108 protein-coding genes, 1 tRNA gene and 1 pseudogene (2 of these 110 only partly in view) are annotated in these 115343 nt (G+C 47.7%); 73 read left to right on the top strand and 37 right to left on the bottom strand.

Features of this window, described 5'->3' with window-relative positions; genetic code table 11:
• The 4 genes from S7335_RS11550 to S7335_RS11535 all read left to right on the top strand — a co-directional run.
• On the top strand, positions 1–273 hold the 3' end of the coding sequence (locus S7335_RS11550) for a response regulator transcription factor (protein WP_006453593.1). It extends 456 nt beyond the left edge of the window; the window shows 273 of its 729 coding nt (coding positions 457–729); the start codon falls outside the window, past its left edge; it ends in the stop codon at positions 271–273.
• Positions 274–602: 329 nt separating this feature from the next.
• The gene (locus tag S7335_RS25925) at positions 603–1460 is read left to right on the top strand and encodes a hypothetical protein (RefSeq protein WP_050765837.1); all 858 of its coding nucleotides are present in this window, start codon (positions 603–605) and stop codon (positions 1458–1460) included.
• A gap of 217 nt (positions 1461–1677) precedes the next feature.
• Complete coding sequence (locus S7335_RS11540) at positions 1678–2016, top strand: P-II family nitrogen regulator (RefSeq protein WP_006453730.1); 339 nt, start codon at positions 1678–1680, stop codon at positions 2014–2016.
• Between the two features lie 170 nt (positions 2017–2186).
• Entirely contained in the window at positions 2187–3518 is a 1332-nt protein-coding gene (locus tag S7335_RS11535) for a folylpolyglutamate synthase/dihydrofolate synthase family protein (protein ID WP_050765835.1), read from the top strand.
• A 91-nt stretch (positions 3519–3609) separates the two neighbouring features.
• Here S7335_RS11535 and S7335_RS11530 read toward each other — a convergent pair whose 3' ends face one another.
• Positions 3610–3960 carry a DUF4864 domain-containing protein gene (locus tag S7335_RS11530; RefSeq protein ID WP_006457264.1) on the bottom strand — a complete coding sequence of 117 codons (351 nt, stop codon included), beginning with the start codon at positions 3958–3960 and terminating at the stop codon, positions 3610–3612.
• A 160-nt stretch (positions 3961–4120) separates the two neighbouring features.
• Between S7335_RS11530 and S7335_RS11525 the strand changes: the two genes are divergently transcribed.
• The 4 genes from S7335_RS11525 to S7335_RS11510 all read left to right on the top strand — a co-directional run bounded on the left by S7335_RS11525 (position 4121) and on the right by S7335_RS11510 (position 7796).
• Positions 4121–5146, top strand: coding sequence for an ATP-binding cassette domain-containing protein (locus tag S7335_RS11525; RefSeq protein ID WP_006454388.1), 1026 nt, complete (start codon positions 4121–4123; stop codon positions 5144–5146).
• The gene (locus S7335_RS11520; RefSeq protein WP_006456516.1) at positions 5143–5937 is read left to right on the top strand and encodes an ABC-2 family transporter protein; all 795 of its coding nucleotides are present in this window, start codon (positions 5143–5145) and stop codon (positions 5935–5937) included. Before S7335_RS11525 ends, S7335_RS11520 begins: the two co-directional genes overlap by 4 nt.
• A 195-nt stretch (positions 5938–6132) precedes the next feature.
• Complete coding sequence (locus S7335_RS11515; RefSeq protein ID WP_006456384.1) at positions 6133–6807, top strand: sigma-70 family RNA polymerase sigma factor; 675 nt, start codon at positions 6133–6135, stop codon at positions 6805–6807.
• A 206-nt stretch (positions 6808–7013) separates the two neighbouring features.
• Complete coding sequence (locus S7335_RS11510) at positions 7014–7796, top strand: ABC transporter permease (protein ID WP_038018036.1); 783 nt, start codon at positions 7014–7016, stop codon at positions 7794–7796.
• Positions 7797–7864: 68 nt separating this feature from the next.
• Here S7335_RS11510 and queF read toward each other — a convergent pair whose 3' ends face one another.
• Both queF and S7335_RS11500 read right to left on the bottom strand, forming a co-directional pair.
• Positions 7865–8278 carry a preQ(1) synthase gene (queF, locus tag S7335_RS11505; RefSeq protein ID WP_038016136.1) on the bottom strand — a complete coding sequence of 138 codons (414 nt, stop codon included), beginning with the start codon at positions 8276–8278 and terminating at the stop codon, positions 7865–7867.
• 193 nt (positions 8279–8471) lie between these two features.
• Positions 8472–9263 carry an SDR family oxidoreductase gene (locus S7335_RS11500; RefSeq protein WP_006456463.1) on the bottom strand — a complete coding sequence of 264 codons (792 nt, stop codon included), beginning with the start codon at positions 9261–9263 and terminating at the stop codon, positions 8472–8474.
• Positions 9264–10079: 816 nt separating this feature from the next.
• Between S7335_RS11500 and S7335_RS11490 the strand changes: the two genes are divergently transcribed.
• Together S7335_RS11490 and metG are read left to right on the top strand one after the other, a co-directional pair.
• Positions 10080–10934, top strand: coding sequence for a sterol desaturase family protein (locus S7335_RS11490; protein WP_006456879.1), 855 nt, complete (start codon positions 10080–10082; stop codon positions 10932–10934).
• A 166-nt stretch (positions 10935–11100) separates the two neighbouring features.
• The gene (gene metG, locus S7335_RS11485) at positions 11101–12789 is read left to right on the top strand and encodes a methionine--tRNA ligase (protein ID WP_006453509.1); all 1689 of its coding nucleotides are present in this window, start codon (positions 11101–11103) and stop codon (positions 12787–12789) included.
• Positions 12790–12859: 70 nt separating this feature from the next.
• On the opposite strand, the gene S7335_RS11480 is transcribed toward metG, so the two are convergent.
• The gene (locus tag S7335_RS11480) at positions 12860–13543 is read right to left on the bottom strand and encodes a response regulator transcription factor (protein WP_006453453.1); all 684 of its coding nucleotides are present in this window, start codon (positions 13541–13543) and stop codon (positions 12860–12862) included.
• Between the two features lie 157 nt (positions 13544–13700).
• Positions 13701–15101: a HAMP domain-containing sensor histidine kinase gene (locus S7335_RS11475; protein WP_006453756.1), complete on the bottom strand. Its 1401-nt coding sequence runs from the start codon at positions 15099–15101 to the stop codon at positions 13701–13703.
• A gap of 275 nt (positions 15102–15376) precedes the next feature.
• Here S7335_RS11475 and arsS point away from each other — a divergent pair, with 275 nt between their 5' ends.
• The 5 genes from arsS to S7335_RS11450 all read left to right on the top strand — a co-directional run bounded on the left by arsS (position 15377) and on the right by S7335_RS11450 (position 19925).
• Positions 15377–16372, top strand: a complete 996-nt coding sequence (arsS, locus tag S7335_RS11470) for an arsenosugar biosynthesis radical SAM (seleno)protein ArsS (RefSeq protein WP_006453700.1) — start codon at positions 15377–15379, stop codon at positions 16370–16372.
• 129 nt (positions 16373–16501) lie between these two features.
• Positions 16502–17317, top strand: a complete 816-nt coding sequence (locus tag S7335_RS11465) for a TVP38/TMEM64 family protein (RefSeq protein ID WP_006455158.1) — start codon at positions 16502–16504, stop codon at positions 17315–17317.
• Positions 17318–17423: 106 nt separating this feature from the next.
• The gene (locus S7335_RS11460; protein ID WP_227499985.1) at positions 17424–18092 is read left to right on the top strand and encodes a TVP38/TMEM64 family protein; all 669 of its coding nucleotides are present in this window, start codon (positions 17424–17426) and stop codon (positions 18090–18092) included.
• 182 nt (positions 18093–18274) lie between these two features.
• Positions 18275–18805 (top strand): gamma-glutamylcyclotransferase family protein, encoded by a 531-nt coding sequence (locus tag S7335_RS11455; protein ID WP_006455549.1) that lies wholly within the window; start codon positions 18275–18277, stop codon positions 18803–18805.
• Positions 18806–18902: 97 nt separating this feature from the next.
• Positions 18903–19925, top strand: coding sequence for an aldo/keto reductase (locus S7335_RS11450; RefSeq protein ID WP_006454707.1), 1023 nt, complete (start codon positions 18903–18905; stop codon positions 19923–19925).
• Between the two features lie 219 nt (positions 19926–20144).
• On the opposite strand, the gene S7335_RS11445 is transcribed toward S7335_RS11450, so the two are convergent.
• The gene (locus S7335_RS11445; protein WP_006454651.1) at positions 20145–20705 is read right to left on the bottom strand and encodes a hypothetical protein; all 561 of its coding nucleotides are present in this window, start codon (positions 20703–20705) and stop codon (positions 20145–20147) included.
• A gap of 287 nt (positions 20706–20992) precedes the next feature.
• Between S7335_RS11445 and S7335_RS11440 the strand changes: the two genes are divergently transcribed.
• From S7335_RS11440 to S7335_RS11410, 7 genes are all read left to right on the top strand, one after another.
• Complete coding sequence (locus tag S7335_RS11440) at positions 20993–22351, top strand: 8-oxoguanine deaminase (RefSeq protein ID WP_006455679.1); 1359 nt, start codon at positions 20993–20995, stop codon at positions 22349–22351.
• 176 nt (positions 22352–22527) lie between these two features.
• On the top strand, positions 22528–23718 hold the full coding sequence (locus S7335_RS11435; RefSeq protein ID WP_006457442.1) for a sensor histidine kinase: 1191 nt from the start codon (positions 22528–22530) through the stop codon (positions 23716–23718).
• Between the two features lie 158 nt (positions 23719–23876).
• Entirely contained in the window at positions 23877–24452 is a 576-nt protein-coding gene (locus tag S7335_RS25920; RefSeq protein WP_006453496.1) for a GNAT family N-acetyltransferase, read from the top strand.
• 53 nt (positions 24453–24505) lie between these two features.
• Positions 24506–25156: an endonuclease III gene (gene nth / locus S7335_RS11425; RefSeq protein WP_006455026.1), complete on the top strand. Its 651-nt coding sequence runs from the start codon at positions 24506–24508 to the stop codon at positions 25154–25156.
• 226 nt (positions 25157–25382) lie between these two features.
• Positions 25383–26852, top strand: a complete 1470-nt coding sequence (locus S7335_RS11420; RefSeq protein ID WP_006456781.1) for an NAD(P)-binding domain-containing protein — start codon at positions 25383–25385, stop codon at positions 26850–26852.
• A 199-nt stretch (positions 26853–27051) separates the two neighbouring features.
• Complete coding sequence (codB, locus tag S7335_RS11415) at positions 27052–28350, top strand: cytosine permease (RefSeq protein ID WP_006455627.1); 1299 nt, start codon at positions 27052–27054, stop codon at positions 28348–28350.
• 145 nt (positions 28351–28495) lie between these two features.
• The gene (locus S7335_RS11410; RefSeq protein ID WP_006453757.1) at positions 28496–30028 is read left to right on the top strand and encodes an amidohydrolase family protein; all 1533 of its coding nucleotides are present in this window, start codon (positions 28496–28498) and stop codon (positions 30026–30028) included.
• A 159-nt stretch (positions 30029–30187) separates the two neighbouring features.
• Here the strand turns inward: S7335_RS11410 and S7335_RS11405 are convergent, their stop codons facing one another.
• The gene (locus S7335_RS11405; protein WP_006455506.1) at positions 30188–30679 is read right to left on the bottom strand and encodes a hypothetical protein; all 492 of its coding nucleotides are present in this window, start codon (positions 30677–30679) and stop codon (positions 30188–30190) included.
• Between the two features lie 376 nt (positions 30680–31055).
• Here S7335_RS11405 and ftsH point away from each other — a divergent pair, with 376 nt between their 5' ends.
• The 6 genes from ftsH to hetR all read left to right on the top strand — a co-directional run bounded on the left by ftsH (position 31056) and on the right by hetR (position 38367).
• Positions 31056–32936, top strand: a complete 1881-nt coding sequence (ftsH, locus tag S7335_RS11400; protein ID WP_006455029.1) for an ATP-dependent zinc metalloprotease FtsH — start codon at positions 31056–31058, stop codon at positions 32934–32936.
• A 318-nt stretch (positions 32937–33254) separates the two neighbouring features.
• Positions 33255–33959 (top strand): YdcF family protein, encoded by a 705-nt coding sequence (locus S7335_RS11395; protein WP_006455557.1) that lies wholly within the window; start codon positions 33255–33257, stop codon positions 33957–33959.
• A 95-nt stretch (positions 33960–34054) separates the two neighbouring features.
• Positions 34055–34777, top strand: coding sequence for a Mo-dependent nitrogenase C-terminal domain-containing protein (locus S7335_RS11390; protein WP_006454981.1), 723 nt, complete (start codon positions 34055–34057; stop codon positions 34775–34777).
• A gap of 32 nt (positions 34778–34809) precedes the next feature.
• Positions 34810–36711: an FAD-dependent oxidoreductase gene (locus S7335_RS11385; RefSeq protein ID WP_006457662.1), complete on the top strand. Its 1902-nt coding sequence runs from the start codon at positions 34810–34812 to the stop codon at positions 36709–36711.
• A 91-nt stretch (positions 36712–36802) separates the two neighbouring features.
• Complete coding sequence (locus tag S7335_RS11380) at positions 36803–37042, top strand: hypothetical protein (RefSeq protein WP_006453670.1); 240 nt, start codon at positions 36803–36805, stop codon at positions 37040–37042.
• Between the two features lie 401 nt (positions 37043–37443).
• Positions 37444–38367: a peptidase S48 gene (gene hetR, locus S7335_RS11375; protein ID WP_006456315.1), complete on the top strand. Its 924-nt coding sequence runs from the start codon at positions 37444–37446 to the stop codon at positions 38365–38367.
• Positions 38368–38459: 92 nt separating this feature from the next.
• Here the strand turns inward: hetR and S7335_RS11370 are convergent, their stop codons facing one another.
• Together S7335_RS11370 and S7335_RS11365 are read right to left on the bottom strand one after the other, a co-directional pair.
• Entirely contained in the window at positions 38460–39884 is a 1425-nt protein-coding gene (locus tag S7335_RS11370; RefSeq protein ID WP_038016132.1) for a hypothetical protein, read from the bottom strand.
• A gap of 382 nt (positions 39885–40266) precedes the next feature.
• A complete protein-coding gene (locus tag S7335_RS11365; RefSeq protein WP_006454345.1) occupies positions 40267–41025 on the bottom strand; it encodes a C40 family peptidase in 759 nt (252 codons plus the stop codon).
• 217 nt (positions 41026–41242) lie between these two features.
• Here S7335_RS11365 and S7335_RS11360 point away from each other — a divergent pair, with 217 nt between their 5' ends.
• The 7 genes from S7335_RS11360 to S7335_RS11335 all read left to right on the top strand — a co-directional run bounded on the left by S7335_RS11360 (position 41243) and on the right by S7335_RS11335 (position 49268).
• Positions 41243–42409, top strand: a complete 1167-nt coding sequence (locus tag S7335_RS11360) for an alanine--glyoxylate aminotransferase family protein (RefSeq protein ID WP_006454264.1) — start codon at positions 41243–41245, stop codon at positions 42407–42409.
• Between the two features lie 236 nt (positions 42410–42645).
• Positions 42646–43347 (top strand): hypothetical protein, encoded by a 702-nt coding sequence (locus S7335_RS11355; protein ID WP_038016130.1) that lies wholly within the window; start codon positions 42646–42648, stop codon positions 43345–43347.
• 894 nt (positions 43348–44241) lie between these two features.
• Complete coding sequence (locus S7335_RS11350) at positions 44242–46404, top strand: M10 family metallopeptidase C-terminal domain-containing protein (RefSeq protein WP_006454613.1); 2163 nt, start codon at positions 44242–44244, stop codon at positions 46402–46404.
• A gap of 325 nt (positions 46405–46729) precedes the next feature.
• On the top strand, positions 46730–47143 hold the full coding sequence (locus tag S7335_RS11345) for a hypothetical protein (protein ID WP_006457565.1): 414 nt from the start codon (positions 46730–46732) through the stop codon (positions 47141–47143).
• Between the two features lie 86 nt (positions 47144–47229).
• Complete coding sequence (locus S7335_RS28410; protein ID WP_006454970.1) at positions 47230–47418, top strand: hypothetical protein; 189 nt, start codon at positions 47230–47232, stop codon at positions 47416–47418.
• On the top strand, positions 47396–48715 hold the full coding sequence (locus tag S7335_RS11340; RefSeq protein WP_038018023.1) for an LCP family protein: 1320 nt from the start codon (positions 47396–47398) through the stop codon (positions 48713–48715). The genes S7335_RS28410 and S7335_RS11340 overlap by 23 nt, the downstream gene beginning before the upstream one ends.
• Positions 48699–49268 carry a plasmid pRiA4b ORF-3 family protein gene (locus S7335_RS11335; protein WP_083785071.1) on the top strand — a complete coding sequence of 190 codons (570 nt, stop codon included), beginning with the start codon at positions 48699–48701 and terminating at the stop codon, positions 49266–49268. The genes S7335_RS11340 and S7335_RS11335 overlap by 17 nt, the downstream gene beginning before the upstream one ends.
• Here the strand turns inward: S7335_RS11335 and S7335_RS26810 are convergent.
• The 4 genes and pseudogenes from S7335_RS26810 to S7335_RS11315 form a co-directional block, all read right to left on the bottom strand.
• A complete protein-coding gene (locus S7335_RS26810; RefSeq protein ID WP_071776928.1) occupies positions 49202–49981 on the bottom strand; it encodes a hypothetical protein in 780 nt (259 codons plus the stop codon). The genes S7335_RS11335 and S7335_RS26810 overlap by 67 nt on opposite strands.
• Positions 49978–51339 (bottom strand): glycoside hydrolase family 10 protein, encoded by a 1362-nt coding sequence (locus S7335_RS11325; protein ID WP_006457154.1) that lies wholly within the window; start codon positions 51337–51339, stop codon positions 49978–49980. The genes S7335_RS26810 and S7335_RS11325 overlap by 4 nt, the downstream gene beginning before the upstream one ends.
• A gap of 391 nt (positions 51340–51730) precedes the next feature.
• Positions 51731–52153 (bottom strand): annotated as a pseudogene (locus S7335_RS29485) (Uma2 family endonuclease); the annotation flags it as partial.
• A 193-nt stretch (positions 52154–52346) separates the two neighbouring features.
• The gene (locus S7335_RS11315; protein ID WP_006456775.1) at positions 52347–53459 is read right to left on the bottom strand and encodes an NAD(P)/FAD-dependent oxidoreductase; all 1113 of its coding nucleotides are present in this window, start codon (positions 53457–53459) and stop codon (positions 52347–52349) included.
• 37 nt (positions 53460–53496) lie between these two features.
• Between S7335_RS11315 and S7335_RS11310 the strand changes: the two genes are divergently transcribed.
• From S7335_RS11310 to S7335_RS11300, 3 genes are read left to right on the top strand one after another with little or no spacing between them, the layout of a single operon-like run.
• Positions 53497–54381 carry a YaaW family protein gene (locus S7335_RS11310; protein WP_006456107.1) on the top strand — a complete coding sequence of 295 codons (885 nt, stop codon included), beginning with the start codon at positions 53497–53499 and terminating at the stop codon, positions 54379–54381.
• Between the two features lie 20 nt (positions 54382–54401).
• Positions 54402–54854, top strand: a complete 453-nt coding sequence (locus tag S7335_RS11305) for a J domain-containing protein (RefSeq protein ID WP_006455876.1) — start codon at positions 54402–54404, stop codon at positions 54852–54854.
• Positions 54855–54902: 48 nt separating this feature from the next.
• Positions 54903–55163, top strand: a complete 261-nt coding sequence (locus S7335_RS11300) for a DUF3143 domain-containing protein (RefSeq protein ID WP_006455157.1) — start codon at positions 54903–54905, stop codon at positions 55161–55163.
• A gap of 134 nt (positions 55164–55297) precedes the next feature.
• Here the strand turns inward: S7335_RS11300 and S7335_RS11295 are convergent, their stop codons facing one another.
• Positions 55298–55726: a thiol-disulfide oxidoreductase DCC family protein gene (locus S7335_RS11295; protein WP_006455239.1), complete on the bottom strand. Its 429-nt coding sequence runs from the start codon at positions 55724–55726 to the stop codon at positions 55298–55300.
• A gap of 320 nt (positions 55727–56046) precedes the next feature.
• Between S7335_RS11295 and S7335_RS11290 the strand changes: the two genes are divergently transcribed.
• From S7335_RS11290 to pstB, 4 genes are all read left to right on the top strand, one after another.
• Complete coding sequence (locus tag S7335_RS11290; RefSeq protein WP_006453692.1) at positions 56047–57078, top strand: PstS family phosphate ABC transporter substrate-binding protein; 1032 nt, start codon at positions 56047–56049, stop codon at positions 57076–57078.
• A 94-nt stretch (positions 57079–57172) separates the two neighbouring features.
• Positions 57173–58108, top strand: coding sequence for a phosphate ABC transporter permease subunit PstC (gene pstC / locus S7335_RS11285; protein WP_006456038.1), 936 nt, complete (start codon positions 57173–57175; stop codon positions 58106–58108).
• Positions 58109–58220: 112 nt separating this feature from the next.
• Positions 58221–59150 (top strand): phosphate ABC transporter permease PstA, encoded by a 930-nt coding sequence (gene pstA, locus S7335_RS11280; RefSeq protein WP_006456590.1) that lies wholly within the window; start codon positions 58221–58223, stop codon positions 59148–59150.
• A 99-nt stretch (positions 59151–59249) separates the two neighbouring features.
• Positions 59250–60074 carry a phosphate ABC transporter ATP-binding protein PstB gene (pstB, locus tag S7335_RS11275; protein ID WP_006455997.1) on the top strand — a complete coding sequence of 275 codons (825 nt, stop codon included), beginning with the start codon at positions 59250–59252 and terminating at the stop codon, positions 60072–60074.
• Positions 60075–60186: 112 nt separating this feature from the next.
• Here pstB and S7335_RS11270 read toward each other — a convergent pair whose 3' ends face one another.
• The 7 genes from S7335_RS11270 to S7335_RS11240 form a co-directional block, all read right to left on the bottom strand.
• A complete protein-coding gene (locus tag S7335_RS11270; protein ID WP_006456907.1) occupies positions 60187–61419 on the bottom strand; it encodes a DUF445 domain-containing protein in 1233 nt (410 codons plus the stop codon).
• A gap of 79 nt (positions 61420–61498) precedes the next feature.
• Positions 61499–62206, bottom strand: a complete 708-nt coding sequence (gene ubiE, locus S7335_RS11265; RefSeq protein WP_038018012.1) for a bifunctional demethylmenaquinone methyltransferase/2-methoxy-6-polyprenyl-1,4-benzoquinol methylase UbiE — start codon at positions 62204–62206, stop codon at positions 61499–61501.
• Positions 62207–62374: 168 nt separating this feature from the next.
• Positions 62375–63277 (bottom strand): response regulator, encoded by a 903-nt coding sequence (locus S7335_RS11260; RefSeq protein ID WP_006455396.1) that lies wholly within the window; start codon positions 63275–63277, stop codon positions 62375–62377.
• 349 nt (positions 63278–63626) lie between these two features.
• Positions 63627–64016 carry a VOC family protein gene (locus S7335_RS11255; RefSeq protein ID WP_038016123.1) on the bottom strand — a complete coding sequence of 130 codons (390 nt, stop codon included), beginning with the start codon at positions 64014–64016 and terminating at the stop codon, positions 63627–63629.
• 249 nt (positions 64017–64265) lie between these two features.
• Entirely contained in the window at positions 64266–65357 is a 1092-nt protein-coding gene (locus tag S7335_RS11250) for a Gfo/Idh/MocA family protein (protein ID WP_006454335.1), read from the bottom strand.
• Positions 65358–65775: 418 nt separating this feature from the next.
• A complete protein-coding gene (locus S7335_RS11245; RefSeq protein ID WP_006454190.1) occupies positions 65776–67206 on the bottom strand; it encodes a hemolysin family protein in 1431 nt (476 codons plus the stop codon).
• A 108-nt stretch (positions 67207–67314) separates the two neighbouring features.
• Positions 67315–67566 carry a hypothetical protein gene (locus S7335_RS11240; RefSeq protein ID WP_006456218.1) on the bottom strand — a complete coding sequence of 84 codons (252 nt, stop codon included), beginning with the start codon at positions 67564–67566 and terminating at the stop codon, positions 67315–67317.
• A gap of 246 nt (positions 67567–67812) precedes the next feature.
• Here S7335_RS11240 and S7335_RS27760 point away from each other — a divergent pair.
• Positions 67813–67885, top strand: a tRNA-Ile gene (locus S7335_RS27760).
• A 270-nt stretch (positions 67886–68155) separates the two neighbouring features.
• On the opposite strand, the gene S7335_RS25910 is transcribed toward S7335_RS27760, so the two are convergent.
• Entirely contained in the window at positions 68156–68614 is a 459-nt protein-coding gene (locus S7335_RS25910; RefSeq protein WP_006456087.1) for a hypothetical protein, read from the bottom strand.
• A 175-nt stretch (positions 68615–68789) separates the two neighbouring features.
• Between S7335_RS25910 and pyrE the strand changes: the two genes are divergently transcribed.
• Positions 68790–69383, top strand: a complete 594-nt coding sequence (gene pyrE / locus S7335_RS11230; RefSeq protein ID WP_006457416.1) for an orotate phosphoribosyltransferase — start codon at positions 68790–68792, stop codon at positions 69381–69383.
• A gap of 201 nt (positions 69384–69584) precedes the next feature.
• On the opposite strand, the gene S7335_RS11225 is transcribed toward pyrE, so the two are convergent.
• On the bottom strand, positions 69585–70355 hold the full coding sequence (locus S7335_RS11225) for a DUF561 domain-containing protein (protein ID WP_006455586.1): 771 nt from the start codon (positions 70353–70355) through the stop codon (positions 69585–69587).
• Positions 70356–70516: 161 nt separating this feature from the next.
• Between S7335_RS11225 and rpmI the strand changes: the two genes are divergently transcribed.
• From rpmI to S7335_RS11200, 5 genes are all read left to right on the top strand, one after another.
• A complete protein-coding gene (gene rpmI, locus S7335_RS11220; RefSeq protein ID WP_038016121.1) occupies positions 70517–70714 on the top strand; it encodes a 50S ribosomal protein L35 in 198 nt (65 codons plus the stop codon).
• A gap of 84 nt (positions 70715–70798) precedes the next feature.
• On the top strand, positions 70799–71167 hold the full coding sequence (rplT, locus tag S7335_RS11215; RefSeq protein WP_006456533.1) for a 50S ribosomal protein L20: 369 nt from the start codon (positions 70799–70801) through the stop codon (positions 71165–71167).
• A 16-nt stretch (positions 71168–71183) separates the two neighbouring features.
• Positions 71184–72050, top strand: coding sequence for a transporter substrate-binding domain-containing protein (locus S7335_RS11210; RefSeq protein WP_006454135.1), 867 nt, complete (start codon positions 71184–71186; stop codon positions 72048–72050).
• A gap of 112 nt (positions 72051–72162) precedes the next feature.
• On the top strand, positions 72163–72687 hold the full coding sequence (locus S7335_RS11205; RefSeq protein ID WP_006457572.1) for a tetratricopeptide repeat protein: 525 nt from the start codon (positions 72163–72165) through the stop codon (positions 72685–72687).
• Between the two features lie 36 nt (positions 72688–72723).
• Positions 72724–73380, top strand: a complete 657-nt coding sequence (locus S7335_RS11200; protein WP_006456454.1) for a bifunctional 4-hydroxy-2-oxoglutarate aldolase/2-dehydro-3-deoxy-phosphogluconate aldolase — start codon at positions 72724–72726, stop codon at positions 73378–73380.
• Positions 73381–73418: 38 nt separating this feature from the next.
• Here the strand turns inward: S7335_RS11200 and S7335_RS11195 are convergent, their stop codons facing one another.
• Positions 73419–73844 (bottom strand): DUF565 domain-containing protein, encoded by a 426-nt coding sequence (locus tag S7335_RS11195; protein WP_006456647.1) that lies wholly within the window; start codon positions 73842–73844, stop codon positions 73419–73421.
• A 478-nt stretch (positions 73845–74322) separates the two neighbouring features.
• On the opposite strand from S7335_RS11195, the gene S7335_RS11190 reads away from it, so the two are divergent.
• Positions 74323–74721, top strand: a complete 399-nt coding sequence (locus S7335_RS11190) for a hypothetical protein (protein WP_006457101.1) — start codon at positions 74323–74325, stop codon at positions 74719–74721.
• An 82-nt stretch (positions 74722–74803) separates the two neighbouring features.
• Here S7335_RS11190 and S7335_RS11185 read toward each other — a convergent pair whose 3' ends face one another.
• From S7335_RS11185 to petB, 4 genes are all read right to left on the bottom strand, one after another.
• Positions 74804–75244: a hypothetical protein gene (locus tag S7335_RS11185; protein WP_006455486.1), complete on the bottom strand. Its 441-nt coding sequence runs from the start codon at positions 75242–75244 to the stop codon at positions 74804–74806.
• Positions 75245–75723: 479 nt separating this feature from the next.
• Positions 75724–76185: an anti-sigma regulatory factor gene (locus S7335_RS11180; protein ID WP_006456932.1), complete on the bottom strand. Its 462-nt coding sequence runs from the start codon at positions 76183–76185 to the stop codon at positions 75724–75726.
• 486 nt (positions 76186–76671) lie between these two features.
• Positions 76672–77154, bottom strand: coding sequence for a cytochrome b6-f complex subunit IV (gene petD / locus S7335_RS11175; protein ID WP_006454563.1), 483 nt, complete (start codon positions 77152–77154; stop codon positions 76672–76674).
• Between the two features lie 211 nt (positions 77155–77365).
• A complete protein-coding gene (gene petB / locus S7335_RS11170) occupies positions 77366–78034 on the bottom strand; it encodes a cytochrome b6 (RefSeq protein WP_006456814.1) in 669 nt (222 codons plus the stop codon).
• A 398-nt stretch (positions 78035–78432) separates the two neighbouring features.
• On the opposite strand from petB, the gene ctpA reads away from it, so the two are divergent.
• Together ctpA and S7335_RS11160 are read left to right on the top strand one after the other, a co-directional pair.
• The gene (gene ctpA / locus S7335_RS11165) at positions 78433–79692 is read left to right on the top strand and encodes a carboxyl-terminal processing protease CtpA (RefSeq protein ID WP_006454673.1); all 1260 of its coding nucleotides are present in this window, start codon (positions 78433–78435) and stop codon (positions 79690–79692) included.
• 78 nt (positions 79693–79770) lie between these two features.
• Complete coding sequence (locus S7335_RS11160; RefSeq protein ID WP_006453820.1) at positions 79771–81069, top strand: HD domain-containing protein; 1299 nt, start codon at positions 79771–79773, stop codon at positions 81067–81069.
• Here the strand turns inward: S7335_RS11160 and S7335_RS11155 are convergent.
• On the bottom strand, positions 81066–81788 hold the full coding sequence (locus tag S7335_RS11155) for a hypothetical protein (protein ID WP_006456306.1): 723 nt from the start codon (positions 81786–81788) through the stop codon (positions 81066–81068). The two genes, S7335_RS11160 and S7335_RS11155, sit on opposite strands and share 4 nt — an antisense overlap.
• A gap of 190 nt (positions 81789–81978) precedes the next feature.
• Here S7335_RS11155 and S7335_RS11150 point away from each other — a divergent pair, with 190 nt between their 5' ends.
• On the top strand, positions 81979–83508 hold the full coding sequence (locus tag S7335_RS11150) for a site-2 protease family protein (protein ID WP_006453830.1): 1530 nt from the start codon (positions 81979–81981) through the stop codon (positions 83506–83508).
• An 89-nt stretch (positions 83509–83597) separates the two neighbouring features.
• On the opposite strand, the gene thrC is transcribed toward S7335_RS11150, so the two are convergent.
• Positions 83598–84734 (bottom strand): threonine synthase, encoded by a 1137-nt coding sequence (gene thrC, locus S7335_RS11145; RefSeq protein WP_006456089.1) that lies wholly within the window; start codon positions 84732–84734, stop codon positions 83598–83600.
• A gap of 649 nt (positions 84735–85383) precedes the next feature.
• Here thrC and S7335_RS11140 point away from each other — a divergent pair.
• Positions 85384–85608, top strand: a complete 225-nt coding sequence (locus S7335_RS11140; protein WP_157620183.1) for a hypothetical protein — start codon at positions 85384–85386, stop codon at positions 85606–85608.
• 159 nt (positions 85609–85767) lie between these two features.
• On the top strand, positions 85768–86250 hold the full coding sequence (locus S7335_RS11135; RefSeq protein WP_006455122.1) for a hypothetical protein: 483 nt from the start codon (positions 85768–85770) through the stop codon (positions 86248–86250).
• Between the two features lie 83 nt (positions 86251–86333).
• On the opposite strand, the gene msrA is transcribed toward S7335_RS11135, so the two are convergent.
• Together msrA and S7335_RS11125 are read right to left on the bottom strand one after the other, a co-directional pair.
• Entirely contained in the window at positions 86334–86828 is a 495-nt protein-coding gene (msrA, locus tag S7335_RS11130) for a peptide-methionine (S)-S-oxide reductase MsrA (protein WP_006454214.1), read from the bottom strand.
• 69 nt (positions 86829–86897) lie between these two features.
• Positions 86898–87695 (bottom strand): ABC transporter permease, encoded by a 798-nt coding sequence (locus tag S7335_RS11125; RefSeq protein ID WP_006457336.1) that lies wholly within the window; start codon positions 87693–87695, stop codon positions 86898–86900.
• Positions 87696–87751: 56 nt separating this feature from the next.
• On the opposite strand from S7335_RS11125, the gene S7335_RS11120 reads away from it, so the two are divergent.
• The 15 genes from S7335_RS11120 (at position 87752) to S7335_RS11050 (ending at position 105749) form a co-directional block, all read left to right on the top strand.
• On the top strand, positions 87752–88294 hold the full coding sequence (locus S7335_RS11120; RefSeq protein ID WP_006457596.1) for a peroxiredoxin: 543 nt from the start codon (positions 87752–87754) through the stop codon (positions 88292–88294).
• A 53-nt stretch (positions 88295–88347) separates the two neighbouring features.
• Entirely contained in the window at positions 88348–88587 is a 240-nt protein-coding gene (locus tag S7335_RS11115) for a NifU family protein (RefSeq protein ID WP_006454705.1), read from the top strand.
• 165 nt (positions 88588–88752) lie between these two features.
• On the top strand, positions 88753–90036 hold the full coding sequence (serS, locus tag S7335_RS11110; RefSeq protein WP_038017992.1) for a serine--tRNA ligase: 1284 nt from the start codon (positions 88753–88755) through the stop codon (positions 90034–90036).
• Positions 90037–90088: 52 nt separating this feature from the next.
• Positions 90089–91192, top strand: a complete 1104-nt coding sequence (gene rseP / locus S7335_RS11105; RefSeq protein ID WP_006453838.1) for an RIP metalloprotease RseP — start codon at positions 90089–90091, stop codon at positions 91190–91192.
• Positions 91193–91281: 89 nt separating this feature from the next.
• Positions 91282–91989 (top strand): endonuclease III, encoded by a 708-nt coding sequence (gene nth / locus S7335_RS11100; protein WP_038017989.1) that lies wholly within the window; start codon positions 91282–91284, stop codon positions 91987–91989.
• 291 nt (positions 91990–92280) lie between these two features.
• Positions 92281–93930, top strand: a complete 1650-nt coding sequence (crtI, locus tag S7335_RS11095; RefSeq protein ID WP_006454233.1) for a phytoene desaturase family protein — start codon at positions 92281–92283, stop codon at positions 93928–93930.
• Positions 93931–93995: 65 nt separating this feature from the next.
• Positions 93996–94775 (top strand): photosystem II S4 domain protein, encoded by a 780-nt coding sequence (locus S7335_RS11090; protein WP_006455736.1) that lies wholly within the window; start codon positions 93996–93998, stop codon positions 94773–94775.
• Between the two features lie 382 nt (positions 94776–95157).
• Positions 95158–97239 (top strand): NAD(P)H-quinone oxidoreductase subunit 5, encoded by a 2082-nt coding sequence (locus tag S7335_RS11085; RefSeq protein WP_006457681.1) that lies wholly within the window; start codon positions 95158–95160, stop codon positions 97237–97239.
• Positions 97240–97392: 153 nt separating this feature from the next.
• Entirely contained in the window at positions 97393–98997 is a 1605-nt protein-coding gene (locus S7335_RS11080; protein WP_006455000.1) for an NAD(P)H-quinone oxidoreductase subunit 4, read from the top strand.
• A 247-nt stretch (positions 98998–99244) separates the two neighbouring features.
• On the top strand, positions 99245–100429 hold the full coding sequence (locus S7335_RS11075; RefSeq protein WP_006454153.1) for an FtsW/RodA/SpoVE family cell cycle protein: 1185 nt from the start codon (positions 99245–99247) through the stop codon (positions 100427–100429).
• Positions 100430–100556: 127 nt separating this feature from the next.
• Positions 100557–101321: a cytochrome C biogenesis protein CcdA gene (locus tag S7335_RS11070; protein WP_006455630.1), complete on the top strand. Its 765-nt coding sequence runs from the start codon at positions 100557–100559 to the stop codon at positions 101319–101321.
• Positions 101322–101348: 27 nt separating this feature from the next.
• On the top strand, positions 101349–102725 hold the full coding sequence (locus S7335_RS11065; RefSeq protein ID WP_038016115.1) for a cytochrome c biogenesis protein: 1377 nt from the start codon (positions 101349–101351) through the stop codon (positions 102723–102725).
• A 91-nt stretch (positions 102726–102816) separates the two neighbouring features.
• Entirely contained in the window at positions 102817–103500 is a 684-nt protein-coding gene (locus S7335_RS11060) for a response regulator transcription factor (RefSeq protein WP_006454471.1), read from the top strand.
• Positions 103501–103709: 209 nt separating this feature from the next.
• Entirely contained in the window at positions 103710–104672 is a 963-nt protein-coding gene (locus S7335_RS11055; protein WP_038016113.1) for a hypothetical protein, read from the top strand.
• A 579-nt stretch (positions 104673–105251) separates the two neighbouring features.
• Positions 105252–105749, top strand: coding sequence for a DUF4383 domain-containing protein (locus S7335_RS11050; protein WP_006454186.1), 498 nt, complete (start codon positions 105252–105254; stop codon positions 105747–105749).
• A gap of 797 nt (positions 105750–106546) precedes the next feature.
• Here S7335_RS11050 and S7335_RS11045 read toward each other — a convergent pair.
• Together S7335_RS11045 and crtO are read right to left on the bottom strand one after the other, a co-directional pair.
• A complete protein-coding gene (locus S7335_RS11045; protein ID WP_006456437.1) occupies positions 106547–107179 on the bottom strand; it encodes an acyl-CoA dehydrogenase family protein in 633 nt (210 codons plus the stop codon).
• Positions 107180–107236: 57 nt separating this feature from the next.
• Entirely contained in the window at positions 107237–108913 is a 1677-nt protein-coding gene (gene crtO, locus S7335_RS11040) for a beta-carotene ketolase CrtO (RefSeq protein WP_006455611.1), read from the bottom strand.
• 385 nt (positions 108914–109298) lie between these two features.
• Between crtO and S7335_RS11035 the strand changes: the two genes are divergently transcribed.
• The 3 genes from S7335_RS11035 (at position 109299) to S7335_RS11025 (ending at position 112527) form a co-directional block, all read left to right on the top strand.
• Entirely contained in the window at positions 109299–110453 is a 1155-nt protein-coding gene (locus S7335_RS11035) for an FIST signal transduction protein (protein WP_038016111.1), read from the top strand.
• A gap of 5 nt (positions 110454–110458) precedes the next feature.
• Positions 110459–111508, top strand: coding sequence for a sensor histidine kinase (locus S7335_RS11030; protein WP_006455170.1), 1050 nt, complete (start codon positions 110459–110461; stop codon positions 111506–111508).
• Positions 111509–111648: 140 nt separating this feature from the next.
• Positions 111649–112527 (top strand): IS982 family transposase, encoded by an 879-nt coding sequence (locus tag S7335_RS11025; protein WP_006453390.1) that lies wholly within the window; start codon positions 111649–111651, stop codon positions 112525–112527.
• A gap of 59 nt (positions 112528–112586) precedes the next feature.
• On the opposite strand, the gene S7335_RS11020 is transcribed toward S7335_RS11025, so the two are convergent.
• The 3 genes from S7335_RS11020 to S7335_RS11010 all read right to left on the bottom strand — a co-directional run.
• The gene (locus tag S7335_RS11020) at positions 112587–113762 is read right to left on the bottom strand and encodes a low temperature requirement protein A (protein ID WP_006455606.1); all 1176 of its coding nucleotides are present in this window, start codon (positions 113760–113762) and stop codon (positions 112587–112589) included.
• Between the two features lie 311 nt (positions 113763–114073).
• On the bottom strand, positions 114074–115135 hold the full coding sequence (locus S7335_RS11015; protein WP_006456083.1) for a sensor histidine kinase: 1062 nt from the start codon (positions 115133–115135) through the stop codon (positions 114074–114076).
• Positions 115135–115343, bottom strand: partial view of an FIST signal transduction protein gene (locus tag S7335_RS11010; protein WP_006457454.1) — the end only. The gene runs 946 nt beyond the window's last position; the window shows 209 of its 1155 coding nt (coding positions 947–1155); the start codon falls outside the window, past its right edge — the gene reads right to left on this strand; its stop codon occupies positions 115135–115137. Before S7335_RS11010 ends, S7335_RS11015 begins: the two co-directional genes overlap by 1 nt.

The following is a 115343-nucleotide window of genomic DNA, read 5'->3' as shown; positions in this document are numbered from 1 at the left end:
ACACGAGCTAGTAGTGCGCTCGATACATCTCTTGAAGCGAATAAAGTAGATCTACCACCCGAAGTCGCTGCGCTAACGCCTAGAGAAACCGAGGTATTAGTCTGCATTGGCAACGGAGCAAGCAATAAAGAAATTGCACAGCAGCTGTTCTTGTCTGAAGGAACCGTGAAAAACCATGTGACGAGTGTGCTGAGTCGATTAGGATTGCGCGATCGCACCCAAGCTGCTCTACTAGCTCAATCGATTCATCTCCAATCCACTCAGCAGAGTTAAGTACCCTTCTTGGGAAAAAGTACGGCCTAGAAAGAAAGGCAACCAAGAGAACGAGAGAACAGGGACAAAATAGGGTACAAATAGGCAGTCAATCGCGTTAATCGAACTTGATATGTTCGTATTCGTTACCTTGCCTGGGCGTCAGCCGCTTTTTGGATATTTCATTGGGTTTGCAGTTGACGAATGTTACCAACGTTGCTCTAATTTGACTACTTAACCCTGCCTCTTTTGCCAAGTCCTGAAACAAGGTTGAATATCGGCCTATTTTCGTTCTTGTAATCAGCTTTGAAACCCACGCAAAAGCACATAAGCGACTCCTATTTCTTCCTATGAAGTCTTCCTCCTACACTGAGTCTACTCGGTCCGCTTCGACTAATTATGCGCCTTCTGTACCTATGTCAGTACATCGAGAGCTAGCCGCCGAGCTGCGGGCGAATAAAGCCGTCATTGATTCGCTCAACAACCGCAACGAGCAGCTGCTAAGACAAAATCAGAGACTAAAGCAAGAAATTCATCATGTTGTCCAAGCAGCAGTCAGCCTAGGCCACACTGCTGGTGTCACTAGGGGAGCTAAAAATAGCGTTTACAACAGCTCGCGTAGTGGCCTACGGAGCGATAAGAAAGAACCTCTCACTAAGAACACTGGCGCCAAACACACTGGCACCCAACGCAGTAGGCTCGATGCTGCCTCAGCTAGCTCAAATCGAACACAGAGCGAAAAGCAAAGAAGTGAAAAGAAAACTGGAAAGCAAACCGGCGAAAGACCAAACACTCAACGCTCTCATCTACTCGAACTCATTGACCCTAATCTCATTGATCAGGCCGCAATGCCATACGAGCCTTCAGCTGCCTCAGCTCAGATTACTTCGCCATCAACCCATACGCTTGTGCATCAGCCGATTAGCGAAGGCCACCCCACGGGGCGTTCTGGCAAGAAACAAATCTCTAAGCTATCTGAAAATACTAGCCAACAGCCTCAGAAAGACTCTAAGCTAAGCTTTCAGTTTTCTGCCATGATGCCTAAGCTCTTCACAGAAGAATCTGGCAGCCATCATAGCTCTCTCTTAGAAAAGAGCGCTCAGCAAGAGATTAGCGGCATTTGGCTAGCGCTTTCTATTTTGTTGATTGTTGTGACGGCTTTTGGCGCTGGGTTCCTAATTATGAAGCCATTGCTAGGCAGACGTTAGATTCTTCTATGATTGAGCTGATACTGTATTCATTGTTACGGTGATAGGGTGACCCTGCTCTGCTATAGATTCTGTTAGGTTGCTAAGGTCAATCATATCCGCCGCAAGTGCTAGAAAAGCAGTAGGCAACCTGTGTAGCAAAGTTGCGATGCATTCGTACTTTGCTACATATACACATCAGAATCGGCTGAATCCTTGGGAGAAAAGTACGTAAGTCATGAAAAGAATTGAAGCAATTATCCGTCCTTTCAAGCTAGATGAGGTAAAAATTGCCTTAGTCAATGCTGGTATCGTTGGTATGACCGTCTCCGAAGTGCGAGGATTTGGTCGTCAGAAGGGGCAAACAGAGCGATACCGGGGCTCGGAATATACCGTTGAGTTTTTACAAAAGCTGAAGCTAGAGATTGTGGTAGAAGATGCTCAGGCCGATATGGTCATTAGCAAAATTATTGAATCTGCTCGAACCGGCGAAATTGGTGATGGCAAGATCTTTATTAGTCCAGTTGATGAGATTGTACGGATTCGTACGGGTGAGAAAAACTTAGAGGCTGTTTAGTTTGCGGCCGTTTAGTTTATAGTCAGTTAGTCTGTGGTATATAGGTTCTAAACTTGAGCAACCGCTAGAGTTAGATAGTACCTGTATCTTGCCGCCAACTGTTTTAGAAGGGAGATAGAAACCTATCTCCCTTTCGTTTTTTTGCCTTTTTGCGCTACGTCTCTTTACTTATGAGTCTGCCTAGTTCCTCAAGTTCGCTTCAGCAAACGGTCGAAAGTCGTCTGCAAGCATACGCACGCTTCGGTGTGGAGCTAGGTCTTGATCGGATTAAATCCGTCCTATTCGCCTTAGGTGAGCCGCATCGTAGGGTACCGATAGTTCACGTTGCTGGTACGAATGGCAAAGGATCAGTCTGTGCCTATCTATCTTCTGTTCTAACAGCAGCGGGCTATAAGACGGGGTGCTATACGTCGCCTCATTTAGTAGATTGGCGAGAGCGCATCCGGGTAGATGGTACGCCAATTAGCTGGACAGCTTTGCAGACGACGCTAGATTCTGTGGAAGAAGCGATCGCTCAGAGAAAAGATAATGCTAATTCGCTAGATGATTCTATTCCTACCCAGTTTGAAGTGTTTACTGCGATGGCTTGGCAGTACTTCGCTCAGCAGCAGGTTGATGTGGCAGTCGTTGAAGTCGGGCTAGGAGGCCGACTAGATGCGACTAATGTATGCGATCAGCCATTAGCTACGGTGATTGTCTCGATTGGCCGCGATCACTGGCAAAGGCTAGGCGATACGATAGCAGAGATTGCGGGAGAGAAAGCTGGCATTTTTAAACCTGGCGTTCCGGCGATTGTTGGACCTTTGCCGCCGGAGGCAGTCGCTATCGTAGAGTCTAAAGCCAAAGAAGTAGGCGCGCCGTTGATATGGGTTCAGCCTGCTGTGAAGCAGGCAGAGGCTAGCGATAGTAAAAGTACAGATAGCGACGGACTGCTTAGCTACGGTGGGATCGACTATCAGCAAACCTTGCTAGGAGAGCATCAGCATGTAAATTCTGCCTGTGCGATCGCCGTTCTTCAGTCGCTGCAAACCCAAGGCTGGACCATCTCCGATGAAGCTATCACGCAGGGTATGGCTAATGTCCGCTGGCCGGGGCGGTTACAGCAGGTGCAGTGGCGAGGGTATAACTTACTAATCGATGGGGCGCACAACCAAGAGGCGGCGCGATCGCTTAGAACATATCTAGATCACACGTACCCGGATCGTTCTATTACCTGGTTGATGGGAATGCTGCAGACCAAAGACCATGAGGCAATCTTTAAAACGCTGCTGAGACCAGGCGATCGGCTACATTTAACAGCAGTCCCCGGTCATTTAAGCGCAGAGCCTGAAGCGCTCAAGGCGATCGCTCAGAAAGTCTGTCCCGCACTGAGCTATACCCAAACCCATCTTGAGTTAGAAACAGCGCTCGTAGCCGCGGTCCAAACGCAACCGACAGTTTTTTGTGGCTCCCTTTATCTAATCGGTCACTTTTTCAAGGCGCTGTATGCTTCTACTCCTTAAAAGGCGGACTAGAAAAGCAGGCCAGAAGCAGCGGATTAGAAAAGTAGGCCAGAAACTCACTGCTACAAGATGCTACTATTTATCCTTCCTTTCACTTCATCGGCGTTAGATAGCACCCGGCAATCTTCCATTCTCCTGTCCATTGCCGTTGCATTAGGTAGGTGGCTCGAATTAACTTTCCTGCTTGATCCATCAGCATTACCTGCTGGGCAGGTAGATCGTCTACCTTTAATACGTTCTCAAATACAACTGAACGAGGGCGATAGACAGATGGATAGGCAGCTTCGACCATCGCAGCAAAATTGTTGGCCGTAGCAAATTGCTGCTGAATACCAGGTGCTGCCTGAGAAAAAGCGGTGGTCACGTCACCTTGCTGAAACGCTGTAATCTGTAGGCTAATCACCTGACGGATAGCTTCTCTATCGGCTTCTTCCATCTCCATCAAAGTTACCTTCTCCTATCAACTTAGCCAATCTCATGTTGTCCCGCGATAAATTCTAGAAGCCTTTACCTTTCGATAACCGCACTGCCCACTCTGAACCTGCTTGCTCTACACCTACCTGCTCTAGACTATGGTGAAAGGCGAACATCTGACCTAGACTATGCCCATTATCGATGTCCAAAATCTAAGAAAAGTCTATCCGGTCGCCGTTAAAGAAGCTGGAATGAAAGGCACGCTTCAGCACTTTTTTCGTCGTACTTACCGCAATATTGAAGCGGTCAAACGAGTATCTTTCACTATCGAACCAGGCGAGATAGTTGGCTTTTTAGGACCCAACGGCGCTGGAAAGACAACCACACTCAAAATGCTTACTGGCCTAATTCATCCATCTTCTGGCCATGTGTGTGTCGCTGATCATCGGCCGTTCGATCGCCGCAATGACTTCCTTAAAAAAATCACTTTAATCATGGGACAAAAGCAGCAGCTCCTGTGGGATTTGCCTGCACTCGACTCCCTACGAATCAACGCTGCTGTCTACAGCCTCAGCGACGCCGAATTTCGTCAGCGCGTCGGGGAGCTAGCTGAAATGCTCTCTATTCAAGACCAGCTCAGGCAGCCTGTTCGTAAACTATCACTGGGCGAACGCATGAAGGCCGAGATGCTAGCGGCGCTGCTTCACCGTCCTAAAGTTTTATTTCTCGATGAACCCACACTTGGTTTAGATGTCAATGCGCAAGTGGCCGTCCGCGCTTTCCTACAAGAATACAATCAGCGATACGGGGCCACCATACTGCTGACGAGTCACTATATGGCTGATATTACCGCCCTGTGCGATCGCGTCCTTGTCATCCATCAAGGTAGCTTGATCTACGACGGCCTGCTTGACGGTCTACTCGAACAATTCGCCCCTTACCGCGAAATTTCGATAGAACTTGATCGCACTTTGCCCGTCGATAGGGCTACCCTACAAACCTACGGTAATCTTCAATCGCTAGAAGGTTGCCAGGCCACCTTCTTAATCAAATCAGACAAACTCACCCAAACGGTTACCCGCTTGCTAAACACCCTTAAGATCCAAGATCTTACGATTACCGAGCCGCCAATCGAAGATGTCATTGGCAAAGTGTTCGAGACAGGACGATCTGACACGATGGATTCTGTCACGATAGATAGTGATAGGGGATGAATCCTATGCGTCCTTTTCGCGTTGCGCGCACCCTACTTTCTGTCTACTACGCCTATATGGTCGAGTACCGGGCCGAACTTATCTTCTGGGTTCTTTCAGGTTCTTTCCCGCTAATCTTTTTAGGGCTGTGGAATCAGGCAGCCCAAGACAATGATCTTGGCTTTACATCAGCAGAGTTTGCTCGCTACTTCTTGGCAATTTTTCTAGTACGACAGTTCACAGTGGTATGGGTAATTTGGGACTTTGAGAAAGAAGTTGTCCAAGGGAAGCTCTCTCCGCTACTGTTACAACCGATCGATCCAGTATGGCGGCACTTCTTCGGGCATCTCGCTGAACGGCTTACTCGTATCCCCTTCATTCTGCTGCTGATTGGACTATTTTGTTTGCTGTATCCAGAAGCCATTTGGCTACCCACACCGTTTGCCTTCTTTTGGGGTGGGTTAGCGCTAATGTTCTCTTTTTGCTTGCGGTTCTTGATTCAGTACACCTTCGCGATGCTGGCGTTTTGGGTAGAAAGAGCATCCGCAATTCAACAGTTTTGGTTTCTGTTCTATACCTTTTTATCTGGCATGGTGGCACCGCTGACACTCTTTCCTGATCCAGTGCGCGAGTTTGCACTTTGGACACCATTTCCTTACCTGGTCTATTTCCCAGCGAGCTTGTTGATTGGGCTGCCCGTTGATTTACAAAGAGGCTTAGTAATGATGGTCGCTTGGGGTGCGATCGCTTTTTTGATCAACCGCTGTCTATGGAGAGCCGGTCTAAAACGATACTCTGGCATGGGAGCTTGAATAATCAGAATTGGCTTTTGATGAACGCAGCTAGAAATACACACTCTTAATAAGTCAGTAATTATACGAAGAAGCATGAGGTATGCAGCGGTCACTTCATCTAAGTGATATCTACAGTAGCAGCAGGTATAAACTTCTGTGGCTACGCGTAGTCATTAGGCAAAACCGCTTTAACGTCTACCTCCATTCATAAAGATGACACCGCAGCTAGCACAACGGTCGACGCAGTCAGAACCGAATACGCCTGTGCATATGTCTCTGTTAAAAACATCACTGACTCAACTATCCAATAGCGAACTTATTCTTCGCTGTCAGAAGCTAGACAGTAGAGACCGTACTGCCTTTGAGGAATTGGTTGCTCGCTACCACCGCTATATCGACAAGCTGCTTTTCGATCTCGCATCCGATTGGCTAGATCGAACCGACTTGGCGCAAGAGGTATGGATTCGAGTTTATAAAAGTATCCACAAACTGAACGATCCTACAAAGTTCAAGAGCTGGCTAAGTAGAATTACGACCAATCTGTTCTATGACGAATTGCGTAAGCGAAAACGCTTCCAAAGGTCTGTCTCACTAGATGCGCCTCGCTATCTCAATAATAGACACTATGAATGGGAGCTACCTTCTGACCAGCCGACCCCTACGGACGACGTGTTGACCCGCGAGTTTCGTGACTATCTTGAGCAAGCAATGTCAGAACTACCCCAAACTTTTCGAGAGACCATTGCCTTGCGAGAGCTGCAAGGTCTTTCTTATGAGGAAATTGCAAGTATGACGGGCGTTTCTTTAGGTACAGTCAAGTCTCGCATTGCTAGGGCTCGCCGGAAGCTACAAGAAAAACTATCTATCTATCGCTATCCACCTATTTAAGAGCCGAAAACAGTACTAACAACGACTGATCGCACAAGATACTTAGCTAGATTAAGACAGACCCAGGCATTTTTTCTTGAGTAGTCCTATGCTGTAGTATGGCTGGCATCGAAGGCTTGGCTCTTTACGGTCTAACTTCTCTAGAAGTAAGCTGTATCGGTTTAAAACTAGTCAAGCATTTAGTAGATAAGAGATTTACTGTGACAATCGCTCAGTACGTAAGAGTCCTACAACTGTTTTGGCAGGTGACGATTGCTGCCGAGTTAGAATATCGTGTCAATTTTGTAGTTGCAGTGATAAGTAGTCTAGGTGGACTAGTCGGCAGCTTGTTTGGGCTGTTTTTGTTCTATCGCACTGACTACTCGTTTCCAGGCTGGTCATGGAGTGAAGCACTCGTGGTGCTAGGAATTTTTACGATCTTGCAAGGGTTTGCAGCAACTTTCTTAGTCCCAAACCTGAATAAGATCGTTGGCTACGTCCAAGAAGGCACGTTAGATTTTGTGCTACTCAAGCCGGTGAGCTCTCAGTTTTGGCTGTCGACGCATACGGTATCACCCTGGGGGTTTCCTGATCTAATCTTTGGGGTGGTCATTGTTCTCTATGCGGGCGCTCAGATTGGCCTATCCGCGCTGGACTACCTATCGATGCTACCGACACTAGCGCTTGGTTTAGTTAGCTTGTACAGTCTGTGGTTTATTTTAGGAGCGACCAGCATTTGGTTTGTCAAAATCTACAATGTCACCGAGGTACTGAGATCGCTTCTAGAAGCGGGTCGATTTCCGATCGAGGGCTATCCTGCTGCCTATCGGGTTTTCTTCACCTTTATTATTCCAGTCGCTTTTCTCACTACAGTCCCGGCTAAAACCATGATGGGTCGCAGTGAACCAACGTGGCTACTTGGTTCAGCTTTGCTAGCACTGATTCTGTTTCAATTCTCTCGCTGGTTCTGGCGATTTGCGCTGCAGTTTTACACAAGCGCTTCGAGCTAGCTTGTCTAAACTCTCTATGCAGCGGCTTCTATGCAACAGTTTCTGTGGTCTAGCTATTTGCTTGGGCTCTAAGCAGCCTTCTCATGAGCTACTTCAATGACGGTATGTACATTACCGCGCGGCAAAAAGTCTCCTTTGATTGTGACTGAAAGCGGGTCGCAGGCAGCAACGAAATCATCCATAATTTGATTAATCGATTCTTCGTGTGAGATATGGCGATCGCGATAGCTATTGATGTACAGCTTGATTGCTTTTAGCTCTACAACTCGCTCGTCAGGAACATAGTGAATATGAATAGTGGCGAAGTCTGGATAGCCAGAGAACGGGCACTTGCAGGTGAATTCTGGCAGCGTGATATCGATAGTGTATACCCGCCCCGGTCGAGGGTTAGGAAACGTAATTAGCGTGCCTTCTGCGATCACCCGCTCACCGTATAGCAACTGGTCAGTCGAGCTCGAGGTAGATATGTCTTGAGGGGTCATGTGTCAAAGGGTTTATTGAGGATACTGGTTCTTCAGGCTATCAGATCTTTTATTGCATCTGTTGAATTACTTGGAATACGCCTGAAGATAGCGCCCTCTATCAGACAGAGCCGCTCAATCTGCAGATTTCCTAACGCATTAAGCCATCTGCGACAACGCCTCAGATCTCCTGAGCGGCTCTCTCACTAGGACTCTAGGTCGTAGGAGTACTTGTGACTCGGCGCGGCGCGCTTAAACACAAGATCTGCTCCAACAGCCAGGGTGAGATGCGATCACACCAGACCGCCAAATGCGACTGCCAACCGACTAGCACCTCAGACGCATCTTTACTGAGTCCTTGGGTCAGTGCCTTAGCAACCTGCTCAGTACTCATTGGGATAACCCCTCGAAACTTTTCCATGTCCTTAGCCATGTCAGTATCGGTCAAAGAGGGCAGTAGTGTCATGACCCTGACATTGTGCGGGGCTAGCTCCATTCGTAGCGCCCGAGTAAAGCCAACAATAGCAAACTTAGTCGCTGAATAAGTCGCCATCGTGGGCGCGGCAATTTTTCCCATCAGGCTAGAGACATTGACGATCGTACCGCTGCGCCTAGAGGCCATCCGCCGAGCGATCGCACTCGTGACGGTGTACATTCCCATCATATTGAGCGACATCTCGGCCTGCACCTGACTAGAACGACACTTCAAAAAAGGCGTTTGATAGGCAACACCTGCGCAGTTGATTAGCAGGTCGATATCGCCGTAGTCGCGCCAGATCTTAGCCATAACAACACTGACATCTCTAGAGATAGTCAAATCTAACGCAATCGGGATAGCCTCTACATTCAAGCAGCGAATGTCGTTGGCCACTTGGTGAAGCTGATGGGCACTCCGAGCTACCAGAATGAGACGGCGGATGCCATTTTTGGCAAGTTCGTGCGCGATCGCTCGGCCAATACCCCTAGAGGCACCCGTAATCAGAGCGATCTTACCTTTGATATTCATCAGTAGAGACCTTATTTTTTGCGTGGTTCGGCTGCAGGCGCTTTAACCGTAGCGAGCAGCCCATAGCCTTCGGCAGATATGAAGGACTGTTTTTGCCAGTACCTTTGTATTACTAGAGCGTTGAACTAGAGGGTAGAGCTGGCCTGAGTACGAGCAGAGCCACTTAGTAAAGCTCGCGCGGCAAACCAGCAAAGCTTCAGTGAGATAGCCACAGCAGCTCTCATCAGAAGGTGCTGTAAGAAGGAAGCGCAACTACCTAAGCTGGCAACGAATGACTGGACTAGTCGGCTAGACAAAATAAGTTTCATAGTTAGCAGACTCCTTGAAGTACAAGAATGTAGATGCGGATGAAACAAACTGATGCGGATGAAACAAACTATGGTGAGCGCCTAAACATAAAGACTTTTAAAAGGAATAGGGCTTTGCTCGAATCAACATGCATACGCTAACAGCAGATGCATGGATCCGCAATACTTTTTAATATAAGACCATTTTCGTAATATTTATTAACGCTAATCTTTATGTTGAAGCCTTCGCATAAACACTGAAAGGGAAGTGAAAGGCTTGCAAGATAAGGAGGATAAGGATTTTTATTGCTAAGCAATATGAGAAGTAGCTATCTCATCTGAGTTTAGCTTTGCGGATGGCTAGGTCCTTTTGTAACGATCTTAGAAATAAAAGCTGTCAAGGTCTTTGAGCGAGCAGAGCAAACCAGTAAACTGCGATTAATCAACACGTACTCTTTGATATAGGCGGATTTTGGATTTCTCTTCATTAGTAAAAAGTTGGTGCTGGCACAGTCTGATATTTTTCATCGTGACTGCATCAGGCTATCTCTTTGTATCAGGCAGTCTCTACGTTCTCTTCTTCCTTAGGAAATCCTCAAAGCGTTCACCTATTGTCACTAAAAAGCTCAAAGAAACACTTTCGGTCCGTAATCTCTGGGTCTCTGTTCGTCACGACGTTCTGCTCTCGCTTTGGTCGTCTGCTATCTTCGCGGTCTGTGCATCGCTGATGACTACGCTCTATACCCTAGGCCATACCCGACTATATCTAGAGCCTACTCGCTATGGGTGGTGGTACATCGGCTTCAGTCTATGTCTAGTCCTCTTCCTGCAAGATACCTACTTCTACTTCACTCATCGGCTAGCCCATCACCCAAAATGCTATCGATGGATGCACCAAGGCCACCATCGTTCAAACAATCCCACTCCTCTCACTGCTTTTTCCTTTGATCCAGCAGAAGCTTTGGTTCAAGCACTCTATGTAATGGGTGCAATCTGCCTAATCCCAATGCATTTGAGCGTGCTGTGCGCGGTAGTTCTTTGCATGAGCTTAGGCGCACTGATTCATCACTTCAGCCTACGCATGTTTCAAGACTCAGTCGCTGGTCGCTGGCTAGGTAGCTGGTTAATCGGGCCTATGCATCACTGGTTTCATCATCGAAAGTACAACGTTCACTATGGTTTGTACTTCACCTTTTGGGACAAGATGTTAGGCACGCACTGCTATGGCTACGAAGAAAGCCTAATTCCGCAGGTTACGAAGCTTCCCGCCCAGAAATCCACCCAAAAATCTGGTCAGGAAGCAGAAAAGCTGTCTTTATCCATCACACCGGCCCCTCGACTCAAAGTCTTACCATCTCTGGTCCCTTCTAAAAAAGTATCCTAGCTGTTGGGTAGCATAGCCAGTCATCTTGAAGTTCGACCTCGAAGCCTATCTCGAAGCCTATAAGTAAGAGAATCACGGTGAGGAGTCATAGCAGTAACCTAGTCAGTAAGGACTCAAACCGCTAGGCTGATTAGAGCCTAAGTTTTTCCAACTGCTCTAGACTCATATGCGACATCTCATCACCAGCGCGCTACCTTACATCAACGGTATCAAGCACCTTGGCAATTTGGTAGGCTCAATGCTGCCAGCAGATGTGTATGCCCGGTTCTTACGGCAAGAAGGTGAAGAGGTCCTTTATATCTGCGCTACAGATGAGCATGGAACGCCCGCTGAAATTGCAGCGGTAGAAGAAGGCCTAGAAGTTGCTGAGTTCTGTCAGCGTCAGTATGAGCGGCAGGCAGATATCTATCAACAGTTTGGCCTGTCTTTTGACTATTTTGGTCGCACCTCCTCAGTAGAACAGAAGGAGCTAACGCAGTACTTTTACCGCCGTCTCGATGAGCAAGGCTATATCGAAGAGCGTGAAACTAGCCAGGTCTACTCTATTGCCGACCAGCGATTTTTACCCGATCGCTATGTGGAGGGAACTTGTCCAAATTGCGGCTATGAGCGGGCTAGGGGCGATCAGTGCGAGAACTGTACCAAGCTATTAAGTCCGACAGAGTTGATTGAACCGCGATCAGCTATTTCGGGTAGTACAAATGTAGAAGTGCGCGCTAGCCGCCATCTGTTTTTACGCCTAGACCAGCTGAGTGACGATGTGCGTCGTTGGGTAGACGCGCAGACCAACTGGCCAAACTTGACGCGCTCGATTGCCTACAAATGGTTGGATGAAGGGTTACAAAGTCGAGGGATTACTCGTGATTTGAAATGGGGGGTGCCCGTACCTAAAGAAGGGTTTGAGGATAAGGTCTTTTATGTTTGGTTTGATGCGCCGATTGGCTATGTATCAGCAACAAAGGCATGGAGTGATCAGCAGAGCGACGAGAATACAACGGACTGGAAAAGCTGGTGGTATGACGCAGATGACGTGAGCTATACCCAGTTCATGGCCAAAGATAATTTACCGTTCCATACGATCATGTGGCCAGCAACGATTTTAGGAACCAAAGAGCCTTGGAAGATGGCGAACTACATCAAGGGCTTTAACTGGCTAAATTACTACGGCGGCAAGTTCTCGACGAGTTCCAAGCGCGGTGTGTTTCTCGATCAGGCTCTAGAAATCGCCCCGGCGGATTATTGGCGCTACATGCTAATGGCCTCTGCGCCAGAATCTGCCGATTCTGCGTTTACCTGGGAGCAGTTTCAGACCAAAGTAAACAAGGAGCTAGCTGATAATTTTGGAAATTTTATCAACCGGATCTTGAAGTTTACGGTGTCGCGTTTTGGCAATGAGCTACCAGCTGGGGGTGAACCCGGTGAGGCAGAAGCAGCGCTAGAGAAAACCTGCAAGGAGATGGTTGCTCGGTTGCGTTCGCACCTCCAGAATATGGAATTTCGCAAAGCCACCGAAACGCTCAATGCGCTGTGGTCGGCGGGTAACCAGTACATTGATGTGCGTGCGCCCTGGACGCTTTTCAAGCAAGATAAAGATGAGGCTGCTGTGGTAATTCGCACCTGCATCAATCTGATTCGGCTGTATGCGATCGCCTCATCACCGTTCATCCCCGCGACATCCCAGCAATTATTCGACGCTTTACAACTGACTAAAGCAGAGCGAAACAGTAGTATGAGCGCTGCTAGCGATCTAACCGTCTTGAAAGCAGGCAGGACATTTGAACTACCGCCTGTACTCATTCAGAAGATAGACGACGATAGGGTCGCTGAGCTTAAGGCCCAATATGGCGGCGATTAGCTAAAGATACGAACCAGATTACAGGCCGTCAGATACAAGGCCCCTAGTGCTTCTATTGGGGCATAGGTCTCTAGCTACGCATAACATAGCCAACTCCTCTGACAGTCTGAATTAGGCGAGACTCATTTTCGGCTTCTAGCTTTAGTCTGAGGTAGCGAATATAGACTTCGATGATATTAGAGTCGCCCATAAAGTCGTAGCCCCAGACTTCTTCGAGGATGCGATCGCGGGTCAAAACCTGCTTGGGATGCGAAATTAGGTAGTCCAACAGGTCAAATTCTTTGGCGGTCAGCTCAATCAAGCGATCGCCGCGCCTGACCTCTCTAGTCTTACGGTTCAAGCTTAGATCAGCAAACAAAAACGACTCTGGATCTTCCGGCTGATTGCGCCGTAAATGCGCTCTGACCCTCGCGAGTAATTCTTCGATGCTGAAGGGCTTGACCACATAGTCATCTGCACCAGCATCTAATCCCGCAACTCTATCTTCGATGCCGTCTTTAGCCGTTAGTAAAATAACCGGCATCATCGCACCCGTAGCCCTCAGCCGCCGACAGACTTCGACCCCAGTTAGCCCGGGCATCATCCAGTCGAGTAGAACTAAATCAGGCTCGCTGTCTCTAGCGGCCATCAATCCGCTGAGTCCGTCGTTGGCAACAATTACCTCATAGCCTTCATAGCCCAGCTCTAGCTGGACAAACTTCGCCAGCTTCTCCTCATCTTCTACGATCAGAATGCGGACGGTATCCTCAGACATGAATAGAGTCTCCTTAAGTGAGCAGGTAGATATGGGATTAGATCGCCTTTGTTGGGGTGTTAATGCTCGTGTTCCCTTATAGCAAAAGCGTTTGTCCATTGAGCGATCCTTAACGTTAGGTCGCCTTCCATAAACGGCAATAGAGGCAGATTTAGGACTAAGTGGGCAAAGAAACAGTGAACACACTCCCTTCACCTAGTTTAGATTGCACCTTCAGCGTTCCGTTCATACCTTCTACTAAGGTTTTGACAATTGATAAACCAAGGCCGGTGCCGCCTGTCGCCCGCGAGCGATCTTCGTCTACCCGATAGAACGGGTCAAATATTTTGTTGAGATCGCTAGGAGGAATTCCCCGACCCGTGTCTTTAACTTCTATATAGGCTTGATTTCCCATCTTTTTGAGTGTGACAGTAATTGGCTCACTAGCAATCGAATACTTGAGCGCGTTATCAATCAAGTTGAGCAGCACTTGCTTAAGTCGATTGCGATCAACTAGCGCAGTAGCTGGTTCCAACTTTAAGTGGATGCGGCCCGTAGCGTAACGGCATATTCCTATCACTTCCCGCGTGATATCGTCTAAAGACTCTCGTTCTATCTTGAACTGGAAATTGCCGCTATCAGCGCGGGCAAGATCAAGTAGCTCTTGTAGCAGCTTAATCGTGCGATCGGCCTCGGCAGCGGCAATTTCGAGTCCTTCTTTTTGAGGAGCAGACAGGTTACAGCTGCGGCGAAGGGTGCTTTGCAAATAGCCGTGAACTAGAGTGAGTGGTGTCCGTAGCTCATGGGAGATATCGCTGACAAATCGACGCTGCTGGTCCCAGGCGGCAGACAGCCGAGAGATCATTGTGTTGCAAGTTTGAGCAAGCTCTTGAACCTCGGTAGGTGCGCGGTCAAACTCTAAACGAGTACCAGCTAGATTCTCAGCGCAGATGTTACCCGCTAAGCGGTTTAGTTTGCGAATGGGTCGCAGGGCTCGGTTGATGTAGAGAGACGTCGCGATCGCGCCTACTCCAATTGCTAGCATGCTGGAAAACGCTAGCATACGAGTAATCTGCGCCAAGCTTTGGCTATCTTCTGTAATCTCGTCGACAACATAAAGTTCGCCAACAAGCTCTCCATTGACCTCTAGAGGACTAACACAGGTAATTAGATGGCGATCTTGCAGCCGAAGTACGCCTAGTCCGGTCTCATCTTTCACCTGCTTCATCAGCTCCCCAGCGAAGTTATTCGCTTGCCAAGATCCCACCGATAGCGTATCTGATTGAGCAATTACCTTCCCACTAGTATCAGTTACCCAAATAGCAAGATCTGGCTGTTCCCTATAGTCAATCGCCATATCTAACGCCTCTTTGACAACCATCGATTCTCTAAAGAGATCAGCATCTTGTTCTAGCCGATTGGCAATCACCAAAGCATTATCCTTATGACCAGCGACTAAGATTTGTCGCATCCGTAGGTTGAGCCAGCCAGTGAATCCGCTAATACCGATGGCAGAGGCCAACACCACACCCACTGTTATACGAAACTGAATAGAATTTGGGTCAAGAACAGGCTTCATGAGTAATGATGGTGAAAAAACGGGCTTAGCATTTGCGGCTCGGCCTAGAACCTATAGATACAGTAGCTTTACAGTACAAAAAGATTCTGAGGAGACGCTGATAGACGCTCAAGTTTCTCTGAATCGATTGGGTTCAGCTAGGCTCAGGAATTAATTCCCGACTTCTAATTGAAATCTCAGCCTTCTACAGGTCAATGACCTTTAATAGAGACTGTCATTCGAGATACAGTTTTGCTTGCTAGCGCATTCGCTTTCACACTTTTCATTCAAAGGTTATGATTCAAACTCTTTCTACTCCAGTAACACCATTCGAGAAAGCGCTAGGCAAGCCGCTGTCGAAGCAGACTATCACGACACTACAGATCAATTTGGGTCGCCTGTGCAATCTTTCTTGTCAGCATTGTCATGTGGAAGCTGGCCCCCACCGGACCGAAGAGCTTTCACCCGAAGTCTGCGAGCAGCTACTAACGATTATCGATCGCTTCGATCAAATCAAAACAGTTGATTTAACCGGTGGTGCGCCGGAGATGAACTACGGCTTTCGGCCTATTGTAGAGGCCGCTAAGGCAAAGGGCAAAGACGTAATTGTGCGCTCAAATCTAACGATCTTTTTTGAGCCAGGGTATGAAGATTTGCCAGAGTATTTCGCAGCGCATCAGCTGCATGTAGTAGCCTCGCTGCCTTGCTATCTCGAAAGTAATGTTGATGCGATGCGCGGCAAAGGCGTCTATGACGACTCTATTCGCGCGATTCAACGGCTAAATCAACTAGGCTATGGTCGTGATGCCAAGCTTCAATTAGATCTAGTTTATAATCCGCCTGTTCCAAAGGATGCGAATTTCTCTTTGACACCCTCACAGACAAAGCTGCAAGCGGACTACAGTGCCTACTTACACGAGCACTTTGGGATTGTCTTCAATCATCTATATACGATTACCAATCTACCCATTGGTCGAACAAAGTTTCAGCTGCAGCATCGCCATCTGCATCAGCCTTATTTACAGTTTTTGGCCTCTCATCACAATGCCGACACCGTAGAACATTTGATGTGCCGCAATGAGCTGTCTGTAGACTATCTAGGCAATGTGTATGACTGCGATTTCAACCAGATGGAGGCGCTGCCTGCTAGAGCGCCGAATGGAGAAGCGTTGACCCTCAGCACCTTCCTAGCAGCCGGAACCCTAGATCTGATCGAACAGGTAGCCACTCGCCCTTACTGTTATGGCTGTACGGCAGGGAGTGGTTCTAGCTGCGGAGGGTCGCTTTTGTGAAGAGTTTGGGGTTTGTACGCCTGGGGTGCGAGTAGCACTCCGTGGTAAGTGCTAGGAAAACAAAATTGCTTAGCGGCATATCAGTTGAAAGTTTAGTTCTGTTGTTTTGATATATAAGGGAAAAGTTTGATGAGAGTTGTTCATAAGCCTATTCAAGGGTCTGTTGAAAGATCTGTTCAAAAGTTTAGAATTCATCGATTGTGGAAGTGGATAGCCTTGGGTATATTCGGTAGTCTGTTGTTTTCTGCGATGCCTGCGCTAGCGCAAGAGGGTGGCGGCGGTCCATTTGCCTTTATTGGTCAAATTCAACAGTGGCTAGTGAGTGTTGTTGAGTGGATTGATGGCTTGGGTGCGATCGCTCCAATTGTGTTCGTGCTAGCCTACATCTTGGTAACAGTAGCGTTCTTACCGGCCTCTGTGATCACCCTGGGTGCTGGGTTTGTTTTTGGTGTCGTCAAAGGCTCGATCTTAGTATTCATCGGGGCAATGCTGGGTGCAACAGCGGCATTTTTAGTCGGCCGATTCATTGCTCGCGACTGGATTGCAAAAAAGGTGGAGGACAAAAAGTTCTTTAAGGCTTTGGACACCGCGATCGCAGACGAAGGTCTGAAGCTAATCTTCTTAATTCGCCTGTCGCCTGCCTTTCCGTTTAATCTGTTGAACTATGCACTGGGCCTCACTAAAGTTTCTCTGCGCGACTACGTACTCGGCACAACAGGTATCATTCCTGGCACAATCATGTACGTTTACTTAGGATCATTGATTGGGGATGTAGCCATGCTAGGCACCGGTGAAGCACCGGCCAACCCATTTATCGACTGGACAATCAAAATCTTGATCTTTGTCACTGTTGTCGCTATTTCTCTCTACATTGCTAAGATTGCGAAGAAGGCACTCAATGCTTCTGTACCTGAGACGGAAGAAGCGAGTACTGATATGGCTTGAGTACGACCTAGATCTGTACTATCGAGTCTTCTTTGTTTAATCTGTTTGCTGTTGGATTGTTATTAGATCAATGGGCAGAGTTTCAATCTGTCCCCATCGCGATTTTGTGAGACTTACTAAAAAAACTTTAGGTTTGTTTGTTGCGGCCGCTGCTCTGACAGTCTTTCTGTCCATGAGTGGCGGCCATACTCTGTTGGTGCTGTTTGATCGAATGGCGCTAACTGACTTTTTTGAGGAAGCAGGCCATAGCAGTATCGGGTTATTCGTGGTAGCTCATATAGTAGCAAATGCGGTTGGGGTGCCAGGCACGCTGCTAGTAATTGTGGGTGGGGCAGTCTATGGCCTGTGGTGGGGAACGCTATGGTCAGTTGTTGGGGCAAGCTTGGGGGCGATCGCCGCCTTTTGTCTGGCCCGCTATCTGTTCTCTGACTGGTTCAAAGCACGGTTCTACCACAAACCAATTTTCAAAAAGCTCAATACCGCGCTGTGCACAAATGCGCTGCTATGCGTTCTAACTATTCGCTTCTCGCCGGTCTCCCCATTCAATGTCGTCAACTTTGCCTTTGGGCTAAGCCCAGTTCCAGTTCGCGCTTATGCTATAGGTACATTTATTGGCATCATTCCAGGCACACTAGCTTATACCTGGCTGGGTGTTACTGGCGCTGCAGCGTTAGAAGGGAATAGTGTTGTTCCGCTAGTAATTTGTTTGCTAATGCTAATGATGCTATCTGCACTACCGCTAGTAGCTAGAGGCAGCGGTAAGATACATCTATAAAGAGGAAATGGCTGCTCACCACGGGTATCAAAAGAGGTGATAAAAGAGAGATCTGGGCGTTCCAGGCAGAATGAGTAAATATCTGTAGAACGATGCTTTCGTCTAGACTTATTTTCCCAGACTTATCATCAAGGTTGCTTTATCTCGCTGGTTGATCACACCGCAGCTTGTTTTGAGTTCCTATGACGATGATTATCGTTTATGGCAGTTTGATCCATCCGAAACAGCTTCAACAGCACTCGGACCTCTTTGCTGAGGCTCATCCAGTGTTGGTTAGAGGATACAAGCGTATTTTTAATCAAGAGCCAAGCTGGCGAAAAGGCAATGGTGAACATAGGGCTGTACTAAACGTTATGCGCTCCGATACAGCGTTTTTCAACGGTCTACTGGTAAAACTCCGTAAGGAAGAAGATCTCGATAGATTAAACGAAAGGGAAAGAGGTTATTATCTATCTGCGATCGCACCTTCACAACTAAGCTGTTTAACGAACGTTTCAAGTTCAGCGGCGATAGATCTAGCCTGTTCGGAACTCGCGAATCAGCCAACATATCTTTACCTTGGTAGGCTAGAAAAACGAAACAATGACATTCTGCCAAACAAAGGCTATTTAAACATCTGCCTGGAGGGAGCGCAGTATTGGGGAGAGGCATTCTACGAACAGTTTTTGCAGACAACGTATGTTGGCGAACTCACTTTAAAGACCTTTCTTTAGCTTGCTTTAGAGTAGTCTTTAGATCAGCATCGAAGGACCGTTACTGGCGTAGATAGCTTAGTTCCGATATCTTAAAAAATGTTAGCTCCCTAGTCGTATGACAGATCGTTCTAGAAAGACCCGTCGGACATTTTTGGCGACAGGTCTCACAACAGCACTGGGCATTGCCGGATACTCGTCGCTGCAGCGTTCTTCAGGTATCTCTTCTGTCCCTATTGGCTCAGAACTTGCACCAGAATCTGTGAGTAGCCATTTGCTAGAAAGTCACAACGAGATGCCGTTGCGGCACTTAGGACAAACGAATATCCAACTGCCTATTTTAGGTCTAGGCACCGCGGGTCAAACACCTTTAGCTCGATCGAATCAGGAGCAGGCTGCTATTGAGCAAATCGAGAGAGCTTTAGCGCTGGGCATCCGCTACTTTGATACAGCAGCTAGCTATGGGCCCAGCGAATCTTTTTTAGGAAAAGTACTGCCTGCCTATCGAGCGGAGATTTTCTTAGGCAGTAAAACGGCTGCTAGAGATTACAGCGGTGCGTGGCGCGATCTTGAACGGTCTTTGCAACGGCTCAACACTGATTATCTTGACCTCTGGCAATTTCATCATGTGGCGATCGCCGCTGATCTCGACGCTATATTCAGTCAAAACGGTGCGATCAAAGCACTAGAAGAAGCCAAAGAGCAAGGCTTAGTTCGCTTCAGTGGAATTACTGGCCACCACGAACCCAGTAGTATCGTAGCCGGGCTTCAACGCTACCCGTTCGATCACGCGTTGATTCCAGTAAACGCCGCTGATATACATCACCCTAGACCGTTTATCTCTAGCGTATTACCCGTCGCTACAGCTCAGAACGTTGGAATCACAGCGATGAAAGTCCCCGCCTATGGCCGGCTGCTAAAACCAGGCGTGCTCAGTGGCATGAACCAGGCGCTGGGCTACACGCTCTCACAGCCGGGTGTTCACTGTGCGATTATCGCCGCAGAAACCATTGAACAGCTAGAAGAAAATGTGCGCACAGCCCGCGCCTTTCAGCTGTTGCCAGACTCAACCCTTACCGAGATTGAGCGAAAAACAGCTACAGTCTGGCAAGATAACAACTTCTTTAGAGCTTGGACATAAGTCTTAAAATCTGGAGATATTCGAAGACAATCAAAATCTATAGAAACCCCTACAGAGGTAAGACGAACTACGTTCTGTAGGGGGTGGTATAGCAATGTGCGGATGCATTCGTGCATTGCGAGTCGCTTAGTCTGTTGAAACACAAGGGTTAGAGCCAATGACTATGCCGTAAGCTAAGTGACTAAAGCTATAGATGCAAGGCTTCGGATGCTTCAAAGGTTAGCTAGAGCTAGTCGCACTGCCTACAGCGCCTTTAAGCGCAGCGATACCCTGCTCAACGCTTGCCCATAGACCCATATCAGGCTCCACGCCCGCTAGCTCACGGGTTCCAGCGAAGTAGAGGACGCCTTTCAAGATTTCTTGGTGAGCCCGGTTCTCAAAATTAACCTTGTTCAAAGGCTCCATCGCATCTTGCAAATCATCATCCAAAGATTGGGCAGCTTTGTGTAGAACAAGTCCACTCATCGTTTGCTGATGCTTTAACAACTCAAATTCAAAGAACTTATCGAACAAGGTCAGCTCAGAACCGGACATCATCTCCTTTACTTTTTCTGCATGAGCTTGGCTGACAGAACGGGCATCTGCATTGGTGCCAAGCTTAGCGACGGCTTTTTGAATATCACTTAGATTTTCACGGTCTTGATTCAATATCTTTTCTAGCCGTTCGCGAATAGTATCGTCGCTAGTTTCTTTTATCAGCGTTTGTTCTGACTCGATTAGAACATTCTGAAATAGCTGAAGGTCAGCCAGCTTAGTAGCAATATTAGTCGTATCTGTCATATGTTTGGTTTCCACGCGTTTCCGTATAAATCTCCGTATAAAGAGATTTGAGTTTTCTACAACGTTGTTACTTTTCTATGATCGGGTGAGCCTAGTCAGTTCTCCTCCGTCTTTTGAAAGATTCAAACCGGTTCGATATATAGACAATTCTGTAGCGTTGATTACACGATAGACATAGGCACTCCGATACATTGCGTTTGAAGCATCGCTAGTGCTTGTCACTGCTACTATAAGCTTCGAGCAGGCTATAAATCGGCTTCGAGCGGAACTTAAGCAGAGGAAAATGGATGGGAACACTGCTGGTCAAAAATATTCATACCCTTGTCACGATGGACGAAGAGCGTCGGGAGATTCGCCACGGGGCACTTTTTGTTCGTGACAACGTGATTGAAGCAATTGGGAGCCATCATGATTTACCCGCTACAGCTGATGAAGTGCTTGACTTACGCGATCGCCACGTTGTTATTCCTGGTTTAGTCAATACACATCATCACTTCTTTCAAACCCTTACTCGGGTGCTGCCCGCTGCTCAAAATCGCGACCTTTTTGGCTGGCTGCAAAACCTTTATCCGGTGTGGCAAAATCTCACCGGTGAAGATATCTATTTCAGCACGCTAATGGCCGCCGCCGAGCTGATGCTCTCTGGCTGCACTACCGCTAGCGATCACCTCTATCTGTTTCCCAATGATTGCATGCTAGATGATGAGATTAGAGCCGCTCAAGACATTGGTATTCGCTTTCATGCCAGTCGCGGCAGCATGAGCGTCGGTCAAAGCGATGGCGGTCTGCCGCCCGATACACTAATTGAAAAAGAGCCAGACATTCTCAAAGACTCGCTACGTCTGATTGAGGAATACCACGAGAGCGATCGCCACGCTATGACGCGCATTGTCCTAGCTCCTTGCTCACCGTTCACGGTCTCTCAAGACTTGATGAAAGAATCAGCAGCAATGGCTAGGGCCCATCCTAATGTCCGTTTACATACTCACCTTGCCGAAAACAAAAGCGACGTGGACTACAGCTTAGAGAAGTTTGGCCTTCGACCGGGTGACTACGCTGAATCTGTCGGCTGGCTAGGAGAAGATGTTTGGCATGCTCACTGCGTACAGCTAAACGATAGCGCTATTGATAAGTTTGCTCGTACCGGCACAGGTGTTGCCCATTGTCCTTGCAGTAATATGCGCCTAGCTAGTGGCATGGCTCCCATTCGTAAAATGTTAGATAAAGGTGTTGCCGTCGGCATCGGGGTGGACGGCGCTTCTTCTAACGACGCTTCTAACCTGCTACAAGAAACTCGCAGCGCCTTTCTAATGGCAAGGTTAAGAGATATTGATGCTACAGCGATGAGCGCTCGCGAGGCGCTAGAGCTAGCGACTAGAGGGGGGGCAACGGTTCTAGGAAGAGATGATATTGGCTTCCTGGCACCTGGTATGTCAGCTGACTTCATTGCATTCAACATCGACACACCTGCCCTAGTGGGCGCTCACCACGACGTTGTTGCGGCGTTAATTTTTTGTCAGCCACCTGCGGTCGACTATAGCTTTATCAACGGGAAAAAAGTAGTTGAGCAAGGAAAGCTCACTACGGTCGAGCTGAACCCATTGATCGAAACCTGCAACCGACTTTCTCTGGCTTTGGTGAAATAAATCTTTGACAGTAAGTTCTTTAGACAGTAGGTCTCACATCGGCTCAACAAAACTAGCTCAACTAATTTCGTTGAGCTCTTACCCATCAATGTATCAGTATGTAAGCGCGCTTGTTTACAATCTGATGATAGCTGATAGTGTATGAGTATGGGTATAATCCAGCTACATACGGATGCATGAACGATCTTGGAAAAGCGCTATTAGCAAAGCTGGACAATATTATAGAAACTTGGGTAAAAGCAGTTCGAGTAGATGTTGAAATTGATAGTAGCAAAGGCTTAACCTTCGAGGCTGTACATGACGGTCTGCCAGAGGTACTGAAGTCAGTCGCTACGCTGCTGACAGATGCCTTTAGCGATGAAGCGCAAGAGATAAGAGAAGAGGCGTTAGAGCATGGCCATGTTCGCGCCAATCAGGGGTTTGACCTAGCTGAGATCGTTAGAGAATATCGGATTCTACGAAACGTACTCGTTATGGCGCTAGAGCCAGAGCTGACGACTGGAACAGTCCCAGAAGTCATCGAGGCAATCCGAAAGATAGACAGTGTTCTCGACGATACTGTTCTAATCACGTTAGAGAGCTACATGGAACATCGTTTCTCTTTGCTCAAACAAATGCATGGTCAGTTGTTACTGACCAATCAAGAGCTCATCCGACTCATTCAAAATCAGAAAGATGATGTCTCGCACCTAGCGCATGAATTAAAAAACCCGCTCAATGCCATCATTAATTTCTCTTCTATCTTATTAAATAAGCAGAAAAAGCACCTTCACGAGAACGTAGGAACTTCTTTAGAAATACGCCAGATGGAGCGTATTGTTAGCAACGGGCGACAAATATTACAGCTGATTAACAACACCTTAGAAGTCTCGCGGCAAGAGTCTTCTAAGGCGGCTTTATCTATTGCTAAGGTAGAGGTCATTCCTTTAATACAAACTGTGGTTGATTCTTTAGAACCTAGCGCTACAGCCAAAGATCTCGATTTAATCATAGAGTGTAGCCAAGTACCTCAAGAGATTTATACAGATAGCTTGCGACTCCAACAGATTCTCACAAACCTCTTGAGTAACGCAATTCGCTATACCGATGCAGGCTCTGTCACGGTAAACGGCTATAAAGTAGATGAGCAGCAATGGGCGATCGCTATCAAAGATACTGGACGAGGGATCAAAGAAGAAGATCAGCCAAAAGTGTTTGAACCCTATTTTCAGGTAGAAGAGAAAGAAGAAAAGTTACCAGGTAGTAGTGGGTTAGGACTTTCCATTGTTAACAAGCTAGTTCAAATGCTACACGGTAAGATAGAACTGACTTCCGAAGTTGCTCAAGGGTCTACTTTTGTAGTCGTTCTTCCGATCAAAGTGAGCTAGGCAATAGGCCTTCTACTAAAAGAGTGAATACAATTAGTCAACGATTGAATGCAATTAGCTATAGAAAAAAGATATTCTTTCATCTAAGTTAAATATCTGATTGGTTCGAAGCGATTGGTGTGCTTGGAGTAGTAGTTCTTTGAGTAGTAGAGTAGTGTATGGTTCCTAATAGTATGGTTCGCCGGGCTAAAGAGAAAGACGTTACCGCGCTAGTTCGCCTCTCAATCGATAGCTTTCGCAATGCTTTTGAGCCGAATAACCCCAAGTCGGATATTGATCTTTACGTCGAAGAGAACTTTTCATTCGAGCAGATTTACGCGCAAGTGTTGGAGCCTAGCAACCTGTTTCTGCTGTTGTTTATAGAACCCATTCAAGAACAAACCTCGCCACCTGTCGGCTATACAAAGCTACGAATGGGACCCCCCGAATCGTGTGTAACCGGAGAAAACCCTGTAGAGATTGAGAGATTCTATTTGGATGCATCTGCTATCGGCAAAGGATTCGGATCGATGCTGATGCGAGCTTGTTTAGCTGAAGCCGAGGCACGGTGCTATCAAACTGTTTGGCTAGGGGTATGGGAATACAACTACCGGGCGATCACATTCTACAAACGTTGGGGATTCACAATCGTCGGCTCGCATCCCTTTCAGCAAGGAACAGAAACTCAAACAGATCTAATCATGCAGCGAGCAATCTCTGAAAAGACTCTTACGGTAGATGCACTCCTACGGTAGATGCTAAGCCAGATTGAAAGCTTTTAGGCTTAGACTAATCTTGTTAATTCATTATGAATTCTACTTTTGATATCGAAATGGCTTTTAGTCGTCTGCGCGAGGCTATGCGGGCATACCCCAAAGCCGCCATGTTTCAGCTGGCTGAGGAAGGCTATCGCTCTGCATTCGAGCAGCTAGTTTCGTGCATAATTTCGGTTCGGACCTACGATGAGGTCAGCCTGCCTGTTTCTCGTCAGCTATTTAAGCGCGCCAACACGCCCCAGGCAATGAGCGAACTATCTGTTGCTGAGATTGAAGCGCTGATCAGACGTAGCACCTACGCAGAGCGCAAAGCTCATCAGATTTGGGTGATCGCGCAAGAAATTGTCAACCACTATGACGGCATCCTACCCTGCGATGTCAATACCCTACTCGCCTTCAAAGGCGTCGGCCCTAAATGCGCTCATCTCACATTAGGAATCGCTTGCGAACAGCCCTACATCAGTGTTGATGTGCATGTACATAGGGTCGTCAACCGATGGGGCTATGTAGCCACTAAAACTCCCGAAAAAACCACTCAAGCGCTAGCAGCAAAACTTCCCAAAGGGCTATGGATTGAGACCAACAAACTGCTGATGCCTTTTGGTAAACAAATTTGCAAAGGTCAATATCCCCTGTGCACACAGTGCCCGTTGGAAGACAGTTGTCCTCGCGTGGGCGTGTAAAGCCCAAGCAGACTACTAGAACTCAAGTTATGCATGTAGAGTTCGAGCACTTTATCTAGATCTCCGTTTTGATTGCCTAAGGCTCTACGACGGACGCTTCAGACATAGAGGCTTAACGCAATTAAAAAATAATCGTTTTGTTCTGTCGCTCTTGCCAAAAAGGATTGCTATTGTGAATCAGTAACTGACTTGCAATGCACCTTCGCAAGGACCTATTCCCCAAGTCATGACCAATACTCATCCCTTGCCGACGCTCCCAACTGGCTTTAGCGCTGAGGATTTTTGGGTGCTACCCGCGCCGTTACCTGATGCTGAAGAAAGGCTGCATAGATTAACCGAAGCGATCTACACCGATCTAGACATCCTGAACTATCCAGCTAAAACCTGGGACTATAGCCGAGATCATGCTGTATTAGAAGTGGCAATACTAGGGGGAGGCCACTGCGGCAAATCGGCCGCATTCGGGTTGCGTAGGCATGGGATAGAGCGCGTTCGAATATTTGATCGTGCCCCGGTAGGCTACGAAGGCCCATGGCGATCACATGCCCGTAACGCCACATTGAGAACCCCCAAACAAGTCACTGGCGGCTTAGAGTGGGGGATTGCCAATCTACACTTCAGCCGCTGGTGCAGCGCTCGCTATGGAGAAGCCTACTGGCAGCGCATTCACTATATTCCTCGGTTGTTCTGGGCGGACTACCTAGACTGGTACGCTAAGATTCTCGATCTGCCTATTCAAAATGATACGAACATTCAAGATATTACTTGGAACCAAGCTGAACAGTGCTTCTGGCTAGAAGCGATTTACCAGGGACGCCCAGAGCGCTACAAGGCAAGATTTCTTGTATTCGCCACCGGAATGGAGTGTGCAGGCGGAAAGAAACTGCCGCCTATCGTAAGTGAAAGCCTGCCCGAACACTGCTATTACCACACGATGGATAGTATTGACTTTCCAGCTTTTGCGGGTAAGCGAATTGTTGTTGTCGGTGGGGGAGCGAGTGCTTTTGACAATGCCCTGCTGATGCTCAAAGCAGGCGCCAAGTCCGTTGATATTGTGGTTAGGCGGAAGTCTTTGACCAACTTGAACCGGATTCGCTGGAGTGAGTGGAATGGCTATCATCGCCACTATATCGACTTACCCGATCAGATGAAATGGGCGTATAGTCTGGCAGAATTCCGTCTAGGTCAGCTACCGCCTGCACATACCTACTATCAGGCGATCGCTCAGCCCGGGCTAACGCTCCACACCGATGCGCCGATCGAAAAGCTAGGTTATTTCGACCATGAAATTGTTGGCACTTATGGAGACGCTGCGCTGCGCCACGATGCAATGATTTGTGGAACTGGGTTTGTGACTGATCTAGATCGCCAACTGGAGCTGCGATCACTTGCCCCCTACATTTCTCGTTGGCAAGCTCATTTCACTCCGCCTCCGGGCGAAGAACATGCCGAAATGTCTCAATACCCCTACCTAGGAAAAAGCTTGGAATTCACGCCGACTTCCGCAGAGCATGACTACCTCAAGCGCTGCTATTACCTATCGGGTGGTGCTTTTCTCAGCGGATTTAGAGCTTACCTTTCCGGGCTACAGTTCGCCCTGCCGCGAGTGGCTTACGACATCGGCAGACAGCTATTTATCGAACATCAAGGTGATATTTGGGATTCTTTCAACGCCTACGATACCAAGGAATATTGAAGGTAAACAATAGTCTCTAATTTGCGTTAACCGTATTACACGATACGATTGCCTCACATAAATAGATTTAGAAGATAGAGTAAGACGATTTTCATATTGCATCTTCAAAGAGACTAGTTTTTGATAGCTAGTTGATTAGTCCTGCCTGTTAGCCCCACCTATCAGCCCCATTTATCAGCCTAGAGAGCTGCCAAAAGTAATGTCAACCTCTACCAAACCGCCTATTCAGCCGCTAGAAACCAAGAAAGCTGCTGAAGAAGATTATCCGTTGAGCGCCGTACCCTTTAGTGATCGCAAACCCTTTTGGTCCCTATCGCTATTACTAATGGGCTTTGCACTGACCTCAACGACGCTGTTCGCGGGTGGAACGCTCGGCGCAGCCCTAAGTTTCTCTCAGCTGATTGCAATTATCCTTATCGGCAACCTAATTTTAGGTGCCTATTGCGCGGCCCTAGGCTACATCGCCTGCAAAAGCGGTCTGACGACGGTGCTCATGGCTAGGTTTAGCTTTGGCAATGTCGGCTCTCGCTGGGTGGATTTCATTTTAGGCGCTACCCAAATCGGCTGGTATGCCTTTACTACAGCAATTGTCGTTCAGGCGCTGCTAGGCGTTTTCGGTGCGCCTGATAGTGGATTGTTCTATGTTCTGTTGGTGTTTTTCTTTAACTATGCTTTTTGTGCAACGGCCTATATTGGCTACCAGGCGATTGACTGGCTAAGTCGGCTAGCGGTTCCTGCCATGCTGGTTTTGGTGGCCCTGAGTATGGCACTAGCCGCTCGTGATTTCGATAGCAGCGCGATCGCCGAGCCTTCTGGGGCGCTGAGCATGGGAGCGGCCTTAGCCGTTGTTATCGGTACCTTCATTTCTGGAGGAACACAGTCTACTAATTGGAGCCGGTTTGCCGATACGGGTAAGAATGCAATAGTTTCTACGCTCAGCGCCTTCATGATTGTCAACGGTATCTTGGTATTTGCAGGTGCATTCTGTTCTCTAGTCTATGGCTCAGAGGATTTAGTTGCAGCGATGGGCCAGCAAGGAATTCTAGCCGGCGGCATTCTGTTGCTAATTTTGAACGTATGGACAACGCAAGACAACACTATCTATGCTTTTTCTGTGGCAGGCGCCAACATGTTTCGCACCCGCAAACGCCATGCTTTTGTGCTAGGCGGCGCCACCTTTGCACTTGTACTCACGCTCTCAGGCATCTATGAGTTATTGCCAACTTATCTAATCTTCTTAGGTAATGTGATTCCGCCAGTGGGAGGCATTATTATGGTCGATTTCTGGCTACGTCACCGAGGAGAATTTCCGGCCCTCTCCGCTAACATTCCTGCTTTCAACTGGGCTGGCATCATTGCCTATATAGTAGGTTCGGTGGTAGCCTACACAACTGGAAATGCAGGCATTGGGATTGGCCCACTAAATGGCATTGTGACTGCAGCGGTACTGTATGCTGTCTTGCACAAAGTAATTTCGCAGCCTATTCGAGCATATTAGAGCGGTCATTGGGGCAGTTCGAACAGCACCCGTTAGAGCGTAGTAGCTATTCAATATAGTTCAATATAGTTGATAAGAGTGACAACTACGCTCGCCTATTGCTTCAATCAAGCCGTGAAGTTCAAGCCGTGAAATAAGCGAATAAATGAAGTCAGCAGAGTCTATTCAGCTAGTTCGAGGGCGATGGGTATTTAGCGACCAAGGGGTTGTAACAGACGGCGCTGTGGTGGTCAGAGGAGAGAACATCTCAGAGATAGGCAATTGGCGAGAACTACGCGATCGCTATCCTACAGCTTTAGTTCTAGGCTCTGATCACCACGCTGTTCTACCTGGTCTGATTAATGCTCATCACCACAGCAATGGGGTACCCAATTCCCTTGCAGGAATAGAAGACGATTTGTTAGAGCTTTGGCTATATTCTCGTAATGCCAAGCGATCACAAGACTCAAAGCTGCGAACCCTGCTAAGTGCGGCCTATCTACTTAGAACAGGCGTGACCAGCGTTGTTGATGTGGCTAGCATCGGTGGTTCTGTAGACGCCAGCTATCAAGAGATGCAAAGCTGTCTGAGCGCTTACGAGCAAGCAGGCATCCGAGTTGCTTTTACCCCCGGTGCTAAGTACGACAGCTTTTTAGTGCATGGCGAGGGCCAAGACGCAGACTTTCTCTCCACATTGCCCCTTAAACTACAGCAAAAGGTGAAAGCACTGACAACACTTAGTCAAGGACTTTCATCCGGTGATTATCTAGATATTGTCAGTGACACAATCAAACAATATCAGGAGCATCCGCTGATTGATGTTTGGTTCGGTCCACCTGGACCTCAGTGGGTAGGCGACGAGCTGCTAGTTAAAATTGTTGAAACGGCAAACCGTTTGGGAACGAGCGTTCAAACCCACGTTCTAGAATCGTTTTACGAAAAAGAGATGGGGCCACGCTTCTACGGTGAGTCTGTGATTTCTCACCTGGACAAATTAGGCGTGCTTAGCCCTCAGTTTTCCATGGCTCACGGTGTATGGGTCAACGAAACAGATATTGAAATACTCGCCAGAACAGGCGCTTCGATCAGCCATAACCCTAGCTCAAATTTGCGGCTGCGAGCTGGCATTGCGCCGCTACCAGCACTGTTATCGGGCGGCGTGACAGTGGGATTAGGAATGGATGGAACGACACTCAATGACGATGAAGATATGTTTACTGAGATGCGTTTGGCTATGCGGCTAGCGCGATCGCCTCAGATTCAAGACAGCGTTCCCACCTATTCTGATATCTTCAAAGTTGCTACACAAGGGGGAGCCAAACTATTTGGCAAAGCAGACAGCATCGGCAAGCTAGCGCCAGGCTACAAAGCAGATATTGTTCTAGTAGACTGCGAGTGCATGAGCTGGCCCTGGGTGGCACCCGAAGTCGATCCGATGACTGTTGTGATGATGCGATCGCGCCAATCATACGTAGACACCGTTTTAATCAACGGAAAAATAGTTTTGAAAGACGCTCAGCCAACAGGGTTCGACTTTTCGGCCGTGGGCGAAGAACTAGCTGAGCAGCTAAAGAAAACTCCAGACAATACAGAGTATCGAGTTCTAGCAGAAGCCATTAGACCGTATATGGTCCAGTGGTATAGCAAATGGCCTATTCCCGAACTCAGACCTTACACCAAGACTAACTCTCGGCGTTAGATAACGAAGCTACTCAACCACTATCGCTTGTTATGTCTTAGATGTAGATTGGAGATGTAGGTTGAACAAAAGAATCCCCTGGGAAAACAAGGGCTTATATCGCTTTCTTAGAGCCGCTTGTGAACACTGCTTAGAACACTATTGCAAGCGATGTTCTTCCTATAAAAGGATACGAGTTGTCTTACTATCATCAATGGCATGGGCTGTTCCATCAGCGCGAAACGCGAAGGCAGCAGTTGTTTGGCGTGGATCTAAATCTTGTTGCATCTGAAAAACGCCTTTGAAAGTGCCTTCGCTATCCAGCTTACCAACGAGCTCTCCTGTTTTGACAGCCGATGACCACAAGCTGACCTCTAAGTACTTGAAGGAGATTGTCATACGATCCCCTTCTAAAGACGTGCTTGTCACCTGAGCGACCTGCTTCCCATACGCGAGTCTGTAATCCGTAGGGTTTTTGACAAACTGAGCGATACCAATCAAATGCGCAATTGGCAAGCTTTTTTGCATATCTGCCTGCGCCGGAGCAATAGGTTGTAAAAGCGAGCTGTTGACTCCAAACTGGGCAGAAGCAGGGATTAATATACTGGCAAATGTACCCACAGCCAAACTTGCGACAAAGATATTACCCAAAGTACTATAAATGCGTTTCACGAAACTCTCCTCAAGCAAAGCTGATGTTTAGCAGCTGATCTGTAAGAATACCTATCTATCTAGCGGATATTGATAGCTATCCTAGTTTGCATAGAGCATGGCATGTGATCTTCTCGGATGTCTTACCTAAACAGGAAGATCTCAGGAAGATCTCAAGAGGCGTTGAACAAATAGACGAAAGTTTTATGCTTTTTATTTTGTGGCCTGTGTCTGCCGGTTGAGTTAATAGCACAGATAGATTGAAGACTTCAGGCTTTTACGGCAATCACTCCATCGGATAGAGCGATCCGTACCAACGACCTTGTTACGATATTTGCATTAAGAAAGACGTATTTAGACATATCTACGTATCTAAGTGAGATAAGAGAGCAATGCTATGCCAATAAAGGATAAGCGATCACCTCAGAGGAAAGCGACCAACTGGGCGTTCTTGATCCTCAGTGGCGTTTTACTAATCAGCACCTTCTTGCCGCCATCCCTCGGTCAAACAGCCGAAAAGGTGTCCTACAGCACTTTCATCGATCAAGTCACCAGTCATCAGGTCTCTAGCGCTTCGGTCGGAGACAAGGTAATTAGCTACCAGCTAGAAGAAGGCGGAACGGTATATACTACCAACCCTGTCTTTGACCTAAACTTGCCAACGCTATTACAAGAGAACGGTGTAGAGTTCTCAGCAACGCCGCCAAATAGTAATCAGTGGTTCAGCAATTTATTGAGCTGGGTCATTCCACCTTTGATTTTTGTGGGTATCTGGAGTATTTTCCTCAGACGTAGCCAAGGTGGCCAGGGGGGTGTTTTTTCCATCGGCAAAAGCAAGGCTAAAATCTACGTCGAAGATGAAGACACCAAAACTACTTTTACTGATGTAGCAGGCGTAGATGAAGCTAAAACTGAGCTGGTCGAAATTGTAGATTTTTTGAAAAACTCTAAGCGCTTTACCGATCTAGGTGCGCGCATTCCCAAAGGCGTATTGCTAGTCGGTCCGCCAGGAACCGGTAAGACGCTGCTAGCGAAGGCTGTTGCTGGTGAAGCAGGCGTTCCCTTCTTTAGCATTTCTGGTTCTGAGTTTATTGAGATGTTTGTCGGCGTGGGTTCTTCTCGAGTTCGAGATCTGTTTGAACAGGCCAAAAAGCAAGCGCCTTGTATTGTCTTTATTGACGAGCTTGACGCGATTGGTAAGTCTCGTGCTTCAGGTGGTTTCTATGGCGGCAATGACGAGCGTGAGCAAACGCTCAATCAGCTCTTAGCCGAGATGGATGGCTTTGGCGCTGATGAGTCTACGATCATCGTATTAGCAGCAACAAACCGACCGGAAACGCTTGACCCAGCTTTGCTCAGACCAGGTCGGTTTGATCGGCAGGTGTTAGTTGATCGGCCGGATTTGAAAGGGCGTCAGGCAATTTTGGATATCCATGCCAAAGAAGTGAAACTTTCAGAAGAAGTGGATTTGGCTGCGATCGCCACTCGTACGCCAGGATTCGCGGGGGCTGATCTCGCCAACTTAGTCAACGAAGCCGCATTGTTAGCTGCTCGCAACCATCGCGAGGCCGTTGTCCAAGCAGACTTTGCCGAAGCTATTGAGCGTGTCGTTGCTGGACTTGAGAAGCGTAGCCGTGTGCTAAACGATAAGGAAAAAGAAATCGTTGCCTACCACGAAGTTGGTCATGCTCTAGTGGGCGCGGCTATGCCTGGATCAGATCAGGTCGAAAAGATTTCCATTGTTCCTAGAGGGATGGCCGCACTTGGCTACACATTGCAGCTACCGACTGAAGACCGTTTCTTGCGAGATGAGGCCGAGTTAAAAGGTCAAATTGCGACTATGCTAGGTGGGCGCTCTGCTGAAGAAGTCGTCTTCGGAGCGATTACGACTGGCGCGGCTAACGACCTGCAACGGGCGACGGATGTTGCTGAGCAGATGGTCACCAGTTACGGCATGAGTCAGGTGCTCGGTCCGCTGGCCTATGATCGCAGCAAGCAAAATAGCTTCTTAGATAATGGGATGGCCCCTAATGCTCGCCGATTGGTTAGCGATGAAACTGCCAAGGCCATCGACGAAGAAGTTAAGAGCATTGTTGAAGCGGCTCACCAGCGATCTTTGAGAATTTTGAAAGACAACCGAGAGTTATTAGAGACAATTTCTCAACAGTTGCTCAAAGAAGAAGTGATCGAAGGTGAGAGTCTGCGAGAGATGCTAGCAGGCGTAAAAGCAGGCGAAGACACCTCAAACTCCTTCTCACAGCATATGGTAGAGGTTTAGTACTAGACTGGCAGCAAAGACAAGATGACGCTAATAGTGATGATCTTGCTTCGATAGTCTTTCTTCCATGGATTGCTAATCCTATGATTAAGTACTAACACTCTACAGATGGTAATAGCGACAGGTAATTCTAACGAATTCCTGTCGCTTTCTCCGTAATTGTAGTTTAGCTGGCGTAAGATGTAGCCGTGTTTGAAAGCCTTCTCCACAAGGAAGAATATAGGCAAAGAGTGAAGGTTGCACTCTTCGCACACCTGAGTTGCTCTCCCACCTAAATTGCTCTACGTCTGCTCTTTCTACCCTTGCTCTATAGAGTTTATGTATACCAAAAAAGCAATTACACGAGCGCTTCTAGAAAGAGGTAAACGGAAAGCTCAGCTTACCAATCTGATAGGTAGTCAATCTAGTGAGCGGTCCGTTGCTCAAAGTACTGATAACCAAAGAGCTGGCAGGTTTCTAGATCGGCTGTCGGTATTGATATGGATAAGTGTGATCAGCGCAGGTGTGATCGCTTTGACCTCAGCCTACACTCGCTACCAGCAGCAGTTTCTCACACCGCCTGTCGCCCTTGTACTAGGAGGGGCTCCAGAACGCGAACGCTTCGCTGCTCAGTTTGCCAAAACTCACCCTACCGTAGAGATCTGGATTTCATCTGGCAGCAATCCCGAATATGCTCAATGGATTTTTGACGAAGCCCAAATTCCTTCGGAGCAATGGTCTCTAGACTACGAGGCCGTTGATACCGTTACCAATTTCACCACCCTTGTAGACGAGCTAGACGCTCAAAACATCCGCGAAGTCTATCTCATTACCTCTGACTATCATATGCGTAGGGCTAGTATTATCGCGCAGATTGTCTTGGGTAGTCGAGGCATCGCCTTTAAGCCCGTCGAAATTCCTACTGAGCGATCGCCCCACCGCCCAGAAACTATCGTTCGAGACGTTCGAGACGGAGCCCGCTCGCTGCTTTGGGTAGTTACGGGTAAAACTGGATCGCAATGGCGAGAATCTGCTGAAAGATAAATTGAATTAATCGACTAGATTAGATACCTTAAATCTGGATAATTTGAACCGTAGGTTGCTTCATATCACCTCTTCATATCACCTAAGAGAAACCCATGACCTCAGCCATTCAAAACTCGCCTTATACGCAGTCTCAAATTCAGGTATGGCTGCGCGGACTACTTACCATTGCCTGGGCCGATGGTCATTTTGACGAAGAAGAAAAGAGTGTCATTCATACGATGGTGACCTCTGAATTTGCACCTGATGTCAACTTTGAGAGCCTAGAGCCAATTGAACCTAAGGCACTTGCCGAAGCACTTGATTTAGATAGTGCTGCTGCCCAGAACTTTTTACGGATGGCCGTGATGGTCTCTCTTTCTGATGGGGTTTACTCCGAAGCAGAGAACGACCAGATTGTCGCGTTTGCCAAGGCCCTCGATTTAGATACCGACATCCTTACCTCATTGCAGTCCAGCTTGGAAAAGCTGAGTGCTACGACTGCTGATCAGCCAACGACCGATGAGTCAAAAGGGAAGATCACGAGTAAAGCTGCCAGTGCCCTCAAAGAGATTACTAGCACAAATCCTCTCAATCCCGTTCGCGAGTGGCTAGATGAGCTGAATGTAGACGATCCTCGCTTGGCGAAGTTTGTTTGTAAGCTTGTACCCTCTCAGTGTCCCTTCGAGCGAAACGTCAAGCTCTTTGGCGATAAAGTCATCCACATTCCGCCCATGTGTAAAATCAACCCGCTTTACGAGCAGCTAGTGGGTTTAAGATTCAGAGCGCTGACCTACTTAGCCGATGAAGTCGGTGAAGATGTGACACCTTATCTGTAAGCTTTCAATCTGTAGGCTTTCAGTACGTAAAAATGGATACGATTAGCGCAGATGTTCTGGTTGTCGGTGGCGGCACAGGTGGCACAGCCGCAGCAATCCAAGCAGCTAGACGCGGTCAACAGAGTGGCCAGAGCATTGTGCTTGTTTCGGAGCTACCCTGGCTAGGCGGCATGCTCAGCTCAGCAGGAGTTTGTGCCCCAGATGGCAACGAGCTAGAAGCCTTTCAAACTGGGATTTGGGGAGCGTTCTTGCAGGAGTTGCGTCGACGGCATCCTGATGGATTAGATAACGGCTGGGTCAGTTTTTTTACCTATCATCCGGCCATAGCCGCGCAGATCTTTGCCGATTGGGTGGCGGCTTTGCCTAATTTAAAGTGGATCTCTGGGCAACGAGCTAGAGAGGTTTTGCGAGAGGGCGATCACATTACCGGTGTCAGATTCGATCAAATCGCCGTAAATGCAACCATCACACTCGACGGCACGGAGCTAGGCGATGTGCTAGCGCTCGGTGAGGTGCCCTACCGATGGGGATGGGAAACTCGCAGTATTTGGGACGAACCAAGTGCGCCGGTTTCTTTGAACGATCCAAGCGATCCGCTCTATGAGATCACGCAGCGCTATCCCGTACAGTCGCCAACCTGGGTTGCGATTATGCAAGATTACGGGAATGCCAACGCTCCAAAGATCGAGCGGCCCGCCACCATTCAAACAGAAGGAAGTCTACTACAAGAGAGTGACCTATCAAATCTATTTGCAGGCGCCTGGTCAAACTATGGCGACGATCAAGTGTCTGCAGGGCAGGTATGCCTGGACTACGGGCGATTGCCAGACAATCTATTTATGATTAATTGGCCGCATCAAGGCAACGATTACGGCGTAGGGCTACATCGACTAGTCGAATCTGAGACAGCTAGAGAACAGTATGGACAAGAAGCTCTGCGCCATACTCAGGCTTTTGCTTACTACATCCAACGTCAGCTAGGCGGTCGCTACGGACTTGCTACCAATCTTTTCCCACCTACCAAAGCGTCTCCTGGCGGCGGTTTTGCTCTGATGCCTTACTACCGAGAAAGTCGCCGACTCAAGGGAATAGCAACCGTAAGTGAGCGCAATATCTTACCTTTGCCTCATACTCAAGCAGCAGCGCTGCCAAGAAATCAGCAAGGTGAAGTTTGCTCTATTGCTATTGGCAACTATCCAAACGATCACCACTATCCCGGCTTTGAAATGCCCTTAGCGCCTAAAGCCATTCATTGGGGAGGACGCTGGACCGGAACTCCTTTTGCCATTCCCTATGGGGCGCTCGTTCCACAAACAACGGACGGACTGCTGGTCTGTGAAAAGAATATTTCGGTTTCACACATTGCGAATGGTGCCACCCGATTACAGCCAGTCGTCTTAGGCATTGGCCAGGCAGCAGGCATGGCAGCAGCGATGTGTGTTGAAAATAAATGTAGTCCAAGGACACTTGAGGTGCGATCGCTGCAAATAGCTTTGATCGACGAGCCTACTATTCCGGCTGCTGTTATTCCTCTATTCAATCTGTTGCAGTCCAATTCACAGTGGCGATCTCTACAAAAGTACTATCTTGCTAGACCGGATATCTATCCTAGAAGCGGAAATCATTCCTTCAAAGAAACTACTATCTCAGTAAAAGTACAGAATCAGTCCCTGTCTAATCAAACCTTGTCTAATCAGACCCTGTCTAATCAAACAAAAGTGGTTGCTGGAAAATTTAAGAAACGTGAAAATGATTGCTACGAACTGCATCAAAGCGCGGCTACTGACTTGCCTCATACATTGACACTGGTAACGGTTAAACCAGATATTGAAGAGGGTTTTCGAAGGATTTCAGACAATCAATCCGTAGAGATCCAGGGCACATGGAACGCTGCTGGGAAATGGTTGCTTTGTGAGCAGCTATTTCAGCAATAGACTAGTTCAACTCTTCATATTTAGAACCCTGACTTCGCACAAATTTGATGTAGTAGTGGGTATAGTCTTGGATTAGAATCTCCTGAGTATTATGCTAAATACCTATTACTACTCATCTAGCAGGTTTGCTATCGCTTACCTAACCGGGGCGCTGCTGTGTTACGCGTTCTCCATCCTATCAGCAGCTGGAATTCCAACCGGAGCATTGAATACGCTAGAAAGTCCCAGGCGCGATCACAATCAACCAACGGCAGGTTCGCCAGAAGAAAGCGGCATAGGGTTTACAATTACTCATCGAGGCAGCGGCCGAATTGTCCCTATTCGCATTTAGTTTGAGTGGACTACACTTAGCCTATACAAATGAGCATAATTCAGGGAACGCGTTTATCTATACAGTTCCAAAGAATGCACTTACTCCAAAGAATGCACTTATCCGGACAGGCACTGTATGGAGATACACAGCAAAAGGCTTATTTTCAGCTAAGGTAGTGAATAGTTCGCATATGTGTAATGCGCTTATCAAATAGCAAACGGTAGATACGTTGTAAGATGTGACCGCATACTGACTGCATAAAAGATACTCGGCCATCTTGAGAGTCTTTAGAATACACCAGGCAACCCCTGTAGAACTAGAAACAGACCTTGTGCCAGAGGGTTTATCCCTCTAATCTTCTGTGAATTTTCTTCCGTGAATTTTAGTAGATTAGGCGTCTACGCCTGATTGAGTTCTCAATGACCAATAATACTAATCTTGTAAAGCAGCTAGAACCCAGTGCCATTGACGAGATCATGATGCACTTGGCCTTTAGTGCGATGTGTACAGGCGGACATCGGCATGGTGCATTTCTAGATGCCGCTGCCACTGCAGCCAAATGTGCCATTTACACGACCTATCTTGAGCAGGGCAACAATCTACGTATGACTGGTCACCTTCATCATATTGAACCTAAAAGGGTCAAGGTGATTGTTGAGGAAATGACCGCTGCGCTCACCGAAGGCAAACTCTTAAAAATGTTAGGCTCTCAAGAGCCCAGATATCTCATCCAATTGCCTCACGTATGGCTACAACAGTATCCTTGGAAGCCAGGGGAGTATCGCGTTCCAAGCAACAGTTTTACTCTAGATGAAAAGCGTCAGATAGAAGCGAAGTTAGAAGCCGCTAACCTGCTCGATACTATTCCCAATGCCAAATTGCTCAACGGCTTTCAGTTTATGGAACTCGTTGAATTCTTACACGCTAGATCGCAAGAGCATCTTCCTGAAGCACGTAGAATGGCACTTAGCGATGCCCTGGCTGAACATATCAGGCGTAGACTGATCTATGCAGGGACCGTTGCTAGAATTGATTCCCCGACCGGTGGAATGCCCTTCTATGCACTTACACGGACATCCTATTCTCCCGCTAGTGAAGAAGAGCGTACCTATACCATGATGGAAGATACCGCTCGCTACTTTCGCCTGATGAGAGAATGGGCTGATTCTCGATCTGGCACTCGACGAATCCTAGAAGAGCTCAATATTCCTTTGTCCGATCGTGAAGCTGCTTTTAATGAGCTAGATAGCATGATTAGTCAGTGGGCAAACAGGTATCACGACGATTCGGGGCAACCTACGGTTGTTCAGATGGCAATGGGTAATAGCGATTCGCCCCAGTAAGCCGGGTGGGGTTATGGAAGTGGAGGTATGGGGACAATAGATCTTATGCCCGGATGAGATCTTATGCGTGGATGATAGCTCAATGGTTGGAGCTAGTGATCTTGGAGCGGGTGATCTTCTGTCTTCTCGAAGGTAGGTAGCTGTACGGCTGCTAGAGAGTCAATCTTGCGTTGAGGGCGAAGAGGATTCAGTAAGGGTGAGATAGTGGTGCTTTCACGATCTATCAGGCAGACATCGTCTGTACTTTGTATCCTTGTGTGAGTGTGTTTGGACTGATCCTGTTGGACTTCTTGGTTAGTTTGAGCTTGCTCGCTATCAAGCTCAGACGCAGACAAATTATCATTGGCAAGCGTACTTTGTACTTTAGCCGGCGATACGGTGGGGTCGATAGGTAGGGCCTCAGTCTGCCAGTCTAAAGGCGGTTCGGCATCTACACTTTGTACACTTTCTGCGTTTCTGATAGCTTCTGCCTTAATAGCCGGTATGTTATGGGCTTCAATAGTAGGCTCATCATCAATACTATTGGCTGAGACTTCCATCACCCGCTCAATGCCTTGCCACGACGTTTGATCTGCTTTCGCATCAGCGACTGAGTCTTTAATATCTTTGGTGATCGTTGCTGAAGAGGACCGTTCTAGTTCTGTCTCTAAGCAAGTGTTTAGGCTACTAATCTCTGAACAGCTAGCTTCTAAAGCATTAGAATCTATAGGGCTCTCACCCTTTTGGCCTCGAATAAGACTTTCTAAATGGGGATCAATATCGGTAAACGAGGCCCTGCCAACCGCAGTCCAAGGGACTATACGCTCTGCTCTTGGCATGGAAACTGACGAACTTTCATTTGGTTCGTCGAACCAGGGGGGTGAGGCCGTTGAGGCAGTCACAGTAGGAGAAGCTTTGACGCTCAATGACTTTTCGAGAGCCGCTTTGAACTGAAGGGTGTAGCGCTGCTGACGTTGGAGGCGCGATCGCAGATCCCGGTTGATGGTATCGGATTTAATTCTAGCTTGAGCTTCATCTGCATGCTGCTGCGTCACCAAAGCACATTCACGCTCTAGCTGGTGGATTCTTGCGTGTGCGTCATCAAGTTCGGCTTGAATCGTTTCTTGAATTAGCTGCTGACGCTGTAGAGTTTCCCTTTCAGTTGCTAGCTGCCTAGCTAGCCTAGCTACTTGCTGTTGCATAGTCGGGGCGGGCCCGGTTGGCTCAGTTTGCTCAGCGTCGACCGGCTGATCTGATAGCTGTTCTGCCAACTTTTCTTGAGATACGGTTTCACCTTCTACCATAGAGTGAACAGACTGCTGTGACGCCTTTAGCGCTGTTTCTAATTTAGAGGCTTTCGATAACAGCACATCGTTGCATTCATTTAGATTGTGAATCAGCGTCAGCAGCTCCTGTTCACGCTTTGAACTTAGCGATTCAAAGTGTGAGTTATTCTCCGAAGTTGACAAGTCAACGGCTTGAGCATCGTTTGTCATTACATTATCTACCTGAGACACTTCTACTTTTGAGTCGGGCACTATAGAACCTATTGTTATCGGCCAGGGGAAATCTCCTGTATCTATATTCCTTCGTTATTTCCTGGTTTTCTAGGGATGAAATCGGGCGACTAAGTATGCTGGTTTGACAGTAATTCTAAGGGAAATTTCATAAAAATTCCGAAAAGACTGTCACGTAGATTCAAGTCACAGATTTCAACAGATAGCGAAGTAGCTAGTATTGCTTGGCTGGTATTACTTAGCATGGCTGTAGTTTTACCAGAAATGCAGGCTAAAGGCAGAGAAATTGTAGGAGCGATTATAGTTTCTTAAACTAGTAGCATAAAAAATCGTAGAGCTTTGCCTTATCCCATAGGGTAGAGCGGCTATGCCTTATTTAAGAGCTACTTCACCTCGCCCCGCATCAGTTGTGCTTCATCTTAATGCTCTTTTTAATGCGCTCTCGTTCGCGTCTTCCACTTGGCTGATAGCTCCTCGTTACTCTGCCATAGCAGCGCAGCAGATCGTAATAGCCCCGACTGACCGGATCGCTAAGCTCAATGAGCGAATCAATCCCAATGCCGTTCCTGCCTTTGTCCTTACCAGAACTGTGGATGTAGCGGCCCTCTCCTAGGTAAAGCCCAACATGTGTAGTCCGCACTGGCGTGCCGAAAAATACTAGGTCTCCTGGCTGTAGCTCTTCTCTGGTCACTCGTTCGGTAAAGTCTTCTTGCTGAAAAGAATCGCGCGGAAGCTGAATGCCTGCAAACGCAAAAGCGGACTGCACTAGGCCAGAGCAGTCATAGTTAGGGGCTGTAGTGCCACCCCACAAATACTCGTTGGGTGTGGCCATGGCTGCTTTTGCAAAGGCGATCGCCTTCCCAACTTGTCCGCGAATTTCATCCGTACTGAGCACCGGCGCCCGGTAAGGCTGAGTAGCTGGTGTCAGATGATGCAAATGCTCAGCTGCTATCCATCCTGGATAGTCATCCTTACAGCTACACACCCTGAAGACTCGGTGGTCTTTCGATACTTCGAGAATGCGTAGATGATCACCTACATCCACCTGGGTGACTAGTCCCTGGCAAGTCGGTGATTGATAGAGATTGACTGCTTGGCTACATACATACTGTTGAACCGCACCCCGATAAATGCCATCTTGCAACGCTTCAAGCGTAACCATAGGCTTTTTGATCCAACCCCGATATTCGATGACGCTAAGCTACCTTACCCAAAGCTTTCCCGCAATCAATTTTTTGACATCAGCACCGCCGTTAAAGGAACGCTGACATATCGCTGATGCGTCACCAACACGGTAGTCTAGGTTACAGATCTGTATTTTTTGGCCTATCTATTCCACCTATTGCTATCTCATCTGCTGCTAGACGGCACTTCCTTCAATGACTACCACCCTCTCTCTCAAAACACCGGCTGTTGACAACACTCATCTCAGTACGCTTTGTAAGCTGGACATTCCCTCTCGCCTATTATTAGGCCCAGGCCCCTCTAACGCCGATCCTGCCGTTCTAAAAGCAATGGATCGTCAGCCCATTGGCCATCTCGATCCTGCCTACCTTGACCTGATGGACGAGGTGCAAGCGCTGCTGCGCTACGCCTGGCAAACCGACAACCGCATGACTTTACCCGTTAGTGGAACGGGTTCAGCTGCGATGGAAGCCACGATTGCTAACGCTATCGAACCTGGCGACAAAATCTTGATTGGGCTCAATGGCTACTTTGGTCACCGCCTGGTAGATATGGCAGGTCGCTATGGTGCCAATATCAGTACGATTAGTCGCCCTTGGGGAGAAGTTTTTACCCTAGCTGAATTACGTAGCGCGATGGAAACACATCGCCCTCGGGTGTTGGCCTTGGTTCATGCTGAAACTTCTACAGGGGCATGTCAGCCAATAGAAGGTGTAGGCGATCTTTGCCGTGAGTTTGACTGTCTGCTACTGCTTGATACGGTCACTAGCCTAGGCGGTGTGCCCATATTCCTCGACAAGTGGGGCGTAGATCTTGCCTATAGCTGTAGCCAAAAAGGACTGAGCTGCCCACCTGGAAGTTCGCCCTTCACGATGAGCGATCGCGCCCTAGATAAGCTCAACCAACGCCAGAGCAAAGTCGCCAACTGGTATCTCGATATGTCTTTACTTAGCAAATACTGGGGTGAGGGCCGCACCTACCACCACACTGCCCCTGTCAACATGACCTATGCCATCCGCGAAGCCCTGCGCCTTTTGGCCGAAGAAGGCTTAGCCGCACGGTGGTCACGCCATCAGGAAACTGCCGAGTATCTGTGGGATGGCCTAGAAGATATGGGACTGAGCTGCCATGTAGCGCGCGAGTATCGACTGCCGACGCTGACAACCGTACGCGTACCCGAAGGTGTGAATGCCAAAGCCGTCACCGCCAAACTTATTGAGGATCACAACCTAGAGCTAGGCGGTGGGTTAGGGGACTTAGCCGGTCAAGTTTGGCGAGTAGGTCTGATGGGCTACAACGCTAAAAAAGAGAACGTAGATACGTTTTTATCAGCGCTGAAACAGGTGTTGGCCAAAGTTTAGTCCGAGATTCAAGTAGCGTATCTCAACGTACAGGCGGCCTTAAACAGCTCGGTTTCATAGCAACAGCCCTTGTAGATGGACGGTCTGCAAGGGCTATTCTTTGCATATGGGAGGTATTATAGAATACAGGATATAGGTGATCTATAGTCAGTACAAAACGCTACTACAAACCACCGTATTAGCTAATGCTTTGTTAGTTGCTAGGACGGGCTCTTTTATAAACCACATATCAATAAATGGCTACGAGATCTTTGTTCTACAGAGTGCTTGCGCTTAATATGCTGGTAATCTCACTGGTTATCCTTATCAGTTTTCCGTTTCAACAGATTAAACAGCAGTTCAAAGATGGTGGCTTCATTAATATCTTTTCAGGAATTCAACTATTTGTTGTTGCTTTCTATGCCCGTCGAGTGTTCAAGATTGGGTCTGTAGGCTTTCGCCGCCCTTGGCGATCGCCCGCTGCCATCTGGGGCATTATCAGCGCTGGCTTTGCTTTTTTAGCTCTCGACGAACTAGCCACTATCCATGAAGGGATAGATAAGCTGATTCACATCGTTTTTAACTTGCAAGAAACGGGTTTGAGCGATCGCATCGATGATCTCATTGTTGGGCTCTATGGCGTGGCTGCGATTGCGCTGCTAGTCATCTACCGTCAAGAGCTAAAAAGATACCGCTTTGTTTTTCCTTATGTGTTGGGTGGCTTTGTGTTGTTGTTTTGCATGATTGGCATAGATACCCTTACCAACCGCGATGATATTCTTCTAACTTTTCTTTCGGCTACCCAGTCCGATAGCTTGCTGAGCTGGATATTCATTCTCGAAGAAACTTGCAAGCTAGTTTCAGAAGTTTTCTTTGTGACAGCAGCTAAGTATTGTGAACAGATAGGACGACGCGATCGCTCTCCCGCTGCCATTGAGTCTTCGCAGCCACTACTTTGATTTTTTGAATACGTATTTTAAGCAGCCCCAAGGCGGTTAAGCATAGCTATAGCTACGGCACGCCTATTTCTGAAGTTGCGTGCGTGAACTGATTAGAGGCGAAGTCAAGAGACATAGTGTCAGTTTCTTCAACCTTCAATCTTAGACAAATATATAAGTACGATAGATCTGCACTAATTGGATGCATAAGAATTTTATTGCTGACATATGAAAGACCTTTTGAAAGAAGACTAAAGGCTGGTATTAAAGGCAAACAGCGATCCCGCAAGAATGTTCTAGGCAAGTTAATACAGGAATTCTATATTCGTTTTTCTCTCTTCCATCTAGGGTATGTAGATTTATGTACACACCAGAATTTCCGTAATGATGCGGTGATAATATTCCGATTGGGTATGCATTAAGTTTTTTTGTTCATGTCGCATCAATGGCATAAGCACAATTTCTAAACACGTTGTTTGAACATTTTCGGTTTGCTAGCTTTCTGTTTATGTTGTCTATCTGTAATCGCTTTCTAAGTGAATATCCCATGTTTTCATGACATAGGGATATGAAAGTATCCAGCGTACAGATTTCTGTTTGTGAATCTTTAAGAAAAAGATAATTCTATTGATTTCCCTTTTATAAGCGACTCCGAAGATCTTAGAAGATCTTATGAATGACCATGAATGAAAGAGATTTGGCGTGCGATATCTTTCACTCATATTCATTACGTATGCTGAGTTGTGTCAGGCAAGAGCTACACAGTACTGAGCGCTGTTGGTTAGCCTAAGGCACCTAAGGCAATTTCTCAGGCTGCAAATCTTTCGCTCTGCTACTCAACGTTGCTTGTATCAACGATTGAGTAACTATCAATCTGTTCAATCTTTAACGTGAAACTCAAGTAAGGAAAGTGTTATGGCTATAATCGACGGCACACGTTTCGCAGATATTCTTCAAGGCACTAATGAAGATGATATTATCAACGGCCTTGAGGGAAATGACTCTATAGAGGCTGCTGGTGGCAATGACCAGCTACGCGGCGGTGCTGGCGACGATACGTTGACTGGCGGAGCCGGCGCTGACGACTTTGTCATAGAACAGACTTCTGGTAACTCTAACAACACCGTTACAGACTTCGTTAAAGGTGAGGATGGGATAGACCTGCGAACTTTGGGAATCAGCGAGTTCGAGACTATACTCCCTCTGCTCTCAAACAACGCGGAAGGCAATGCCGTAATTACGACACTGCTAACAGGTTGGGTCTCTACAACTGAGATTGAAGGTCTCAGCGTAGAGCAGCTGAGCGCTAACGACTTTATCTTCGATAGTAGTACTACTGGTGACGAGAAAGTAGGTACGAGGTTCGATGATGACCTGTTCGGTGGCTTGGGCAACGATACATTGACCGGAGACACTGGAGAGGACCGTCTCTTTGGCGAAAATGGCAACGACCGTTTGATTGGTGGGTCTGGCGACGATACGTTGACTGGCGGAGCCGGCGCTGACGACTTTGTCATAGAACAGACTTCTGGTAACTCTAACAACACCGTTACAGACTTCGTTAAAGGTGAGGATGGGATAGACCTGCGAACTTTGGGAATCAGCGAGTTCGAGACTATACTCCCTCTGCTCTCAAGCAACGCGGAAGGCAATGCCGTAATTACGACACTGCTAACAGGTTGGGTCTCTACAACTGAGATTGAAGGTCTCAGCGTAGAGCAGCTGAGCGCTAACGACTTTATCTTCGACAGCAGTATTGCCGGCAACGAGAAAGTAGGTACGAGGTTCGATGATGACCTGTTCGGTGGCTTGGGCAACGATACATTGACCGGAGACAGTGGAGAGGACCGTCTCTTTGGCGAAAATGGCAACGACCGTTTGATTGGTGGGTCTGGCGACGATACGTTGACTGGCGGAGCCGGCGCTGAAGATGTTGCCGTTTTCTCCGGTGCATTTATTGAGTATGAACTTAGCCAAAACAGCGGGAGAATCATTGTTGAAAATATCAGTGGCAATGGTGATGGGACGGATGTTCTCTCTGGAATCGAAAGAATTCAATTTAGCGATCGCACCATTAATACTCTTCCTACCGTCATCGAAGCAGCCGGCGATTCATCCTTACTCAGAACCTTCCTCGACGGCGCCTATCGAGTGCAAACAGCAGGCCGAAATCCTGTGAATGTCACTTTCCAAGGTAGACGGACTGGTCCATTTAACGGCTGGCAAGCAATCGGCGCAGAAGCCTTGACCGGTGGCGGCTACCAGCTCGCCTGGAGAAGGAACGGTAGTCAGTACAGCATTTGGAACTTAGACGGTCGAGGAAGGTTTGTCAGCGCCAGAGCCTACAACAGTCAGAGCATCACTCAACTCGAATCAGCCTTTGGGCAAAACTTTAACGGAGATGGATCGCTGGCACCTGCTGCCACCGCCATCGAAGCTGCTGGCAATCTATCCCTAGTAGTTACTAACAGAGGCGCCTACCAATTGCAGGCAGCAGATCTAAACCCTTTGGATGTCATCCTTCAAGGTGGACAAATTGGTGCATTTAACGGTTGGCAGGCCATCGGCGCAGAAGCCCAGACCGGTGGCGGTTATCAGGTCGCCTGGAGAAGGGACAATGGTCGGTTTGGTATTTGGAACTTAGACGGTCGAGGAAGGTTCATTAGCGCCAGAGGCTATGACAGCCAGGGCATTACTCGATTCGAATCAGCCTTTGGACAAGACTTTGACGGGGATGACTTGCTGGCGCCTGCTGCTAGGGTCATCGAAGATAATGGCAATCTATCCCTAGTAATTGCTAGCAACGGCGCCTACCAATTGCAAGCAGCCGATCTAAACCCTTTGGATGTTATTCTCCAAGGCAACCAGATTGGTGCATTTAACGGCTGGCAAGCAATCGGTGCTGAAGCGCGGACCGGTGGCGGCTATCAGGTCGCTTGGAGAAGGAACGATGGTCGGTTTGGTGTTTGGAACTTAGACGGTCAAGGAAGGTTCATCAGTGCCACAGGCTATGGCAGCCAGGGCATTGCTCAATTCGAATCAGCCTTTAGTCAAGATCTTAATGGCGATGGCTTCTAACACTACATCAATTAAGATCTTTCGGCATTCTCAGTAGGGTTGCGCAACGGGTAAAAACTTGGAAGAAAGGACGTAATCAAAAAGTAAAAAAGACGACTATAGCCTAGCCAAATTGCGATTGCTAGCAGCACACTACAATCAACTCGCTATAGCAATCTGCTGGATATATTCAGCAGATTGCTTAGCATTTGGCTTTACTTCTTAGTAGCTCTATCACTTCTCCTGCGTTTTGGGCTTCATAAGCCTATCCACTGTCATGACGATAGTCCTTGATATGTCGATGTCATCATGAGAAGAAGGATCGCCGTTGTTTTCAATGCGCCTTATGCTCCCTCCTCAAAGATCACAGCTTCAAAAGCTACGGCTGTACCTTCATTTAATACCTATTTTTGGTGTAGTGCTCTCACTCTGGTCGCTTTACGGAAAATCAACTTTAGCTGTTGAAGAACTAGAGGGGGCAACCGAAAAAGCGACCGAAAAAGCGTTTGCAGCGGCATCGGTTAAGTCGGTCAGTCGGCTATCGGTGATACTTGGGCTAGGCTGTGTTGGCGCGATCGCCTGTCTTGGTATCGGCGCTCATAGTCAGACCAGTCAAACCAACCACCTTCGCCTACTGCTGATGAGTAGCTTTGTCGGCTCCAGCTATTTTCTACTCAGCCTCGCTTTGATGATTCGTGTCGCTAAAGATCAATCGCTTCGGCTTCCTGGGATCAGTCAGCTTAGTCGCCGACTCCCTTAGCATTCTCATATTTTAGAGTCCAAATTCCTCTAAACTCCATAGATTGTCAGATTTCGGCTACTCTATGCCTAGTGCAGCCGCCTCTAGTGGAGCTGCCTACCCTTTCTCACCATGCCAAAGCCATTGCCCCCAATCACGCCAAACATCTCTTAAGTGAGGGTCATCTTGTCGCCTATGAACTTTGTGCCCAAGAAGAAATCGTCAAACCACTCGGACCCACACCAACCCAAAAAGCCCAAAAAGCCATTTCGATTGCCCCATTGGCTGGGCGTTAGTATCCTACTCGGGGGGGTAACGAGTCTGTCTATGGTGGCGGGCGCGCTGCTAGCAATCTCTCTTGAAACCACACCTCTACAGCAAAGCGCCCTTTCACCCGAGGAAGCAGCGATCTTCACTAGCGAAGGTCCCATCGCAGGGGGAAACAAGTTGCGACTGCCGCGCCTGAGCCGCCCAGTCAATATATTGCTGCTAGGGACCAAAGTCACTAGCTCTGATCTCAACGACTATGACGCTATCTATGAAGATGGCTATGATGCTTTAGTCAATTCTCTAGAGGGTCTATCGGATACGATGCTGCTCTTGCGATTTGATCCTAGCAATGAGAGCGTATCGGTGCTGTCGGTCCCACGCGATACTCGTACTAATGTGGGCGGTGTGGTAACCAAAATTAATGAGGCGAATCTTCAGGGGGGGCCAGCGCTCAGTGCCCAGTCTGTTAGCGAACTGCTCGGTGGCGTCAGCATTGATCGCTATGTGCGAATTAATGTGCAAGGCGTTGAAAAACTGATTGATGCTATCGGTGGCGTAGTGGTCAATGTTCCTAAGGATATGAAATATCAAGATGACGCTCAGCATCTATATATCAATCTGAAGGCAGGCCAGCAGCGACTCAACGGGAACCAGGCATTGCAGTTCCTGCGGTTTCGCTATGACAACAACGGCGATATTGGCCGGGTACAAAGACAGCAAATATTCATGCGAGCGCTCGCCCAACAAGCCCTAAACCCCACAACGATTGCGCGGTTGCCCAAAATTCTCTCCGTCATCCAATCCAACGTAGACACCAACCTTTCCGTCGAAGAGCTAGCCGCTCTAGTTGGCTATGGAGCCCAAACCGATCGCTCTAACGTCCAGATGCTAATGCTTCCTGGTAGCTTCAGCAGCTACGACGACTACGACCTTAGCTATTGGATTCCAAACTACTCAGAGATTGATGCTTTAGCCGAGCAGTACTTTGGCCTTTCTAACGCCTTTGCCGTTTCAGAGCGGATCGATCCGTCTTATTTACGAATCGCCATTCAAGATAGTACCTATGACGATGTGGCAGTGCAGTCGCTAGCCAATAACCTGTACGATACTGGCTATATGAACGTGGCGATCTCACGCTCACTGCGCCAGCCGCTCAGCAAAACCAAAATCCTCGCCCAGCGCGGCGATGTCGCTAGCGCGCGAGAGATTCAGCAGTTTTTAGGTGTGGGTGAAGTTTGGGTAGAAAGTACGGGCGACCTAGAGTCCGATATCACAATTCAGCTAGGTGAAGACTGGCTAAGCGAACATGGTGGGACGCTCTAGAATGGCAGAAGCAACGGTGAGTCAGACACCGCCCTATCAGCTCAAAATTACCTTGACCGATAGTGAGCCAGAAATTTGGCGGCGCGTGATTGTTGCTTCAAAAACAACGCTAGCCGAGCTACACAGAATTGTTCAGCAGGCGATGGGGTGGGAGAACCTACATCCCTATCAGTTTCGCCTAGGGCTAGGCCAAGAAAACAAGCTCGATTCAGCAGAGTATCTAATGGAAGTATTCGCTACCAGTGAAGCGCTTGGTCAGATGCTGTACTACAACTACGATCCACGCAGTGGCTGGCTACATCGAATAGAGCTAGAAACGGAGGTAGAAACGCTAGAGGCGGCACCGCAAAAAGTATCTTCCTTCCCTATCTGTATCGATGGCAAGTCAGCCTGTCCACCAGAAGGTTCAGGCGGTGTCTGGGGCTACGACGAACTTTTAGCTAGATTAGAAGATATTGACGATCCAGACTATTTGAACCTGATTGATCAATACGGCAATTTTGATCCGGATGCCTTCGCGGTTGCTGATGCGAATGCTCGGCTGGCTTTGTAACTTTTTCCTTTTTCAATCCCTAGTGTCTTTATGGACGCCTTTTCGAGTGTCTTTTTAGCAGGATTCCATCTCAGCAACACAACTATTCCTATCCCAGAAAGCGCAGCGATTACCCCCCAGGCCACCGCTAACCCAATCACTTCGCCGATAAATAAGTTGCTGCTTGCTCTTAATTCGCCCCCAACTACCCAGCCCATCGCGATCGCCACTGCCCAAATGACGCTACTGATCGGCACCCATCGCCAAGCCGCTGCTACCTGTCGTCGTATGGCTAGCCACTGCCCTACGCCTAGCCCCAGCCCCACATAGGCACCTTGCATAAGGCCAAACTCACCTCGCAGTGGCAGACTCATTGTGGCTGGAGCCATCCATCCCAACGCACCCCCCTGAAAAAGCGTGAGCGCGCCCCAACTCACTAAACACGCTATCAGCCAACGATAGGCACCAGGCATATAGGGCCGCAGTACCAAACACTGCGCCAGTCCGACTAGGCCACCGCCAACTACCCCTTCACCGATCGAAAGATCGAACCGTTCACCCACTTCTACAAATAGCAAGCTACTCAAAAAAGCAAGCCAGGTTAATACTGTCCAGCTTAGCCACAGTGTTAGTTCATCGCCCTTAAGTGTTGCTCTTTGTCTAAGCGCTCTCCTGTCAAGCGATCGCCGCTCTGCCGACCATTTTTCTACCGCCCACTTACCCATAGAGGTCATACGGCGTCTGCCTCTTGCAATAGCTCACGAAAGTTTTGGCGGCGCTGCTGGGGTGGCTCTGGTGTGAAGTAGCTCCACAGCGTATCCCAGTAGAAAAACGACACGCCCGAAAAGTGATGATCTCGGCTGCTGATCACTTGCTGGCTAATCTGCTCAAAAGCAATCGGGCTCCCCCAGGTACCCGTAAGAATGCCAATGCTGACCGGAATGCGATCGCGAATTGACTGCAACGTCTCCTTGGTTAGCTCCGCTGCAAACTGATCTAGATCATTGCGATAGATCTGTACAACTAGCTCATCTAGCCAGCCCTTCTCTGCCCAGGTTTGCCAATCTTGTGCATAATACTGGTACGCATAGCTTGCTGGGTTAGGCGAGAGCGAAAACACACAGTCCGAACAAGTTTCTTTTACCCGTTTTTGCAAAGTGTTCACAAAGCCGCTGAGCTTTTCAGCTCGCCAGTGAATCCAATCTTTGTCAGCAGGGTCTAAAGGCGGTAATTGGCCCTCGTGCTCCGCTTCATACAGCGCCACGGTAAACGCGTCATAGCCAAACTCAATTGGAAAACTAAAGTGATCGTCAAATTGAATACCGTCTACGTCGTAATAAGTCGTGACCTCATCTACGAGATCCAGTATTAATGCCTGCACATTTGGATGCAGCGGATTAAGCCAGCCTAGCTCGCTCGGCGCACCGCTCTTTAGCAATCTATGCAGTCTTTTTGACCTAGCCATTGCGCTTTCTGACGCAGTTTCTAGTTCTGGTGTTTCTTCAATTGGCCCATTTACGAAAGTATCTTCACTGAGTCGCTGGCTGCCATCTGCTCTGGCTGTCAGCCAGTCAGGATGCGCTTGGGCTAGTCGTGACTGTAACGGCACCATAAAGCCGTATTCAAACCAAGGAATGACTCGCAGTCCTTTTTGATGACCTCGCCTGATCATTTCTGCTAACGGGTCTTCTCTAGGATGCATTAGACCCACGAGTGGAGAGATATCACGCTGGGTAATCTCTTTCATGCGATCGCTGCGATAGATAGTCTGGCCTCGATTCCATACCACTGGATACACCGTATTGAAACGCATATCTGCTAGCTGCTCGATAGTGCTAGCAATTCCCCAGGGCATGAAGAAAACGCTACTAGCCACATTGGTGACCCAAACTCCTCGCACTTCTGAATCAAGTGATGAGGACTTAGATCCTACTAAATGGTCTAGAGTGGTCGGCTCGCCACCAGTAGACGGCACAAGTAGCGATCCCAATGGGCCTGTTAAAAAGACTACAAGCACCGCTACGCAGAAGATTCCTGTGCGTTTAATTAAGGAGAGTAGCGATCGCACCCACACCGGTCTATTGGTTCGCATGAAGTTCAGTTCGCATGAAGTTCAGCTTGTATGAAAGCTAGCAAAATGGCAGTGCCACCTATTTCAAACGCAAAAGCACAGCTTTTAGTAAATCAGTTTCTGGTAAACCACGCTCAAAAGCTTAAGCTTTGTCTTGGATAGTCTACTAGAGCGTATCTGGATCCACGCCTAATTCTCTCAACTTTTGAGCCAGTCTATCTGCTCGCAAGCTTTCCTGTTCCGCTCGCAAGCTTTCCTGTTCCGCTCGCTCCTCACTAGAAGGCATCAACTGACCGTGCTGATCCCACCAGCGCAGCCACGACTGTTCATCTGGCAGGATGTATCTACCTCTCCATACGCCTAGCTCCACGCCCAAAGGGCTAATCTCATATCGACCACGAGCATTCGGCTCTAGCTTTTGGTAGGTCATATCGGCTAGGTGATAGACCTTTAGTTTGGCCGTTTTGATTTCGTAGATAGCATAATAGGGGATGCGAATTACCGTCTCGTATACCCAGAATTTCCCCGGCTTAGTAACTTCGTCCTCCTCTGTTCTCAGTAAGGGCGTTCGATCTCTTTCTTCGCTGCCGCTGCCGCTAGCAAACTCAAGCGCAATCAGCGGCGGGATATATTCTTGCCACATCACATAAGAGCGCCGAATCCGACCATTTAAAAGCGGCGGTACATTGGGTACATAGAACCAACCGGGTGCTTCTGCGCCCTTCTCAGGTGGATCGGCTTGTCGCCAGTAGATGCCACAGTCTTGGCCGATAGCGTAGTTTCCATCCGGGTGACGCCGATCGAGCAACGGCTGAATTGAACTAGTCAACAGCATACTTTGGAGATGCTCTTGAAAATTCTTCACGAACGTTCCATCCGATTCAGGGAGCTGTGTGTGATCGGGTAAGGGCCCTTCGGGAAACTCTGTGAATTGAACGGCGGCATCTGCCATAGCAGTGAGGTATATCGGATGGACGTTTTGCTTGGCGTTTTTATGTTTTGATCTTTATCTAAACCATCTGTCTAAATTATAGGAGACCTTTCTTCTGAAGCGCTGCGGCCATGGCTAGTCCCGATAGATAGGCGGCTTCGATGTGGCGTGAGTTAGAAGCGTCTGATGAAGCAGCCGCAGGCGACGAACACCAATCACCTCCAGCTACTAAGGACGGACTAAGCGCTACGAATGTTTCTGGGTAGGCTTTTCTAACTTGGGAATAGCGCCATCGGTGAATTTGAAACCATTCAGGTTGGGCTATCCAGGCGCAATATTTGCGGGCGTTAGCGCGTAGTAAAACGGAAGCAGCGGGCTGCAAATCGCTGGTGTCTATGTAGCGTTCTGCAAAGGCGGGTTTGCTGTGGATGACGATGACTGTCTCTGTAGGGTTGTCTCTTTTACTGCTATCGAGCGCTGTCCAGTCGGTTGAGCTGCCGGCAATATCAGTGACCATCCAGCCGTTGGGGTCAAGCTTACCCATCTCAGCTTGCTCACCATAACCAGCGATAACGGTCAGGCACGGGTCGTATTCGACTGCTCTAAGTGCCTCTAGGACATGCTCATTCAAGCTATCAGATAGCGAAGTACTCTCTTTGGTATCGTCTGAGCGAGCTTCTAGTAGATTAGCGGCCTGAGCAGCAGGAATCGCGATCGCACACCGCTGCGCTAAGACGACTCTTTCTTCTTCGCATGTGATTCTCCAGCCACTGCCCTCGGGCGTAAGTTCGATAGCACGATGGTTGCTCAGCAAGGTTTCATCCGGGATTAGACCATTCGCTAAATATTTGGCTACTGCACTCATTCCTGCTTTTACCACGTAGACCGGTTGGCTTTCGATAGGCACTAGCACATCATCTTTATGCAGCTCATAAGCACTGACGTTCCACCCTCGCAACACATCTGCTGCTATCAGCTCGTCTGTTAGAGTTTGTATTGTTGCTGAAGGTTGCCAATATCGCAATCCATGATCCACCCGTACTGGCCTGTGGGCTCGCCCATAGTCTTGGGCATCTACTCGCCGCGTCGCCATGCGTCCGCCTAGTCCTCGTGATTTGTCCAGTACGCAGACTGTTAGGCCAGCCGCTCTTAGCTGCCGCGCACAGGTTAGCCCTGTCAAGCCTGCGCCGATAATGGCTACATCCCACATAATTAACCAACCTCTTATACTTATTAAAGTAAAAAGCATGTTAGAGACGCAGCAGGCAAAACGAGTGGATGAATTAAGAAGCGGATTAGAGCTCGCCACTGACAAGGAACTACACGCCATCGCCCAACTGCTCTTTCAGCCTAAGTTCAACCCGTTAGATTATCTGTATACACCGCAGCCAGTAGACATTAGTAAGCATGATCGCCTAGATCAAATTGCTCTGCTCGAACGCCGCTTTCGCTATCTAGCTGCTGACGGACTCACTGTTTTACGAAATCGAACCCAGCAAGTCAGCTATCGTCAAGCCCTGCTACAGGTGTGTCGCCATCTAAAAATGCGTGGCTATGAAAACCTGCCCACTGCAGAGCTAGAATCGGAAGTCTTCCTTATCCTATTAGAGAAAACTTGGCAGCAGCTACCGCCAAGAGAGCAGCAAAAAGTCACTAAAGACCTCCGTAGCGCCATCGTAAACACCACCGAATTTGAACGGCTACCAGACACACTCAAGCAGAATCCGCTCGCTCTATTTGCAAAAGGCAGCGGCGCTTTAGCAGTCAGTGCTCTAGTCCGCCCTTGGCTACTAAAGCAAATTGCTAACCAATTTGCGCTACACCTAGCTCGCTACCAAGTCGCTAAACAGGCTTTAGTCAAAGGGGGCCTGAGCGCCGCTGCTCAAGTACAATCGCGAGCAGCGGCTCATGTTGCTACTCGTGGGATGATAGCGACCTCAGCCCGTTACGGTGCGACTAGAGGACTGCTCTCTTTCTTAGGTCCTGCGCTTTGGACTTGGTTTCTTGCCGACTTGGGTTGGCGCGCAGTGGCTACCAACTATGCCCGGGTGATTCCAGTAGTGTTTGCGATCGCCCAGATTCGTCTTCTGCGTACCCATTACGATTCTACCTATTACTTCGCCCAAGCCTAAAATTCAGCCGTTTCACAGCAATGCTAGATCCGACTTCTTCGCCCCCTTATTCTCACTACGACCTCTTAGGACTAAGGCCGAACGCCTCTGTTCAAGAGATCCGCCGTGCCTATCGCGATCTAAGTAAGCTCTACCACCCAGATACGACTGAGTTAGAAAGCGCAATTGCTACGCGCAAGTTTCAAGCACTCAATGAAGCTTATGCTATCCTTAGCAGCCCTGAAAAGCGACTCAGTTACGACTATGAGATTGGCTACTCCCGCCTTTCTGTCATGCGCCCTCTGAGCGCTAATGCGCCTAGTGGTTCCTCTCCAAAGTCTTACGATCCAATGGCGAGCGCCTACTTAGATTCTACTGATCGCCCCCTATCAGCCGGTGAGCTTTTTGCACTTTTTATCTTGGGGATCACGTTCATTGGCTGCCTAATCCTAGTCTGCACCATTGGCTTAACCCAAAGCGACTCAGCGCTATAAGCGCTATAGATCTATCGTTCAGATCCATCGTTCTCCCTTACTATCCCAATGCCTCCCGCTACCGCCCCGCTCTATAACCATCCCTTGCCCGATATCGAAACCTGGCTCACCAGCCAAGGATGCCACCGCGACAGCGATAACATTAGCCAATGGCGTTTCTCTAGCGCTGGCTGGACTGCCGAGCTGCTTTTAGATACAGACTCCATTGTGGTCCATTACGCAGGTAGCGACGGCAAAACAATTCAGCGCAGTTTTAAATATTCTCTTAGCCGCAGCGACCTGGAAAAAGTGATCTTCTCAGGGCCATAGCCTTATGCACACCGCTAGCAGCTCTAGATTAAGCTCTCTAGATTAAACCCTTAAGAGCCAAGCACTAATCCAAGCACTATATTCCTAAGGCTCAAAGCATAGAACATCAAATCCCACAGCAGTATCACTGAACTCTACTCGGATAGATATTTCTCGCAGGCACCTTCAGCGCAAGCTGTATAGTTCGAGGTGTAGGTGGATGCCCTTTTGCCAAAGAGCTGATAGCGGTTATCTCTGACAAACTCATAAGTGCGATCGCCGCCTGATTTAAGCCCCGGTAGCGCTCGGTAGGCCCGTACAAACACATCTCCCATCGGTAGCAAACGTCCAATCTCCTCAGCCGCATCACTGCCTTGCCAACGCTGGGCAGCGACTTCTCCGGTTGCCGGTGCGATCAATATCATCCCCATTTCACACTCAGCCGCTGTCACCTCCAGCTTTGCTAGCGTCTTTTCATCCTGCATAGGCACGTAGCTGAACCGCTGACCTCGATCCAACTTTTCTAATAGCTGTACTAGGGTCACGCATAGATTGCAGTTGCCGTCATAAATCACAGCGTACATAGTTCTGTTCTCTTAGTAGCTCCTTTGAGACCTGTATGAAATCTGTATGGATAAGCAATTTGGGTAAGTGTGCTCTTGAGCACTAAGGTGAATGACAAATATGTAATTTCTGATACCCGTTCCTTAACCTGCTCTTTACTTTCTATCGGTAGCTTTCAGTCAAAATGCGACTGTGTATCCGCTTGATAATTGCGGAATATTAGTCACATAGCTAATACGCACAAGACCAGCGCACACAAAACCAATGCGTACCAACGCGTAAAGATAAACACGTTAAGCATTTGTCAACTGGTATCAGTATCAAAGGAGTGATAGGTTCCATGCAACGTTTTGCCCAGAAAATTAAATCCGCTGCGAGGCCAGCCCGTCTCGCTTATTCTTTTTCCATTCTAGCGTTGAGTGCTAGCCTCGCTGCCTGCGGGGGCGGAACCGCAGAAGATCCTGCTGCCGATGTAAGCGCCGCTGATGCAGACTCAGGTGTCTCTGGAGAAATTCAAATTGACGGTTCTAGTACTGTCTTTCCTATCTCTGAGGCAATGGCAGAGGAATTCCAAATCGCTAACCCAGATACCAGGGTGACAGTAGGCGTCTCTGGGTCGGGTGGCGGCTTCAAAAAGTTCTGTGCAGGCGAAACTGATATCTCAAATGCTTCTCGTCCTATCAAGGAGGAAGAAGTTGCACTCTGTGATGAAGCAGGCATCGAGTTTATCGAAGTACCTATCGCTTATGACGGTATCACGCTAGTAACAAATCCCGAGAATGATTGGGCGCAGTGCTTAACTGTTGAGCAGCTAAATGCCATGTGGTCGCCTGATGCAGAGGGCTCTGTCGAGAACTGGAATCAGGTCGATCCTGAGTTTCCTGACGAGCCGCTAGAGCTGTTTGGCCCTGGTACAGACTCAGGTACATTCGACTACTTTACCGATGAAGTCAGTGGTGAAGAAGGGGCTAGCCGTGGCGACTATACAGCTAGTGAAGATGACAACGTGATTGTGACCGGTGTTGAATCTACTAGTGGCGGCTTAGGCTACTTCGGCTACGCGTACTACGAAGAGAACCAAGATCAGCTCAAGTCTGTAGAAATTGAAAACGAAGCAGGTGAGTGTGTAGCACCCTCTCGTGAGACAATTGCAGACGGTTCTTACAATCCGATGTCTCGGCCTTTGTACTTCTACGTGCAGAAAGAGGCTTATGACACCAAGCCTCAGGTCAAGGCGTTCGTCGACTATCAGCTAGATGCTGAGAACGGTGAGCTAGTCCAAGAAGCTGGCTACATTACACTGCCTGATGACGCTTTGGCCCAAGCCAAGTCACGGGTAGAAGAAGGTAAGTTGGGTAAAGATCCTATCTAGACTTTCTCATTTGATTAGGGATAGTCGAATAGACTATGGCTTTATTCGGCTATCCACTTTCGATTGTAGTTAACGCAGCTTCGAGGTTTCTTCAATGACGGCAAATGTAAAGGGCGATATCGCGCCAGGTAGCTGGAATCCAAAGCGCGATCGCGCCAGAATGGTTCAGACCATCGTCAAAATTATCTTCGGTGCATTCGCCGCCATCTCAATCTTCACGACTATTGGCATCCTGGCCACCTTGATCTTTGAGACAGTTGCCTTCTTTCAAGAGATCTCAATCATTCGATTCCTAACCGAAACCCGCTGGACGCCGCTGTTTGCTAGTAAGCAGTTCGGCATCTTCGTATTGATCAGTGCGACTGTGATGATTGCGGTGATTTCTGTTCTAGTAGCACTGCCACTGGGGTTACTTTCCGCTATTTGCCTAAGTGAATATGCTACCCCTGGGGTACGGAAGATCCTGAAGCCGATTCTAGAGATCTTAGCAGGCGTTCCTACCGTTGTGTATGGCTACTTCGCACTTCTCACTGTGACGCCGTTCTTGCAAACATTCTTGCCGAACCTACAGGGCTTTAACGCGCTTAGCGCTGGTTTAGTACTAGGCGTTATGATCACGCCGCTGGTAGCCTCTCTCAGTGAAGATGCGCTTTACTCAGTCCCTCGTAGCCTCAAAGATGGTGCCTATGCACTTGGTGCCACGAAACGAGAAACCGTAGTTTCAGTGATTCTGCCAGCGGCGGTCTCGGGGATTGTTTCTTCTTTGATCCTAGCGATATCAAGAGCGGTAGGTGAAACCATGATTGTAACCCTTGCTGCTGGCGCGAACCCCACGTTAGGATTTAATCCTTTCGTCCCTGTTATGACAATGACAGCTTTCATTGTGCAGATTACCGCAGGTGATGCTCCCCATGGAACAATCGCTTATAAAACTCTCTTTGCTGTCGGTATGACTTTGTTCTTGATGACCTTTGCGCTGAATATCTTCAGCTTCTGGTTTGTTCGCCGCTTCCGAGAAAAATATGACTAAGGATCGTCCCTCGATGAAATAGCGGAGCCTAGAGGACTTCGGAGAAAAGAACAGAAAAAAGCGCTCAAGAGAACAAGATTAACCCTACAGATGCAGAGCTAACGTTGTTGAAATGGAAACAAATATCTCCTCTCGCCCCCAGCAAAACGCACCACAAGGCGCCCAAAAAAGTAGCTTTGCGGTTAATCTCAACAGGCGTTACACCATAGACCGAATATTCAAGGCCGCAGCCTGGGGCGCAACGATTGTCTCAGTCGTTATTTTGGCCTGGTTACTGTTGACTATTCTAATGGACGGCTTGGGTACGCTTAATTGGAATTTCGTGACTAGTTTTCCTTCTCGAAAAGCAGAAAGAGCAGGTATCGTTGCTGCTTTGGCAGGGACTGTCTGGCTAATGGGACTAGTGGCACTCTTCGCTTTCCCAATCGGTGTAGGGGCTGGTATCTATTTAGAAGAGTTTGCTGGGGATAATTGGTTTACTCGTTTTGTAGAGATCAACATTGGAAATCTAGCTGGTGTACCCTCTATCATCTACGGACTGTTGGGTTTAGCTGTTTTTGTCAGAATTATGGAGCCTATTACTGGAGGCCGTAGTGTGCTTTCTGGTTCCTTGACAATATCTCTGCTGATCTTACCTATTGTTATCGTGGCAACCAGAGAAGCTTTGCGGGCCATCCCTGAAAGCCTCAGGCTCGCGGGCTATGCCCTCGGCGCAACCCGTTGGCAGGTCGTTCGAAGCCATGTGCTACCGGCGGCGGCGCCAGGTATTCTCACTGGTATGATTTTGGCACTCTCTCGGGCAATTGGTGAAACGGCCTCGCTGATTGCGGTGGGTGCGGCCGTTTTTATTTCGTTCTTGCCAGAGGGTCTCAACAGCCAATTTACAGCGATGCCTATTCAGATCTACAACTGGATTAGTCGTCCTCAAGACGAGTTTCACTACATTGCAGCCTCTGGCATTATCGTGCTGATGACTGCCTTGCTGGTAATGAATGGACTTGCAATCTACCTACGTAACCGCTTTCAGCAGGAAAAGATTTAATCAAGTTCGTAGTATCTTTAGCTGGCTTATTTTGCCTATATGCCCTTTGGTTTCAACGCTTTACTTGTTCCACTACTGTCTCTCACTCCGGTTCTTATTATGGCTTCGCCCACTCCTTCCAGTTCAGTTTCAGCGGTTGCTGAGTCCAAAAAAATTGCGCTTAGAGCTGAAAAGGTCTCGGTTTACTATGGCAGCAATCTAGCGGTCAAAGATGTCTATCTTGATATTCCTGAGCACGAGATTGTTGCATTTATTGGACCTTCTGGCTGTGGAAAAAGTACTATCCTGCGCTGTTTCAACCGCATGAATGACCTAATTCCTATTGCTCGGGTGGAAGGCCGAATTTTATTTGATGGTGAAGAAATCAGCGGCAAGCGAGTCGATCCAGTAGAGCTACGTCGCCGGGTAGGCATGGTGTTCCAAAAGCCTAATCCCTTCCCAAAGTCTATCTACGACAACATTACCTTTGGAGCTAAGATCAATGGCTATCAGGGCGACTATGATGAGCTAGTAGAGCGCTCTTTGCGTGGCGCAGCACTGTGGGATGAGGTAAAAGACAAGCTCAAAGAAAGCGGTTTGGGCCTCTCTGGCGGACAGCAGCAACGACTGTGTATTGCGCGAGCGATCGCAATCGAACCTGAAGTCATTTTGATGGACGAACCTTGCTCAGCGCTCGATCCTATCTCTACTATCAAGATTGAAGAACTCATGCACGAGCTGAAGGAAAGGTACACAATTGTGATTGTGACGCACAATATGCAGCAAGCCTCTCGCGTTTCTGACCGGACGGCCTTTTTCAACGCAGTTGCTACCGATAAGGGCGGTAAGATGGGCTACCTGGTTGAGTACGACAAAACTCAATCGATCTTCAGTAATCCTAAGGAAGAATACACTCGCGACTACGTATCTGGTCGCTTTGGCTAAGCCATGACTTTGGTTAGACTGCCTTTGCCTTCTCTTAGAGTATGCATTCGCACATTACTATACTTGCGCCGCTTGGGCCTCTTTTGCTTTGCACCTTCTACCGTTGTACCTTCTACCGTTGCAGCAATAGAAACCCTGCTTGAAAGCTGCCTATCACAAATCCAAGAATGCCACCTAGATTTACAATCGCCTGCAGTTCGTTGCGCACAATTCCTTGAATTGCACCTTCTAGCTCCTTTGGTGAGGTGGCATTGACTCTATCGATAATCACCTGGTCAATATTAAGGATTGGGATAATTTGCATTACGATAGACTCTAAATCTCTTTCTAAGTAACGCTCTAGTATCAGCGCTAGCTCTTGACTGACTAAACCCAAAGAACTTGTCATCACTTCAGAAGCTTGCAGTCGGTTGAGCAATTGAAGCGCTAGATTCTCCCAGTTGATTGATGTACTGAGCGACTGCAAAAGGTCGGCGCCGTTCTCCTTCAAGTAGGTTTTAATCGTTTGCCGTAAGGTGCCTCTTAGCTGTCTAACGGTAGCTACAGGTAGCTCTTGTAAAGAAAATTGCTGTAGCCATCTTTGTAGTCTTACTTTGACACCTAGTGCAGCTATCAGTTCGGCAATGCGGATGTTGCTTTTATTAGGTTCTTCTATACAGATTGCCCGTAGCCGCGTTAGCGCATTGCGTACGCCAAAGATGTTAGCAACCACCCAGTAGGTGCCGCTAGTCTTCGCACGAAGGGTCTCATCGATGACCTGAATGTTGTAGTCAGTTAGAAAGTCTACGAGTAGCTGACGAACTCTATCGGGTGGTAGAACGCCGTTGACCATCCAATCAGAAACTTGGGCGGCTTGTGCTTCCGTTAGCTGGAAGTCAAGCAGAACTTGATCGAAAATCTGGTTGATTTGTGATTCTAAAAAATCGTCGCGCCGAGACCAAACTCGCAGCAGTCTGGGCAAAGACTGGCCAATCATATCTTGCAAGATATTTCCAACGATCTTGGCGGTCTTGTTTTGCGAATTGCCTTGAACTTGCTCTAGCGCTAGCTGTAGCAGCCAGTAAATCGCCTTTTCAGTTCTTTCGGTCTGTAGCAGACGGCGAGCTAGTCGCTGTAATTCTTCAGGGGTCAGCAGCGATCGCATGATCACATCCGACACCTTCTTTGCCAACCTTTGCTGATTGCTCGGAATAAGACCTGGTGTAAACGGCAGACGCTTACCTAAAAAATACTTTGCTCCATACGGACGGAACAGCATTTTGATGGCAATGTCGTTGGTAAAATAGCCAATCAGGCCACCCAATACTGGCGGTAACAGCACTACCCACAAGTTCACCCCAGCCATATAGCTTTTTGTATCCTTAGAACCACTTTGCGTTTGGTCGTTTGATACCTAATCGCTAGTCCCTCTGTCGTCAAGGACCTTACCGAGTAGCCACCAAGACCCCCATCATTCCGCCCGCAATGGGATAGTGTAGCGCATCGGTAAATCCAGCAGCTTTGGCTAGATCTACCTGCTTGGCTCCTGACGGAAAGCGATCAACGCTAGGGCCAATGTAAGCATACTCTTCCTTCATCCCCAATTTCTCTGCCGCCGGAACGACAACTGTCTTCAGATACCACTTTTGAAACTGAATTGATAGCGGATTAGTCGGTGTGTGAAAGTCTAGGATCGCAGCCGTCGCGCCTGGTCTCAAGACTCGATGAAGTTCTCTGAGTCCCCTAGTGATGTCAGTGAGATTGCGTAAACCATAGGCCATAGTGGCAGCGTCAAAGTGATGATCACCAAACGGAAGCGATAGCGCGTCGGCTTCTATCCAGGTTATACGACGCTGCAAATAGGGTTTTCTACGAGATGCGATCGCTAGCTGCTGGGCTGCAAAATCTACCCCCACGACCTGCCCGCTTGCGCCAACTCGTCTAGCTAGCAGCAGTGCCAAATCTCCGCTACCGCAGCACAGATCTAAGCAGTGCATACCTTCATCTGCCCTACTCCACTGCACCGCCATCTGTTTCCAGACCAGATGCAACCCCAAACTCATATCTTGGTTCATCTGGTCATATTGCGGCGCGATTCGATCAAAAAGCGCTCGAATTTGATCCGCCTGTGGTTGAACTGTCGATGATGACAGCGAACGAGGTGCTAAAGTAGGCCACGAATTCTTATCTACCATCTATAAAGTCTATCTTTAAAGCACTGATTACAAAGGCTTCCGCGAGAGAAAGCCCTCACTCTAGAATAGAAGTTACTAGACTTCGTAAGCGAATTTGTTCAAAAGATTGTTCCTGCAACGCCTCTTTTACAACACGGCGGCCTTTAAGCTCAGTGCAATCTGTGGAGAAATCAATCCTAATAACTGAATAACATCATCTATAGTTTCATAGGATGTTTTCCACTGAAAAGAGAATGCACCTAAAGCATTTCCTTGATAGATAATCGGTAGGGCTAAGTGGCACTGGGTGCCATCGGTGTAGAGAGGCCTGTTAGCTAAGGTTTCATCAGACTGAATATCGATCAGTGTTTGGCTCTGCTGAGATGCGAACACATCTACGACTAGCTGACTATTGCTCACTTTCTCAACATCTACTTGGCCATAGCTGCCTGCCTTACTTTCATCTGTTAGCAGTAGCGTACAAGCATCAGCACTCAAAATTTCACCGAAGCCATGCGCAAGATACTGTAAAGCTTCTTCTTTTCGCATTGATTGAGCCGCAATTTGGCCCACTGTCATTACCATCTTCGACTGCTTTTCTGCTTTGTGAAGCTCTGTAGTTTGCCCTTTGAGTAGTTCATAGGTTGACGAGGCTCTGCTGACAACAAGCTTTAACTCATCTGGGTCCCATGGTTTAGTAATGTAGCGATAGACCTGCCCATCGTTAATCGCTTCAACTAAGTCTTCTACATCGGTGAAGCCGGTCAAGATTATTCGAAACGTATCTGGAAACTCGGGTACCGTTTTACTTAGGAACTCTGTCCCTTTCATTTCTGGCATTCTCTGGTCAGAAATAATTACTGCTACTTCACCGTTACTTTCCAGAATTTCGAGTGCCTCTACTCCGCTTTTGGCCTTGAGCACTTTAAAGTTGCGACGGAAAGTACGAAAGAGCAAGTCTAAGTTGTCTGGTTCATCGTCAACGACCAACATACGAGGCTTTTTAGAATGCTGACGCCTATCTAGAGACAGCGGACTTAAAGTGCTCATGAGTAGAGATGCCTATTGGAAGAGAATTTTCAGTTGATTGCCGATACGGCAAGGGAATCCTTCTCTTGTCAGTTAGCCCAGCATCCTACAAAAAGTAACTAGCCTGTAAGCTGCAGCTCATGGAATGAAGTACATTAGGTATTAATTCTCAATTTCTATAACAGGTGTAGTAGCACTATATGCATCAACGGTCTTACCTATCGCCAATGTCCTGTCGTCAATATGCAGTGTGCAATGGCGATCACCATAGCTTAGTTCGGATCGTGGATAACTTTAAAAGACTCAAGTGAAGCCTTAAAAAACAACAGTTAATATACTTAGAAAAGTCAAGATTAAACCCTTTACTTCGCTAGTCTTCTCGCTTTTCCGCTTCTTTTTCTACTTCTAAAAGTTCCACAACATTTCCATCTGGATCTTTGACAAACAGCGCCGCTCTACCTGATGAACTCATTTGAAAGGGGACTTCTTGTTCGATCAGTGACTGTTTGATACTGCTTAGATCAGCGATCGCAAAAGTCACATGGGGGTGCCTACCCCACTTGTCTTCTCTGACGGGATTAGCTGCCCACTTGCTTACGATCAGATGCAGCTGAAAGTCTCCGATCTGATACCAGCTACCTGGAAAGCTTAGCTGTCTGTCGACCTTGCGTAGCCCAACGATATCGGTGTAAAAACGGTCAGATACAGCTAGATCGCTGACCTGTATAGCAACGTGCAGTGGATACAAAATATCAACCATCTTTTCACCCAATGATTCACTCTTTCATTATCTACGGAGTACTCTATCTACACAGATAGACTTTCATGAGATTAGACATGTTCGCAAGTTAGAGCGGTCTATCTCAGCAACGCTACAACCCTTGTCCTACAAGGTTAAATGCTTCGACAACAGCAAAATGCATTCCGCTACTAGCGATAAGCTCTACAGGCAATTAGCTGGTGAGTAGCCTCATTGTCTCGAATGTAATCTCACTGTTGACATTAACCACTACCTGTGACTTGCCGCGATAGGTGCTGTAGGTTCTAAAGCCATTCTTAGGTCGGCCGAAGATTTCCAAGCTTTCCCGTCGAGCGCCATCTGCTCAATCAAGCTTGCTAACCGCAGTGCCTTTAGTGCCTGCTTTCCACCGACAGAAGGTTGATAACCTCCCCTCACACAATGAATAAAATGCTCTAGTTCAGCATGCAAAGGTTCTGTGTTGCTAGTGTATACCTGCTCAATTAGCCCATCTTGACGGTAGAGAACCTGGCCATAGTCTGCCATGCAATTCTCTGTTGTCTGACGATGGATCTCAATCTTGTTATTAAGAAAGTCCGCTTCAGTCAGTGACTGCCGGCAATGCGCGGAGATCTTTCTAATCTTTCGATGAGTCACCTTACTAGCGGTCACGGTAGCTACAATGCCATTTGCAAAGCCCAAAGTCGCTGTTACGTAGTCCAAATAAGGTGAACTTGCGCCCTTGTTACCGCTAGCTGTCAACTCTACAACGGTTGAATTGGCTAGTTCCAAAATAAGATCAATATCGTGAATCATCAAATCAAGCACAACCGAGACATCGTTAGCTCGTTTTGAATATGGACTCATTCTTCGAGCTTCAATCGCTAAAACTTCTTCAGTCTTCAAAACATTGTGTAGTTCCTTGAAGGCCGGATTGAAGCGTTCGATATGACCCACCTGCAAAATGCAGTTCAGATCGGCAGCTGCGTTGACCAAAGATTCGGCTTCGCCTATGCTAGCGGCAATTGGCTTCTCAACTAAGACATGGACGCCTGCTTTCAAACAAGCCATACCCACGGAGTGATGTAGCCGGGTGGGGACCGCTACACAAACAGCATCTACATGAGGTAAAAGCTTGTGATAGTCATCAAAATAGTTGATCTGATACTTACTAGCGGTCTCAATTCCCAGCTCAGCGTTGATATCAGCAACACCCATCAGTTCAACATCTTTGATCATAGAGAGCACCCGCACATGATGCTGACCCATGTTACCGATGCCAATCACCCCAACCCTAATCGGCTCGGGTTGATTTCGGCTGTACGGTCTAGCGTCTGCAAGGGATAACAACTGACTCTGCATGGACCTGCACCTCTTGACAATGATGGGTGTTCTATTGCAAAGGGACATTGCGCAGAACTGGACTATTTGTCACTTAGCTCAAGTACAGCGATCTAGGCAAACCCCTACATGACAGCGGCTAAGTAACCTATGTTTTGTAAATGCACAGCATGTGTGAATGCCTTTGCACATTACTATTATTTATCTATATTGTAAACTTTACTATAGAAGTACTTACTAAAATGTCTTTCCCTAGACGATTTGTTAACTGACTCAAAAGGGTGAGTGAGTGAGGTACTGAAATAGTTTTAGCTGGTTTCAAAAGAGTAATCCTTGAAGGACTTCCATCGCCTTCCAAACGCCTTCCAAACGCCCTGTCATGCGAGGTAAGGGCCATTATGAAAGGGCTCTATTAGAAGGCTCTATTAGAAGGCTCTATTCAGAGTACTCTGCGATTAGTAGCTTTTCTAAGCGCTGCAGGTGTGCCTGCATTACTCACTACGAGCGCTTTTCCTAAACGACGAATTTTTATTTTAGTAAGCCTCGGTCCTTCTGCAGCGGCCACTGTTAGCTCTAGATCTTCGTAAATCAGTTGTTCATTGACTTGTGGTATCCTCTGCAGCTCAAAGATGACGAAGCCCCCCAATGTCACGTAGTTTTCACTAGTAGGTAGGGCTACGGAGAGCCGTTCGTTGACATCTTCTAAATCGGTCTGCGCCGGGAATATGACTGTGTGGTTATCTTGGTAGATGATTTTTCCGATTGACTCAGTGTTGTCGGCGTCTCCAATTATTTTGGCGGTCAAGTCTCGAAAGGTCACTAGTCCAGCGGTTCCACCGTACTCATCAACTACAATGACCATTTCCTTTGCTGACTGTTGCATTTGAGTTAGCAAGTCATTGAGCGGTAGTGTTTCAGGTACGACTTTAGCAGTCTTAATCCAGGGCTCTATAGAGGATTGAGACGAGAGTTCTTCTCTAGAAAGTGGAAGTGCTAGATCGTGAAAGTTGATCATGCCCAAAACATTGTCTAAAGACTCGCCTATGATTGGATATCGAGAGTGCTTTGAACGTACAATTTCATCGAGTAAGTCCTGAAAAGTTGCTGAGAGCGGAAGTGCAGCAATTTGTGTTCGAGGTACCATGATCTCTTCCACGGTGGCTCCGCGAAATTCGAAAACATTGCTGAGGATCTCTCGTTCACCTTTCTTCAGCGCAGGGACTTCTGTGGAAGTGTTGATCAACAACCTCAGCTCTTCGGGGGTAACACCACCGTAGCGTCCGGTGCTGTCATCTTTAATGCCGATGCCCAAAATAGTGAGTAGAAGGGTGGTGGATTGATTGAGCAGCCATACAAATGGCTTAAGCAAGCGAGCGATGGTAAGGCTAGGTGGGCCCAAGAAGCGAGCAATATGCTCGGGGTAGCTAAGTGCAACTGATTTTGGACAAAGCTCACCTAGCACAATCTGCAAATAGGCCAGCAGTAGAAAGGCTGAAGGTAAGGCAATCGAGTGAGAGAAAAACTCAGAAAACCTATCTTGAATGGGTAAGCGAGCGAGCCAGTGGATGATTAAAGCGGCCATGGTATGCTCGCCTATCCAGCCCAATGCCAGGCTAGATAGCGTGATGCCAAGCTGGGTTGTAGAGAGCAAACTGTTAAGCTTTTGTTGGAGTTTCTGAACCGTTTGCGCCTGTAGGTCGCCGCTAGTGGCAAGCTGATTGATGCGCGATCGCCTGGCTGAAACAATAGAAAACTCTACTGTTACAAAAAAGGCGTTTAACAAGATTAGCGCTACTACCGATAGCAACCGAACAGCAACCTCTGTCCTAGTTAACAGCGGTTGAATCTGAAGTAGTACAGCAAAAGGCAAGATAACTAGCTCGCAATCAAGACAGCACAGCGAAGCCAGTTCAAACGAATTCGTTTAATCATGTCTATTCAAGAGAGCCTATTCACCAACTACTAGCCTATCCAACTACTAATTGCTATCACCTGTTATACGATTGTTCACATCGTTGATAATTTTATCTTCGTCAAGAAACACTAGCTCACCTTTCTTACCGTCGCTACGATTGGCGATAACCGCATTAGCCGGCCTGGTTTCAGGTTGACGAACACCGGTTAGGGCCTGACGACCGATCGCATAGCCCCAAGATGAGCTGACGATACCAGAGCCAATCATCAATGTTAATAGAATTAGGGTAAAGGCAACGGTAGGATTGATTTTCATAAGAAGAGCTGACCTCAAACTTCTACGGCACTGGCTGTAACACTGCGGGAGTCTAACCCACCTTCAACCGATTTCGCGTTGTTTCTTTAACTTTAAGGCTATTTTCTTAAAAGCCGATTGTCCAAACCGATTGGAAGTCGTTTTGAATTCTATATTCAAAAAATTAGGTTCAAAAGATTAAGTGTATTAGCTTTTTTTGCTAGAACGATGACTGATAGATAGTCAAGATAGTATATTAGACAACGACCAGGGTTGGCCGAGCGGATTAGGCAGCGAACTCATAATTCGCCCCAGGCAGGTTCAACTCCTGCACCCTGGATACCTTCATTGAAAACACCTCTTCGCTTTGTTTGCATAGCAAGCGTCGGATTGCATACTCTAAGAGAAGTCTACGCCTACGACGCTTGCGCGTCATTTAGTCTGCGGTGCATGAACGTTCTAGCAGTTGCAAGTGTCGCAAGCTAAGTGATTAAAGTGATGGGGATTAAACCTATCGCTTAGTCGTTTGTGGCTAGGGGGCAGGGTTTCGTCTGGCGTAGTTCAATGTAGACAATGCCAAGGCCTTAGGAATTCATCTAACGACTATCTATCATCGAGGAATCGGTTCGAAGTTAAGTTCGCTATCATCAATGCGGCTATCGAATTCGGCGGTGAGTAATAGCTGCACTGAGCTTGTATAGGGATTAGGTAGATCAGGCACCCGCAGAGTTGGGGTGTTCTGGGTTTGTAAGATTAATAATTCGTTGTATGCTCCAGATAGCGATTCGGTATCCTGAGCTAAACGATTTTCTGGAAACCCGCCTATTCCGGTAATAAAGCTAGCTTGACCGAGCAAAGACCGGTTGCGAAAGTAATCGCCAGACCGATTTTCTACGATATCTTCTAGCGTATCTAGTACTGTTTGTGGTTCTTGAGCAACTTGTGGTTCTTGAGCAGCAGCAGGTAATAGCATCACAGCCATAAAGCCCGCAGTTGCTAAGGTGCTAGCTAAGCCCAGACAGCTTTTATAGAAGATTTTCAATAGATTGAGATCTCTACACATCGTCATCGTCATTTCCTCTATGGCTTCTACTGGTGTATCTTTTCGCGTTTTGTAATTGGCCTAGTCTGTGTCATCAAGGAACAGGCTATGAACTTTGTTTCTATCAACCTAAAGGTTCCCGGCTCGAATAGAATCTTGATACCTAATACCTTAATCTAGCCTTTTGCTAAGCCGATAATCTATGCATGTCCCATTGACTGAACTACCTACTGTTGACTTGACAACGCTGCGTCAGATGCTTCTCGAGCTAATTTGTCAGGTTGCTTATAAAGAAGGTGATTTCACGCTTTCTTCTGGACAGAAAAGCGACTATTACATCAATGGTAAGCAAGTAACGCTGCATGCCCAAGGGGGCCTAATGGTGGCACGCGTTTTGCTAGATATGTTGCCAAAAAGCACCGTCGGCGTAGGGGGCTTGACATTAGGCGCAGACCCGATGGTCAGTGCAGTCAGTGTTGCGGGTGCTTATGAAGGCAGATCGATCACGCCCTTGATCATTAGAAAGAAGGCTAAAGGCCATGGTACTCAGGCTTATATTGAGGGGCCCACGCTGCCTGAAGGCAGCGCAGTTGTTATCTTGGAAGATGTCGTGACAACGGGTGCATCGGCGATGCAGGCAGTCGAAAGGCTAAGAGCAGCAGGGTACGTTGTCGGTGAAATCTTGTCTTTGGTCGACAGACAGCAGGGAGGTAGGACGCTGTACGAAGCGGCTGGATTAAGCTTTCGGCCTATCTTTACAATCGAGCAGATCAAGGCTTATTGGCGATCGCGCTAACTATACGCGCTAACTCAGTACGCTTCCTTCCATAAAGGGGCAATCAAGAACAGGGCACTTAAGCTCAAGAGATTAATAAAGCTCAGAAATCTTGATGTTCCAGATTTCTGAGCCGCGCAAACGAATGAGATTGTCGGCGAACTTAACGGCTATGAACTGGCTAGCCGGGTAGCACTCTCGACTTGCTGTTTACGACGCTGCCTACAACGCAGCGACTCTCGTCCGAGCAATCCGTATAGCTTCGACTAAACTGCGAACCACAGCCGTCATCGCCAAGGGATCATTTAGCTTGTGAACCGCTGAGCCAACGCCTACGCCAGAAGCACCCGCTGCGATCGCCATTGGCGCAGTCACATCAGATAGGCCCGAAGCACATAGAACTGGCACCGAGACTGCCTTAGAGATAGCATGTGCTGCGGCTAGTGAAGGAGCGGCTTTTTCGATCAGGCCAAGCGTGCCGCTATGAGTTGGAGCACTGCTAGTGCCACCCTCGGTTTGAATGATATCTACACCGATTGCAACAAGATCTTCTGCAAGTGTGACCTGCGCATCTAGCGGCAAGATATGAGGAACCGTGACTGAAAGCAAGACATCAGGTAGAAGCGATCGCGCTTCTTTAGCTAATGCCAGCACTTCAGCTGCTTCAAATCGCCGTCCTTCAGCATAGAAGGCATCGAAGTTACCAATCTCGATTAAGTCTGCACCGGCGACGACGGCTGCGACAAATCTTTGGGGTTCTACTGACGACACGCAGATAGGCAGATCAATCAACCCGCGGACCAGTCGTATTAAGTCCGTATCAGCAGCAATGTCTACAAAAGTAGCGCCGCCTTTTTGAGCAGCTTGGACAACATTGGCAACGTTATGGTGGTCCAAATTCGTCAATCCGCTAATAATTTTAAGCGCGGCAGCTGTCTCAAATGCCTGCTGAAGTTGGTTTCTTTGGTTCCATCGTTGATTGAAAAGGGTCATATAGGTGCTCTAAAGATGTAAGAGTAAGTTAAGAGAACTTGCCCCCATATTTTGCCAGATAGCCCCACCGCTAGCTAATAGAGTGTAGTACTATTAAAGACTGCGAAACAGAAGTTAACTTCTCAGCAGCCTGCTGAACTAAAGACAAAAAGTCAATTATCATGCCCAAGCTCAAAACTCGTCGCGCCGCGGCTAAGCGCTTTCGCCGTAGCGGTAGTGGCAAAATCATGCGCCGCAAAGCCTTCAAAAACCATTTGCTAGAGCGTAAAAACCAGGATCGGAAGCGGAAGCTTTCTAAGATCGCGACTGTACACGAAACCGATGTACAAAATGTAGAGCTGATGATGCCTTATTTGTAAGGCTTTACTACCTCGAAGGCAGTTCTATCAAAATCCAACCAAAGCCCAACCAATTCAGGCTTCACTCAATAGGAAAACTAGATCATGGCACGTGTTAAGCGCGGTAATGTAGCTCGCAAACGCCGCAAGAAAGTTCTTAAACTTGCAAAAGGCTTTAGAGGTTCTCACTCAAAGCTATTCCGTACTGCTAATCAACAGGTTATGAAGGCGCTGCGAAATGCCTATCGTGACCGTCGTCGGCGTAAGCGTGACTTTCGTCGTTTGTGGATTGCTCGCATTAACGCAGCCGCAAGACTGAACGGGACAACCTACAGCCGCTTGATTGGCGATCTAAAAAAAGCGGATATCCAAATTAATCGTAAGATGCTAGCTCAGCTAGCAGTACTAGACCCTAATGCCTTTACCAAGGTTGTGGAAGCTGCGACTAGTAAGGAAGTTGCGGCTAGTACCTAGTGCGTAGAGACGGTTAATGCGACGTAAGCTGCTAGCAGGTGTTGGATCAATTTTGGGGGTACAGTTTTTGCTGCCCCTATTCGTGTCACTTAATGCTTTTGCCGCAGAGCTATCAGAGATCCGTGAGCGCGGCTATCTTGTCGTCGCTGTTAAAGATAACCGTCCTCCGATGGGCTTTCTTAACTCGGCTGATCAGCTCAGCGGATTTGAGATTGATATTGCCCGCAAGTTAGCTGAAGATCTCCTTGGAGATGCCGACGCTGTAGAACTTGTTCCCACTCGAAACGTGGATCGCTTAGACGCTGTGATAGAGAACCGAGTAGACGTAGCGATCGCCGCGCTCACGATTACTGAACCCCGCCGTCGCATTGTTAGCTTCAGCTACCCATACTATCTAGACGGCACCGCCTTTATTACGCGGCTACCGACCGATAGCGCACCTGACATCCTCACCCTCCATGACTTGCAACTGGGCACTATTGCTGTTCTAGAAAGATCGAGTACGGTAGCTCAATTGAGCTACCTTCTACCTGCTGCCCAGCAAGTGGGTGTGGGCAGTTATTTAGAAGCTCAAACGCTAGTAGAAAGCGGTGCGGTCGACGCCTTCGCAGGTGACGCCTCTGTGTTAGCTGGATGGACTATGGAGGGCGGAGCGCTGATGAACCATTCTATGCTCCCTGACATTATTTCAGCGGAGCCTCTAGCAGTCGTCCTTCCTAAAGGGCAACAGTACAGCCCCTTACAAACGGCAGTGAACAAAGCAATTCAGCGCTGGTATAAAGAAGGGTGGCTGCAGGCTAGATCACAGTTCTGGGAACTACCGGAAGGCGTAGTGCCAGAAGGGGTACTGCCCTCGGCATTAGATGCCGAGGGTACCCGCTGAAGGTACTGGCTGAAGGTAGACTAATGAAGAAGCCTAACCATACGCCGTTAGCCTGAGTAAATTACTCTAAAATGCCAACAGAGTAAAAAGATTTTGATAGCTGAGTTATCCCATGGAAGATGGCAACTACCTAGTTGTTTATTTAGGAATTTTGTTTGCGCTTCTTAGCGTGGCGGCCTTTTTTGTCGTAAAGCAAGTTTGGATCACTCGTCGATCGGAAGTCACGCTCTCTAATCTACAAACGAAGCTGACTAAAGAGAAGGGCACCGCCTTAGAGTATTACGAGCTTGGTAGCCTATTGCTAGATAAAAAGCTCTATGCTCAGGCAGCCGCCTATCTGAAAAAGGCGCTAAAAGAGCTGCCTGAAGAAGAGGCTGAGAACGCAGTTTTAGTTCATAACGCTTTGGGCTATTCCTATTTCGCTCAAGACCAGTTTGATCTTGCTATTCGGCAGTATAACGAGGCTTTAAAGATTAGGCCCGATTATGTGACCGCACTCAATAACTTGGGTCATACCTATGAGCGTAAGCAGCTTATGCCACAGGCGCTAGAAACTTACGAAAAGTCGTTAGCTACCGAGCCTGCTAATGAAACTGCTAAGCGTAGAGCTGACTCGTTGCGCAAGCGATTAGCATAGCTGTGTGAACCCGTTTTCCTGACTTGGACAAAGATAGTGCCTCAGTCGACGGCTACCCAGCTTAGAGCTGATTGGATCTCTCTACTGAGCGCCTACCGGGCGATCGCAATTATTAGAGCTGACAATATAGAACAGGGCGTCTTGATGGCTCAAGCTGCAGCAGCAGGCGGCTTCCGGCTAATCGAGGTGGCCTGGACCAACAACGCTAAACCGGCTGCAATGGTCGCTGCTATTCAGAGAGCACTACCGGACTGCGTAGTTGGAGCAGGATCTGTGCTGAGTGAAGATGATCTTAGCGAAGCGATCACAGCCAAGGCTCAGTTCTGCTTTACTCCCTATGTTTCGTATGATTTGATCAAGCAATCTATTGCTAGTCAGCTACCAATTGTAGTGGGGGCAATGACGCCGACAGAAATTGTGAATGCTTGGCAGGCAGGTGCTTCTAGTGTAAAGGTGTTTCCAATCTCGTCGTTAGGCAATGCAGATTACATCCGTAGCTTGCTAGGTCCTTTAGGTCCAATTCCACTGATCCCGACAGGCGGAGTGACTAGTGAAAGTGCGCCCGCGTTGATTGCAGCAGGTGCGATCGCCGTCGGCCTATCAACCGCTCTATTTCCTACTACTGAAGTGTTGCAAGCAGACTGGGCAGCAATTGAAGCGAGATCGCGCTACCTATTGACGCTACTAAGCTAGCCGATTGTTGACTCAATCATCGAGCCGCACCTTAGGCACTAACTACCGAGCTTGAAGGCTTCAACGAACAAACCATAAATCATACCGAGCTTAAAGGCGTTTAAGCATTCTGCTAGCGTAGAGCGTGATCGAACTGGCCCTAAATCTACGGAGATTGAATTCGCAGCGGTAGCGTCAGTAGGTAGGCGAGTTAGACCTGCAGAAGGTACTGTGCCATCCTTACGGCGCGGCGCATATCGGTAATAGAGCCAGCTAATAACTTCTACAAAAATGACTAAGATTGCTGAGACGGTAACGTCTAGCTTCGCGGCCTGGCCCGCCGTTGCAGAAATAGCTGTCGCAAAAAAATTACCAAAAAGTAAGCTGATTACGATTATCCCCAACCGCCGCCATGGATTAAAAACCCACTGTCTAAATTGCAGCAGAACCTGGTTTGAAAGCGTATTTAGGCGGGTCCTTTGCATAGTAGTCTCAGTTAGCCTTTCAAAGGTACTTGTGTAGATCTAAGTCGAATATAGATATGAGTTGAACCTATAGGACGAATTTGGACTAAATGCGTTACAAACCTAAAATGCTAAGCCATAGGGTGTAGGGCTTTGAATCAACTTTGCTAGATACTAAATCTAGCAGGAAGTTTAAGTGTTGTTCAGCTTTGACCGTGCGTTACTTACTACGTTGCCTACTTTGTTGGGCCGAAAGTGTGTAGTCTTGCGAACGCCATTTCTCGAAGTGTCACAGCTTTTCAGACGAATGCTATCTCTTCGAAGCTACCATTTAAACATAGATGTACACCATAGATTTATCTGTATCTATAGTGTTTGCTGTAGAGAACCTTCCTAATTTTGATTGTGTTTACGCTCTAATGATCAGCTGTGTTTACTCTTAATTAGCTGTGTCCACGCTTTGATATCTAAGCATGCCAGAATTTGCCATGGAGTTCCTATGCGTCTTTCCCTTTTCCTAGCTTTAGTTGCAACGCTATCACTGGGCTCTATATCTAAAGCCCAAACAGTTTCACGTACTCCTTTATCTAGTCCCATAGAGCTGTCAGGGCAAACAGGCGGCCCAGAGCAATCCGCGTGCGGCAATATCGATCCTCGTGCTAGTCAAACTATCCAAGTAACTGAAGACTTTGCGTCACTCAGCTTTCAAGTAGAGAGTGAAGGTGACTATACCCTGCTAATCACCGGACCTGATGGCTTTCGCGAATGTGTGTTTGCTCATAACTACGATGACGGTAGCATTCATGCCCCTGGACTGTTGACCCAAGGTGAGTATCAAGTATTTGTAGGCGATCGCCGAGGCGAAAGACATCCCTACACACTTTCTATTACGCAGTAGTCATCGGATAGTCATCTAGCTTAATAGTCGCGCCCTTCAATCGCCTTGAACCCCTTCAGAAATTCCTTGTCTAAGAAGTCAATTACTCGGAGCCTGGTAACCGCTGCACCTCTACATCGATCGTAGTAGGTGCAGCGGTTTCTGTATCTACGGCTGCTGACGCAGGTTGAATATCTACCGCTTGCACATCGATAACACCGTCTGCGGTAGCTCGTTCGAACCCATCAGCCGTTGCGGTTACCTCTGTTGCACAATTCGGACAGACAGTTTTAGATTGTTTTATACAGACCAAAGACTGTTCGCAAACAGGGCAGTTACCAGTAATTAGATTTCGCTTCAGCCAGAACTGCGCCGCTATGGAGAGTAAAACCGGCGCCAAAATCAAGAATAGGACCACGGCAAAAATAGATTTCAAAATACCCGTGATGCCGATAGCACCGATCACCCAGATAGCAATAAAAGCAAACAGCCAGCATCCGAGCCCTGGGAAACGGGTTTGAAGTTGGTTAAATTGTTGGTTCACTGTGGCCCTCTCTTACGACTAACTTAGCCGACTAACTCAGTAGATCCATAAAGCGAATAGTTCTTGGCGAATTCTCCTTTAGGTTCTTTGTCTATCCTAGTTCCTATCAATCAGCTCATCAGAGCTTGTAACAAGAGCCTTATCACTAAGGCATGATGAGGGTTTGCGATCGCAAACCACAGTCTACCCGTTTTGCTGAACCTTGCCTATCAGCGCTCAGCACAGTTTGGGTTATCGAAGCTCTAAACACACCACGAGAATATATAGCTTTCGCCACTTAGCTCTACACATTTTCTAGAGTTGAAACTCTTGATGTATGAAGAGCTAAGTGGTCAGCAATAACCATAGGCTTTGCTTTCTTGCAGAGTATGCATCCGGCCATTGCTATAAACGGTCGCAGCAATCACACTCTAGGAGTTTACTGATATTAAATGGAGCTTCGACCTAGGACACCTTTTGGGGTAGCGAAGTGAAGTCGCTCATGAAGCGCAGGTCTTAACGATACGGAGACAATTACGCCATTGGTTGTCCGTTGAGAGCGATGGAGAGGTAGGCTGATTGGCTATCGAAGAGTAAGTTACCTGGTCAGCTAAGCGACGTAGTAAAAACCAACCATATCCTCCTTCTCGTAAAACGCCAGGTTTCGGCTCGCTGATACTGTCTGGGTCGAAGGGTTGCCCTTGGTCGAAGATGAAAATCTCGATTTTATCAGCTTGCAATACGAGTTCAATATTGATAGGCGTAGTACCAGGTAAGTCTGCGTGAGCGTGACGAACTGCGTTAGTGAAACCTTCTGCTAGTGCCAAATTCAGCTTGTCATACTGTTCGTTTATCCAAGGAGCTTCTATAGAAAAACTAGAAACAACAGAGCGAAACCACTGCTGTACTACCGTAAGTTCTTCCAAATAGCTATCTACAGTGAGACGGGCTTTCTCCGACATCTTTGAATCAGCTTCTGCCCTACGGCCAAAACATAAAAATCTTTCCAAGGAATCATCGTATAAGTCATTGCTTAGAATCTATCATCTCCTATCAGAATCTTACGAGAGTTTACATTATAAACCTCGACTCATTTCTAAAAATAGCGATCCCAAAGCGGGTTAGGCGATCGCTCCGAAGGGAGCCTAGGCAAAAGGAAAGTTATCCAACCTCTATCAATTGCCAGCATCATTTAGAACTAGCCACTTACCAGTACCTTGAACAGATAGCAGACGCTATATGAGCAATCACACAGCCGTAGCGTTACTCGATACAGCGAGAATATAGCCTTTGATAGCGTTGCAGCTTTGTAGAAGCGTTATGTCTATAGCGATATCAACAACAAAGTCGCCTAGACCCTTACAGAGGATCTAAGCGACTTGTGCTCTCTATTCTTAGAGAAAACACATGCCTTTTTCAAGTAAGCATGCGAACAAAAACAGTAGAGACTAGAAAAGGCCCAACGTCAAAGAAGTATCGATTGGAAAAGTTGCACCAATCCCTAGCCAAAGCGTTACGACTGTACCAAATAGGAATACAGCAGTTGCTACGGGACGACGAAATGGGTTTTGAAACTTGTTGACATTCTCAATGAAAGGAACAAGGATCAATCCCAAAGGAATCGCGGTCATTGCAGCAATTCCCAAAAGCTTGTTGGGTAGAACCCGCAACATCTGAAAAGTGGGATAGAGATACCACTCAGGCAAAATCTCTAGAGGCGTAGCAAATGGGTTAGCAGGCTCGCCTACAAGCGCAGGGTCAAGAACAGCCAAAGCTACACAGCAGGCGATGGTTCCCATGATCACAATCGGAAACACATAAAGAAGATCATTTGGCCAAGCTGGCTCACCATAGTAATTGTGACCCATGCCCTTTTTGAGCTTCTCTCTCAGCATCGGATCGCTAAGATCCGGCTTTTTAAGAATTGACATTGCTTACTTTCCTAAAATAATAACGCTTGCAGCTATGCACTATGCTATCTCGATTTGCCTTTTCATTCCATAGCCGTAGGACATATCCCTAAGGCTATAGCGCTCCGGATAATACCGATGACTGCAGCAGAGTACACAGCAAAAAGGTATAGAACTAGAACCGTCAGTCTAATTAGTCTAAAGCGGATAGCTTAGACCATGAGTAATTCGTTTACAAAGGACCAGAGATGCCTTGCTTACGAATCATGATGAAGTGGAGCAGCATAAAGACGGCAATGAACCAAGGTAGTACAAAAGTGTGGAGGCTGTAGAAACGAGTTAAGGTCGCTTGACCGACACTTTCGCCACCCCGCATCAGTTCGACGATAGTCCCGCCTACAACAGGAATCGCACTAGGCACACCGGATACAATCTTTACTGCCCAGTAGCCAACTTGGTCCCAGGGAAGAGAGTAGCCAGTTACCCCAAAGGAAACTGTAATTACAGCGAGGATCACCCCGGTTACCCAGGTCAATTCGCGAGGCTTCTTAAATCCGCCTGTGAGGTAAACACGAAAAACATGGAGAATCATGACCAGCACCATCATGCTGGCAGACCAGCGATGGACAGAACGAATTAGCCAACCAAAGTTGACATCTGTCATCAGGTACTGAACTGAGGCAAAAGCGTCAGTCACAGTGGGCCTGTAATAGAAGGTCATTGCAAATCCAGTTGCGAACTGGATGATGAAGCAAACGAGCGTGATGCCCCCGAGACAATAGAAAATGTTCACATGTGGTGGAACATACTTGCTAGATATATCATCGGCGAGCGCCTGAATCTCTAGTCGCTCATCGAACCACTTATAGGGCTTGGAATCGGTGACTTGCTTAGTAAACATGAAGCAAAAAAGGGTGTGTCTTAGGGTTGTGTACCAATACTAAAAAATGTAACACAGTAGAAGGCTTGAGGGGGTTGCCTTGTAGGCAAGTTCTGGGGACTCTACCAAATCTGTGTGACCTTGCATAAGGCTGAATTTTCTCATCCTTATGCCCGATACGGCGCCGTTTAGTGTTTATGGCCATATTGAACTACAGAAGCAGACGAAACTTAAAGAAAAAGCTTTATGATTGATAAGTGTTACATAACTTCATGTTTCAGCCAGTCAAATCGACTGTATGTGCTGATATTGAGCACTCACTAGAATTAAGCGCCTATTAGGCTGCTGCGTACAAAAGGGATACTGGTTGAAGCTGTATCTTGTTTATAAGAGCTTTATCGAAGGCGATATGGGAACGGATGGGAAGGCGAATTTTTCGAGTAGGGTTAGCGATCGCACTGACAGTTTTGATCTGGCTAGGGGCTGTAGATGGTGGCATTGCTGGACTCAACAGAATGCCAGTAGCGTCTGCCTTTACCAACCAACAGCAGCTGGTGATGGAGGTCTGGCGAATCGTTAATCGCAGCTATCTAGACGAGACATTTAATCATCAGAACTGGTGGTTTATGCGCCAGAAGGTATTGCGTAAGTCGCTGCCCACTTGGAAGGAAACTTATACTGCGATTGCTGAAATGTTGGCAGTGCTAGATGATCCCTATACTCGGTTTTTGCCTCCTCAGCAGTACCAAAGCTTGCAAACGAACACCAATGGAGAGCTATTAGGGGTAGGACTGCAGATTGCTAAAGATGACGAAGCGAGCCCACTGCGAGTCATTGCCCCAATTGAAGGCTCGCCAGCAGAATCAGCAGGCCTGCAACCTTTGGACACGATATTAGCCATCAACGGAACGTCGACGCAGTCGCTGAGTTTAGACGAGGCAGCCGCTCGGATGCGAGGCGCGATTGGAACTAAGGTGACACTAACGGTAGGCCGCGACCAATCAGAGCCCTTTGATGTGAATGTGCAACGCGATCGCATCACGCTAAATCCTGTTTCCTTTGAGCTTCGCGCTGAGCCTGGTTTGCCGAAAGTAGGCTATCTACGCCTAGGACAGTTCAATGGCAATGCTGTTGAGGAACTAAGAGAGTCACTACAAACGTTAGAGAAACAGGGCGCAGACGCTTATGTTTTAGATCTACGGAACAATCCCGGTGGTCTGTTGCAAGCGGGTATTGAGATTGCTCGGATGTGGATAGATCAAGGGACAGTCGTATACACCGTAAATCGACAGGGCTCACTCGGTAGCTACGATGCCAACGGTAGGGCCATCACCGCTGATCCTCTAGTGGTGCTAGTCAATAAGGGAACGGCTAGCGCCAGTGAGATTCTTGCAGGTGCGCTGCAAGATAACGGCCGGGCACAGCTAGTGGGGGAGACTACGTTTGGAAAGGGCCTGATCCAGTCTTTGTTTGATTTGCCTCATGGGGCAGGCCTAGCTGTTACGATCGCTAAATACGAAACGCCAAGCCATAGAGATATCAATAAGCTCGGAATCAACCCTGATCAATTAGTGACGAGTTCGGTAGAGCGTCGGCAGCAGTTTGGCTCAAAGGAAGATGCTCAATATGAAGCAGCCGTCGCGCTGCTAGCTCAATCATTTGCAATGGCTCAGAAGTAGCCTCTTGGCAGTAAAGGCCCTATAACTAGACTTGGCTCTATACAAACGGCTCTATTTAATAGGCTATGTGTTGAAGAAATGTCTAGAAGCATCCGCACCTACCACGATCCCTTGCATGGTGCGATTACCTTGGATGGGACTGATGAAGTTGAGGCGCTGCTAAAAGCGCTGATTGACACGCCAGAATTTCAGCGATTGCGAAGAATCAGACAATTAGGCCCAGCCAGTCTAACTTTTCACGGTGCGGAGATGTCCCGCTTCACGCATTCTCTAGGTGCGCTGGCCATCGCTAGACGAGCCTTTGATCGACTAGCTGCTCTGTATGAAGAGCTCAGGCCGCATCGTGCCACGGTTCTGTGTGCTGCATTACTACACGATATTGGTCATGGGCCCTTTAGTCATACTGCCGAGGAGATCTTCGGCTCTCATCACGAGCAGTGGACAATGGCCATCGTCGAACACTCTTTAGCTGTCCGGCCGCTTCTAGATACCTTTCATCCCAGCCTTTGGCAGGCCATCACACAGGTCTATACCCATACCCATCCCATTCCGTGTGTGTGGCAGCTAGTCTCTAGTCAACTAGATTGCGATCGCATTGACTATCTGATGAGAGACAGCTACTTCACAGGAGCTGCCTACGGTCAACTCGATCTAGATCGAATTGTGCTTGCACTAGACTACGAACCAGTTAGTCAGCAGCTTGTCGTACAGAAAAAAGGGCTTGCAGCCATTGAGCATTACTTGGTTGTGCGCTCTTTCATGTATGCCCAGATCTACAACCACTCGAAGAATCTCTCTGCCACTTGGATTTTGGAGCAAGCATTTGCCCGGGCCCGCGAGCTACTGATCAGAGGCGAACTGACTGCAGACCAAACGGTAACTGCATGGTTAGGAAGCACAGCTGATCAGCTATCGCTAGAAGATTACCTAGCTGGAGACGACATTGTCTTTACTTACCACTTACAGCGTTGGCAGCAGCAGCGTGATCCAGCCCTTTGCGATCTTTGTCAGCGTTTTCTAGACCGCCGGCTGCTCAAGGTGGTAGACGTCACTTATGCCACACCGGCAGAGCGTGAAAGTTTGCTAGAGAGCGTGCAGCAGCAGCTTTTGTTAGAAGGGGTAGAAGCGCATCGATACAGTGGTTTAAAGCACACTTGGAGCAAGGGATATAGCGTTTATCAGCGAGGCATAAAAATTCAAACCTCAAGGGGGCTTAAAGATATCAAGCAGCTTTCTGCTCTAGTCCAAACGCTCTCGGAACCCGCGCAACGCACCTGGCTGATTCATCCCAAAGAGATTCAAGTAGGGGTTTGTCCTCTGCCAGATGACCAACCAGTGAATAGTAATCTTTACATAGCTAACGCTTCCGATGGCTAGATTGCCGGTTTAGTAGCTGCTAGCGATTGCCAGTCGATGCCTTCTAACTGTTGATAAGCCTGCTTAATCGCCTTCTCTCCCCGAAGATAGCCAGTGCTAGCACCTGGGCAGATATAGCTTAGACTTTCCTCGGTAAAATCGCTCAAGAGCTGCTGAGCATAGCGCAACTGGCGGGGCCAGTGAAAGGTCTTAGATAATCTCAATGGGACAGGTGCGCCATCTCGATTGGGTAAAAGATGTCTACCTGTGAACAAGATACCGCCATAGTTACCGTGATAGAGGCTAGCAGAGCCCGGGGAATGGCCAGGATTCCAAATGACTTTACTCGTCGATGAGAGTATGCGATCGCGATGGAATACTTCTGTCTTAATACCAGGGAGCAAATAAGCTTCCTGCTCTTGAATGAGTACTTGAGCATTGAATTCATTCTGAAATTCTTTGACTCGTGCCATCCCACCCCGATGCGTGATAAAAAGCGTTTGAATGCCACCTTTAGAATGAATAAAGTCACGATGGAAGTCTGTCAGGGCCGGACAATCAACTAGAATGTTGGCGCTTTGAATAGCGGGTGTTGGCTTCAGTGAGTGCTCTATGTTCTCTAAAATCAGGTAGGCTGTTCCTCCCAACGTTTCGCGATTAGGTGCAAATGCGAAGACAGTATCGAAGACAGTTTGCGGCGGCTTATCTTTTGTTGAATGGATGGAAATAGACTGCCCCATTACTGTGAAACCTCACGGAGTATAACGAAACTACGAATTTAGGACGCTGAATTACAATAGGAATACAGTCTGACTGCTTTAGCTCATTGTTGCTTGTTGTTGCTTGGGTTGCTGCTTGGAAAGATACCGCTCTTTATCCAAGCACATTTACAAGCCTATTGATGCCATCATATTCACGCCAACTCTATCTATGCCTCTTGTTCTACTTACGCTGCTTCTAGGTCTGATGACTTATTGGGTCATTAACAACCGGCTGTCAAAGGACAAAACGTCTGTTCCGCTATGGCTGTTATGGCTAGTGATGATGGCTCCTGTCATAGTGTTTACGGTATGGATGAATGTGGGTGATGGCAATCCCCCTCCTGCTATTTTGCTATATGGACTAATGGCCGCCTCGACACTGTTCCTATATACGACGTTGGTTGTATCAAGTGTGCAGGCTAAACAGCGGGTGATCGATGCGGCGCGACAGTCAACGGTAGGCTCGAAAGATACACAGCCAGTAAAAAAAGAGCCTACCAACCCACTGAGTCGCGATGAAGAAACGTTACTACAGCGATGCTTTCCCTGGTCAACTTATTATCTACAGAATATTGAGTACCGGCCTCAGGCCATGATCTGTAAAGGCAAGCTCAAAACGTCATCGCAAGAAGCCTATCAAACGGTACAAAAGAACGTTGAAAGTAGCTTTGGCGATCGCTTCCTAGTGCTTTTGCAAGAGGGCTTAAACGGAACGCCTTTCTTCGCGCTAGTGCCCAACCCGCAGGCTAAGAATTCCGTGCAGGCTTTTCCGGCTTCAGCTACGCCTGCTCAGATTGACCGATTTAAAAAGTACAATCAGAGAAAGGTTACCCGGCCCGTCTTAGCAGCAGTCCTAGCTTTGGCTACGTTGCTGACAACTACCCTAGTCGGTAGCATGCTAGTTGGTAATATTGAAGATCCTGCTGCGTTCCAAGCCGATCTAGGATTGTTACTACCCGGCTTGGCCTATAGCCTCTCACTAATGTTTATTCTAGGTGTCCACGAGACGGGACACTACGTAGCAACGCGCTACCATCGGCTTAAAGCGACGTTGCCCTACTTCATTCCTATTCCTTTCTTCCTAGGAACGTTGGGCGCGTTTATTCAAATGCGATCGCCTATCCCCAACCGCCGTGCCCTTTTTGATGTTGGCATTGCCGGTCCGCTCAGTGGGCTAGTAGTTAGTCTGCCAATCCTGGCATGGGGGCTGGCCAATTCTAGTATTGTGCCCTTGAGTGATGTTTCGCAGCTACTAAGCTTTGAATCGCTTGACCCTAGTCGATCTATTGCTTTGCTGGTGATGAGCAAGCTGGCGCTTGGTCAAGCTTTGCAAGCAGATAGCGCTATTAATCTACATCCACTGGCGATTTCTGGCTGTTTGGGATTGATTGTAACGGCGCTGAACTTGATGCCTGTCGGTCAACTAGACGGTGGTCATATTGTTCATGCAATGTATGGGCAGCGCACAGCGATTATAGTCAGTCACGTAGCTAGGGCATTAATGTTGGTATTAGCCTATGCCTATCAAGAATTTTTGCTATGGGCACTCTTTTTGCTGTTCGTGCCTGCTGCTCAACCCGCTTTGAACGATGTTAGTGAACTCAATGGTCCACGCGATTTTCTAGGTTTAGTTTCCTTGGCAGTACTTGTCGTTATTATCCTGCCTGCACCGGCTTCGCTGCAAGCACTGCTACTGTGAGGAACTGATCGTATTGGCGCTAATAAGACACTGATTAGACACTGATAAGACTAGGTGCTAGCAAGTGGTTGAGTCGTTCTAGAATCGTTTTAAAATCCCATCAACTTTGCCAAGCTATCTGCATCTGGAGGAAGTCCTGTCTTGAACTGATTGCCGCTGCGTTCAATTGCCGATTCAGGATCTTTCAATCCGTTGCCCGTCAGAACACAGACAATCCTAGCTCCTTTGGGTACTTGATCTTTGACCTTCAGTAGTCCAGCTACAGATGCTGCGCTCGCTGGCTCACAAAAAATTCCTTCTTCTGAGGCTAATAGGCCATAGGCCATAGCAATTTCATCATCAGTAACAGTGTTGAAAGCACCACCGCTCTCATCCCTGGCTGCGATCGCCTTATCCCAGCTAGCTGGATTGCCAATACGAATCGCTGTTGCAAAAGTGTCTGGTGATTCAATGGGATATCCCAGAATTAAAGGCGCCGCTCCTGCAGCCTGAAAGCCCATCATCTGTGGAAGCCGTCTACATAGGCCTGCTGACTTAAACTCCTTGAATCCTTTCCAGTAAGCAGTGATATTACCCGCATTACCCACTGGAATGCACAGCCAGTCGGGTGCATCGCCTAAGACCTCTACTAGTTCAAAGGCCCCAGTCTTTTGCCCCTCGATCCGATAGGGGTTGACAGAATTTACTAAGGTAATTGGGTAGCGATCAGCAACGGCTCTGACCGAGGTGAGCGCTTGGTCAAAGTTGCCCTTGATTGCCAGAACCTCAGCGCCATATAGAAGTGCCTGTGCAAGTTTACCCATAGCCACATAGCCGTCTGGAATGACGACATAGGCACGGAGGCCGCCTCTCCTTGCATAGGCGGCAGCAGCAGCAGAAGTATTGCCGGTGCTGGCACAGATAACAGCTTCAGCACCGGCTTCTTTAGCCTTGCTAATTGCCATAGTCATGCCCCTGTCTTTAAAGCTGCCAGTAGGGTTAAGACCGTCGTACTTAATGAAGACTTGTACTGAGTTGCCGATGCGAGCAGCAATAGAGGGTGCCGGAATTAGCGGTGTGTTGCCTTCGTGGAGCGTAACAACAGGTGTAGCGTCGCTAACGGGGAGATACTGGCGATAGGCTTCTATAAGACCTGGCCAGCCTTTGTGTAGGACAGTTGACTGCTTAGCTAGTTGACTGTCAGTAGCTACAGTCGATGAGCTAGAAGAGGTGAAGCTAAGGGTCACAATACTTTCCAACGAGCAATACTATCTATGAGCCTAATTTATACAGACAACAATTCTGTATTTAGTCTATGTAAGGCTGTTCAAGTTTACCTTGAGGAAGCGGTAGAGGCATAGCAAAACAGGCCATAGGCTGACTTTTCTATGAAAACTAGTCTTCTATGGACGAATAGAAATAGACAATGGTGGAGGAACCGAGGACGGTTGCCTCAATGCGTTTGCCCTAATACTTAGCTAAACGACCGGCTATCAAATTAACACCTGTTCGCTCAACACTTCGATCTATCGCTCGCTAGCATGAGGTCACTTAAGTCGAATGACCACTAGTCGAATGACCACTAAGTAACACCAAAATCTGAGGTTGATAAGTATAAATCACTAGTTAGCGGTAAACTATTGCTGTAAAGCTTTGTTAATCCAGTCAGCTTTGTTAATCCAGTCGGTACTGTGCAGAGTGGCATAGGGTTGACTCACGCCGATGAATGCGACTAGGTCCAGTTCTAACCAAGTCGATATCTCAGCGGTCTTTCTACCTAATTATTAAGCTTTCGTGACAGCATACAAAATGTATGGTGTATTTAGTGGTCAGAGAAAAGTGAACGTTTAATGTGTTGTGAGTATGTACATGAGTGAGACTATATCTTTGCCCCAGATGTCCCAGAAGCCGTCTACGGCTTATTCGACGGTTGGTGATGAGCGCGAGGAAGGCAAGCGACCAGCTCCAGCTAATGATAGCGACCAAATCTGCTGGGTCCAGATGAAGCATCCCTACCACCCCGATCACCAAGTTGAATTATTGCATTTGCAGGCAGAGGCAGACGCACTCATGATTAAGCTACAAGCTGCTACTAAAAAAGACGTTCAAGGTGAGACTTAGCGACTCGGCAGCTACGGTTGTTAATACGTGTTTTTTTGCCTGTTAAGAATTCGCTGTCAAAGGGCTAGTCCGGTTTTTGTCAGATTATCTTTGTAAAGGAATACCATGATGAGGTGTGAATGGAGCCTCACGGGTCTGAGTTTAAGTGAAGATCAACGAATGACAAAAAACAGCACCTTTACCTCTTTGAGCTACAGTTCAACCTACCGCTGTCCAGCTTGTGCTAGTGGTGAACTAAGTGCGATCGCGCTGATGGACGTTTTTGCTTGTGATTTCTGTCGGCACATGTTCACAGCTAATCTCGAAACGCAATCCGTTCAGTTAGCCGATACGGTCCGTTCTAGAATCTGGCATTGGAACGGCTGGCGTTGGCGCACATCGCAACAGCGCGATACGGCAGCTGTGCTGGTATGGGCTTTTTCAGCCGGGTTGACGATTGTTCCAGTCTCACTAATAGCCTTATCGAACTACATCTTCCCACCCCTGGAAGCCTCAAGCTTTCCGCTGATATGGATAGAGCTGACCTTGGTTGCTCATGCCGCTATGGCCGCCTGGCTATTGGCTGAATATCACCATTGGCCTTTATACATCTCTAGTCGAATTCGACTAAAGCATCTTCGAGAGCGCTGGTTTCCTAGCTAGAAGCAAGTACAGACAAAGGCGAGTACAAAGTAGAAGACTAGATAGTCTGCTTGACAGCCGCTGCGTTTACTGACCTTAGTTTTTTAGGTCTTTTGCTTCGCTAGATATTGCTGATGCTCGGCGGCGGCTAACCAATAGTCGCTAGCAGGTTTGATCTCAGTGACAATGGGGTTGGCATAGGTATTAGAAGCGTCAAGCTGGGCCTTCGATTTTTTTGCAGCGATGGCTTGTTCGGGTGTGTGCCAGAAGATGACCGAGCGATACTGTTCTCCTCGATCGGGTCCTTGCCGGTTGAGCGTAGTGGGATCGTGACAGTTCCAGAATACGTCTAGCAGTTTGAGGTAGCTGATGCGCTTGGGGTGGTAACACACTTGAGCGACTTCAGCGTGCCCAGTAATTCTAGAGAGTACGTCTAAGTAGCTAGGATTAGCAAAGTGCCCTCCCATATAGCCCACGGATGTAGAGACAACGCCTGGAAGCTGACGAAACGATTCTTCCACATGCCAAAAGCAACCTGCCCCGAAAGTAGCGACAGCCTGTTTGTCTGTCAAACTCATCATGTTTTCAGCTAGCTCCATGGGTTCTCGGCCCTTGTATCGTTCTAGTGTTAGTGAATGCAGGATGCTCTCGTTTGCTAGGTTTGATAGCTACAGTTGCTTCTCTCTAATCAGCATGCGTTGATAGGATAGCCAGCCCACACCGATCATGACTATAGAAAAGCTGAACAGGATCCAGAAATGACTACTGTTTTCACCGAGAGGGTATTCGGTATTAAGTAGGGCGTCGGTCAAGGCTTCGGTCATGTGATAAATCGGGTTGAATCTGGCGATGTTCAGCAGAGACTCTGGAAATAAAGAGATTGGCAAGAAGGCGCCACCTAGAACCATCAAAGGAACACCAAAGGCTGCAATCAGTGCACTGACGTCTTCTGTTCGGCGAGCGAATTGAGCACCAAGCGTGAATCCTAGTCCTACGTAGGCTAGGATGCTCAGCCAGATAATCACGGCTGCTAAGAACCAGGCTGCACCTGTGAAGTTGGCACCTGCTAAGAGCGCGATCGCAAAAATCACCAAAGACTGTCCCACGCCAATCACGCTATGGGCTAGAAATATCCCTAGGAAATAGGAAACTCCGCTCAAAGGCGATAGAAACAGACGCTTCAGGGTCTGCTGCTCACGCTCAGAGACAACAGTGGCTACGCCACCGCCTAGGCAGCTAAAAAACAGTGCGGCTCCAACAAGCGTCGGCGGAGCCGCAATCTCAAAAGCAGTACTGACTGTTGTATCTGCCCGCTCAGCAGTAATGAAGCCATTTAACATCAAAATCAGGGCAGGAAAGATCAGCCATGAAATCAGACTGCGACCTCTTCTAAACAGCTCTGTCAGAATGCGACGAGCAACCGCCCAGCTTTCGCGCCAGTACTTTTTGAGGATGAAGGTAGTCATGAAAGAGACCTAGCTCGTACGTTATACACTTGTATTAGCCTTCTACCTACCACGTTATGACGCTTAGCCGTACAGTTCTTGCCATATACCTGACCTTTATATTGGGACTGTCTACTCTATTTAACTTGCCTGCCTACGCTTTAGGAGGCACTCAGCCAAAGATTGATCGACCAGCGCCTACGTTTACGTTGCCGAGTAGCGGCGATGGAGAGATTGCGCTCAGCGACTATCTAGGTCAGTGGGTAGTGTTGTACTTCTACCCGCGAGACTTCACACCTGGCTGTACATTAGAAGCAAAACGGTTTCAGCAAGACTTACCAGAATATCAAGCTCGAAACGCACAAATTCTAGGTGTCAGCGCGGATGATGTCGAATCCCATGCCGAATTCTGTGACTCGGAAGCCCTCGTTTTCCCATTGCTCTCCGACCCAGATGGCACCGTCAGTCAGGCTTATGGCTCCTGGATGAAGCCAATGTCAATGCGTCATACCTACCTAATTAACCCAGAAGGAATATTGAAAGAAAGGTTTCTAGGTGTGCGACCAGCTATACATAGTCAAGAAGTCTTGGCTAGGTTGGATGAGCTTAGCGCTAGCTAGTGGGTAAACCAGCTAGACTATGAATATTGTTGGAATCTGATGGAGAAAATATTATGTCAACTTTAGCTTTGACTAAGCCCAACGTTGAAAAGGTTTTAGACGAGCTACGCCCTTACTTGATGGCCGATGGTGGTAACGTAGAGCTAGTAGAGCTGGACGGACCTATCGTCAAGCTTCGCCTACAGGGGGCCTGCGGTAGCTGCCCCAGCTCAGCGATGACGTTGCGGATGGGTATTGAGCGCCGTCTGCGTGAGTTTATTCCTGAAATTGCTGAAATTGAGCAGGTATTTTGATCATTTGAACATTCGATAATTTAATCGCTTTTAGGATTGACTCAAGATTAGTTAGGGACGGTAAGGCAGTGACCTTTACCGTCCCTTTCGCTGTTAATCTTGCTAGAGAAAACAGTTGAAGCAAAATCGGCTGAAGAACGCCTAGGAATACGCAAAGGAAAGACCGTGCTCGACATCAAGCAAATCCGTAATCAGACCGAACAAGTAAAAGCTGCCTTAGATAAACGAGGCAGTTATGATTTGCAGCCCTTGCTGGCGCTAGATACTCAACAGCGCGATCTTGAAAAGCGGCGTTCTGACCTACAAGCTCGCAGCAATGAGGTAGGCAAATCAGTCGGGGGGAAAATTCGAGCAGGCGCCGATCCACAAGGTGATGAAGTCAAAACGCTGCGTGAAGAGGGCAATCGCGTTAAGCAGGAGATTGGTGAACTCGAACCAAAAGAGCGAGATCTAAAAGCTCAGATTGAGTCAATTCTGTTGACGCTGCCAAATTTGCCCAGCGATTCAACCCCAGTAGGTGAGAGTGAAGCTGACAACGTAGAAGTGCGACGTTGGGGTGATGAGCTAATTACGCCCGATGGCAAGGATAGACTGGCGCACTATGAGATTGGTGAAAAGCTTGGCATCATGAACTTTGAGCGCTCGGTTAAAATTGCCCAGAGCCGGTTCGTGACGCTGAGCGGGGCGGGAGCAGCGCTGGAGCGATCGCTAATTTCTTTCATGCTAGATCGGCATACGAGGGCTGGCTATACCGAGATATTGCCACCGATCCTAGTGAATTCAGAGTCGATGCAGGGCTCAGGGCAACTGCCAAAGTTTGCCGAAGACGGCTTTAAGTGCGATCGCGATGATCTATGGCTCACGCCAACTGCCGAAGTCCCGCTCACGAACCTTCACCGTGATGAAGTCTTAGCCTCTGATGAGCTACCGCTCAACTACTGCGCTTATACGCCATGCTTTCGCCGCGAAGCCGGTAGCTATGGCCGAGACACCCGAGGGTTGATCCGCTTGCATCAGTTCAACAAAGTTGAGATGTACAAATTCGTCCATCCAGAAACTTCTTTTGACGAACTTGAAAAGCTTACCGCCGATGCAGAAGACATTCTGCAGCAGCTAAAGTTGCCCTATCGAGTGATTGAGCTATGCAGTGGCGATCTCGGCTTTAATGCAACTAAAACATACGATTTGGAAGTCTGGCTGCCCTCTGCCGGTAAGTACAGGGAAATTTCTAGCTGCTCGAACTGTGTCGATTTTCAAGGGCGCAGAGCGAATATTCGCTTCAAAGCGGCAGGTAAGAAAGGCACCGAATATGTGCATACGCTTAATGGCTCTGGGCTAGCTGTGGGTAGAACGATGGCTGCCATCCTAGAAAACTATCAAAGGCCAGACGGTAGTGTAGGGATTCCCGAAGTCCTACAAAAGTATATGGGCACACAAGCTATAAGCTAGCGCTGTACAATAGCGGTGACGACAACAAAAGTTAACTTTACGCAGCGCTTCTATGACCGTACTGGCCGTAATCGGAGTTTTAGCCCTTCTGATCTTTGTTCATGAGCTTGGCCACTTCATGGCAGCTCGCTTGCAGGGCATTCATGTCAATCGCTTCTCCATCGGCTTTGGTCCGATCTTGTGGAAATATCAAGGCCCGCAGACCGAATATGCGCTTAGAGCCATTCCTCTCGGCGGCTTTGTGGGATTTCCAGATGAAGATCCCGACAGTACGATTCCACCTGATGATCCTAATTTGCTAGGCAATCGTCCAGTTCTAGATAGGGCGATTGTGATCAGTGCTGGCGTCATTGCCAATATGGTTTTTGCCTATATGGTTTTTGTGGTTCAGTTCGGCAGTATTGGTGTGCCCGATAGCTTTAACCTCAAGCCAGGTGTGTTTATCCCAGAAGTCATGTCAGGAACGCCCGCTGAAGTCGCTGGCATCAAAGCCGGTGATGTTATTTTGGCTGTCAATGGCGATCGCCTCGGCAGTGAAGTCGAAGGCGAAGACAGCGCTCAAAGAACCCTAATTCGAACCATTCAAGCGAACGAGAATCGGCCTGTTGATCTGACACTGCAGCGATTTGATAAAGAGCTAGCGGTAAGCGTTACACCGCAGATCAATAAGCCTGGGGGCGATGCAGTTATTGGCGTTGCCCTTCAACCCAATGGCTCTGTTGAATACCGCCGCGCGAATAGTCCGACAGAGGTGCTAAGTGTCGCTGCTAGAGAATTCCAAGAAAAGACAGTCCTAGTCGCAAACGGCATGCTGTCTCTAATTACTGACTTTTCCTCTATGGCTGGTCAGGTCGGTAGCCCAGTCAAAATTGTTGAACAAGGGGCAGGGCTAGCAAAAACAGATGGACGTAGCTTGTTTCCCTTTGCGGCTATTATCAGCATCAACTTGGCAATTATCAATATCTTGCCTTTGCCTGCACTAGACGGCGGCCAGCTAGCTTTCTTGATGATTGAAGCACTGCGTGGCAAACCACTGCCGGTTCGTCTTCAAGAAAGTGTGATGCAGACAGGCATATTTCTTTTGCTAGGTCTTGGAGTTTTCTTGATAATTCGCGATACTACTCAGCTTGAAGTTCTACAAAATCTTAGGCAGTGAACCCTTCCGCTCGAATAGGCTCACCGCCTAGTAAAGAAAACGGCTACGTCGCTATTCCACAGCCCTTACCAGATCTTCCTCCACCTCTCCTGCGTCCGGTGCAGAAGCTGCGAAAAAAGGAGAGAGCGCTAGAAATCCTGTCGCGTCTGAAGGTAGTTTATCCAGAAGCACCTTGTTCTTTAGACCATGAAACGCCTGTACAGCTAATGGTCGCGACTATGCTATCGGCGCAGTGTACGGATGCTCGGGTCAATCAGGTAACGCCTGCGCTGTTCGAGCGGTTTCCTGACGCTAAGGCAATGGCTGGAGCGGAAATTGCTGAGCTAGAGGAGCTAGTTCGCTCTACTGGCTTTTTCCGAAGTAAGGCAAAGAACATTCGAGCAGCCTGTCACAAGATTGTTACTGAATTCAATGGCGTAGTGCCGAATTCAATGGAAGCGCTAACAAGTCTACCTGGCGTAGCGAGAAAAACGGCTAATGTCGTCTTAGCGCACGCCTTTGATATTCACGAGGGCGTGACCGTAGATACTCACGTAAAACGGCTCTCTGGCCTATTTGGACTCACTAAGCAGACAGAGCCGATCAAAATTGAGCAGGATCTGATGAAGCTGTTGCCTCAGCCTGATTGGGAGAACTGGTCAATTCGACTGGTGTACCACGGGAGAGCGGTGTGCAGTGCGAGAAATCCCAACTGTTCGAGTTGTGAATTGCTAGATATTTGTCCGGGCGCCATCAAAATTCGTAGAGAGAAAAAGAGAGTAACTAAGACGGCTGAACGATCAAAGGCGAAGAAATAGTCGGCACCAAGGTCTGCAATCTTGTAATCTGTTTTGTAATCTCTTTCTACGTCTCCATAGTTATCGATGGTGACGATGCAATTCGATCAATAGTTCGATCGGAAGATAAGTGAATAGCGAGTTCGAAGTACTGGTTGAAGTACTTATTGAAACAATCTTTCTCAACGCTACCTAACTAGTATCCTGCTTTCAAAAGAGTATACGTTTGCACTGAGTAAAGTCACCAGCGGACGTACGAATGCATCCGCCGATCGCTATACTAAGAAATGTATAGTCAGTATTAGAGAGCGTATGAGTCGCAAGAAAGCCATCATCATTGGTTCTGGGATCGGTGGATTATCCCTGGGTATTCGTCTGCAAAGTCTAGGGTTTGACACCACCATCTTTGAGAAGTTAGATGCACCGGGTGGCAGAGCATACGTTCGTAGGGCGCAGGGCTTCACTTTTGATATGGGGCCAACCGTACTCACGGTTCCCCACTTTATTGAAGAGCTATTTTCTTTGGAAAAAGGCGCCGCTGCCTTAGGCGAACCCGATTTCCCAGAGGAGATCATGGATCCAAAAGATCGCATTCGCTCTGGTGTTAGCGGCGGGCCTAATACTTCTAAGTACGTCAGAATTGTTCCTATTTTGCCGTTCTATCGCATCTATTTTGATGACGGCACCTATTTTGACTACGACGGCGATCCTGAGAACACGCTGCGTCAGATCGAAGCGATCGAACCTGATGATTTAGAAGGCTACGAGCGCTTTCACCAGGCAGCTAAGGCTATTTTTGATCGTGGCTTTATTGAGCTGGGCTACACCTATTTTGGCAACGTCGTAGACATGCTTAAAGTTGCGCCTGATCTAGTAAAGCTAGACGCGATTCGTCCGCTTTTCTCTTTTGTAAAAGACTACTTCAAAAGCGATAAATTACGCCAGGTTTTTAGCTTTGAGCCTTTGTTAGTAGGGGGCAGTCCGCTAACGGTGCCGGCTATCTATGCAATGATTCACTTCGTAGAGAAGACCTGGGGCATTCACTTCGCTATGGGCGGTACGGGCGAGCTGGTTCAGGGCTTTGTTCGCAAGTTTGAGGAGCTAGGGGGCACCATCCAATACAACAGCGAAGTCGCTAAGATCGATGTTGAAGGCTCACTGTTATTTGGCAAGAAAACGGCAAAAGGAATTGAGTTAGCAGATGGTAGCTACCACGCTGCTGACCTAGTGGCTTCGAACGGCGACTATGCGAATACCTACATGAAGCTGATCGATCCGAAGTATCGCTTTATCAACCAAGATCTCAAAGTAAAGCTGACTCGCCAATCGATGTCGGTACTAGTTATCTACTTTGGCTTTAAAGCAGATGAGTCAGAAGCCCTAGACCTACGGCATCACAATATTATTCTTGGCCCTCGTTATGAAGAACTGCTCAAAGAGATTTTTGATCAAAAGGTGCTGAGCCCGGACTTTTCTCAGTATCTGCATATTCCATCGCTGACTGATCCGAGTATGGCACCGCCCGGACATCACGCTGCCTATACGCTCGTCCCTGTTCCCAACAACGGTGGCGATATTAACTGGGATATCGAAGGACCAAGATTGACTGAGCGAGTTCTTACCTTCCTAGAAGAGCGCGGTTACATTCCTAATCTCAAAGAGCGTCTGGTCTACCAAAGCCACATCACACCTGACTACTTTGAAGGAACGCTCAATAGCTATCTCGGTAATGCTTTCGGTGTAGAACCTGTCCTAGTGCAGAGTGCGTTCTTCCGCCCGCACAACCAAAGTGAGGATATCCAAAACCTCTATCTAGTTGGAGCAAACACCCAGCCTGGTGGCGGTACGCCTTCGGTGATGATGTGCGCCAAGATGACTGCTCGAGTTATTGCTAAAAACTTCAATATTCCTGATGAAGTTGTCAATGGCGTTGCCGAAAAGAAGGAAGTAGCCGCGGTCTGAATCACCTTGCCTAGACAATCCTTCTATATACCTACTCAAAAACAAGTCTGACGTAACTCTCTTTTATGCTTCCAAAAGCAGACCTACTTAAGCACTCTGAAAATAAAGAGGCGCTCTCTCGTATCATTGACCAGGCAGAGCAAGCGATTCGTACTTGGGAGCCCGTAGCTACCGACTTTCTTTCTCCACCTGAGGTGTTTGAAGCGCAGGCGACTTTTGGTCGGTTAAGTGATGTTCATGCGATCGCCAACGGTGGCTACCCTCAAGCGGAGCGGCAGCGGCTAATAATTGCCCGCGCTGAAATTCCATTAGATGAAACGCCTGTTCCTTTAGCAGCTATCAGCATTGCAGGCAACTTCTTGTTCGACACAGCTACTCATCGAGACTTTCTAGGGTCTTTGCTAGGAACAGGTATCGTACGGGCAAAGGTAGGCGACATTATTGTTCTAGGCGAACGAGGTGCTCAGGCAGTTGTAGTGCCTGAACTAGTAGAATTCTTGACAACGAGTTTGACTCAGGTGCGATCAGTCTCTGTAAAGACACGGCCGATTGAGATGAGCGAATTGCGCGTACGTGAGCCCAAGAAGAAAGAAATGACCACAGTAGAGGCTTCGATGCGTCTAGATGCCTTGGCCTCGGCTGGGTTTGGTATGTCGCGTAGCAAGATGGCCGACATGATTACAGGCGGCGATGTCAGAGTGAACTGGAAACCCGTTACACAGGCCAGTCAGACACTACAGCCTGGTGATCTTGTTGCGATTCGTGGCAAAGGACGATTAGAGGTAGGAGAGATGGCTGTGACAAAGAAGCAGCGATATCGAGTGCAGCTAACTCGGTTGGTGTAGCGAAACTAGTAAAACTGGGCTAAGTGTGATCACTAAACTGATTAAAAAAATGCGTAGATTCATCAGGTGAGATGCCGCCGAGGAGGACATCTACTAATCAAACTTCGTAGTGAATAACTGTCGCTGTTAAAAAACTGGCAGATAATCAAAGATGGGTAGATCTGCGAATGTATTTCTGAACTTACCGTTGCGGTGTCGTAATTTGTTTAGGGTCACGAGATATTTTTATTAAAAATTGACATTTTGTAGCATTTTCTCCCTAAAGCATCAGAACCAAGCGGTCAGGTTGTGGCAATATATAGGCTGTTTGCCAACTGGTTCACGGCTATCTAGTTCATGGGTAACTGGTTCGTAATTGGGTTGGCGAGAAATGGAGTTAACAATGGAATCCGTCGAGGCCATTTATCAATACGTCTGGCTGATACCCGTACTGCCACTTTTGGGTGCGGCTATCGTCGGCACAGGACTAATCAGCTACAACGAAGCGACAAACAAACTTAGAAAGCCGGTCGCTGCTTTCATTGTCAGCCTGATCGGGGCGGCAATGACACTTTCTATTATGGTGCTAGCTAGCCAGCTACAGGGCCACGCACCCTACACCTATCTAATTGAGTGGGCCTCTGCTGGAGATTTTCAGATCAACATGGGCTTTACCATCGACCATATCACATCGGTCATGCTGGTCATTGTGACCACCGTAGCCTTTTTAGTGATGATATATACCGATGGCTACATGGCTCACGATCCTAGCTATGTACGGTTTTATGCTTATCTAAGTCTATTTAGCTCATCTATGCTGGGCCTAGTCATCAGCCCAAACCTTCTACAGGTCTACGTTTTCTGGGAACTGGTAGGGATGTGTTCGTACCTGCTAATCGGCTACTGGTATGACCGCGACGGAGCAGCTGATGCCTGTCAGAAAGCATTTGTCACCAATCGCGTGGGTGACTTTGGTCTATTGCTCGGCATCCTAGGCCTATTTTGGGCAACGGGTACGTTTGAATTTGAGCTGATGGGCGATCGCCTCACAGAACTCGTCAACGTAGGTACTATCTCAGGCGGTCTAGCGGCGCTCTTCGCCATCTTAGTCTTCATGGGACCGATGGCAAAGTCCGCTCAGTTCCCGCTGCACGTCTGGCTTCCAGATGCTATGGAAGGCCCTACGCCTATCTCCGCTCTTATCCATGCGGCAACCATGGTGGCAGCAGGCGTGTTTCTGATTGCTCGCATGTATCCTGTTTTTGAGCACATCCCGACTGTAATGAGTGTGATTGCCTGGATAGGTACAATCACTGCATTCCTAGGAGCTTCAATTGCCATTACCCAGAACGACATCAAGAAAGGGTTGGCTTTTTCTACCATGTCTCAGCTGGGCTATATGGTGATGGCAATGGGCGTAGGTGCCTATACCGCTGGGCTATTTCACCTAATGACTCACGCTTACTTCAAAGCAATGCTATTTCTAGGTTCAGGCTCCGTCATTCATGGCATGGAAGAAGTGGTCGGTCATGATCCTGCCCTTGCTCAAGACATGCGCTTAATGGGTGGTCTTAGAAAATACATGCCGATTACAGCCATCACCTTCTTGATTGGGACGTTGGCGATCTCTGGTCTACCCCCATTTGCAGGCTTTTGGTCAAAGGACGAGATTTTAGGATCTGTCTTTGAGGTCAATCCTATTATGTGGGCTGTTGGCTGGATCACAGCTGGCATCACCGCCTTCTATATGTTCCGCATGTATTTCTCTACCTTTGAGGGTGAGTTTAAGGGGAACGATGTTGGTCTGCGTAAGCAAGTAAAGATTCAATCGTTGCAGATGGCAGGCGCGTCGCTTGGTCCTGGCGCGATGAGTGCTCAGGAGCTAGAAGTTGAGATGTCTACTTCTAGCCACGACGATGAGCATCATCACGCTGAAGAGCCGCATGAGTCTGCCTTGAGTATGACCTTCCCGCTGATGATGCTGGCAATTCCCTCTGTACTGATTGGGTTGGTCGGTACACCGTTTGCCAATTACTTTGAGGCGTTTGTACATCCGCCCGGTGAGGCATTGACGGTAGCCGAACTAGCTGAAGAAGTCGATATGAGTGAGTTTGTACGGATGGCAGGGCTCTCTGTTGCTATCTCAGTTGTGGGGATCGTTTTAGCGGTGCTGATGTATCGCTGGAACAAGATTGATGCCAGTGCGATCGCCAATAAAATCAAACCGCTCTACAACCTCTCTCTTAATAAGTGGTATATCGACGATATCTATCGCGAAGTCTTTGTTAAAGGGACACGGAACCTAGCTAAAAGCGTTCTAAACGTCGATATCAAGATTGTTGACGGCATTGTCAACCTCACCGGTTTTGTCACGCTTGTCACAGGTGAAGGGTTGAAATACTTTGAGAATGGCCGAGCGCAGTTCTATGCGTTGATTGTGTTTGGCGCAGTACTCGGGCTAGTGTTCGTCTCAGGTCTGGGATAATAGCAAGCTACCAGCAGAAGGCGTAGAAATTATCCTGCGCCTTTTGCTAACTACCTTTAAGAAAAGCTAACAGCCTCGGTCTAAATCAGATTTTTCTACCTAGAGTGTATAAAGCCCGATAGCTCACCCCTGCTTGCAGATTTCAACTTTGTTATGGATCAATTTCCTTGGCTGTCGTTTATTGTTTTCTTCCCGTTCCTAGCGGCGCTGCTGATTCCGGTCATTCCCGATGAGAAGGGTCGCACCGTTCGTTGGTACGCCCTAGTTATTGGACTAATTGACTTCGCTGCTATTGTCTACGCTTTCGTCAATCACTACGACATCAACAGCGCAGGTATGCAGCTGTACGAAAGCTACGCTTGGGTACCTCAGCTCGATTTGCGCTGGTCTGTCGGCGTTGATGGGCTTTCTATGCCGCTGGTGCTGCTGACGGGCTTTATTACGACGTTGGCGATCCTGGCCTCTTGGCCGGTTACCTTCAAGCCAAAGCTATTCTATTTTCTGCTGCTATCTATGTACGCAGGTCAAATTGGCGTATTTGTCGTACAAGACATGCTGCTGTTCTTCCTAATGTGGGAGCTAGAGCTGCTGCCGGTTTACCTATTGCTTTCTATCTGGGGTGGCAAGAAGCGGCTGTACGCGGCGACAAAGTTTATTCTCTACACTGCTGGCGGCTCGCTGTTTATCTTACTAGCGGCACTGGGTATGGCCTTTTACGGCGATACCATCAGCTTTGATATGCAGACGCTGGCGGCCAAAGAATTTCCTTTGAGGTTGCAGCTATTCCTCTACTCTGGCTTCTTGATTGCCTACGCAGTCAAGCTACCGATTATTCCATTTCATACTTGGCTGCCGGATGCTCACGGTGAGGCCACTGCGCCCGTACACATGTTGCTAGCTGGCATCTTGTTGAAGATGGGTGGTTATGCAATTATCCGGATGAACGTCGAGATGTTACCGGATGCTCATGCCATAATTGCGCCAGGGCTAGTAATTTTTGGCGTGGTGAACATCATCTACGCAGCGCTGACATCGTTTGCTCAGAACAATTTGAAGCGAAAGATTGCCTACTCCTCGATTTCCCATATGGGATTTGTGATGATTGGAATTGGTTCGTTTACCAACCTTGGACTCAGTGGCGCGGTCTTGCAAATGGTTTCTCACGGTCTAATCGGCGCAAGTCTGTTTTTCCTAGTGGGTGCTACCTATGATCGGACTCATACGCTGATTCTCGATGAGATGGGCGGTGTCGGTCGCAAAATGCCAAAGATCTTTGCGATGTTTACAACATGTTCGATGGCATCTCTCGCTTTGCCAGGAATGAGTGGCTTCGTGGCTGAGCTGATGGTTTTTGTCGGCTTTGCAAACAGCGATGCTTACGGCTTCAACTTCAAGCTGATTGTGGTGATGCTGATGGCAGTCGGGGTGATTTTGACGCCTTTATATCTGCTATCTATGCTGCGAGAGATTTTCTACGGCCCTGAGAACCAGGAGCTGATTGAGCATGAAGTGCTAATTGACGCAGAGCCACGCGAGGTATTTGTGATTACCTGTTTGCTCATCCCCATTATTGGATTTGGTTTGTATCCTAAGGGATTGACCCAGCTCTATGATGCGAAGACCGTTCAGATCACTGAGCGGATTCGAACAGAGATGTTTGCGATCGCACAAGACAAGAATCCACCGCTTCCAATCGCGACCACGCCTTTGCTCAACGCCCCCCTGATAGGCGCACCAGAGCTAGGCAAGCAGCCATAAATACGGGTCTCGATTTCATACAACCCCCCAGTACCTTTGGGGGGTTGTTGCGTTTTGAGCATTTAAAACAAAAAATAAAACAGAAATTAGTATAGTCAAACTCATAGGCTAGGACGCTTAAACCGAAGACCTAAGAGCGTGAACGCTCTGATTCACAGAAGTACTTGACAAGATAAGCACCTATCTTCTATAGCTCTAACAACATTTATAACTACATCCGCTGGGCAGCAGTCCACGCTAGAGATCTTTGAACTTATCTTTTGCGGCTGGTCTTAGGACCGATGTCACTCAATTTTTCTCAGTACAAGACTGGGCGATCGAAGCTCGGCTGCTACGCTGGATGACTTTGCTCTGGCTGTCCGTTGGCTTAGTCGTGTTGTACTCTGCCTCTTATCATGCGGCTGAAGACGACTATGGAAGGGGTAGCCACTATTTCTCAGTGCAGCTTGTTTGGATGTTGATAGGGCTAGTGATTTCTAGATATATCACTCGCCACCCACTGCAGCAGATAATGCGGCTTTCAGGTTGGCTGCTGTTGGTATTTATGCTGTTGGTAATGGCAACTCATATTCCAGGTGTGGGGATTTCGGTTAATGGCGCCACTCGCTGGCTACCACTAGGGCCTTTCTTGATTCAGCCCTCAGAGCTAATGAAACCTTTTCTCGTTCTGCAAAGTGCTCAGCTTTTTGGCAAATGGCATAGGCTAACCAACCAAACTAGGCTCATTTGGCTAGGAATCTTTACACTCGGACTGCTATCGATCTTGGCTCAGCCTAACCTCAGTACGACAGCTGTTTGCGGCATGACGATTTGGCTAATCGCATTGGCAGCTGGTTTACCCTATAGACAGTTGATATTGACAGCTTCGAGTGGGTTAGTGGCGGCGCTGGTCAGTATTAGCATCAAGTCTTATCAGCGCGATCGCATCACCTCGTTCCTTGATCCTTGGGCTGATCCGGCTGGAAAGGGCTACCAGCTAGTTCAAAGCATCCTAGCTATTGGCTCAGGCGGCCTTGGAGGAGCTGGCTATGGTTTCTCTGCCCAAAAAGAATTTTTCTTACCAATCCAATATACTGACTTCATTTTCTCAGTCTTCGCCGAAGAGTTTGGATTTATTGGTAGTGCTGTTCTACTGATCTTTTTTGCTATCTACAGTACGCTTGCTCTAGTCGTTGCCGTTCAGTCTCAAAAAACAGTCCATCGTTTGGTTGCCATTGGCTGCATGGTTCTACTAGTGGGTCAATCACTGATAAATATCGGCGTTGCAACGGGTTCTCTACCTACAACAGGACTGCCTTTGCCGCTGTTTAGCTATGGCGGCAGCTCAGTCATCGCTAGTCTAATTACCGCGGCGCTCTTGATCAGGGTGGCGCGCGAATCACGAGATGCAAACGTATTGCCTTTGAGATCGCTTTCTCGTTCAAAGAGTTAAAAGGCTATTTACGTAGGATCGCCCAGCGTATGGAATCGCAAAACATGTCATAGCAGGGCAGGTCAGCACTTCGGTACAATATATAGATACTGACTACCAGATCATCTGAGCTGGGTTATTCCAAACTATGGGCGATTCTCTCTCAGAGACGTTGTATGAGCGCCTACAATTGTTTCTCTATCATCTTAGCCAGGCTGCTAACGGATGGGTAGAAGCTCAGTTAGGCCATCTATCGCTAGCGAGTATAGGAATTATCGCAGTAGCGGGTCTTCTGACTAGCTTGACCCCCTGTATGCTTTCTATGCTGCCGATTACAGTCGGCTACATGGGTAGCTACGAATCAAAAAGTCGTTGGCAATCAGTGGGGCAATCAGTCTGGTTTGCGGTTGGGCTAGCGACTACGCTGGCAGGACTAGGACTAGCCGCTAGTAGTTTGGGTTGGGTATATGGACAGGTGGGCGTTGGTTTACCAATCGTGGTGAGTATGATCGCCATCCTGATGGGATTAAACCTTCTAGAAGCACTTCCGCTTCCCCCCTTACCTTCTTTTAACGATACAGAATTTCTACAAAACGACATTCCCCGCTCAGTTAAGTCCTATTTGCTAGGACTGACCTTTGGTCTGGTAGCTTCTCCTTGTAGTACTCCAGTACTAGCGACGCTACTAGCTTGGGTGGGCGAGAAGGGAGATCCGGTGCTTGGAGCATCCCTATTACTTGCCTACACTATCGGCTACGTCGCTCCATTAATGCTAGCCGGAATCTTTACAGCTTCAATCAAACGAATCTTAGAGATCAGGCGATGGTCTGGCTGGATTACGCCTGCGAGCGGTGTGCTACTAGTTGGGTTTGGCCTGTTCTCGCTGGTCACACGGCTACTCCCTATCGCCTAATCTATTTAGTTTCTTCTTAGTCTTCATATGCTTACCGCCGTAAAACGCTATTTCCGCAAAGAGCTTGTCCCAGTATTGGCGGATCTAAAACTAGCGATCGCCCTGCTTCTGGCGATCGCTGTATTTAGCGTCAGCGGCACCGTCATCGAGCAGGGCCAAGGACTGAGCTTCTACCAAGAAAACTATCCTGACTCTCCAGCGCTCTTTGGCTTTCTCACCTGGAAGTTTATCGTGATCTTAGGGTTAGATCATGTCTATCGCACCTGGTGGTTTCTCTCTATCCTGATTCTCTTTGGCGCCAGTCTTACTGCCTGCACCTTTACTCGGCAGATTACAGCACTGCGTTGGTTTTCTCGCACTTGGAATTTCTACAGCAAGCCTCGCCAGTTTGAGAAGATGGCGTTGAGTACCGAGCTAGAAGGAGGAGATTGGCAGGTTTTGCGATCGCAGCTCAGCGATCATCGATACAAAGTCTATGAGAAAAGCGAAAGTGGAAACACTATGCTTTACGCTCATAAAGGGCTCTCTGGGCGTATTGGTCCGATTGTGGTTCATGCCAGCATGCTGCTTATCCTAGGCGGAGCAATACTCGGTTCTATGACCGGCTTCTTTGCCCAAGAAATGGTTCCTAGCGGCCAAACTTTCAAAGTCCAAAACATCTTTGATGCAGGTCCTTGGGCAGGGCCACAGATTCCCAAAGATTGGTCGGTCCACGTCAATCGCTTCTGGATCGACTACTCCCCTGAAGGACGGGTTGATCAGTTCTATTCCGATCTTTCTGTTTTAGATAACGCAGGCGAAGAGGTAAAACGCAAAACTATTTGGGTAAATCAGCCGCTACGCTACAAGAACGTTACTTTGTATCAGGCAGACTGGGCCGTTGGCGGGATTAAGGTTCGCGTTAATAATAGCCCGACTTTTGAGCTGGCGATGGCCCCTCTAGACGTAGAAGGCGCTAAGCTGTGGGGAACTTGGGTGCCTACCAAACCGGATATGAGCGCAGGCGTGTCACTCATCGCACAAGATTTGCAAGGCACTCTGCTGCTATACGATATGGGTGGAAAGCTTGTTTCTACCGTCCGTCAAGGTGGCAGCGCCGAAGTCAATGGTATCACCCTTCACCTAGACGAGATTATTGGCAGTACAGGTCTGCAGATCAAAGCTGACCCAGGTATTCCTGTGGTCTATTTGGGATTTGGCCTGCTAATGGTTGGTGTAGTCATGAGCTACATATCCCATTCTCAAGTGTGGGCGCTCAAAACAGCAGACAAGCTGTTCGTTGGCGGTCGGACTAACCGGGCTCAGGTTTCCTTTGAGAAAGAACTGATTAGTTTTCTAGATAAAACTACGAAAGCCTCTACTGCTCAGTCAACTGCTCCTATTCCTGCCGAGACGATTGCCTAATACTTAAGTAGTCAGCTATCTTGCTCACAATTCACTTCTAGCACTCTCCTAAGCTCTCATCGTTTAGCTCATCTGGCTCATATCTGACTCAATGCGTATCCTACTGGTAGATGATGAAGTAGAACTAACCGATCCACTTAGCCATCTTTTGCGGCGCCAAGGCTATAGCGTCGATGTTGCTAGTGATGGTGAAACAGGAGCGCAGATGGCAATCAGCGGGCAGTACGATTTGCTCATTCTAGACCGGATGCTGTCAAAGATGAGTGGATTAGAGATTTGCCAGAAAGTGCGATCGCAGGCTCTATCTACACCCGTTCTCTTCCTAACAGCAAAAGATACGCTAGATGATCGCGTCGATGGTTTAGACGCAGGCGCAGACGACTACTTAGTCAAACCTTTTGAGCTACGAGAGTTGCTAGCCCGTGTTCGCGCACTGCTTAGACGCCCAGGATCTCCCTCAGTTGCATCTCCGTCTATTCTTCAGTTCGAGGACCTCAAGCTCCAGGTCGAAAACCAGCTAGTTAGCCGCAATGGCAAGTCGATTGAGCTATCAGATAAAGAAGTTCAGCTCTTGGCTTATTTGATGCGATCGCCCCATCAACTACTCACGCATGCCCAGATCTATGATGCCGTTTGGGGAGAAGGCTCAGCGCCAAGCAGTAATACGCTAGCTGCCCAAATGCGCCTACTCCGTAAAAAAATAGAGCAGCCAGGCCAGCCTGTCCTTATCCACACGGTTTATGGAAAGGGCTACCGATTAGGTTCAGCAGCATAGCACCTTGGCCAGCGCTATCCACCTTAATAGCAGTGTTTATTAAAAAGGATTTGTAAAACGCTGTTGTAATTGTAAAGCAAAGTAAAAATACATCCAGTTTACGTAGTTATGCGTAGTATAACTACGTACCGGTATGGGAAAAGCCAAAGTCAGTCAGTTCTCAGCTTACTTTTTCATTCCTTTCTCCTAGTTTAGAGGTCAAGAACGAAATGAGTCAGCTAGAAAGTCCTCAGCAGAGATCATCCTCTATCAAGAGTAGTCAAGCTAGACGACAAACCTATCAGCTAGCGAGCCTCGACGATAAGAGGATGGACGGAACTGAGCATCTAGACCTGCTTCATCTACCCTTACTAATACCTAAAAGATCAGAGCCTGTAGCTTCCACAGGCAGTATTCTGTTAGATTCTTTGATAGAGGACTACGCTGATGAGTCTCCTGTCCTCCAGGACCTAAGTCTGATTGAGATTTCCACCCTCGACAACTCAGACCCTAGAGAACAAGAACCCATAGAATCGCAGGAATACCGAGAGTATCTAGAACAGAGCTATTCAAGGACAGCCAGCTCACAGCCAAAGCCGCCTAATGAAGCTTTGGATCACAAACCGCCCGCTACCTCTCAAAATTCGCATACGTCTTTACACCCTTCCGCAGAGCCCGACGAATCTCATCAACCGTCAGCCGAACAGGCCGCTATATCCATAGCAGACGATGGGCCAGCGGATAGAGAATCTGCCGCTTCGGTGGGTCTACTCAACATTAACGACGAGCTGCTATTTGGGGGTGCCTATAGTGATCACTTCTCCATTGATCCCTACATGCCCCTAGGCGATGACGGCAGAGTTTACATCTTGACTTACCTTCTTCAACATCTATCAGCCTTCACGGTAAGCCAACTACAGTATGGCTTTCCTTACAATGCCGACCCCACATTGATTAATCAGCCGGATTCACCAAGATATCTAACCGTTCTAGAGGAGAGTTATTTCGACCTAGATGACTTGAATTCTATGGACGAACTCGATAGCTTTAAGATCTCTAATGCTGCTGAAGATTCTCAATTGAGACCACCCAATACAAAGAGCGAACCAGAAGAGCTGAGCGAGCAGGTACGCCTGCTCAAGGAGAAAATAGAGCTTCTTAATCAGAAACTAGAACAGATTACTATCTCCTAGTCACGCTCTGTTATATCACCCTCTTTCAGTATGTCACCATCTTTTACAAAGAGTAGCGGTTGCCACCGCGTCCGACTCTTCAAAGAAAGTGAACAGTTGTGTTGATGTTGTTGTTTTGAAGAATCTGAGTGACTAGATTGTGATCGCAGATATCGCCTTCTATCAGCTGTACTTGCCCAAACCAAATTGAACCTTATCAAACTACTTTTGTTTCCTGCATAGATGAGCTTGTCGAGTACATATACTAGATTGTCTGTTCTATCACACCAGTAGCGTAAAAATTAGAACCAACAAATCTTGCGCCTCCGGCTATCCAGAACACGCTTAAACATAGTCGCCCACTTAAGAGTTGTTTCTATTTATACACTCTCCCTTCACACATACCCCTTCACCGCACGTATAGCTTCATTAAGTGATAAGTCAAAGCTAATATGGACTCCTGCATCCTTCAAAAGGTCAAGATTCAACATATTACTTCGACCCCTTTGATAGTTCAAACATACACCCTTCGAACAAGGTGTTTCCCTATGAAAATCGCTGTACTAAGAGAGTTATTCTACTAATAAGGATGTTCATTTAATGGCAGTTCGCTATTTTTCACTTGTCATCGGCCTAGTGTATCTAGTCCTTGGCTTTACAGGGTTGATTCCCTCACTTGCCTCACCTGTTGATATGGTGCCGGAGATAATGCAGGAGGTCGGCGTTACTAGTGGCTTGGGTTATCTCTTCGGCTTATTTCCTATCAATGCATTCGAGTCGACTCTTTATCTAGTTGTTGGCCTAGCTGGCCTAGCGGGTTATGCCGCTGGTACTGAGGCGTTTGCTCGTCTATGCGCTGATACCTTTGCGGTGTGGTTCGGCTTTCTAGGAATTTTGGGACTTATTCCAATTGCTAATACCTTTTTCGGCCTGATGCCTCTATATGGCAACGACGTTTGGCTGCACTTAATCAGCGCGATCGCGGCTGCTTACTTCGGCTTCTACCTAGACAGAGGTCGCCGAGATAAGGATCCTTCTGTTCCTGATGATATCAAGCCAGAACCGCTCTCTCGAACTCCCTTTCGCTCTGATTCCTAGCTAATTCGTAAACACTCTGATTCATGTTTGATTATCAGTTCTAACAGGATTATCAGTTCTAGTGGATAGAGTATCGAGTTGCTAAATTTCATAGCCAGTATGCATAATCGCCTTTGACCTTATTTGATATGGAGCAAAGGCGATTTTGTTACATCACCTACTTGGCCATACAAATTAATCGCTAGAGGCCTACCTTTAGAAGTAGCAATCAAATGCCTCTTCTAATGGAATTATTGTTTATCTATGCTGCGATAGGAAAGGTACTGATCACGTACAGTTCATTCCAATATCAATCTGAACGTTTAATCAGTTTGTTCGTTGCGCTGCTATCTCTAGCATATCTATTAACACTAACGCCCCGTACAAGTTTTACCTGTCTTCCTCGAAATCTCTGGACAAAGCAAATTCCGCTCAAAGCAAATCAAACAAACCTTAAAAGAACAGAACTTATTGTCTCTTATAGGTAGTATCTACTTAACTTTAGGCCTGTTACCAAGGCAGTGATCGCACTAAGCTTTGACGCATAGGCGCAAACCACATAAAACAACAGGGTGGGTGAATTGTCATACCACGATGTATTCCTACTAGTTTTAAATCCATCATCCTGTTGTTCCCAAGGATAAGACCAAATATGACTTTGTGAGGATAAGGAGAGCTTAATAACCTGTGAGAATTAAGTGATAGTGTCTTCAGGGATTGTTTCTTTGTGCATTCCTTCAATTTGGTGCCTGTTGCATCGAAAGATAATTCTCCAGAACTCTATAAAACTACACAAAATTTTTCTTCTGCTACTAAAGTTACTCTACTGAATCAGCATAATCTTGGTTGCTTACGAGGTGCCCCAATCTCTCGTCTGACCAGCACGCTATCGCAGGCAGACTGTCGGTCACAAAAGGGCGTTCCACATAACCGCACCCTGAACAAAAGGTTTTACTTCCTTCCATCCGGTAGCGCTCCTCCCCGATTGGATAGAGCTTCACGCCATCTTTGGCCTCCGCATTCCAAACGCCAAACGCCTTACGACTGTGAGCATCTTTAGCAAACGCTCGAATCTGCTCCTCTTTTGCAAAGGTTTGAATGAGCTGAAGGGCATTCACATGTCCCTCAAACACTCGCCCCAAAGATAGGTTGCCGCGACCTATCTGCTTAAGAATCTGTAGCAGCAGGCCCATCCGGTTAGACTCAAAGCCAAGCCCTATTCCCCCTAAGTCAGAGCGCAACGGTGCCCTCAACAAGCCAGCATCTACTAGCCTATCAAAGTCACTTGCTGGAAAGCCGCCAACACGGTCAACCGAGGCCGCATTCAGCGCTGCTTCGTCAGCAATCTCAGTTGAAATCTTCAACAACTCTGTTGATACATTAGAGGGTAATAATGACGGCATCCGCTCACCAGCCGATTTGTGCAGAGGATGAAATGGAGCAATAGTCATAGATTTTATTGCAAGAAAGTTACGGGGTTAGCGCTATTGGCAGCCATTTCCTAATTCCTAAGACAGTTTTGGAAAAACCGTTTTACCAATTTCTCTTATCCGATTAAGCACGGGCTGCTGCTGGTTTAGGAAAGTACGAGCACAGTTGCGCCCTGGCATGCCAGAAATAGCACCGCCTGGATGAGTCCCTGCACCTGTTAAGAAAAGGCCATCAAACGGCGTAGTATAGTTAGCAATTTCAGGTAGCGGACGGAAAAATACCATTTGATCGAGCGTCATATCAACGTGGTAGTAGTTGCCTTTGTAGGCACCTAGGCGATCACCCAGTTCAGCAGGGCTTTCTACATTCCGCGCAATAATCGACTGCTTAATGTTCGGCGCATAGTCAGCTAGCTTATCGATCACGCGATCAGCAACTTGGTTTTTCAGCTCGTCTGTCCAGCCGGTTCCAGCAAAGCCGGTACCTTCTGCTCCGTTGATTTGATAGGGTGCAAAGAACTCCACCCATAGGGTATGCCGTCCATCAGGAGCCATGCTCGGATCTCGCACTGTTGGCACTACCGCATAAAAGGAAGGATCGGCATCTGGAATATTACCAACCTCTGGCTCCTGGTGCGCAATCTCAACATGACGCACCGAGTCGGCAATGAGAACAGATCCAACCAAATACTCGTCTCGGTGATTGTGGTGTTCAAATCGAGGTACTTCTGAAAGAGCACAGTCAATCCGCAAGATTGTTTCATTGTTGTTGACGATTCTTCTGTCTAACCGTTCTTGAAGATCTTTATCAACTGCCGCCACATCCTCTGATTCTAGAAGCTGTAGGAATACTCGTTTAGCATCAATATTCGAGATCACACCGTGTTTAGCGCGATACTCCGTTCCATTTTGCACCTCCACACCCACTGCGCGCTTGCCATCGACTAGAATTCGTTTAACGTTTTGCTCAGTCAATACAACACCGCCTTGGGCTTTTACAAGCTTCAACAGTGCCTGTATCAACGCACCTGTTCCACCTTTTGGCCTTGCCATTCCAGGATTGTGCCGCATCGACATCATCATGCCGCCAACAGAAATCGTTTTTTGCGAAGGGGGGGCTCCAAACTCAGAAGCCAATCTGGACAAAGGCGCTTTCAAAAACTCAGAATCAAAGTACTCATCTAGAAGATCCTTAGGACTGGTCAACATCGTACGAATTAGATCTAGTGACTTGTGAGGTCCACCCAAAATACTCAACAAGTTCTGAATGCTTTTGATGTCATAGTTTCCAAGGATATCGAAGATAGCTTGGGGAGGAGCATTGAAGACTGGTTGAATTGCTTTAGTGAATCGCTGCCAGAAGTCAATAAATTCTCTATATTTTTCGGCATCACGGCGACTGAACTGAGCGATTTCTTCGCAGGTTTTATCAACAGATTTGTACGATAGGAAGTATTTCCCATCTGGATGGGGGCAGAAAACTGTGGGGTCACAAAACAGATATTCGAGGCCATACTTGTGAAGCTCTAGTTCTTCTATCACTGGGCCTAGGTGAATAAACTCATGGTCGATGGCACAGCGATTGAACATAAATCCTGGAGCCTCCTCCGGCATCAGCTCCTCGGTCGTCGCTGCCCCGCCTGGGATTGATCTTTTCTCTAATAAAGCGACACTGTAGCCCGCCTTTAATAGATAAGCAGCGCAAACAAGACCATTGTGTCCCGCACCGATAATCACTACGTCATAATTTTCCATTCAAGCTTCTCTTTTTAGAGATTGAAGATGTAAGGCTTTATAATTAACAAACATCTTTGATATCTATGCTCTGCCTCAGTACGGATATACTGAATGCTTATATGTTTCTAAAGTGAGGGTCTTGGTAAAAGGACAGCGAACGACCCAGCCGCAGAGCTGCTAGTTGCTAAAGTAATGCCTTGGAAAAACGTGCCAGAAAACTTTGGAAGCTTGATTGATTTTGGCGCTTATCGATTTTTCTTCGCAAATATTCGGATGTCCTAAGTTACGATTTGTAGTTAACTTAGAAGGATGTGCCTATGAGGGTTTTAATGCTCGTCGCGTAGGTCTGTCGGCAAAAGCAGCTTTGTACAAGGGCTAGCGTGTAGTCAAGTTGGAAGAAGATATGCTCAAAGTAGTTGTTGGCCATAGCGTCCACATAGATTCTGAGGAGGCAATTTCCGAAGTTCTAGCTCAATGCGTGGCTCAGCTTGAAGGTCGCAAGCCTCAGGCTAGCATTTTGTTGGCAGCAATCGATTTTGATCACGCCCTAATTCTTTCTCGTATTCGAGACAGGTTTCCGGAAATGTCTGTGGTCGGAGGTACAACCTATGGAGAGATATCTTCAGTCCTAGGGTTTCAGGAAGACTCGCTGACGATGATGATGTTTTGCTCGAAGACTGTAACGATTCGGGCTGGACTAGGCCGAGGCTTGTCAAAGGATGCTGACGCTGCCGCCAAACAAGCAATTGCATCCCTAGGGCTTGAAAATGAACTAGATAGTGCAAAGCTTTGTATCACTATCCCAGATGGTATTGCAGATGGCACAGAACCAGCGCTAAGACAGTTACAAAAGCTACTGCCTACCGGCGTACCGATTGTTGGCGGGCGAGCAGGCGATCATTTTCAATTTGAGCAGACCTACCAGTTTTTCCAGGACGAAGTTGTCCAAAATGGGCTGCCTATTCTAGTATTCTTTGGAAATCTAAAGGTGTCACATGGCGTCGCTAGTGGCTGGCAACCGCTTAGTCGAAAAGCTAGGATTACTAAGTGTGATAGTCCGGTTGTTCATGAGATCGATCATCAGCCCGCCACAAAGTTTTATCAAGACTATCTAGGCGATTTCCCTATCTCTGGAGAATACCCCTTGGCCATTTTCGAAGAAGATAGCGATCGCTTCTATCTTCGCGCTTCAAACCATTGGGATCTAGAAGCTGGCGACATTCTTTTTACAGACGAAATTCCAGAACAAGCCCAAGTCCAAATTACCTACGCTACCGGTGATCATATCGTAGCTGCTAGCCAAGAATCCATTGAACAGGCCCTAGCGGGTTATCCTGGTGAAAAACCAGCCGCAGTTTTACTATTTTCCTGCGCGGCCCGCCGATGGCTGCTTGGTTACCGAACTAAGGAAGAGTATGAGCTTGGTCAACAGTTTATAGAAACCACTGTTCCTGTAGCTGGCTTTTACACCTATGGAGAGATTGGTCCTCTAGAAATTGGCGGTCAAGTACGCTATCACCAAGAGACATTAGTGACGGTTGTGATCGGAACGGAGTAGTACAAATGCCAGAAAGTGAGCCGCTTGAGCAACGTCTGAGGACTTTAGAAACCGAGAACCGGAGGCTCCAGCGGAAACTAAGCCTTAACGAACGAAATCTAGAGCGATGGCATCGCAGCAGGCAGCAGGCAGAATCACTTTTAAGTAAAACTATTCATGAGCTACAAACTTCTAGGGCAACACTTAGACACCGAAGTCAAGAACTAGAAAAAGCGTTAGCAGACTTACAGGCCATGCAATCGCGTTTGCTAATGGCAGAGAGAATGTCCTCTTTGGGCGTATTAGTAGCCGGTGTTGCTCATGAGATCAACAATCCAGTGAGCTTCATCTATGGCAACGTTGAACACACAGAGCAGTATATTGAGGATCTATTTACTTTACTATCGGTATATCAGCGCTGCTACCCGGAGCCCTTACCCGCCGTACAAAGCTGCACGCAAGAGATTGAATTAGAATTTCTCCTAGAAGATTTGCCCAAGGCCATGCAGTCTATGCGGCTAGGCGCTGAGCGCATTCGGCAGATAGTCCTCTCTCTACGAACGTTCTCGCGGATGGATGAAGCCGAGTATAAAACAGTCGATCTCCACGACGGATTAGATAGCACTTTAATCATCCTAGCGCATCGACTAAAGCAAAAAGAAAAGTCCTCATCAGCAATTACGATCACGAAAAACTATGGTGATTTGCCACCTGTAGCCTGCTATGCAGGACAGATTAATCAGGTGTTCATGAACATTTTGGTCAATGCAATTGACGCACTAGAAGAAAATCAAGCAGAGAACCAAGCAACGAATGCTGAGATCACAATCTCAACTGCCCGTCAGGAAAATCAGGCAATCATTACAATCGCAGACAACGGCCCTGGTATGGATGAAGCGACCAGAGGAAAAATATTCGATCCCTTCTTTACTACCAAACCTGTCGGGAAAGGCACGGGTATGGGAATGGCAATTAGCTATCAAATTGTAGTAGACAAACATCACGGACAGCTACTGCTCAAATCTTCCAAAGGAAAAGGAACAGAATTTACTATCTGTTTACCTTTGCATGAGTAATCTTTTTAGCCCATGATTTTGAAACACTACGCTCGTGTATGTAAACGTTGCTATACAACGTCAGTTCGGGATAAGGAAAGCTCGAAGAAAGGAGGATAGGTAAGCTGAAGTTGTAAAACCCATCAGCCCTATCCTCCACTATGTTCAGCTTAGAAGAACTGTTCTGCCACGTCGATGACTTCTGCCAAGTGTTTGAACCCCTCTGGCAGCGTCAACTGCTAAGCCACCATCTAAAGACGCGACAACGCGCTCGTTCGCTGAGCCTAAGCGAAGTGATGACGATACTCATCGGCTTTCACCAAAGCCACTACCGCACCTTCAAACACTACTACGTTCATCATGTATGCCAGTACTGGAAGCAAGCGTTTCCAACGCTAGTCAGCTATAACCGCTTTGTCGAATGGACGCCCTCTTGTTTGTTTCCCTTGTGTTGTTATCTGAAGCGCTGCTTCGGCCGTTGTACAGGCATTAGTTTTATCGATGCGACCAGTCTATCGGTCTGCCACAACCGTCGGATCTGGCAGCATAAGGTCTGCAAAGATACGGCAGCTAGGGGCAAAACCTCTGTCGGCTGGTTCTATGGCTTCAAGCTACACCTCGTGGTGAACGAGTGCGGTGAACTACTCAACCTCACCCTGACCCCGGGCAATACGGACGACCGTGAGCCCGCCTTTGACTTACTTACTGGACTATGGGGAAAAGTCTGCGCAGACAAAGGCTATGTATCGAAGCAGCTGGCCAAGCAACTACTCGACGCGTTCAACATCGAGTTCTTTGCTAAGCCTCGGCGCAACATGAAGAACCAGCTAGTGCGGCTAACTGACAAGCTACTCTCGCGCAAACGTTCCATCATCGAAACGATTATCGACCAACTGAAGAACATTTCGCAGATAGAGCATTCTCGTCACCGTAGTCCGGTCAACTGCTGGGTCAACATCCTCTGTGGACTGATTGCTTATTGCCACCAACCGAAGAAGCCTTCTCTCCATATGGAATGGGAACTTCCCCCTGCTGCTTAACCCGAACTGACGTTATACAGCTAATTTGCTGCTTACCTACGGCAACCGACTGTCATCTATCAACTAACTTTCGCTTCAGGCAAAGACACACCATCTTGCCAGTTTAGGCTCACTAAAGAGATACTCAATAATAAAACTAGTCCAACCGGAGAGAGTACTGATATAGGAGAGATCAGACAGAGCGATAGAATCGCTAAGCAAATGCGTAGTAGGATCGCCTTTCGTGGCAAAGAACAAGGAGAGGCCCACTGTAGCAAAGTCACTCCTATTAGAAAAATAGCGATTCCGCCGCATAGTATAGTTCTTGTCTCGAATGACAAGTCAGCATTTGGAGTAGTTTCGATCGCGACCTGGATGCCTACGCTAGTCATGGCAATTCCCATAAAAGCAAACACATGAGAGTATCCGTAGACATATGAACGAAGTAGCGCCATCTTGCTCCCTTTTAGCGCCTGGTTGATAGCCGACTCGTCGGCCCGCTCAAAGTACATCCACCAAAAACTGACGGCGATTACAAAACCGCTCGCACCTAATAGAACACTTTGCCATCCCCAATTGGTTCCGGCCACACCCGCAGCGACAGCAACGATCGCTTCTCCTAGTACAATGATGGTAAATAATCCAAAGCGCTCATCCATATGTGAGTTTTGGGCAGGAACATCACGGACGGTAAGATAGGTAATAGGGCCATTTCCGATTTCGATTGTTAGCGCGATCGCCCACAACCAGAACCGAGCTGGCTCAGGCACAAAGATTGAGAATACCCACAAAACAAGCGATATTGAAAAACTCGTTGCATAGCGTCGGGTAAGCGATCTAAACGGTGGTACAGTTCGCCAAGCTTGTATGTACAAAGCGGTAATAATAAAGCGCAGGATCGTGTAGATGATCGCAAACCTGGCTGATCCTCCGTCCAAGGCATGGGAAACAGACAGTGCCATAACAATCAGCCCGAACATAGTTCCTAGCAGAATAACGCGATAAATTCCTCGCTCTATGTTGAACTGATCGGCGAAATAGCTGAAATCAATCCATAGCCACCAAACTGGTACAAATAAAATCGCGAAGCTAACAATGCCTGTCCAAGTAAGATCGCCATGAAGCATATGAGCAAGTTCTGCGATCGCCAGCACAAAAACTAGATCGAAAAATAGCTCTAACCAAGTTGCATGGCGATCGCTCTCATAGTTTTGCTGAGGCAACAGCCGCAGCGGATGATGACGCAGTCGAGACATATATATGCATCTCCTGATAACAGATAGAATAAAAATTCAAGGAACAAGCTAACTTAGTTGTCAAGTGGTTGCCGTCCGACCCTTTAGAAGTCGCTATAGCTGAAACTTATTCCACAACTAACCCGCCATCCCTAAGTCAAACGCACTGTCTACGTTCGAGCAAGTTGAATAGACTCTTGCGGATTCGCAGCTTAATTAGCTTACGAACCAGTCTATCGCTCTATGCAATGCAAAAACCAGCCTCGCAATGCAAAAACCAGCCTCGGCTGAATGGTTTCGCGAGACTGACAGTGACTGCTTCGTAGTTTAGGCTAATCGGCCAATTGAATAGGAATTGTAATAACGAACTTGGTGCCTACGCCTTGATCAGAAAAGCATTCGATTTTACCAGAATGTTTTTCGACAATAATTTGGTAGCTAATCGCCATGCCCATACCCGTTCCTTTGCCTACTGGTTTGGTTGTGAAAAACGGCTCAAAGATACGTTCTCTAACAGTCAACGGCATGCCAGTACCGTTATCGGCAATACTGATCACTACGCTATCAGCGCTAGCTTTAGTTTGCAGCATAATTTGTAGCTCCTCTCGATCTAGAGAGTTGTTATGTAAGGATGTCTCTATAGCATCGATAGCATTGGCGATAATATTCATCACCACCTGATTGAGCTGACCGGCAAAGCACTCGACCAACGGTAGATCGCCAAAGTCTCGAACAATCTTGATTTCAGCTCGATTAGACTGAGCCTTTAGCCGATGTTGTAAGATTTGCAGCGTACTTTCTATTCCCTCATGAATATCCACGAACTTGCACTCCGCTTCATCCATCCTTGAAAAGTTCCTAAGCGATAGCACGATCTCACGAATGCGTTCAGTTCCTATCGTCATTGAGGATAGGATATTTTGTGCATCTTCTTTGATGAAAGCGATATCCATCTCCTCGCCTTGCTGTCGGATATTCGCATCCGGATTAGGGTAGCGTGCCTCGTAGAGTTTTAGGAAGCTAAGCAGGCTATGAATGTAGTCCTCTAGATGACTAAGATTACCGTAGATAAAGTTGACAGGGTTGTTGATTTCGTGAGCAACCCCGGCTACTAGCTGACCTAATGCAGACATTTTTTCAGCTTGGATAAGCTGAGCTTGAGCGAATTTTAGATTGATACAGGTTTGTTCTAATTCATAGCTCTGCTGTTCTAGGAATGTCTGCGATTCTTTGAATTCGTTGATCACCTGCCGCAGCAAAGCTTCTTTCTTACGAGTTGTTTCTTCTAACTGAAGAATAGTAGCTTCCGCCCGCCCTAGCTTTCTACGTAGAATCCGATTCTCCTTTTCTAAGGACTCAATTGCTGGCCGGGATTGATGAGAGCTCAAAGACATTAAGTATCTCCTAGCAGCAATGTGATAAATGTTTCGTTATGCATGTAGGTGTCGCCTTTGGGCTGAAGCGGTGAGATCTCTCCGTTCGTATAGAAGCCACAGCTGGGTAGCGTCTTGTTCAAAAGTTGCTGAGCTTGTGTATATTCTTCTTTGGTACGGCTGCCTAGAATTTGTCTTCGACTAGCACAAGAAAAGAACAAAGCGGCGG

This window comes from Synechococcus sp. PCC 7335 (assembly GCF_000155595.1).
Taxonomy (GTDB): Bacteria; Cyanobacteriota; Cyanobacteriia; order Phormidesmidales; family Phormidesmidaceae; genus Phormidesmis.
The sequence above is the reverse complement of the archived record's forward strand: the minus strand, read 5'-3'. Positions and strand labels throughout refer to the sequence as shown.

What these genes read in the sequence shown, in the direction of transcription:
- S7335_RS11090 (WP_006455736.1), top strand. Translation starts at nt 93,996, where the DNA reads ATGCTTCCAAAAGCAGACCTACTTAAGCACTCTGAAAATAAAGAGGCG.
- S7335_RS11380 (WP_006453670.1), top strand. Translation starts at nt 36,803, where the DNA reads ATGCTAAATACCTATTACTACTCATCTAGCAGGTTTGCTATCGCTTAC.
- S7335_RS11030 (WP_006455170.1), top strand. Translation starts at nt 110,459, where the DNA reads ATGCCAGAAAGTGAGCCGCTTGAGCAACGTCTGAGGACTTTAGAAACC.
- S7335_RS11355 (WP_038016130.1), top strand. Translation starts at nt 42,646, where the DNA reads ATGGCTACGAGATCTTTGTTCTACAGAGTGCTTGCGCTTAATATGCTG.
- S7335_RS11365 (WP_006454345.1), bottom strand. Translation starts at nt 41,025, where the DNA reads ATGGTTACGCTTGAAGCGTTGCAAGATGGCATTTATCGGGGTGCGGTT.
- S7335_RS26810 (WP_071776928.1), bottom strand. Translation starts at nt 49,981, where the DNA reads ATGACCTCTATGGGTAAGTGGGCGGTAGAAAAATGGTCGGCAGAGCGG.
- S7335_RS11530 (WP_006457264.1), bottom strand. Translation starts at nt 3,960, where the DNA reads ATGGAGATGGAAGAAGCCGATAGAGAAGCTATCCGTCAGGTGATTAGC.
- S7335_RS11260 (WP_006455396.1), bottom strand. Translation starts at nt 63,277, where the DNA reads ATGAGCACTTTAAGTCCGCTGTCTCTAGATAGGCGTCAGCATTCTAAA.
- crtI (WP_006454233.1), top strand. Translation starts at nt 92,281, where the DNA reads ATGAGTCGCAAGAAAGCCATCATCATTGGTTCTGGGATCGGTGGATTA.
- S7335_RS11080 (WP_006455000.1), top strand. Translation starts at nt 97,393, where the DNA reads ATGGATCAATTTCCTTGGCTGTCGTTTATTGTTTTCTTCCCGTTCCTA.
- S7335_RS11315 (WP_006456775.1), bottom strand. Translation starts at nt 53,459, where the DNA reads ATGTGGGATGTAGCCATTATCGGCGCAGGCTTGACAGGGCTAACCTGT.
- S7335_RS11385 (WP_006457662.1), top strand. Translation starts at nt 34,810, where the DNA reads ATGGATACGATTAGCGCAGATGTTCTGGTTGTCGGTGGCGGCACAGGT.
- S7335_RS11535 (WP_050765835.1), top strand. Translation starts at nt 2,187, where the DNA reads ATGAGTCTGCCTAGTTCCTCAAGTTCGCTTCAGCAAACGGTCGAAAGT.
- nth (WP_006455026.1), top strand. Translation starts at nt 24,506, where the DNA reads ATGAATTCTACTTTTGATATCGAAATGGCTTTTAGTCGTCTGCGCGAG.
- S7335_RS11155 (WP_006456306.1), bottom strand. Translation starts at nt 81,788, where the DNA reads ATGGGGCAGTCTATTTCCATCCATTCAACAAAAGATAAGCCGCCGCAA.
- hetR (WP_006456315.1), top strand. Translation starts at nt 37,444, where the DNA reads ATGACCAATAATACTAATCTTGTAAAGCAGCTAGAACCCAGTGCCATT.
- S7335_RS11015 (WP_006456083.1), bottom strand. Translation starts at nt 115,135, where the DNA reads ATGTCTTTGAGCTCTCATCAATCCCGGCCAGCAATTGAGTCCTTAGAA.
- S7335_RS11270 (WP_006456907.1), bottom strand. Translation starts at nt 61,419, where the DNA reads ATGGCTGGGGTGAACTTGTGGGTAGTGCTGTTACCGCCAGTATTGGGT.
- S7335_RS25910 (WP_006456087.1), bottom strand. Translation starts at nt 68,614, where the DNA reads ATGACGATGTGTAGAGATCTCAATCTATTGAAAATCTTCTATAAAAGC.
- crtO (WP_006455611.1), bottom strand. Translation starts at nt 108,913, where the DNA reads ATGGAAAATTATGACGTAGTGATTATCGGTGCGGGACACAATGGTCTT.
- S7335_RS11455 (WP_006455549.1), top strand. Translation starts at nt 18,275, where the DNA reads ATGACGATGATTATCGTTTATGGCAGTTTGATCCATCCGAAACAGCTT.
- S7335_RS11440 (WP_006455679.1), top strand. Translation starts at nt 20,993, where the DNA reads ATGGGAACACTGCTGGTCAAAAATATTCATACCCTTGTCACGATGGAC.
- S7335_RS11240 (WP_006456218.1), bottom strand. Translation starts at nt 67,566, where the DNA reads ATGAAAATCAATCCTACCGTTGCCTTTACCCTAATTCTATTAACATTG.
- pyrE (WP_006457416.1), top strand. Translation starts at nt 68,790, where the DNA reads ATGCATGTCCCATTGACTGAACTACCTACTGTTGACTTGACAACGCTG.
- S7335_RS11520 (WP_006456516.1), top strand. Translation starts at nt 5,143, where the DNA reads ATGAATCCTATGCGTCCTTTTCGCGTTGCGCGCACCCTACTTTCTGTC.
- S7335_RS11300 (WP_006455157.1), top strand. Translation starts at nt 54,903, where the DNA reads ATGCCTCCCGCTACCGCCCCGCTCTATAACCATCCCTTGCCCGATATC.
- pstC (WP_006456038.1), top strand. Translation starts at nt 57,173, where the DNA reads ATGACGGCAAATGTAAAGGGCGATATCGCGCCAGGTAGCTGGAATCCA.
- S7335_RS11305 (WP_006455876.1), top strand. Translation starts at nt 54,402, where the DNA reads ATGCTAGATCCGACTTCTTCGCCCCCTTATTCTCACTACGACCTCTTA.
- pstB (WP_006455997.1), top strand. Translation starts at nt 59,250, where the DNA reads ATGGCTTCGCCCACTCCTTCCAGTTCAGTTTCAGCGGTTGCTGAGTCC.
- S7335_RS11410 (WP_006453757.1), top strand. Translation starts at nt 28,496, where the DNA reads ATGAAGTCAGCAGAGTCTATTCAGCTAGTTCGAGGGCGATGGGTATTT.
- S7335_RS11190 (WP_006457101.1), top strand. Translation starts at nt 74,323, where the DNA reads ATGCGTCTTTCCCTTTTCCTAGCTTTAGTTGCAACGCTATCACTGGGC.
- S7335_RS11250 (WP_006454335.1), bottom strand. Translation starts at nt 65,357, where the DNA reads ATGCAGAGTCAGTTGTTATCCCTTGCAGACGCTAGACCGTACAGCCGA.
- metG (WP_006453509.1), top strand. Translation starts at nt 11,101, where the DNA reads ATGCGACATCTCATCACCAGCGCGCTACCTTACATCAACGGTATCAAG.
- S7335_RS11160 (WP_006453820.1), top strand. Translation starts at nt 79,771, where the DNA reads ATGTCTAGAAGCATCCGCACCTACCACGATCCCTTGCATGGTGCGATT.
- rpmI (WP_038016121.1), top strand. Translation starts at nt 70,517, where the DNA reads ATGCCCAAGCTCAAAACTCGTCGCGCCGCGGCTAAGCGCTTTCGCCGT.
- S7335_RS11335 (WP_083785071.1), top strand. Translation starts at nt 48,699, where the DNA reads ATGGTGGGACGCTCTAGAATGGCAGAAGCAACGGTGAGTCAGACACCG.
- S7335_RS11150 (WP_006453830.1), top strand. Translation starts at nt 81,979, where the DNA reads ATGCCTCTTGTTCTACTTACGCTGCTTCTAGGTCTGATGACTTATTGG.
- petD (WP_006454563.1), bottom strand. Translation starts at nt 77,154, where the DNA reads ATGTCAATTCTTAAAAAGCCGGATCTTAGCGATCCGATGCTGAGAGAG.
- ctpA (WP_006454673.1), top strand. Translation starts at nt 78,433, where the DNA reads ATGGGAAGGCGAATTTTTCGAGTAGGGTTAGCGATCGCACTGACAGTT.
- S7335_RS11480 (WP_006453453.1), bottom strand. Translation starts at nt 13,543, where the DNA reads ATGTCTGAGGATACCGTCCGCATTCTGATCGTAGAAGATGAGGAGAAG.
- S7335_RS11360 (WP_006454264.1), top strand. Translation starts at nt 41,243, where the DNA reads ATGACTACCACCCTCTCTCTCAAAACACCGGCTGTTGACAACACTCAT.
- pstA (WP_006456590.1), top strand. Translation starts at nt 58,221, where the DNA reads ATGGAAACAAATATCTCCTCTCGCCCCCAGCAAAACGCACCACAAGGC.
- arsS (WP_006453700.1), top strand. Translation starts at nt 15,377, where the DNA reads ATGATTCAAACTCTTTCTACTCCAGTAACACCATTCGAGAAAGCGCTA.
- S7335_RS11140 (WP_157620183.1), top strand. Translation starts at nt 85,384, where the DNA reads ATGTCCCAGAAGCCGTCTACGGCTTATTCGACGGTTGGTGATGAGCGC.
- S7335_RS11125 (WP_006457336.1), bottom strand. Translation starts at nt 87,695, where the DNA reads ATGACTACCTTCATCCTCAAAAAGTACTGGCGCGAAAGCTGGGCGGTT.
- codB (WP_006455627.1), top strand. Translation starts at nt 27,052, where the DNA reads ATGTCAACCTCTACCAAACCGCCTATTCAGCCGCTAGAAACCAAGAAA.
- S7335_RS11500 (WP_006456463.1), bottom strand. Translation starts at nt 9,263, where the DNA reads ATGAATATCAAAGGTAAGATCGCTCTGATTACGGGTGCCTCTAGGGGT.
- S7335_RS11195 (WP_006456647.1), bottom strand. Translation starts at nt 73,844, where the DNA reads ATGCAAAGGACCCGCCTAAATACGCTTTCAAACCAGGTTCTGCTGCAA.
- rplT (WP_006456533.1), top strand. Translation starts at nt 70,799, where the DNA reads ATGGCACGTGTTAAGCGCGGTAATGTAGCTCGCAAACGCCGCAAGAAA.
- S7335_RS11120 (WP_006457596.1), top strand. Translation starts at nt 87,752, where the DNA reads ATGACGCTTAGCCGTACAGTTCTTGCCATATACCTGACCTTTATATTG.
- S7335_RS11255 (WP_038016123.1), bottom strand. Translation starts at nt 64,016, where the DNA reads ATGGTTGATATTTTGTATCCACTGCACGTTGCTATACAGGTCAGCGAT.
- S7335_RS11180 (WP_006456932.1), bottom strand. Translation starts at nt 76,185, where the DNA reads ATGTCGGAGAAAGCCCGTCTCACTGTAGATAGCTATTTGGAAGAACTT.
- S7335_RS11020 (WP_006455606.1), bottom strand. Translation starts at nt 113,762, where the DNA reads ATGTCTCGACTGCGTCATCATCCGCTGCGGCTGTTGCCTCAGCAAAAC.
- rseP (WP_006453838.1), top strand. Translation starts at nt 90,089, where the DNA reads ATGACCGTACTGGCCGTAATCGGAGTTTTAGCCCTTCTGATCTTTGTT.
- S7335_RS11070 (WP_006455630.1), top strand. Translation starts at nt 100,557, where the DNA reads ATGGGCGATTCTCTCTCAGAGACGTTGTATGAGCGCCTACAATTGTTT.
- S7335_RS11310 (WP_006456107.1), top strand. Translation starts at nt 53,497, where the DNA reads ATGTTAGAGACGCAGCAGGCAAAACGAGTGGATGAATTAAGAAGCGGA.
- msrA (WP_006454214.1), bottom strand. Translation starts at nt 86,828, where the DNA reads ATGGAGCTAGCTGAAAACATGATGAGTTTGACAGACAAACAGGCTGTC.
- S7335_RS11060 (WP_006454471.1), top strand. Translation starts at nt 102,817, where the DNA reads ATGCGTATCCTACTGGTAGATGATGAAGTAGAACTAACCGATCCACTT.
- S7335_RS11345 (WP_006457565.1), top strand. Translation starts at nt 46,730, where the DNA reads ATGCTCCCTCCTCAAAGATCACAGCTTCAAAAGCTACGGCTGTACCTT.
- S7335_RS11035 (WP_038016111.1), top strand. Translation starts at nt 109,299, where the DNA reads ATGCTCAAAGTAGTTGTTGGCCATAGCGTCCACATAGATTCTGAGGAG.
- S7335_RS11350 (WP_006454613.1), top strand. Translation starts at nt 44,242, where the DNA reads ATGGCTATAATCGACGGCACACGTTTCGCAGATATTCTTCAAGGCACT.
- S7335_RS11515 (WP_006456384.1), top strand. Translation starts at nt 6,133, where the DNA reads ATGACACCGCAGCTAGCACAACGGTCGACGCAGTCAGAACCGAATACG.
- S7335_RS11290 (WP_006453692.1), top strand. Translation starts at nt 56,047, where the DNA reads ATGCAACGTTTTGCCCAGAAAATTAAATCCGCTGCGAGGCCAGCCCGT.
- S7335_RS11450 (WP_006454707.1), top strand. Translation starts at nt 18,903, where the DNA reads ATGACAGATCGTTCTAGAAAGACCCGTCGGACATTTTTGGCGACAGGT.
- S7335_RS11295 (WP_006455239.1), bottom strand. Translation starts at nt 55,726, where the DNA reads ATGTACGCTGTGATTTATGACGGCAACTGCAATCTATGCGTGACCCTA.
- S7335_RS11135 (WP_006455122.1), top strand. Translation starts at nt 85,768, where the DNA reads ATGACAAAAAACAGCACCTTTACCTCTTTGAGCTACAGTTCAACCTAC.
- S7335_RS11475 (WP_006453756.1), bottom strand. Translation starts at nt 15,101, where the DNA reads ATGAAGCCTGTTCTTGACCCAAATTCTATTCAGTTTCGTATAACAGTG.
- S7335_RS11465 (WP_006455158.1), top strand. Translation starts at nt 16,502, where the DNA reads ATGAGAGTTGTTCATAAGCCTATTCAAGGGTCTGTTGAAAGATCTGTT.
- queF (WP_038016136.1), bottom strand. Translation starts at nt 8,278, where the DNA reads ATGACCCCTCAAGACATATCTACCTCGAGCTCGACTGACCAGTTGCTA.
- S7335_RS11525 (WP_006454388.1), top strand. Translation starts at nt 4,121, where the DNA reads ATGCCCATTATCGATGTCCAAAATCTAAGAAAAGTCTATCCGGTCGCC.
- S7335_RS11325 (WP_006457154.1), bottom strand. Translation starts at nt 51,339, where the DNA reads ATGCGAACCAATAGACCGGTGTGGGTGCGATCGCTACTCTCCTTAATT.
- S7335_RS11205 (WP_006457572.1), top strand. Translation starts at nt 72,163, where the DNA reads ATGGAAGATGGCAACTACCTAGTTGTTTATTTAGGAATTTTGTTTGCG.
- S7335_RS11025 (WP_006453390.1), top strand. Translation starts at nt 111,649, where the DNA reads ATGTTCAGCTTAGAAGAACTGTTCTGCCACGTCGATGACTTCTGCCAA.
- S7335_RS25925 (WP_050765837.1), top strand. Translation starts at nt 603, where the DNA reads ATGAAGTCTTCCTCCTACACTGAGTCTACTCGGTCCGCTTCGACTAAT.
- S7335_RS11055 (WP_038016113.1), top strand. Translation starts at nt 103,710, where the DNA reads ATGAGTCAGCTAGAAAGTCCTCAGCAGAGATCATCCTCTATCAAGAGT.
- S7335_RS11390 (WP_006454981.1), top strand. Translation starts at nt 34,055, where the DNA reads ATGACCTCAGCCATTCAAAACTCGCCTTATACGCAGTCTCAAATTCAG.
- S7335_RS11540 (WP_006453730.1), top strand. Translation starts at nt 1,678, where the DNA reads ATGAAAAGAATTGAAGCAATTATCCGTCCTTTCAAGCTAGATGAGGTA.
- S7335_RS11045 (WP_006456437.1), bottom strand. Translation starts at nt 107,179, where the DNA reads ATGACTATTGCTCCATTTCATCCTCTGCACAAATCGGCTGGTGAGCGG.
- S7335_RS11065 (WP_038016115.1), top strand. Translation starts at nt 101,349, where the DNA reads ATGCTTACCGCCGTAAAACGCTATTTCCGCAAAGAGCTTGTCCCAGTA.
- S7335_RS11445 (WP_006454651.1), bottom strand. Translation starts at nt 20,705, where the DNA reads ATGACAGATACGACTAATATTGCTACTAAGCTGGCTGACCTTCAGCTA.
- S7335_RS11395 (WP_006455557.1), top strand. Translation starts at nt 33,255, where the DNA reads ATGTATACCAAAAAAGCAATTACACGAGCGCTTCTAGAAAGAGGTAAA.
- S7335_RS11085 (WP_006457681.1), top strand. Translation starts at nt 95,158, where the DNA reads ATGGAATCCGTCGAGGCCATTTATCAATACGTCTGGCTGATACCCGTA.
- ftsH (WP_006455029.1), top strand. Translation starts at nt 31,056, where the DNA reads ATGCCAATAAAGGATAAGCGATCACCTCAGAGGAAAGCGACCAACTGG.
- S7335_RS11115 (WP_006454705.1), top strand. Translation starts at nt 88,348, where the DNA reads ATGTCAACTTTAGCTTTGACTAAGCCCAACGTTGAAAAGGTTTTAGAC.
- S7335_RS11435 (WP_006457442.1), top strand. Translation starts at nt 22,528, where the DNA reads ATGAACGATCTTGGAAAAGCGCTATTAGCAAAGCTGGACAATATTATA.
- petB (WP_006456814.1), bottom strand. Translation starts at nt 78,034, where the DNA reads ATGTTTACTAAGCAAGTCACCGATTCCAAGCCCTATAAGTGGTTCGAT.
- S7335_RS11225 (WP_006455586.1), bottom strand. Translation starts at nt 70,355, where the DNA reads ATGACCCTTTTCAATCAACGATGGAACCAAAGAAACCAACTTCAGCAG.
- S7335_RS11210 (WP_006454135.1), top strand. Translation starts at nt 71,184, where the DNA reads ATGCGACGTAAGCTGCTAGCAGGTGTTGGATCAATTTTGGGGGTACAG.
- S7335_RS25920 (WP_006453496.1), top strand. Translation starts at nt 23,877, where the DNA reads ATGGTTCCTAATAGTATGGTTCGCCGGGCTAAAGAGAAAGACGTTACC.
- S7335_RS11420 (WP_006456781.1), top strand. Translation starts at nt 25,383, where the DNA reads ATGACCAATACTCATCCCTTGCCGACGCTCCCAACTGGCTTTAGCGCT.
- S7335_RS11050 (WP_006454186.1), top strand. Translation starts at nt 105,252, where the DNA reads ATGGCAGTTCGCTATTTTTCACTTGTCATCGGCCTAGTGTATCTAGTC.